A 96,199-nucleotide genomic window follows, 5' to 3' on the forward strand; every position below is an offset into this window, starting at 1 on the left:
CCAGTCGCGGAAAGTTCTATTGATGATTTGCTGGCGTGCCTCTTTCACGAGCCAAAGGTAAAAGGTAAGGTTCTGTATACTTGCGATCTGGCCGGCCAGGTACTCGCCGCTGTGGATCAGGTGGCGCAGGTAGGCCTTGCTGTAGAAGGTGCTTGCGTAGCCGCCCAACTCCGCGTCGATCGGGCTGTGGTCGTTGGCCCACTTCTGGTTCTTAATGTTGATGATGCCCTGTGTGGTGAACAGCATGCCGTTTCGGGCATTGCGGGTTGGCAGCACGCAATCGAACATATCCACGCCCAGCGCAATGTTCTCCAGGATGTTGGCCGGCGTGCCCACGCCCATCAGGTAGCGCGGCTTGTCGGCAGGCAGGATGTCGCATACCACTTCGGTCATTTCGTACATCATCTCGGCCGGCTCGCCCACCGAAAGGCCGCCGATGGCATTGCCCTCGCGGCCGAAGCTGGCAATGGTCTCGGCCGACTGCACGCGCAGGTCTTTGTAGGTGCTGCCCTGCACGATCGGGAACAGCGTCTGGCTGTAGCCATACTTTGGCTCGGTGCTGTCGAAGCGGTCTACGCAGCGCTGCAGCCAGCGGTGCGTGCGCTCCATCGAGTGCTTGGCATAGATATAGTCGCAAGGGTAGGGAGTGCACTCGTCAAACGCCATGATGATGTCGGCACCAATAATGCGCTGCGTGTCCATCACGTTTTCCGGCGTGAAGTTGAGTGTAGAGCCATCGATGTGCGACTTAAACTTAACGCCCTCCTCTTTGATCTTGCGGGTACCGGCCAGCGAGAAAACCTGGTAGCCGCCGCTGTCGGTAAGTATAGGTCGGTCCCAGCCATTGAATTTGTGCAGGCCGCCTGCCTGCTCGAGTATGTTCAGGCCCGGGCGCAGGTACAGGTGGTAGGTATTGCCAAGTATGATCTGCGCTTTAATATCTTCTTTAAGCTCGCGCTGGTGCACCGCCTTTACGGTACCCGCTGTACCCACCGGCATAAAGATGGGCGTTTCGATGGCGCCGTGGTCGGTTTGTACCACGCCGGCACGCGCTTTGGATTGTATGTCTTTGGCTATTAAGGAGAACTGCATAGTGAAGTAGGTGCCGGCAAAGGCTGTGCTTATAACAACAGACTCCGGCGCGACCCCGTGGCCGCTAACGGTTTATTAGTTTACAATTAACCGGCAAAGATACAAAGTATGGCACCACAATCCATAATCAATTATTAAATCGGATGCGCTTCGGAAATGGCCGGATATTGGCTAATTTTGGATGTGCAATTTGTTCTACTGTAATCTCTCTTTCATTTGCTTACAATTATACTTTTAGCAGTGCTGGCTGCCTGTATTCTGGTGCAGCTATACTATGTGTTTTTTTATTTCCGGCCGCTCGCCAGGCACAAAGACGAAACAACAGACGCAGTGCGTCCGGTGTCGGTGGTGGTGGCGGCACACAACGAACTTGAGAACCTCGTGGAACTCCTGCCCATGCTGCTGGATCAGGAATACCCTGAGTTTGAAGTGGTGCTGGTAAACGACCGCTCCGACGACGACACCGAGTTCTATACTTATGAGCTGGAGCGCCAGTTCCCCAACTTTCGGGTGGTGACCATTAAAAAGACGCCGGAGTACCTGAATCCAAAGAAATATGCGTTAGCTTTGGGCATTCGCGCGGCAAAATACGAGCATATGTTGTTCACAGATGCCGATTGCCGCCCGTTTAGCAGCCGCTGGATTCAGGCCATGCAAAATGGCTATCAGCATGACACACAGGTAGTATTGGGCTATTCGCCCTATGTGGAGGAAAAAGGATTTTTAAATCATCTGATCCGATTTGAAACCTTCCTGACCGGAATTCAGTATTTGTCTCATGCAATCAAGGGTCGCGCTTACATGGGCGTGGGCCGAAACTTATCTTATACCAAAGCGTGTTTCTTTAGAAACAAAGGATTCGCTTCCCATATTAAGTCCATTGGTGGAGACGATGATCTCTTTGTCCGAGACGCGGTCAACAATAGTAAAGTAAACATTGTTATCAGCAAGGAAGGGCAGACGGCCAGCATTCCCAAAAAGACAGTTCGGGAATGGTTGATACAGAAAAGAAGGCACATGTCCGTTGGCACCCAGTATAAGCCCGCAGACAAGAGAAGGATAGGGGCATTCATTTCGTCAAACATTCTTTTTTATGTTCTCTGTATTACCGGTCTTGTTCTAAATAGCCATTTAGCTATATTGGGCGCATTATTCGGAGTCAGGTACCTGGCCGTTTATCCGGCTTATGTACTTGCAGCACGCAGGCTTGATGAAAAGTTATCGATGCCACTGTTACCAATACTCGAGGTGGCTTATTTTTTCAACTACCTGTTCCTTGGGGTATCTGTATTAATGTATAAAAAATTCAGATGGAAGTAAACAAACAATTCTCTGCAAAAGCAAAGCACGACTTTAAGCTCATTCAGGCCGCAGTGGAGGAGAATGACGAGAAAGCGTATGCCGAGCTCATGAGTATATATAAGAAGCCTGTATACCACGTGGTACTGAAGATGGTACGTAATGCTGACGACGCCGAAGACCTTACGATTGAGGCTTTTGCCAAAGCATTCCGTAACCTGCACAAGTTCAACCCGGAGTATGCATTCAGTACCTGGCTTTTCCGCATTGCGACAAACAACTGCATTGACTTTATCCGCAAGAACAGGATCAAGACCATGAGCATCGACTCGGCCATCAAAATTGATAATGGCGATGAGATCACGATCGACTTCAAGGACAAGAACCTGAACCCGCAGGAAGAAGCGATCAAGAACCAGAAGATCGAGATCATGCAGTATGTGGTGGCCAAGCTGCCGGAAAAATACCAGCGCCTGGTTACACTGCGTTACTTCAACGAGCTGAGCTACGAGGAGATCGCAACAGAGCTGAACGCTCCGCTTGGTACGGTTAAAGCCCAACTGCACCGCGCCCGAGAGTTGCTCTATGACATGGTGAAAAACAAGAAGCACCTCATCTAGAAAAGAAATTACTTATTGATCTTAAAGCCCCCGCTGCTGCCATAGCGGGGGCTTTATCTTTTAGTGCCACATCCGTTTATTTTATACTTTTGCAATTGCTACCAGGGCAGCAGCTATACTTCTAATTTAATCAGAGTTTCTGTTGAGAGAATTTATACTTGCGTTTATAGGCAGAGCTTATTTGAATCTTCGTTTCGGAAATAAAGAGCAGGTGCAGCAGGAACTTCAAAGAAAGTATGAAGGGCAGTTCCGGAATGCAGGAACCGTACTGCTGGCCGATACCTTTATGGCCCTGGCCGTAGTAGCCATAGTGGGCCTTATTGCCGCTGTTTTATACTTTATAACCAAGTAGCGACAACACCATTCATAATTCATAATTCGTAATTCATAATTAATAATTAATATGACCGCCATCCGTATGCTATTGTCAGGTTACTTTCCTGAACTCTCCGAAGACCAGCTGGCAAAGTATGAGCAGATGGCTGCGCTTTACCAGGAGTGGAACGAGAAGATCAACGTGATCTCGCGCAAGGACATGGACCAGCTGGGAGTGCACCACATCCTGCATTCGCTGGGTATAGCCAAGGTGATCCGGTTTCCGGAGCAGGCGCATGTGCTGGACGTAGGCACAGGAGGCGGTTTGCCCGGCCTGCCGCTGGCGGTAATGTTCCCGGAAGTACGTTTTCACCTGGTAGATTCTATCGGCAAAAAGATACATGTAGTGCAGGAGATAGCCCGCGAGCTGCACCTGCAGAATGTAGTGGCCACCCAAACGCGGGCCGAGCAGGTGCGCGAGAAGTTTGATTTTGTAGTAAGCCGTGCGGTTACCCGTTTGGCCAACTTCTACCCGTGGGTGATGAACAGCTTTAAGAAAGAAGCCATACCAGATAAAGGCATTTATTATCTGAAAGGCGGCGACTTAACAGAAGAAATTGCAGAATCGGGCCTCATCACCAAAGTATACAACCTCAGCGACTATTTCTCGGAAGAGTTCTTCGAAACCAAAAAGGTAGTATTTGTGCCTATGCCGTAGATTTCGGGTTTAGTATTTCATTTTTCGATATTCGTTGATTGTTCTTCGGTATGAACTACAAAATGTGGTTTCAAAGGTGTTCGAGATGCGAATATCTAAACACCATTAACGATCAACGAACTTACTCTTCTTCCAGCAGGAAGCGCACAGCCCGTGCTTCAGAGTAGTAAATGTCGTTACGCATGTCTTCGACAAAACCTACATGGCCGCCGTCCTGGGGCATTTCCAGGTAGAAGTATGGGTTCTGCTCGGCCTCCTCTGTAGGGTAGCACTTCTTCGACAGGAACGGATCGTTCTTGGCATTTACCAGCAGGGTAGGCACTTTGATGTTGAGCAGGAACTGCTTGCTGCTGACCTGGGTGTAGTAATCCTCAGCATTTTTGAAGCCATGTATGGGCGCCGTGAACCGGTCGTCGAATTCCGGGAAAGACCAGAAATTACTGTAGTTGGTAAGGTCTACCTGGTCGGGGTACATCTGCCGTTTCTGCTCCAGTTTCTGACCCAGTGTTTTAAGGAAGCGTTGCGTGTAAATCCTCGATATTTTCTTCGCCGACGACTTCAAATCTACTGGAACCGAGAAAACAGCTGCCCGCTTTATTTCTTGTGGTACCAGCTCCGGAGCCTCACCCAGATACTTCAGGCTGATATTTCCGCCGGCGCTAAAGCCTACCAGGTATACCGTTTCATAGCTGCCGCTACGCAGCGCATGACGCACAACCAGGTCCAGGTCGTCGGAGGCGCCCAGGTGGTAGGAGCGAAGCAGTTTGTTGGGCTCGCCACTGCAACTGCGGTAGTTCCAGGCCAGCGCATCCACGCCATGGCTGTTAAAGGCTTTCACCATACCCTGTATGTAGGGTCTGCCCGTATCGCCCTCCAGCCCATGCGACAGCACAACCAATTCACTGGAGCCTATTTTAGACCAGTCAACATCTATAAAATCTTCGTCAGGAGTAGTCAGGCGCTCCCGCTCGTAATATACTCCTGCCACCTGCCTGAACAAACTGGGAATAATGGTCTGGATGTGGCCGTTGAACAGGTAAAACGGTGGCTTATACTTGGATGGAAGTAAAGGCATTGTCGGTATAGTTTTGTATAACCTGTGTTATTGCTTACGAGAGTTTTGCAAAAATAATCTATTCAGATACACCTAAACCGGCTTTCACTTTTTTCACGTAACACAAACTATAACTAAAGAACACAGCAACTATGAAAATCATTACAAATTTAAAAGTTACAGGACTTATTCTGCTGATTGGCGCTTGTATCACGGCCTGTGAACCCGACACGCGGCAGGAGGCCAACCGGGATGTACAGGAACTGAAAGCGTGGGTAGACCAGAACAGCAAGCGTGCAGAAACAGCCACACAGGAAGAGTGGAACGAGATGAAAGAGGAGTATAACCAGCAAACTGCCGAACTGGAGAAAAAAAGCGCAGAATGGGACGAAGATGCTAAAAAGGAGTGGGAGCAGCTGAAAACCCGCTGGAACGAGACCGAAAACAAAGCAGAAGCCCGCCTGCGAAATGACGAAGGCGCCGCATTTGAAAATGATACTATAAACTAGCAGTACGTAAAAACCGAAGCAAAACAGGCTGTTGTGGCAAAGGCTGCAGCAGCCTGTTTTGTTTAAGTATAAGTGGTTGTTCTTCAGTTATTTTTTTGGTTCTTCGCACGGGGTAAATGATACAAAGAAAGTGGGCTGCCTGCGTATGAAATACGTACTGGTGCAATGCTTTTCTTTGTAAAATTACATTCTAATATCTATTTATTGCCGTATAAGACGAAATAAACAAATTAAATACAACTATGAAAATCGTATCTTATATCAAAACAATAGGACTTGCTATAGCAATTGGAGTGTTCACATTTAGCTGCTCTCAGGAGGCGCAGCACGAAACGAATGCAGAAGCAAATGAAGTGCAAACAGAAACCGATGCAGAAATTGATGAAGCTCAGGCTGAAACCAATGCAGAGGTAAACGAGGCCCAAACAGAGGCAAACGCGGAATATAGCGATTTCTCTGCCTGGGTAGACGAGAATTCAAAGAAAGCAGAGACGGCAACAAAAGAGGAGTGGAGAGAAATGAAGGCCGAGTATAACCGTCGTGAAGCAGAACTGGATGCGAAAAGCAATACCTGGGACGAAGACGCCAAGCAAGGATGGCAAAGCGTAAAAGACCGCTGGAACAAAACAGAAGATAAAGTTCAGAGCCGTCTGGGCGACATCGACGATGTGGATGTTGACGTAAACGTAAAGAAAGATAAGAATTAATTTTATTCCTGTTTTCATAAGAAAAGCTGCTGCTGTACCTTTACAGCAGCAGCTTTTTTATTTGGGCAGAACTGCGTCACTACCTTCCGGTAAGCTATGCACAGCAGTTGCAGGTATAGTAATACAATGCTCAGGCAGTTAAGGGAAACTCAGCGATACCGTTGAAATAAGTTTTTCACTAGATTTATCGGGGAGAGGCTTTGGAAATTAAGTTGAAAGGGTTTACCTTTGCAAACTCATTAAGGAATCGGAACAAAGATTTAATTCATTATTATAAAATAACATGGCTAACCACAAGTCGGCATTAAAGAGAATCAGAGCGAATAACGCAAAACGTCTTCGTAACAGATATCAGGCGAAAACTACTCGTACTTTCATCAAAAGGTTGAAGAGCACTACTGATCAGGGTGAGGCGCAGGAACTGTACAAGACAGTTTCTTCAATGATTGACCGTCTGGCTAAGAAAAACATCATCCACAAAAACAAGGCTGCTCACAACAAGTCTAAGTTAGCGAAATTCGTTAACGGCCTGGCTGCAGCTTAATTTTTGTAGACACCGTTTCCGAAGCCTTACACTAGCGTGTAAGGCTTTTTGTGTTTGTAGCCATACAGGAGGGGTAAAGCAACAGCTTGAGAAGTATAAATGCGTCCTATTACGCTGGCATGCGTTATACTTGCATGTGCAAGCAGTGGTATAGAACCGCAACTGAGCTGAGCAGTGCTGTGAGGTAGTCCTATACATACTATAAAACAAAAAGCCCGAAGCAACGCATTGCTTCGGGCTTTTGCATGTAGGCTAAGTATAAAGCTATACTATACTTAACTTGATCATGTTTGTACGCTTCTGCTCAACAAGCGGCATGCTGGCCGTGTTGATGAACACATCTCCTTTGTTCAGGTAACCGCTGTCGATCAGAATCTGTTTGATGTCGGCAATGGTTGCGTCCGTAGATTCGAACTTGTCATAGAAAAAGCCGCGTGTTCCCCATACCAGGTTCAGGGTGCTCAGGAGCCTTTTGTTTTCCGTGAAAATGAAGATATCGGATTTAGGACGGTGCTTGGCTATCTGGAATGCAGTATAACCGGATTTGGTCATGCCGATGATAGCGCGTGCGTTGGTGTCGCGGGCCAGGTTACAGGCGTTCGCAACCAGGCTGTCGCTGTAGAACGTGTCGGAGTGCGGGTTCAGCACGTAGCTTTTGTTAAACACATCCGCGTGTAGTTCCACGTTCTGGATGGTAAGGTTCATGCTTCTGATGGTCTCGATCGGGTAGGCACCCGCAGCTGTTTCAGCACTGAGCATCAGGGTGTCTGCACCGTCTATTACAGCGTTGGCGATATCGTTGGTCTCGGCGCGTGTCGGGCGAGGGTTTACGATCATGCTCTCCATCATCTGTGTGGCAATAATAACAGGCTTGGAAGCCTTGTTACATTTCTCCACAATCATCTTCTGCAGCATAGGCACCTGCTCCATACCGATCTCTACACCCAGATCGCCACGGGCTACCATCAGTGCATCCGATGCATGTATGATCTCGTCTATGTTTTTGATCGCTTCCGGCTTTTCGATCTTGGCAATTACGCGGGTGTCTTTGCCACGCTCCGCTATGATACGCTTGATCTCCTGGATGTCTTCTACTTTGCGCACAAAAGAAAGGGCCACCCACTCAACATCATGGTCCAGGCCAAAGTGCAGGTCGCGCAGGTCTTTCTCAGTCAGGGAAGGTGCGGATACTTTGGTGTCGGGCAGGTTGATTCCTTTGCGTGGTTTTACCAGACCTCCATAAATTACTTCAACCTCTACTTCAAGGTCGTGATCGGTGTGCACAACTTTTGCTTCCAGTTTGCCATCGTCGATGAGGATACGGTCGCCCACGTGTGCGTCTTTGGCCAGCAAAGTATAGCTCGTAGAGAGTCTGCCTGGTACACTTACCGAACCATCGCAAACAATCTTGATGCGCTCTCCTTCTTTTATTTCTACACCGCCGCCTTCAGCTTCGCCGATCCGGATCTTAGGGCCCTGCAGGTCCTGCACCAGGCAGATGTTTGTGTTGTACTGTTTGTTTATATCGCGCACATAATTTATCACCTGCAAGTGCTGCTCGTGTTCGCCGTGTGAGAAATTAAGGCGAAAGGCATCCACGCCGGCCTGTACTAAAGCCAACAGCATATCTTGAGTGTTGCTGGCAGGGCCGATAGTGGCCAGTACTTTCGTTTTATTAAAAGAAATGTTCATCGTTAGAAAATCAGGTTCTCCCTGAACTTAAGTGTAAGCGGATCAAATTGTTTCACGTACTGCACCATCGAAGATTTTATAAGTCTGTTTATAAATTCCTGAGGATGGTATTGTTGCATGCCTCCTGTAACCTGCAGCACATAATCAAATTCTTTGAGGTCGGGGAGCATGAATGCTTTTTTCAGGTTCTGCGTGCCGAATGCCTTGTTACGGAACAGCCGGATGATACTGTGCTCTGTGCTATGTGCATAGTTGGAAATCAGAAGCCGTTCTTTTTCCTGTAAATCGTAGCAAAGGTCCTGCTGCTTAACAAGATGCAGATTAAATAATCTGTTCAATGCCCAGGCCAGCTTGTAGTCTTTGATAGGAGATACCACCCCAAAGAGGGTAAATCCGTAATCATACTCTATGTCCAGCTGCATTGGTTTCATGGTGTAGTAAGCAGTAATTCTCAAAAATAAGAACCTTAACCAGTAAAAAGGCAAATTGGATACAAAAGTTTTGAAAGAGAAGGATAAGAGTAATTTTTTTTGACATTGTCTGTCGAAATATATTTCTTTGCACAGTGTTTTAAATAACTATAAGAAAAATGTCAGAAATCGCAGAAAAAGTAAAAGCTATCATCATTGATAAGCTTGGTGTTGAAGAGTCAGAGGTTACTCCAGAGGCGAGCTTCACTAACGACCTTGGCGCTGATTCTTTGGATACTGTTGAGCTTATCATGGAATTCGAAAAAGAATTCAACGTATCTATCCCAGATGATCAGGCTGAAAACATCGCTACTGTAGGTCAGGCTATCAGCTACCTGGAGGAGCACGCAAAATAACATTACCCTTATTACCCTTAGTTTATCAAGATTAAATTTCTACTATCTATCCTCTACTAGCAGCTTATGGAGCTTAAGAGAGTTGTAGTTACTGGGCTAGGCGCACTCACGCCAATTGGAAGTACGGTATCCGAATACTGGAACGGATTGTCTAATGGCGTGAGTGGAGCCGCACCTATTACACGTTTCGACGCGAGTAAGTTTAAGACCCAGTTTGCCTGTGAAGTAAAAGGATATGTGCCTGAGAATTACTTCGACCGTAAAGAGGCCCGTAAAATGGACCTGTTTACCCAGTTTGCGATGATTGTTGCCGATGAGGCAGTCCAGGACGCAAACCTGGTTGAAGGAAGTTTCAACCCTGACCGCGTAGGTGTGATCTGGGGCTCTGGTATCGGTGGCCTGCGTACCTTCCAGGAAGAGTGCGTAAACTTTGCCAACGGTGACGGAACGCCTCGTTTCAATCCTTTCTTCATCCCGAAGATGATCGCCGACATCAGCGCTGGCCAGATCTCCATTAAGTATGGCTTCCGCGGTCCTAACTTTGTGACCGTATCTGCCTGTGCTTCTGCTACCAACGCCATCATCGATTCGTTCAACTATATCCGCCTGGGTATGGCCGATGTGATTGTAACGGGTGGTTCGGAGGCTGCTGTAACGGAGGCCGGTATCGGAGGTTTTAACGCCCTGAAAGCCCTTTCAGAGCGCAACGATTCCCCGGAAACTGCTTCGCGTCCGTTCGACAAAGACCGTGACGGCTTTGTGCTGGGCGAAGGTGCTGGTGCCCTGATCGTAGAAGAGTATGAGCATGCAAAAGCACGCGGTGCCAAGATCTATGCTGAGATCATTGGTGGCGGTATGTCTGCTGATGCGTACCATATCACTGCTCCACACCCGGAAGGTTTGGGTGCGCTGAACGTAATGAAAAACGTACTGCGCGATGCCAACATCAGACCGGAGGAAGTAGACTACATCAACGTGCACGGTACATCCACACCACTTGGTGACATCAGTGAGGCAAAAGCTATTGAGACTGTGTTTGGCGACCATGCCTACAACCTCAACATCAGCTCTACCAAATCGATGACAGGACACTTACTGGGTGCTGCCGGAGCTATTGAGGCAATTGCTTCGATCCTGGCTATGCAGAACAGCCTGGTGCCACCTACTATTAACCACTTTACCGATGACGAGAGCTTCAATCCGCGCCTGAACTTTACGTTCAACAAGGCACAGGAGCGTGAAGTACGTGTTGCCCTGAGCAATACCTTCGGTTTTGGTGGTCACAACACTTCTGTTTTATTCAGACAATTTAAGGATTAGTGTTTGGTCCAATTAAACCGGTTCGGCGCTTTTATCAACGTTTATTTACCCGAGATAAAGAATTAATACGCGCTATTGCCGGTATTATTGGCTCCACACCCGATAATATCCGCCTGTATAAGCTTGCCCTTACCCATACCTCGTTCGCTCGACAGGCAGCTGCCGGTAAGCACGAGACCAACGAGCGTCTGGAGTTTTTAGGGGATGCTGTACTTGGCGCTGTGGTGGCCGAACTGCTCTTCAAGAAATTTCCGTACGAAGACGAAGGCTTTATGACCGAGATCCGCTCCCGCATTGTGAACCGGGAGTCGCTGAATCATATTGCCTTGAAGATCGGGCTGAACCTGCTGGTAAAAGTAGATACAAGCAGCTCCAGTACCCGGCACAAATCTGTAAACGGCAATGCCCTGGAGGCGCTGGTAGGGGCCATTTACCTAGACAAAGGATATGACCAGACCCGCCGCTTTATACTTGGCCGGTTGATCAAACCCCATGTTGATCTGCACAAACTGGTTAACACCACGTCTAACTTCAAGAGCAAGCTGATCGAGTGGGCGCAAAGCCAGAACCTGGATATCCGCTTCGAGATCGTACACCGCAAGCAGCACGGCAACACCACTGAATTTACCTGCGAGATTTACATCGACGACAAGCCTATTGCCGCTGCTGCCGGGCTGTCTAAAAAGAAAGCCGACCAGGCCGCTGCCGAAAAAGCCGTGGAGCTCCTTAAGATCGAGTAATTGCTAAATTGTTGATTGCTTACTTGTTATAGTTAAACTATAGCCTGGCTTGCTAGGCATTTTGATTTAGTTTAATTATCATCCTTCCTTTATCTTTTCCGATTCTTTTCTCAGCACTTCTTTGTACACTTGTTCTCTTACCGATTAAATGTAAGTCGAGGTAGAACTGGACTTTGCAGGCACTAGTATCCACTCCTGCGTCCAAGCAATTTAACAATAAAGCAATTCAACAATTAAGGCTAACTTGCCTGCACATAGTTGCGTTCAAGAGCCCATATGGAAGAAACTAAGCTTATACTGGCGGGCGCCGCCCTAAACCAGACACCCTTGGATTGGGAGAACAATCTCCTGAATATAAAGAATGCTATTACAGAAGCTATTACCCATAACGTAGACATCCTGTTACTGCCGGAGCTTTGCATAACAGGCTATGGTTGCGAAGATCTTTTTCTGCACCCATGGCTGGCTGATGAAACATTCGGGAAGCTGCTGCAGGTGAAGGAATGGTGTGAGGGCATAACAGTTTGCCTGGGAGTGCATTTGCTGCTGGGCCGCGATGTATACAACACCGCCTGCGTTATCAGAAACAAAGAGATCGTTGGATTTACTGCCAAGCAATTCCTGGCCCGGGATGGCGTGCATTACGAGCCACGCTGGTTTACACCCTGGCCGGCCAACGAAGTACAGGAATTCGAAGTGCTGGGGCAGCGCTACCCTATCGGTGATATCATTTATGAAGAGCAGGGCGTAAAGTTTGCCTTCGAGATATGCGAGGATGCCTGGCGCCCTAACCGCCCGGCAGAGCGGCACCTGCCTAAAGGCGTGCAGTTGATCCTGAACCCAAGCGCAAGCCACTTTGCCCTGAGTAAAACAGACGTACGCCACAGGCTGGTAGTGGAGGCTTCGCAGAAGTACCGCTGCGCCTACCTGTATGCGAACCTGCTTGGCAACGAAGCTGGCAGTATGATCTACGACGGGGAGGTGCTCATTGCCCAGAACGGCAAACTGATACGCCGCAACGAGCTGTTGAGCTTTAAGGATGTAGACTTGGAACTGGCCGAAGTATGCTTTGGCGATAACCCCACCATTGCTGAAACGATAGAATACCTTCCACCCATTGACGAGAACAGGGAACTGATCGCAGCGCTGAGCCTGGCACTGTTTGATTATATGCGCAAGAGCCGCAGCCGTGGCTTTGTGCTGTCGCTGAGCGGCGGCGCCGATTCGTCGTTGTGTGCTGTGGCCGTGGCCGAAATGGTGCGACGGGGCGTGGAGCAACTGGGCGTGCTGGGGTTTGTGGCAAAAGCCCGCATGTTCGGATTGAAAGATGCTGCTTATTTCGATATGATACCCGAAGAGCAGGTGGTAAGAGAACTGGTAGGCCGCTTGCTTACCTGCGCTTACCAAGGCACAGTTAACTCCTCGGATGATACTTTTACGTCAGCCCGCGAGCTGGCGGAATCGATCGGTGCTGTGTTTCATGCCTGGACCATCGATGATGAAGTAAGAGGGTATATCTCCAAGATAGAGGATGCTATTGACAGAACCCTGACCTGGGAGAAGGATGATGTAACGCTGCAGAACATACAGGCACGGGTGCGTGCTCCTGGTATCTGGATGCTGGCCAACATCAACAACGCATTGTTGCTGGCTACCTCTAACCGCAGCGAGGCCGCCGTAGGCTATGCTACCATGGATGGCGATACGGCAGGTAGTATCTCACCGATCGCAGGTATAGACAAAGCCTTTATCCGGCAGTTCCTGATCTGGATGCAGCGCGAGCTTGGCTACGAAGGGCTGCAGTACGTCAATAGCCTGCAGCCAACCGCCGAGTTGCGGCCTTCATCCGAAGCACAGACCGATGAGAAGGATCTGATGCCTTATGAGATACTCAACAAGATCGAACGGCTTGCCTTCTACGATCGCCTCTCTCCAAAACAAGTATACGAGCAGCTCTTGGCAGATGGCACGGCTTCGGAAGATGTGGCCGAAGCCTATGTGGAGAAGTTTTATACTTTATGGACACGTAACCAGTGGAAACGTGAGCGCTATGCGCCCTCGTTCCACCTCGACGACTATAACCTGAACCCACGCAGCTGGCTTCGTTTCCCGATCCTGAGCGGAGGCTTCCGCGATGAGTTGTTGTCGTTGCGCGATTAACCTGACTTGCCAAGTATAAACAAGTATAAAGCAGCCTCTCCTGCACCTGTAGCAGGAGAGGCTGTTCTGTTTTAAGGTTACCCTGTTGCAGCGCATGGCTTTTTACCTTCTCCCGAATTATTGTAACTTTGACCATTACCTTACACACGACTATGAGCATCCTTCAGTATATTACCTGGAATGTTGATCCGGAGATCTTTTCCATAGGCCCGCTTTCCATCAGGTGGTATGGCCTGCTTTTCGCGCTCGGTTTCCTGCTGGGGCAGCGCATCCTCACTAAAATTTATGTGGCAGAAGGCCGCACGGAAGGCGATGTGGATGTGATCACGCTGTACATGATCATTGGTACGGTGGTGGGCGCACGCCTGGGCCATACCTTGTTTTATGCCCCGGATTACTACCTGAGTAACCCGATCGAGATCCTGAAGATATGGGAAGGCGGTCTGGCCAGCCATGGCGCTACGATCGGTATTTTGCTTGCGCTCTGGATCTTCAGCCGCCGGCAGAAATTCGATTATATGTGGGTGCTTGATCGTATCGTGATCGTGGTGGCTTTGGGAGGAGCCCTCATCCGCATGGGTAATCTGATGAACTCCGAGATCTTCGGCCACCCGACAAACGTGCCGTGGGCCTTTATTTTTGTGCGTAACACTGAATTTTCGCAGGTGCCGCGCCATCCAACGCAATTGTATGAGGCGCTAAGTGTGTTCCTGTTATTTGTAGGGCTGTACTGGCTTTGGAACAAGTATAAAAGCGCGCTGCCAAAAGGCTTGCTTTTCGGTATTTTCGTTACGGCGCTTTTCACGTTCCGCTTCCTGGTGGAGTTCCTGAAAGAGAACCAGGAGGATTTTGAAAACACCATGGCCCTGAACATGGGGCAGATCCTGAGCATTCCGCTTATCCTGGTGGGTATCTTCATCCTGTTCCGGGTGTGGCAGAATCCGAAGCCAGCCTTGCCTGGCGGCAGACTGACGGCAGAAGATCAGCCTAAAGCGAAGGCAAACAAGTAAAAGGCTTTTGCAGCAAGTATAAAAACAGGAGCGCCTGGCAGTTATTCTGCCAGGCGCTCCTGTTTACGTTTAAAGCAAAGTATACTTTCGCCAATTTATAGTTTATACCTGTACAGGTTGCCGCCCTCGCTTGTGATCACCAACGTGCTATTGTCTTCAAAAGCGACTCCTTCCGTCTGCCCGGCTTCTTTTAAGGGAATGCTCTTATACTTGTTTTTGAAGAATGTAGTCGGGTCGCTGAGGCCTGCGAACAAGTGCATGCCCCCTTCGCTGAGCAACACAACGCTTTTGCCATCAGGGCTCACTGCTGCATCAGTTACCGGCTTGTTTAGCTTTACGCTCCCAACCAGTTTTGCCTGGTGCTTGCCCGGCTCGTCAGACAGTTGGTATACTTTGGCCGTTTGTTTGCGCCCTCTGTCTTTGGAGATCAGGTAAACGTTGCCCCCGTACCAGAATATTGCCTCACAATCGAAGTTCATTTCTTTTTTGGCAGGAGGGTAGGCTTTCTGATCTTCATAAGTATAGCGGATAGCTTCTGGGTTATCAATATCAGCCAAACTTACTTTATAGACAGCGAGCTCGCGGCGGCTGTTGTCGTTGTTGCCTGTATCGCCGATGTAAAAATTCTCCTCATCATCCCGGGCCAGCGCTTCCCAATCTACGTTAGGCAGCTGTAGTTTATACGTCTCGATGAGTTTGCCTTTCTCATCCAGCTCATACAAATAAGGTTTGTTGCCGGCATCGTTGTGGGTTATAAAATGGCCGTTTTTCGGAAGCACTTCAACACCCGAGCTTTCTTTTACCTGTTCGGGCAACGCAGCAAGTTTGGTGAGTTTTCCGGGCGGGTTAGCACTACCTGTGTTTCCGTCCCGTAGAAAATAGAACAGGAGGGCCACAAGGGGCAGAAACAGGAGTAGTACTTTCGTCATAAGCTTCATAGCATAGGGTTTAAAGTAGCGGTAACCGGTGAATTGTATAACGGCAAGCAGTTGCCGTATGGTTGCGTAAATATCCTGTAATTGACAGTCAGGGTGGTTTGGTCCTGCGGATTCCTGAATTACTTATATAAATATCAAACGCATGAACTTCAAGAAGATAAAGGAGACCTGCCTGTATGTGTCAGACCTGGAGCAAAGCAAAGCCTTCTATAATGGTAAATTAGGAATGCAGGTGATCGGGGAGGTGCCCAACAGGCACGTCTTCTTCAGGGCAGGGGAGTCGGTGCTGCTGTGCTTTATATCGGAAGCCTCCCGGAAAGAAGGCAAGCTACCGCCGCACTACGGCAGCGGGCACCTGCACCTGGCTTTTGAAGTCGAAAAAGAGCAGTATGACGGTTGGAAGGAAAAAGTAAAGCGCCTGGGCATACCGGTAGAACAGGAGTATGACTGGGGTGGCGGCTACCTCTCTTTCTACTTCCGCGACCCCGACAAACACCTGCTGGAGGTGGTGATGACAGGCATGTGGGAGAGGGGAGGGAAATGATTGAATTTTGAATGAGTGAATACTAATTCTGAATAACTCAATTTTGATTGATTGAATAAGATACGGAGCAGCAAAAGTATAAAGCCGGTAGGTCGTAAGCCCTTGCTGCGTGTTTTCACCAGCAAGTATAAAGGCAGTGGAAGTATGGCTTGTAATTTAAAATCAATACGTTGAACAAGCTAAATTGCTGATCGTAAAACAGTAACATTATACTTGTTATAAGTATAATGTTACTGCCTGCCTTATCTTACTGCTCCACTTTTCTTCACCCTCGGAAGCTGAACTTACTTTCTAAAATCTTTAATACCATGAACGAATCAGCAGCTGTAAAGCAAAACTCGACTGGTCAGCCCTCCGTGAACCCCAACAAGGCCTTGTGGGAGAAGGGTGATTTTACCCGTATAGCAGAGACCATGCGCGAAAGCGGGGCTGCCCTGGTGGCAGCACTCGGCGTAAAGGCAGGGCTCGACGTACTTGACCTTGGCTGCGGCGATGGTACCACTGCCATTCCGGCAGCTAAACTGGGAGCCAATGTGTTGGGGGTAGACATCTCCAGTAAGCTTGTGGCTGCCGCAAAGAGACGGGCTGAAGAGGAAGGACTGACCAATATTAAGTTTCAGGAAGGGGACGCCTGCGACTTGCAGGGTCTGCAGAATAAGAGCTTCGATCTTGCGATGAGTATCTTTGGTGCCATGTTTGCCCCTAAGCCATTTGAAGTGGCCAAAGAAATGGTACGGGTTACGCGTCCGGGCGGGCGGGTTGTTATGGGCAACTGGATACCGGGAGATCCTACTCTTGTAGCCCAACTACTCAGGATCAGTTCTGCCTACACACCGCCTCCACCGGAAGGATTTATAAGCCCGATGCTATGGGGCGTAGAAAGTCATGTTATCGAACGCTTCACCAAAGCGGGCGTGCCTGAAGAGAATATCTCCTTCCTAAAAGATACTTATACTTTCAAAGCGCCTTTCCCGCCGTTAGAGTTTGTGCGCAGGTTCAGGCATTACTATGGCCCAACCATGAATGCGTTTGAAGCAGCGGAAAAGAATGGCAAAGCCGAGGGGTTGCAGCGTGAACTGGAAGAGCTGTTCAACAGCAAAAACGAAAGCAAGCAGGAAAACACCCTCCTGATCCCAGCCACGTTCCTGCGCGTAACCGTTCAGTGCTGAAAGAGTAAGTGTAGAAATTACAGAGGTATTTCTGGTCTCAGATAAGGGATGCAGCAAACGAGCTCGTTTAGCAGAGGCATTGTGGGCGTACGTAACCTGGTAGGACGTATGCCCTTGCTGCATGTTTTCACCAGCAAGTATAAGGCGGTTGAAGTATAGTTTATTGGTAAGAGCACCCACAAGTGCGGGAGTTTACTATTAGTTAAGCTAATTACTAATCAAGAGAATTCATCAAACTTCCTTTCCAGTTTGGATATTGCTCATCCAATAGCAAAGAGTCACGTCTGGTCAGACATCCCAGCGGTTCTTCATGCTTAATGATATTTCCATCCCGACTAAACCTTAGATTTCTGACAGTGCTTATCTCCTGCCCTTGACTACAGGTAATTTGCTCTATTTTTCCATTCTCGAAGTATCGGATTGCTTTTCCCTTATTGTAAAATGCGACAGTATCGCCACTGTCAAAAAAAGCGACACTGAAGCTGGTCATACCTTTGACATACTTTGTTTTAGTCCTCACCTTCCCATTCTTAGAGTAGCTCATGGTCCAACCATGTAGCGTATCTTCTTTGAAGCTTTTAGTCACTTTCAGACTCCCGCTATCAAAATACTCAAATGACTGTCCATCAATTTTACCATCTATGCAAGGGATTAATAACTTCAGTTTACCATTGGGATAATAGTACTTAGACTCTCCATGTAATTTATCACTGATTAACCGTACTTCAGATTCTAATACTCCATCCTCATAATAGGTTTTGACTACTCTTTGCTCATTGCTGGTACATGCAAGTAGTAATAGCGGAAATAGTACTCCGATAAAGCTGTTAATATTTCTCATTTATTTTTTGTCTACTCCTGCTGGAAATACTAAAGAGTTAAATGTCTATAAATCTTCGTCTCTAGCACAATACTGCTAGTAGAGAGTAAGTATTTTATTTAGCTCAACATCATCATGAATACTTCCTGTATTATGATAGAAATTAATAACCATCAAAAGTATAGAATTAATCGGAGGGTATTATAGATCATAAGCAATCGAAGTATGGCTTATTGATGAGAAAAACAACAATGCGGTAAAAAAGCCTTCCGAAGAAACGCTGACAAATCTCATCAGCTAACTGGTAACTTTCATCAGGATTGACTACATTTCTAATTACAAAGTGAAATTTCAATCCAGCTAATTGAGATAACCGGTATGTTAGAAATGACGAACAAGAATAGTAGCCAGGTAAAAGTCGGGCTATATGCCGCCGTAGTAGTTTTTCTAACCTATACCATGATCTTTGGCTTCCGGAAGTCTTTTACGGTGGCCACTTTCGACGGGATTGAGATAGCCGGCTACAGCTACAAAACCATACTGGTCATCAGCCAGGTGTTGGGTTACCTGCTGGCCAAATTCTATGGTATCAAGTATATTTCAGAACTCAAACGTACCGGCCGGGGCCAGGTCATTCTCCTCCTGACGGGGATTGCCTGGCTGAGCTGGCTGCTTTTCGCGCTTGTGCCGCTGCCTTACAACATTGTTTTCCTTTTCATCAACGGTTTCCCGTTAGGTATGCTTTGGGGAGTGGTTTTCTCTTATGTGGAAGGCCGCAGAAGCACCGATTTTATTGGAGCAACGTTAGCGGTCAGCTTCATTTTTGCTTCCGGGTTTGTTAAATCGGTTGGTGCCTGGCTGATGGTGGAGTTCAGCGTATCAGAGTTCTGGGTACCGTTTTACACGGGCCTGGTTTTCGCCCTGCCGCTTTTGCTTTTCGTTTACCTGATGGAGCGGATCCCGCCACCCAGCGAGGAAGATGTTCAACTCCGGACAGAGCGATCAGCCATGACCGAAGAGGACCGGAAAGGTTTTGTGAAGGAATTTTATGCCGGTATTGCCGCCTGCGTGCTGATCTACTGCTTTGCTACCATCTTCCGCGACATCCGCGATAACTTTGGTGCAGAGATGTGGAAAGAGCTGGGCTATTTTGATCAGCCGGCTATTTTTTCGAAAACAGAAACGCCTATCACCCTGATCATCCTGGTGCTGATCGGCAGCATGGTGCTCATCAAAAACAACTACAAAGCGCTGCAAACGGCGCATATTTTCATCCTGATCGGATTTGTAGTAGCCGGTGTTTCTACCTCGCTTTTTGCTGCAAACTCAATAGAGCCGATCTGGTGGATGACGCTGGTCGGGCTGGGCTTGTACATGGTGTACATCCCATTCAACGCGGTGTTCTTCGACCGGCTGATATCCACGTTTAAGTATACCGGAAACGTAGGCTTCTTGATTTACCTGGCTGATTCGTTTGGGTATGTAGGCAGCGTTGGGGTGTTGTTCAGCAAAGAGATCTTTCGGGTGCAGTTAAACTGGGTAACTTTCTTCTCCAACAGCGTAATAGGCCTTTCGGTAATCGGTATCCTGCTTACCGTATTTTCCATGGTCTATTTCGGAAGGAAGTATGAAAAGGTGAAGGACCGGGATTTAAGCGCTGCACAGAAAGTGCAAGTATAAAAGGTCAGTTTTAGGAGAGGTTTTGGTTACTTGACTTGGCTGGTTTTTGTACTAGTGATGAGTGGTTGGGAGGGGTATTGGTTGAGTGGATTTATAACGTACTCGTGCATGAGGCGTGCAAGGCCCGTCGGCCGTAGCATGGCTTTTGCACCTGATTGGTGTGTGTTATTTTTATTCGTTTTCAAAGGCCGTTGATAAATGCTTATCCATGTCTCTCCAAAACAGTGCTGAATAACCTCTGGGAATTTGAACAGGTTTAGTATTTGCTGCAATTAACTTGAATATTTCTTGCTTAGGAGCATATTTTGCACTTATCTCAGCTGCCATGAATTTTGTTATGGGTGAATGAGGATTATAAATCGCTTTGATTGGTGTAGAAGAGAAATCTTTACTTGTATCTATTTCTCTTTCAAAGTAATCAAGTAATTCACACACTGCAGAGCGTCCTCCTTTGTCTTGATGTATGCCAATAACCCTTAGCAATGCATAATTTCCTGTGGAGTGCCTGTAACTAAATATATCACCAATATTATATGGGGTGTTTTCCTTATAAATCTTTGGCAACTTTTTGGACTTAGGCTGAGGTGAAAGTAATTGAACCTTAAGTTTTTCTAATACTTGTTTTCTTTTATCAAGTAGCTTTTTGTCCTCACTCCACCTATGTAAATCAGCTCCATTCTCAATAATAGATAAAGCTTTTTGCTTTACTTCTTCAAGAAGTCTTCCAGTAGACCATTGAATTGAAGACAAAGAAAGCCAAAATACAGAACCTTCATCGGTATTATTCATTTCTTCTTTATACGCCGCCATTAATTCGTCAGTGGCATTTTGAGGCGACATTCCCTCACCAACTAATTCTTTGAAATCATCCCGTATGTCACAGGCAAAATCATCAGAGAATAATGCAGGCCCCCATGCACTCATATCAAATATTTTATTTTAGTTAATACACACCAACTACTGTATAAACGGAAGTCTATTCCGTTTATCTGCATTATATCTGAAGATAGGTTATACTTTATACAACAACAAACCCGGTAGCAACAGCTAAAGCAAAGCATAAAGGCCCTTCTTCCTACAGCTGCTCATTCACCAACAGCAGCGTATCTGCATGCAAAGTATGGCCGCCTTCAAAAGTATAAACCTGAGGAGAGATCCCGAGCTGTGCCATTAGTTGTTTCTTGCGATCCAATGCCTCAGCAGTGATAAACTCATCTTCGGAGCCATAGACCATGGCAACAGGTAAACCGGCAAAAGCAGCCTGGCCAGAACTGAAATCGATGTCTTCGGGGAAAGAGGCGGCCCAAAGTATAAGCCGGTGCACAGGCACATTGCCGGAAGCCAGCCAGCGGCTAACCGTGGCACCACCCTGTGAAAAGCCAAGCACTGTAATCCGAACATCCTGGGGTAGTTGTTCAAGCATATGCTGAAGCAATAGGTTCAGGTAGCTGGCCTGGTCCCCGATCTCCGAAAGGCGGTCTTCCTTCGTCATCCAGGTCGCGCCTATTCGTCCGGAAAAGCCATCGAGGTAAAACCTGGAAAGTGCTTCGGGCGCGACCACAACGGTTTCGCCATCATCCAGCACACTGAAGTGCCGCAGGAAAAAGCGCGCCAGTTGTCCATAGCCGTGGCACACGATCCAGAGGTTGCGTGTTTTTTCGGAGGACGTACCCAACGTGTAGTAACGGGCGGTACGTGGCACGATCAGCTTGTTTTCCTGCATCGAGTTTGGCTATACTTTATACTTTCAAGCAATGTATACTTACCCGTTTACTTCCCTGCTACATGTTCTTCTGACTTTTCAGGTCAGTGGGGTAATTGAAGGCACGAGTTACAAAATTGCGCTAGCAAATATTGAATGCAAGGCATTACTGATACAGTACACCACCATTCGTAATTAGTAATTCTTTATTTGTAACTACCTCTACAGGTTGTCCGGCGTGAACTGGAAAGGCAGCAGATCTGCTACGGAGTTGCAGCGGTAGAACTTGCCGTCCGGGCCTTGTAGCAGCACCGGAAGTGGCTCCTTTTGCTTATACTCGTACTCGGCCATTACCTGGCGGCAGGCGCCGCAAGGCATGGCCGGAAGAAAAGTGGTGTCGCTCCGGCGTCGGGCTGTAACCGCCAGCAATTTTATTTTTTTGTTCGGGTGGTGCGCGCTTAAAGCGAACAATGCGGTGCGCTCGGCACAAAGTCCGGAGGGATAGGCGGCATTTTCCTGGTTACTGCCCTTGAACATAGTGCCATCTTCCAGCACCAGCGCAGCACCTACCAAAAAGTTAGAATAGGGAGCATACGCATCGTTGGCGGCCTGCTGCGCTAGCTCCATTGCTTTGAGTTCCTGCTCTGTCAGTTCGTCCACCGAGTCGAGCACATCGATGTGGATATGTATGTTTAGCTCACTTGCCATTTAGAACCTGATAGGTATAAAAATTAGAAAAGGGCTATAAATTTAACGTAATATTCTGACAAAACCATACTTGCCGTTTGCCATGCTAGCGGTATTTGCTAATTTAAGGGCAAACCACTTCCGCTATGAAAAAGATTCTGCTGCTTGGCGCGGGCCGCTCGGCCTCTTCTCTGATCCAATACCTTTTGCAACATGCCCCTTACGAAGGTTGGCAAATAACGATAGGCGATATCAATGTTGATCACCTGCAGGCAACGATTGCAGATCTTGAGTTTGCCAAAGCCATTGTTTTTGATGTGCACAACGAGGCGCAACGGGCAGAGGAGGTACGAAATGCAGACCTGGTTATATCATTGTTGCCTGCTATTTTCCACATAGAAGTGGCACGCGAATGTATGGCGCAGGAGAAGCACCTGATCACGGCTTCGTATGTTACGCCAGCCTTCCTGGACCTGCACGAGGAGGCGCAAGCCAAGAACCTGACGATCCTGATGGAGTCAGGGCTGGACCCGGGTATCGACCACATGTCGGCAATGGCGGTAATACGACACATAAAAGAGCAGGGCGGCGAGATCGTTTCGTTTAAATCTTATACCGGCGGCCTGGTGGCGCCGGAGTCGGATAACAACCCCTGGAACTATAAATTTAGCTGGAATCCGCGCAACGTGGTGCTGGCAGGGCAGGGCACGGCCAAGTATATCAAGAACGGCGAGTATAAGTATATTCCGTATCACCAGCTTTTCAGGCGAACCGATGAGTTGTATGTTGAGGGCTACGGCCATTTCGACGGCTATGCCAACCGCGATTCGCTCAGCTACCGCGAACCCTATGGTTTGCTCAACATTCCGACCATGCTGCGCGGTACCCTGCGCCGCAAAGGCTACTGTACTGCCTGGGATGTGTTTGTGCAACTAGGCATGACCGACGACAGCTACGACCTGGAAGGGGTAGAACAAATGACCTACAGAAGCTTTTTAGAGGCTTTCCTGCCCCCTGCCTCAAACGAAGTACAATCGCTGCAGCAGCGCCTGAGCAGCTACCTGAACTTACCTGTAGATGGTGACGTGATAGCAAAACTCGAGTGGCTGGGGCTGTTCTCTGACACACCCGTAGACCTGTTGGCTGCCACACCTGCCCAAGTTTTGGAAAAGCTGCTGGTATCGAAGTGGAAGCTGGAGCCGGGCGATAAAGACATGATCGTAATGCAGCACCTGTTCGAGTATGAATTGAGCGGAGAGCAGCGCGAGCTTAGTTCCTCCCTGGTTGTGATTGGCGAAGATTCCGTGCAGACGGCCATGGCTAAAACGGTAGGTTTGCCCGTCGCCATACTTGCCAAGCTGCTGCTACAGGGTAAAATCAACCACCGCGGCGTGGTTATTCCGATCCACCCGGAGTTGTACGAACCTGTGCTGGAAGAGCTGAAGCACTACGGAATTGACTTTGTAGAGCAGGAGAGGGTTATAGAGAAAGTATAGGAGGAAAAGATGCTTTAATAGCAGTTATACTTTGGTCTGTAGCTTCGTAGCTTCCTGTACTCCTCAGTCTTACTTGCCTATTATGTTATAGTTAACTTTGGTGCGCTCAGGGCCGCGGGGCCTCGTCCTCGGGCATCGCGCTGTCTAGCTTTCCTGCCTAACGGCTGCCACTGTCGTGGCACCGGAAACCCAGAAGGCGCTCTACCCAAGGACTGGAAACGAAACTGCTTCGTGAGCCACTATGCAACTTTAACCAAGTATCCCCTTTAGGACAACCTAAAGCGAGAGCTTTAGAGTCGCGAGCGTAGCTCTGAGGGGTAGGGGTAGTTGGACCACAACAACTATGAAAGTATAACTCTAAAGATAGGATCGGCAGAAATTCCCCTCTCGGGAGGGGTAGGGGTAGGTTTCGTTGCCAGGACAATCTATAACTATGGCGCGAGCGTCCTCGCTCGTGACATGCTATCGTGCGGGCCTCTGGACCAGTCGATTTGCAAATTCGACTTTATAGTTAGACACGGGAATAATTCCCGCGCCAGAAAAGTGAATGCCACTTATACTGCCAGTTACAAACTGGCCTCAAGGTAAGCCACAAGTTGCGCTGTCGCTAAACTTGCGGCATGGGAAAGTCAATCGCAGATCAGGAAATCCGGAACAGCGTACACGGCACCTCTTTCTCATTATTGCATTCAGCTGGTTGCTTCCTAACAGCAACCTCTAAAAGATCAGGTAATACTCCCGCAGCAACTCCTTAACTTCCGAAGTATACGTAACCGCGTCAGCTTCCCGAATGAACAGTTGCTTTACAACCGGAGCAGTTGCAGGAGCGAAAGAATAGCTCTGAATATGGCGTATGCATTTGCCGCCTACTCTGGTGTATACTTCCAGTGTCTCGATCAAGTATAAATTGTGGTTGCGGGCTAAGTCAGAAAAGTGTTGTGCTTCTGCCGGAGGTAACAGTAAGTATAGCTTCCCTTGCGATGTAAGATGTTGCTGTGCGAACGTCAGAATATCTTCAAACAACAGGTCGCCGGTATGTTTGGCGGTATTCTTCGCAGCATTTTCTGATTTAAGAGAACTCAGGAAAAATGGCGGGTTGGAAAATATTACATCGTATATAGCACGCGTCTCCTGTGCATACTCCTGCAGGCTCATCGGGTAAAGCATGAGCCTATCTGCCCAGGGGCTTTGGCTGAAATTCTCCTTTGCCTGCTCCTGTGCTTCCGGGTTGATCTCTACGGCATCTATACTTGCTCCGGATCGTTGCGCTACCATCAAGGATAACAATCCAGTTCCTGCACCAATATCCAGTATGCGCTTTGCACTGTTCACGTCCACGTATGCCCCGAATACGCAGGAGTCGGTGCATACTTTCATGGCGCACTTATCCTGCTCTACCCGGAACTGCTTGAACTGGAAATAAGAATTAGCCACAGGTGGGAATTTTGAATAACTGAATGACTGAATTTTGAATAAGGAAATTAAGTAAAGAAGTAGAGAAGTAGAAAATCCTAATCCTATTAATCTTTCAATTCTGTAAATCCTGATTCAGACAATCTGAATAATTCATAATTTATAATTCAGCATTCATAATTACTTAGAATTGTACATCCCCGATTCAAAGCCTTCGTCGATGAGCAGGTTGGGGGAGAGGGCGCTGGCCACGGCCAGTTGATCGCAGCGTTCGTTTTCAGGGTGACCGGCGTGGCCGCGTATCCACACAAATTTTACGTTGTGCTTAGCGTACACCCGCAGGAAACGGGACCACAAATCGCCATTAGCCTTACCAGCAAAGCCTTTCTTCTGCCAGCCAAACACCCAGCCTTTTTCCACGGCATCCACCACGTACTTCGAGTCGGAGTAGATGGTAACTGGAATGCCCGGTTTGGTAATAGCCTCCAGCCCCACGATCACAGCCAGCAGCTCCATGCGGTTGTTGGTGGTTTTGCGGAAGCCGGCAGTCAGTTCTTTCTCGTGCTGCTTCCAGCGCAGAATCGTACCATAGCCTCCCGGCCCCGGGTTACCGCGCGAGGCACCATCTGTAAAAAGCTCGATCATAAGATTATTGTGAATGGGGGAATGAGTGAATTTTGTTTGAATTTGGAATATTTACTTCTTTACTTTTCTACCTTTCTACCTAATTCAATCATTCACAAAATCACTCATTCAGAATTAAAACGTCAGGTTGGTTTTGAATAGTTTGATGGCAATAGCCAACAGGATCACACCGAAAACTTTACGAAGTATGTTAGCGCCAGCCTTGCCTAACTTTCGCTCCAGCCACGCCGATGACTTGAGCACGATGTAAACGAACGCGAGGTTAAGCAGGATACCTATCAGCACATTAGGCAGCGAATAGGCAGCGCGTAGCGAGAGCAGCGTTGTCATGGTACCGGCCCCAACTATAAGCGGGAAAGCCAGCGGAACAATAGAGCCGCTTTTAATATCAGGGTCTGTGTGAAAGAAGTCTTTGCCCAGGATCATCTCCAGACCGATCAGAAAGATGATGATAGCACCCGCCATCGCAAACGATTGAAAATCAATGCCGAAAAGCTTCAGGATCGCGTCGCCCAGGAACAGGAAGGCGATCATCAATATTCCGGATATGATCGTAGCCTTGCCAGACTCGATTTTTCCTTCGCGCTTGCGCAGATCAATAATGATCGGGATGGATCCTAAAATATCAATTACCGCAAAAAGTGTAAGGGTTACGGAAGCGATTTCCTTTAGGCTGAACATTGCAAGTTAAAAAGTTAGAGAGTTAAAGAGGTGCAAAGTTACTGGTTTCTTAAGATAGAAAGAAACCAACTTGCCTGAAACAAAACTCCTAAACGTTCTAACGCCAAAACTCTCAAAGTACAATCAGGCGTAATAATGCAGGAAAAAACGCTTTAGCTCTTCGTACTCGTCGTTGCCGATGGCCGGGAAGTTGGCAATCCGGAAGGTATTGCGCAGCCAGGGGCCGTACCCGTTGCCTAAACGGATGTTGTAGAGCAGCGCACGCTTTTTGATATCATCAACCAGGCGCTCGGAACCCTGCAGAGTCAGCACGGTTTTAGAGCGCACCTCCTCGTTTTCTACCAGCAGTTTAAACTCCGTAAACTGGCTAAAGAACTCGTACAGGTCGTTAGCCCGATCGGTAAGATCGATGTCCAGTTGCTTGATAAAAGGCCGGTCTTCGAGCATGCGCTTCATCAGGTAAATATCAAGCACGTTGGGCGTGTGGGTGGTCTGGTAGTTGAGCATTTTCTCGTACATCGGCACGAGGCTGTTGTAATGCGAGCGCTCATTCAGCTGCTTGGCCCGGAAAATAGCGCGTGGCGAACAGATGAGCACTGCCAGGCCGGACGGCAAACCAAAGCACTTCTGCACCGAAGCAAACCAGATATCAGCCTTTATGAATTTCAGATTAAGCCCGGCCATGGAAGAAGTGGCATCTACAGCAATAAGCGTATCGCGGTACTTGTTCTGCAGGTTTAGGATGGTGGTGGCCGATACCTGCGTGCCGTTGGACGTTTCGTTCTGGGTAAAGCAGATGAGCTCGGTGTCGGAACTGATCTGCAGGTCATCCACAGGCATGTGCTCGTTCATGTCAAACTTCATCCCTTCGGAATTCGGGCGCAGCTTTTTTGCTTGCTCACACCACTTTTCGCCAAAAGAGCCATTATAAATATGGTAGCTCTTGTGCCGCGTAAGGCTTTGGATCAGGATCTCCCAGCACTCGGTGGCCGAGGAGGCAAAAAGAATGTGGTAATCCTGCGGGATGTTGATCTTACGTTTAAGCGAGTTAACTACCGCCCGGGAAACCTGAACGAACTGCTCGCCCCGGTGTGGAGCTCCTATAATACCCTCGTCGTACGCATCTGTAAGATAGGTGCGCACCTCTGGATATACTTTTGAAGGACCGGGGTAGAAATTTAGCATGCAGGAATATAGTAAAAAATATAGTATAAGTACTATATGAACAGTGATTTTTTAGTGAACGGAGCAGCTGCTGTCTATGGTTTTTGTGAGCTGAACCCGATTTGCTTTGGCTTCATGCGTTCGAAATAGTGCAGGGCCAGGCGGTAACTTTCAAGGCCAAAGCCAGTTATACTTCCCTTGCAATAGGCGGCAAACACACTCTTTTGCCTGAACGCATCGCGGGCGTAAATATTGGATATGTGCACCTCAATAACGGGCGTTTCAATAGCTTTTATGGCATCGGCCAGTGCTACCGAAGTATGGGTATAACCACCCCCGTTAAACACAATGCCTTTGTAACTGAAGCCTACCTCATGCAACTTATCGATCAGGGCGCCTTCTGTGTTCGATTGGAAATACTCCAGCTCCAGCGCCGGAAAAGATTTCTTCAGTTCCTCGAAGTATGACTCAAACGATTCGGTGCCATAAACAGACTTTTCACGGACGCCCAGCAGGTTCAGGTTTGGCCCGTTCAGGATCAATATTTTCATAATGCAGCTTCTTTTTACAGTCCGGCCTAAAAATCCGGATATGCAAAGTTAAGGATTAACTATCTTTGCTTTATTCCCTGACAAAAGAAATATAGGCTAAGGAGCAAAGGCTTTCTGCAGATTTACCTTACCTGTGGCATGCTCCGGAATCTTTTGTCCTTTGTCAGAAAGTCTTTTTTCCAAAAATATGAAGTGGTCTATCTGCGTAAAGCAATTTGAACAATACCTGCAGCTGGAGAAATCGCTCTCGGGGCACTCCGTGGAAGCCTACCTGCGCGACGTCCGGAAGCTGACGGATTTCCTGAGCGTGAGAAACCTGAGCGAGCAGCCCGAGCAGATAACCCCGGCCATACTGCATGATTTTATGGCGTGGATAGGCGAACTGGGCATGACACCGCACTCGCAGGCCCGCACCCTGTCTGGTATCCGTGCTTTCTATAAGTTCCTGATCATGGAGGATATGCTGGCCATAGACCCGACCGAAACAGTAGAAGCGCCTAAAACAGGCCGCAAGCTGCCCGATACGCTGCACTTCCACGAGATAGAGCAGCTGCTGGCCGCCATCGACCTTTCTACGCCGGAAGGCACCCGCAACCGGGCCATGCTCGAGACGCTGTATAGTTCGGGTCTGCGCGTAACAGAGCTGTTGGAATTGAAGCTGAGCAACCTCTACGAAGACATGGGCTTTTTGAAAGTGGCCGGTAAGGGCGACAAGGAGCGCCTGGTGCCGATCGGAAGGGATGCGCTGAAGCACATCCAGCTCTACCGTGAAGGCGTTCGCTGTCACCTCAACATTAAGAAGGGTAACGAGGATTATGTTTTTCTAAACCGCCGGGGCGCGAAACTAACGCGGGTGATGGTATTTACGATCATCAAAGACCTGGCTGCCAAGGCAGGCATACAGAAGCAGGTGAGTCCGCATACCTTCCGCCACTCGTTTGCCACCCACCTGATAGAAGGAGGCGCCGACCTGCGCGCCGTGCAGGAAATGCTGGGCCACGAATCCATCACCACCACCGAAATCTATACCCACCTGGACCGGGATTACCTGAAGCAGGTGATCAAAGATTACCACCCGCGGAGCTGATGTATACTTTGCTGCATCGGCACCCGTTAAGCTAGAAGAACTATACTTTACCTTAAACTTATATAATGACTCTCAAAAACTGGCCTATACTTTTTGCCCTGTTCCTGTTTCTCTCTGTCTCGTTTAGTGCAGCTGCCCAGTCGGCAGACGACATTGTGCCCAAACCTGTTGAAGTAAAGAAAGACAAGGGACATGTATCTATCGACGGAAAAGCACAGATCATTTTCGATAAGCAGTTTGCTGACCAGGCTACGTTTTTGAAAGACATGCTGGCGGCACAAACCGGCCTGAAACTGCAGGCTTATACCAAAGCGCAAAGCAAGCCAAAAGCAAGCCACCACATTTACTTGCTGTTCGATAACAAAGCCATCACCAAAGACGAGATGTATACTTTGACGGTGGAAGGCAAAGACATTACCATTCGCGCCAAAGACACCGGCGGTATGGTGTATGGCATCCAGTCGCTGTTGCAGCTGTTTCCCATCAAGCAGGTAAAAGAAGCCAAGGTTTCGGATGTAAAGATAATCGACTACCCGCGCTTCGCTTACCGGGGCATGCACCTGGACGTGGTGCGCCACATGTTCCCGCTGGAGTTCATCAAGAAGTACATCGATTACCTGGCCTTCCACAAGTTCAACACCTTCCACTGGCACCTGACCGACGACCAGGGCTGGCGTATCCAGATCGACTCGTACCCGAAGCTGAATTCCATCGGCTCCTGGCGCAAAGCCACCCTGATCGGGCATTTTAAAGACACTCCAGCACGCTACGACTCTACCCGCTACGGCGGATTTTATACCAAAGATGAAGTCCGCGAAGTGATCCGGTATGCGGCCATACGTGGCATCAACATCATCCCGGAAATTGACATACCCGGCCACAGCCGTGCTACCATTGCCGCTTACCCGGAGTTCAGCACCCGCCCCGATACCACGTGGAACGTTGCCACTACCTGGGGCATGTACAACCGCCAGAACAATGTGCTGCAGCCAAACCCTGCTACGTTCAAGTTCCTGAAAACGGTGTTCCAGGAGGTGGCAGACCTGTTCCCTTATGCATACTTCCACCTGGGTGGCGACGAGACCAGCAAGATGTGGTGGAAAGCTGACCCGGTGTCGCAGAAGTTTATCAAAGACCATAACCTGAAAGACGAGAAAGGCCTGCAGACATACTTTGTGGAGCAGGTGGCCGGTTACCTGCAGGAAAAAGGCAAGAAAGTGATCGGCTGGCACGAGATCCTGGAAGGTGACCTGAATACCTCTACCCTGATCATGAACTGGGGAGGGGAGAAGGAAGGCATAGCGGCGGCTACCCGTGGACACAAGGTGATCATGTCGCCGGGTAAACCGCTGTACTTCGACCACTACCAGTCGAAAGACCCGAACGACAGCCTGGCTATACACGGCTACAACCCAACCGAAGCGGTATATAAATTTGAGCCGGTGCCAGATGCGCTGCGCCAGCAAAAGCTAGACAGCTACATCATCGGCGCGCAGGGCAACGTCTGGACCGAATACATGGGCAGCCCGGCCAAAGTAGAATACATGATCTTCCCAAGAATGACCGCCCTGAGCGAGGTGCTCTGGTCGCCCGCCGAGAAGAAAGACTACGAAGACTTTACACGAAGACTGAAGACTGCCATGATACCAAGGTATAACTTCTGGAAAAGCGCTTACTTCAAAAATTTCGAAACCTGGACTGCCGATAAGCAGCAGTAGGCTTTTGTTTGATAAGTATAACAGCTCTTCAGGGTGATCCTGAAGAGCTGTTTTGTTTCAGGTGGTTTGCCTCTTCTATGAACAGGAGAGGGGGCTTTCTTCTGTCATCTCGACCAGAGGGAGAGATCTGGTATGGGCATAGTATAAACACACCCCTGCTGAGAAGAGGATTCCTGCCTTTACTTTAGTTGAGGTTATACTTTCATAGCTGCTTTTGTCAAACCACCCCTAACCCCTCCTTGTCTAAGGAGGGGAGCCTGTTACTGCTATACTTGAAGTATAAGTTTCATTGCTGCAGCTATCGCGTGGACAGGTCGCGACCTGTCCCTACAATGGGTTCCAGTTCCATAGCAGCTCACTAAGCAGTGTTATTTCCAGTCCTTGGGTTGAGCGCCTTTGATTTGTTGCGGTGCCCGTAAGGGCAGCCCGCAGCGCAAGCGAGGAGCAGCTTCAAATCAACAGCGCGATGTCCAAGGACGAGGCCCCGCGGCCTGGAGCGCTCGGAGAGACGCTATGAAAGTTATAAGCTAGTAAGGCTGAGGAATGAAAGTAGCTACGAAGCAGAGGCCTGTCAGCGTAAAGTATAAACCTCAACTATGGTATAAATCTGGAAAATAAAAGTATAAGGTTAGCTAAAATTATATCTAGTTATTCATATATTTAAAGAAGAGAATAACAGAGGGTGTGCGGAGATTAAGGCTGTTATTTGCTCATCAATGTCACTAATCAAACTTTATACTTTATGACAACAGCTTTACTCGAGCAAGAAAAACAAACAACGAAATTCAACTTTACAGGCAGCGGATCGGAGCTGTTTGGTATACAGATCGTAAATTTCTTCCTGACCGTCTTTACAGTAGGACTGTATTATCCTTGGCCAAGGCCAAAACCCTGCAGTACCTATACCGCAAAACAGAACTGGCAGGCAGCCCCTTTACCTTTCATGGTACTGGCAAAGAAATGTTTGTAGGCTTTATCAAAGGGGTAGGTGTTTTCGCTGCATTATACTTCATGCTCTACATGGCCATGCTCGTTGATACACCTTTCATGGCCGTGCTGTTTGTGTTTGTATACATTGTAGGCTTTATGGTGTTGGTGCCAATAGCACTGCATGGGATGATGCGTTATCGCACTTCCCGCACCAGCTGGCGCGGCATACACCTCGGGTATAGAGGTGAGCTGTCAGAAATGGTTTCTACTTACCTGGTTGGCTTCTTCCTGACCATCATTACGTTTGGCATCTACGGGCCGTGGTTCATGGTAAAAATTCGCAAAGAGATGATCGAGAACGTGCGCTTTGGCAGTGCCCACCTCCGCTACACCGGCGATGGCGCCGACCTGCTGCTCATCCACGTGAAAGGATACTTCCTGAGCATACTTACCGTGGGTGTTTATTTGTTCTGGTACGTTAAAGACTTGTTGCGTTTTTATACCGATAACATTGTAGTGGTGCACGAAGACACCTACAGCCGCCTGCAGTGCAACGTAAGCGGGTTCGATTACCTGAAGCTGGCCATAGGTAATTTGCTCCTGATCATTTGTACCTTGGGCTTCGGCACTTCCTGGGCTACCGCACGTACCATGTCGTTCATCCTGAATAACTCCACGCTGGTGGGCACTTTTGACCCGGATACGCTGGTGCAGACCGAGGAGGACTATACCAATGCCATGTACGAAGACCTTGCAGATGTGCTGGACATTGGTTTAGTTTAACACATGGAATACGAAGGTAAATACTATAACGGGCGGGTGTCGAAAGGCATACCCGCCTTTATAGTTTTAGAAGAAAACGGTATAAGTATAAACTACAGCACCGGCGAGGAGAACGGCCACGTTTTTTGGGAATTGGAAGGCATACAGCAGTCTGAGTTTAACGATGCCACCACACTTCTGCGCTACGGCAAGTATCCGCAGCAAAGTATAGCTGTGTTTGAGCAGGGCTTCCGGGAGGCATTGCAGCAGAAGTATAAAGGATCAGCTTTCCTGAAGTCGAATTATACTTCTTTCCTGAACACAGGGCTGTTAGGGCTGGCAGTGGTCGGGTTAAGCCTGTTTGCTCTGACGATGGCTTTCTTCATCTGGGGCGTCCCCTTCCTGGCCGATCGTGCGGCGGCTCATTTCCCCAGGGATTTTGAGCGCGAGCTGGGCACAAACCTGCACGAAAAGATGCTGATGGCCTATGACGTGGATTCTGCCAGGACAGTAGCCCTGAACAAATACCTCGACAACCTGCAGGTTACCTCCGACTTCCCGATAGATGCGGTGGTGGTGAAAGGCGACGAAGTAAGCGCCTACGCCGTACCGGGTGGTTTTGTAGTGCTGCACGATGGACTGCTGCAGAAAATGGAGCGGCACGAGGAACTGGCGGGCCTGCTGGGCCACGAGATTGGGCATGTGCAGTTACGCCACTCTACCCGTGCCATGGCTCGTAGCCTTTCTTATTACATGCTGCTTTCGCTGCTGTTCGGCGATGTAACAGGTATAGCTGGCGTTATCATAGACAATGCCAGCACCCTGCACAACCTGGAGTACAGCCGGGAGGCAGAGCAGGAAGCGGACAAAGCCGGCCTGGTGTTGTTGCAGCAAAATAAGCTGGATCCAAAAGGCATGGTATGGTTGATGGAACGGCTGGATTCCGGAGAGCCGGAGTACATGGAGTTTATTAGTACCCACCCGCGCACCCAGAACAGGATCGAAGAGCTAAACCGGCAGATAAAAGAAGCAAAGTATAAACCCGCTTCAAATCCTGCTCTGGAAGCTGCTTGGGAAGAGTTGAAAAAAAAATAGCACATAAGACCTCGCAGTGTGCGCAGCTCCTGCGAGCGTATGGCATTGAAGTAATGGCTTACTAGTAGACAAACACTTGCAGGTTTTCAAACTCTGTTAGATTGGAGGGTTTATAAGTTTTCTGTACTTATCTTTGCAGGCAGAAGTATAACCAAACCCATTCCCGTGTATAAAAGCCTGCTTCGCCCCCTGCTCTTCAAACTCGATCCCGAGAAGGTACACTATCTTACTGCCGATGCCTTGAAAACTGCTTTCTCGTTGCCGCTTGCTAAAAGTATAGGCAGAAGTATGTTCCAGGTGCAGGACCCACGGCTGGAGCGCGAATTGTTCGGGCTGAAGTTCCCAAACCCGGTAGGCTTGGCCGCTGGCTTTGATAAGGATGCCAAACTGGTAGACGAGCTGGCCGAGTTGGGTTTTGGATTTGTTGAGATCGGGACACTGACGCCGAAGCCGCAGGAAGGTAACCCAAAGCCGCGCCTTTTTCGCTTGCCTGAAGACCAGGCTATCATCAACCGCATGGGCTTTAACAACGAAGGGGTAGATGCTGCTGTGGAAAGGCTGCGCCAGCGCAAGAGCAACATTATTGTAGGGGGCAACATCGGCAAGAACAAAGTAACACCCAACGAGGAGGCTCTGAATGATTACCTCTACTGCTTCAAGGCGCTGTATGATGTGGTGGATTACTTCGTGGTTAACGTGAGTTCGCCCAACACCCCGGATCTGCGGGCACTGCAGGAAAAAGAGCCGCTGCAGCAACTGTTGATGGCCCTGCAGGAGCAAAACAGCAAAATGCCCAGGCCAAAACCGCTGCTGCTCAAAATAGCTCCGGACCTGAACGAGTCGCAGCTAAACGACATCATCGAAATTGCCATTGCGACCAAACTAAGCGGTATTATCGCTACCAACACCACCATCAGCCGCGAAGGCCTGCACACACCAGGCACACGTGTAACCAAGATCGGAGCCGGAGGCCTGAGCGGTAAGCCGCTTACCCGCCATTCAACTGAAATTATCCGTTACCTGCGCCAGCACCTGCCACAGGAAGTCAAGATCATCGGGGTAGGAGGAATCATGTCGGCAGATGATGCCGTGGAAAAACTGAATGCCGGTGCTGACCTGGTGCAGCTGTATACCGGCTTCATCTACGAAGGGCCAGCGCTGATCTCCAGGATAAACAAGAAGCTGCTGGGTAGGTAATAAAGTATGGCGCGAGCGTTCTCGCTCGTGTTGTGCTATCGTGGGGCCTCTGGCCCGTTTTATTTGTAAGTCTCAGGATTTAATCTGCTATACCTGATCCAACTACTCCTGCTCTCCTTGGCTAAGAAGGGGAGCCCTCTATTCTTATTTCATCTGTCATTTCGACTACTCTTGAGGCGAGAGCCGAAGAGAGCCAGCGTAGCTGTGAGAAATCTGAGTCTGTAGTATAACCCACCCCTGCACCCCTCCAAGGAGGGGAATTAGTTCTTGTAACACCTAATAAGTTTAAGTTTCATAGCTGGTTAGCCTTCGCTCGCCTCTGGCGAGTGTGAACTATGAAGGAGCGTCCCGCCACGTGCCCCTCCATGCCGCAAGTTTAGCTTCAGCGCAACTTGTGGCTTACTATGAGGCCAGTTTGTAACTGGCTTTACCCGTATTTCTACTTCCACCGGTTAGAAACTGGCTGTCATGCGCAACCACCAGTTACCACTGCGCTAAACGGGCGGTATGATTGGGGTATCTTACGGCGACCTCCCTGTAAACTGTGCTCGTAGCAGCAGATCGCTAAGCTAACACCAACACCGATTATACAAAATTGCTTTATTCCAGGAAACCAACAACTCAAAATATTTCCTGAAAATGCCCGCTGCTTTGCTGAACGGTTTCATCTGAAAAATTGTAAATTTGAAATCTTAATTAGTCGAGGGTATGGCAAAAAACACTTACAAAAACGATGCGGTAAACGCAGGGCGGGCAAGGAACGAGGTGCGGGGTCGTAACGAACCACGCAAGGCCAATACACCCATCGGGGAGAAACCACCAAAACAGAAAACAAAACGATCTTTTAAGCTGCCAAGCTTCAGTATTGGCATGCCGGCATTCTTTTCAGACAGGCGCTTTAAGCTGTTTATCGGCTTTTCTTTCCTGCTGATCTCCTTTTTCCTTTCCATGGCTTTTGTCTCCTACCTTTTCACAGGGCAGGCTGACCAGAGCGTGGTGGAGTCGGTAGGCGGAACAGGGCTGAAAGAATCGGGGCAGGAAGCCGAGAACTGGCTGGGCCTTTTTGGCGCCTGGATTTCGCACCTGTTCATCTTCAGGTGGGTAGGGCTTGGAGCTTTCTTTGTTATACCGGTTGTGTTTTTCGCCGGCTGCCGCATTGTTTTCAGGCGGGTTGCTGTTTCCATGTCGTACGTGCTGGGGCTTTGCAGCTTTTCGATGCTGTGGCTGAGCCTTGCACTGGGCTATGTTGTACTTACCACGGGTACCACCGAAAACCTGGGCTTTCTGGGCGGTGGCATCGGCCTCGAAACTTCTATCTGGCTGAGCAGTCTGATCGGTTGGGGTACCGGCGCACTGCTGGGTTTCCTGTTGCTTGTCTTCCTGGTGTTCTTCTTTAACATCACCAGCATTAACTGGAGCAAACCAGCCGATGATTCCGAAGAAGGTTCTGTTGGCGTAGAGATGAACCGGGCCTCCACGCTTCGTGATGTGGTACACGGCTCCGCACGCGCCGGTGTAAATCATACTTCCGACCCAACAGCGTCGCTGGAATACGAGGAAGAGGAAGAAGAAATGCTGTTAGACGAGGAAGAAGAGGAGGCCATCGACAGAGCCCTGGAGATGGAACTGCGCTCCTTCCGACCCGAACCGGCGAAACCAGCTGCTCCGGCACTGGAACTTGATATCGATTCAAATGGCGCCCTCGCGCTGGAAGACGAAGAAGAGTATTTTGATGACGAGGAGGAGCAGGAAGAAGAACTGGACCTGCAGATACTAAAAACGCCGGAAGAAGAGGCGGCCGATGTACTGGCTACCGAAAATTACGACCCGACGCTGGACCTGGCCCGTTACCAGTACCCGACCATTGAGCTGCTCAACGACTATGGCGCTAACAAAGTATCGGTTACCAAAGAAGAGCTCGAAGCAAACAAGGACAAGATTGTGGAAACGCTGGCCAACTACAACATTGGTATTGCCAGCATCAAAGCCACCATTGGCCCTACGGTAACCCTGTATGAGATTGTGCCGGACGCCGGGGTGCGAATCTCTAAGATCAAGAACCTGGAAGACGATATTGCCCTGAGCTTAGCAGCCCTCGGTATCCGTATCATTGCCCCGATTCCGGGTAAAGGTACCATCGGTATCGAAGTGCCGAACACCAAGAAAGAGATGGTTTCGATCCGCTCCATACTTTCTACGGAGAAGTTCCTGAAGAGCGAAATGGACCTGCCGATCGCTTTCGGTAAAACCATCACCAACGAAGTGTTTATCACCGACCTGGCTAAAATGCCGCACTTGCTCATGGCAGGTGCCACGGGTCAGGGTAAGTCGGTTGGTCTGAATGCCATACTTACCTCGTTGCTGTACAAGCGCCATCCTTCGCAGCTTAAGTTTGTACTGGTCGATCCGAAGAAAGTGGAATTGTCGCTCTTCAACAAGATCGAGCGCCACTTCCTGGCCAAGTTGCCTGATAGCGAAGAAGCCATCATCACCGACACCAAAAAGGTTGTGAACACGCTCAACTCCCTGTGTATGGAGATGGACATGCGCTATGATTTGCTGAAAGATGCCGGTTGCCGTAACCTGAAAGAGTATAACCGCAAGTTTGTAGAGCGTAAACTCAACCCGAAAAAAGGCCACAAGTTTATGCCATTCATTGTGCTGGTAATAGACGAGCTCGCCGACCTGATGATGACCGCCGGCAAGGAGGTGGAAACGCCGATTGCCCGTCTGGCACAGCTGGCCCGTGCCATTGGCATACACCTGGTGGTAGCAACGCAGCGTCCGTCGGTAAACGTGATCACGGGTATCATCAAGGCCAACTTTCCTGCCCGTATTTCCTTTAAAGTAACCTCCAAAATCGACTCCAGAACCATTCTGGATGCCGGTGGCGCAGACCAGTTGATCGGCCAGGGTGACATGCTGTTCTCGATCGGTTCGGACATTGTGCGTATCCAGTGTGCGTTTGTGGATACCCCGGAAGTAGACCGTATCTGCGACTTTATCGGTGAGCAGCAAGGCTACAACGATGCGTACCTGTTGCCTGAGTTCGTGGGAGATGAGAGCGGCGCCGAAAAAGCAGACTTCGACCCAAGTATGCGCGACCCGTTGTTTGAAGAAGCAGCCCGTATCATAGTGCAGCACCAGCAGGGCAGTACCTCGCTGTTGCAGCGCCGCCTGAAGCTGGGCTACAACCGCGCCGGAAGATTAATTGATCAATTGGAATCTGCAGGCATAGTTGGAGCGTTTGAAGGTAGTAAGGCCCGTGAAGTTAAAATTCCGGACGAGTACAGTTTGGAACAGTTATTGAATACAATGGAGTAAAGACTCCAAAATAGAATACCGACATGAAAAGATTATTCTCACTGCTGCTGATCGTGTTCACGTTTGTGAACCTGGCGAGCGCGCAGCAAGACCCGAAGGCCGGCAAGATACTGGACCAGATGAGCCAGAAATACAGAGCCATGAAAGCCTTTAAGGTAACCTTCGCCCAGACCCTTGAAAACCCATCTGCAAAAGTTAAAGAAACAGTGGAAGGCAACATTCTGGTAAGTGGGCCGAAGTACAGGCTGAGTGTAAGTGGCCAGGAGATCATCAACGATGGCAAACTGATGTACACCTACATGAAGGATGTAAACGAAGTAACCATTACGGAGAACGATGCCGAAGCAGAAGCGATGGCTCCGAGCAAGATCTTCGATATGTATAAGAAAGGCTACAAGTATGCGTATGCCGGCACCGAAACTGAAGGTGGCGTAAAGTATGACGTGATCGAGCTGGCACCGGAAGACCGCAACAACCCGGTATTTAAGGTGCGCCTTTATATCAACCAGAAAGATAAGTCGCTTAAGAGCTGGAAGATGTTCCGTAACAACGGCAGCCGTTATACTTACACCATCAAGAATTTTTCTGCCAACCCAACCTTGGCTTCCGATGCTTTTTCCTTCAACAAGGCAAAGTATAAAGGAGTGCAGGTAGTAGATTTAAGATAAACCAACCTTTATGATACTAAAAAGAGCTGCTCAGTTTGGGCAGCTCTTTTTGTTTGTATTCTAAATGGAATCTGCAGTATGTACCTGTTTTGGTCTATCTGCTCTCGCTCGCCTCTGGCGAGTGTGCGCTATCCCTCGGCCTCTGGTCGCTTGTAAGTGTATAAATTTGTTTCTAAAGCGCTTATTCTTCTTAGTTTGTTCTGGCCAGATTCCATGGCGCGAGCGTCCTCGCTCGTGACGGGCTATCGTGTGGGCCTCTGGCCCAGTTAGATTACAAATCTGACATTATTTTAAGACACGGGTTGCAAACCCGCGCCAGCAAACGGTGAAGGAAAATTCTTTCTTAGAAAGGGGTAGGGGATAATAAGCATGCACAAGCGGCTGAACGCCACCTGATAACTTCACACTCGCCGAGGCGAGCGAGGACGATCTTACCACAGGCGGTCGGTTACTGCACGTTTATACTTCTTTCCAGGTACTTCTCATTCGATTGCCAGAACCGGAACGTATACACGCCGGCAGCCTGAGGAGTAAAAGTATAGTTCTCTTCCAACACGGGCACATTAAGCGTGCAGGGGCCGTTTACATAGTAGGGATGTACAGCTATCGTATAAATGTTGCCGTTTATACTTTCGGAGAAGCGCTTGAACCTGCCGCAGCCGTTGTTCACCACAAAGTATACTTTCATGGTAAGCGGCTCGCCCACAGAGGCACCTTCCGGGACAATAACATCCACAATGGGCGTAGCTCCTTTTTCAACAATGATTTGGGTGTCGTCTTCCTTGGAGCAGCCTAACAGGGCCAGGCATAGCACGAAGATCAGCGGGTGAAGTAGTTTTTTCATAGTATAGTTTTAGTGGCTTGTTATCAGCAAGAGCCTGAAAAAGAGCAAAGGGTTGCAAAGGCCGTAAGTATAACCAGACCGATGCTTTTACCGCTTTACTAAAAACTATACTTTTGTCTAAACCATAACCTCCCTACGCCCATGACTAGAGAACAACTGTTCGAGCAGATCCTGAAGAAAAAGTCTTACCTCTGCATTGGCCTCGATACCGACCCTAAAAAGTTGCCGGAGCACCTGCTGGATGCTGAAGACCCTGTTTATGAGTTTAACCGCCAGATCATAGATGCCACCGCCGACCTGTGCGTAGCCTACAAGCCGAACATCGCTTTTTATGAGGCACAGGGGCCAAAAGGTTGGGTGAGCCTGGAGAAAACGCTGCAGCACATACCGGACGAGATCTTTACTATTGCCGACGCCAAGCGCGGCGATATCGGCAACACCTCCGAACTATACGCCCGTGCCTTTTTCGAAACCATGAACTTCGACTCGGTAACCGTTGCCCCATACATGGGCTCCGACTCGGTAAAGCCGTTCCTGGTGCAGGGCGGCAAGTGGGTTATACTGCTGGCGCTTACGTCCAATCCCGGCAGCCAGGATTTCCAGATGCTGAAACTGGCTGATGGCAACGAAGAATACCTGTTTGAGCAGGTGCTGCGGGAGAGCGCTAACTGGGCCAGCGTGGGGCAGATGATGTATGTAGTCGGCGCTACGCAGGCAGAGTATATCGAGCGGGTGCGCGCCATTGTACCCAACCACTTCCTGTTGGTGCCGGGCGTGGGTGCGCAGGGCGGCAGCCTCGAAGAAATTTCACGCCTGGGCATGAACCAGCAATGTGGTTTACTTATCAATTCTTCCCGTGCCATTATCTACGCCTCCTCGGGCCGCGACTTTGCCGACCGTGCCCGCGAAGCTGCCCTGGAAGTGCAGCGCGAAATGGAGCAGTACCTGGAGCAGTACGTGCTGCATTTGTAAAACATAGCAGCCCGAGCTGCAACATAACAGAGAACCGCCATACTCAGGTACAATTGCCTGGGTATGACGGCTCTTTTTATGAGCTGAGCTAGAGGAGAGAAACAAGTATATTCTTAAATAAGAGCTGCCTATTCAGGTATAATTTACAGGTTTGTAAGACCAGTCATAGCAAAGCAGTTAGGTTTAATGAGAAACCAAGCCGTGAAAAGCACAAACCGCTAAGATTGTGTAGCTCTCGGGCAGAGTGACACGCTGCACTTTACAGGGAAGTATAAATTATCGCTTTGCTGATCTACGCGGGGGTATACCTGGTTAGCCGCACAAATCAATATGCTTTATAAATAACGAAGTATAGCTTATAGCAAGCTATACTTCGTTATTTATACTTACCCGTGGACAGCACCTGTTCTTCATTATAAATACTCCTGAACGCCGGCTTTGATGGCAATTGTGTCAGGCATCAAAGTGCCCTTCGCATTTAATGCCTCCTTTCTACAGCCTTACTGAATTTATTTCATTGGTCTGAATTCATAAAAAATATCTTTAAAACAATATATTTGTTCCTCAAAATAAAACTATGGCTGAATTAGAAGTTGTAAAGCACACCAAAGCAGTTTATAACATAATGAAAGACCCTCAAACCGGCTGGAAGCACAAGTTGAAAGAAACTTTAATTGAAATCGGGATTATCGTTTTTGCTATAACTTTATCGCTGTGGCTGCATAATTGGAGTGAGCATAACCATGTAAAACAGGAGGAGAGAGAATTCCTGACAGGCCTGCAGGTAGATCTGCAAAAGGATCTGACGGAGCTGAAAGGTGATATTAAAACCTATAGAACCGTAAAAAAAGGGTTTGATTACTTCTACAATGTTGCTTATGGTGCGCCTCTGCAGCAAGATAGTTTAAAGCAATACAAGTGGGTTATGTATAACACCACCTATTTTAATTCGAACAACAGCAGGTATGAAGGATTAAAAGCTTCTGGTAAACTGGATATTATCGAAAATAAAGAGTTGCTGAACAACATTCTGGAGCTCTACCAGGAAGACATCCCCTGGCTGAACCTGCTGAACGCAGACATGAACGACTATAAGAGAGAAAAACTGGAGCCAGCTATAAATACCTTTTTAATACAGGATAAGAACAATAACGGGAACTGGGAACAAGTGCTCCGGGAGCCTCAAATTCAAAACAACCTGAGGCATTTTAACAGCTTTTATGAAATTATTGCCAAGTATGATGGCATAATCGAAAAGTACAACAAAACCCTTGCTCTTATAACTGAGGAAGTTAAGGAATAAGTATCTCTGTTTTATTGAACGAGATTAAAAAGCCTTAGCAGGGGAGTATACATGGTAAGCCGCAGGAAGCAACACGCGGTAGTACAGCATAAATTAGAGTTCCCAGGTTTATTCTTGAGTTTCCCTCTTCTTGCACAAAGCTCTTAAATTAGATGAACAGCTATACTTATGGAATCTGCTTAGAATTTAAAGTAGATGGCTTATTTATGTATAGAGCAGATAAACGTATGTTTTCGTTTATCAGGTAGTTAGCAGGTATTGAAAGCATAGAATTTAAAAAGTACACTTGACCATTACACTAATTCGAAAAAGATGATGTCAACAAGCTTATCTCAAAGAAGAATAGAATGGACTGTGACTTTTGTGACAGGGCTTTTAGTAATCTTGGCCCTTTTAACATATATACTTGACCAGCAAAAATCGAATTGGGTATGTGGCCCTTCGCTTTTGATATTAGAAACAATTGCACTAGGGCTGCAACTACTCATTAATATCTGGACTTGGAAATCAAGGGCCAAAAGAAGCAAGGTAATTATGCTTTATGCAAGTTTAGGGTTAGTAGCTTTAATCCTTTGGGGATTTATCAACTTCAATCTTAACTGTAGTTGACTAAAAAGGAAAAACAAAATCTGCTAACCAAACCTAAACGTTAGCTACGCCATCGTTTAGCAAAGCCGTTAGCAACCATTTTCAAAACGAACCGACAAATCATCACTGACAGAAATCCAGATAATGGAACAATTAAATATTCAAACAGAACGGCTTAAAATTCGGCACATCGATTTAGCAGACCTTTCTGACTTTCATCTATATCGCTCAAACCCGGAAATTACAAAATACCAAGGTTTCGATGTGATGACAATTGAGCAAGCTCAGGAGTTTATTAAGGACAATTCTACAAAGCATTTTGGAAAAGCTGGAGAATGGGTACAATATGGAATTGAAAATAGGGAAACAAGCCGACTTATCGGCGATTGCGCAATCAAACTCGATTCCTATGATACAAGAATTGCAGTAATTGGTATTACTATTTCACACCTTGAACAGAAAAAGGGCTATGCTAAAGAAGTGATGCTTGGTGTATTGAGTTTTCTTTTTGACAATAAAGAAATACACCGGGTAGTTGAAATTGTAGACGCTGAAAATATTGCTTCGATTAATCTATTGAAAAGTTTAGGGTTTAGACAAGAAGGCCATTTCATAGAAAACATATTTTTCAAAGGAAAATGGGGAAGCGAGTTCCAGTATGCCATGTTAAGACGGGAGTGGGAAGAGACGAAGATTGGCAAGAACAGGAGCGTGGAACTCACACCAAGATAAGAACACCAGCAGCTAACAGCAACTAAACGTTAGCTGCACCATCGTTTAGCCAAGACGTTAAGCATTAAAATTCACAGCTCAATTCAATGACAAAGAAAACATACATATTGGGCGGTTTTATTGCGCTTAAGTTTCTGCTGCAGTATTGGCTGATAAGCCCCGCCTACGAGCTGCATCGCGACGAATACCTGCACCTTGACCAGGGAAATCATCTAGCCTGGGGCTATTTGTCTGTTCCTCCGCTTACTTCCTTGTTCTCTTACGTCATCGCCCTCCTGGGTAATTCTGTATTTTGGGTCAAGTTCTTCCCCGCCTTGTTTGGTGCTTTAACCATTGTAGTTGTTTGGAAAGCCATCGAAGCGCTTGGCGGAAACCTGTTCGCTTTGGTGCTGGGGGCTACCTGTGTGCTGTTTTCTGTGCTGCTACGGTTAAACATACTTTACCAGCCTAACACACTGGACGTTCTCTGTTGGACAACCTTTTACTACATCCTCATCCGGTACATCAACACCGAAAAGCAGAAATGGCTCTTTGCAGGGGCGGCTGTACTCGCAATAGGTTTTCTGAATAAGTATAACATAGTTTTTCTGCTGATCGGCCTTTTCCCTGCTATTCTACTTACCAGGCAACGGGTCCTGTTCCAAAGAAAGGAATTTTACCTCGCCATTTTACTGGGGCTGTTACTTGTTTCGCCCAACCTGCTGTGGCAATACAACAACCACTTTCCTGTCTTTCATCATATGAAAGAACTGGCCGACACCCAGTTGGTCTATGTAGATAGGTTCGGGTTTTTAAGATCGCAACTGCTGTTCTTTATCGGCTCGTTGTTTGTTATTGCTTCGGCATTGTATGCTTTCTGGTTTTACGCACCGTTCCACAAGTACAGGCCCTTCTTCTGGGTGCTGGTTTTTACACTGCTCGTCTTTGTTTATGTCAAAGCCAAGGATTACTATGCCATCGGGCTATATCCCATTTACATAGCTTTTGGTGCTGTTTTTCTGGCAAATGTGTTCAGTAACGGCTGGAAGCGATACCTGCAACCCATAGCTCTGGCAGTACCCGTTTTGTTTTTCATCCCGGCTTATACCTGGGTTTTTCCGAACAAAAGCCCTGAGTACATTATAAAACACCAGGAACGGTACGAGGAGTTGGGCTTACTCCGTTGGGAAGATGGCAAAAACCATGCGCTGCCACAGGATTTCGCTGATATGCTCGGGTGGAAAGAGCTGGCCGGCAAAGTCGACAGCGTTTACGCCTCCCTGCCTGACCCGAACAGAACGCTTGTGCTTTGCGACAATTACGGGCAGGCCGGCGCCATCAATTTCTATACAACCAAAGGGGTAAAGGCCGTTTCGTTCAATGCAGACTACATCAACTGGTTCGACCTTGACCGGCCATACACGAATCTTATCAGGATCAAGACCTATCCTGAAAATGAAAACGAATTAGTGGAAACCAGCCCTTATTTCCTCTCTTCAGTTGTCGTAGACTCCGTAGCAAACCCGTATGCGCGGGAATACAGAACCACCATCTTTGCCTTTAAGGGTGCCAGGGTTGATATCAACAAAAGAATAAAAAACGAGATCGACGAAATAAAAAACAATCGCTGACTTCCTGCAAAGGAATTGCGGAGCTTGTCCTGCTAAAAAGTATAATTCTATCCGGAAGCTTCAGGAAGAAGTATAATATAGTGAAACCTATGTGACTGCTCATGCACGAGGTACTTAACATCATGGATAGCTATAAGATCACAATCGAAACCTGGGACAAACTGGCGGCAGCTTACCAGGACAAGTTCATGGATCTGGACCTGTACAACGATACCTACGATCTGTTTTGCCAGCTTATCCAGAAGCCCAATGCCAGGATCTTCGAGATCGGGTGCGGCCCGGGCAACATCACCCGCTACATCTTAGCCAAAAGGCCAGACTTTCAGGTAGAAGCAACAGACGCGGCTCCCAACATGGTAGAACTAGCCCGGGAAAACAATCCGGCAGCTAAATTCAGTGTCATGGACTGCAGGGGGATAGATAAGATCCACGACAGGTTTGATGGCGTCATGTGTGGCTTCTGCATGCCCTATTTATCCAGAGAAGATTGTGTTAAATTGATCAGAGATACTGCTGGTATACTTAACAGGGGTGGGATCTTCTATTTCAGCACCATTGAGGGAGATTACAACCAGTCGGGGTATGAGACAAGCAGCAGCGGCGAAAACAGGATGTATGTCTACTACCACCAGCAAGATTATTTGCAGCAGGCACTAAAGGATAACGGCTTTGAACTGGTAAACCTGGTACGCAAAGGGTATGAAAAGGCCGATGGAACATCCGCTACACATCTGATTTTCCTGGCAAAGAAGAGGTAAGCAAGTATATGTTCCGCAGGGCTTTACCTTCTAAGTATGGCCACCCTTGTTTTCCGGATCTGGCGTTCGGCTTTGTGGCGCAGCTGCTGGTGATGCAGGAACCAGCCGCCTACCGCCCCGATCAGGCTGCCCAACGTAATGTCCAGGAACCTGGCATAGATAAGGATATTGGGGTTCGCCGTCATGGCGCTGCCGGCTTCTGCCAGAAAGATCGTCATGGGAGTAATAAAGATAACTGCCAGTCCGTAATGCCGCACGATCAGTATTTCAATGATAAATTGGAGCACCAGTATGCTGATGACGACATCGAGAGCCGAGAGATCAAGTAAAAGCAGCAACCAGGCCAGGCTTAGTCCTATAAAAGTACCCACAATGCGCTGAACGCTTCGTTGCCATACATGGCGCACGCTCACGCCCTGCATCACAGCCAGGCAGGAAATAGGTACCCAATACGGGTTTTCCAGCTGAAGCAGGTGCCCCATAAGCAACGAAGCTCCCATAAACGTACCGATAATGGCTGATTCAACCAGGTTGGAGTAGGCGCTCTTCCTTACCACGATCAGCTCCGTTTTAGGCGGGTGCTTTTTGATGATGAGCAAACTATAAAAGAAGGCCAGCACACAGGCCAGCATCGTGCCCATGCCGATCAGGCCGATCCGGGTAGGTATACTTTCCAGGTTGAACGGCGAAGCGCTCGCAATGGAGGCGATCATGATAAAGAAGAAACTGCCTGGCGGTTTCATGTCGAAGTATCTTGCGACCCAGTGCACCCCAACAGCAAACAAGCTTAAAACCACAGATGAAACATACGGATTGAATGCGAAGCTAATTCCAATGGCGTACGACACCATAAACCCGAAGGAGCAGGCAATGAGCGTGATCATGTGCTGGGCCAGGGTAGTAGTGGGCAGGTATAGTATAACCAGTCCGCCCGTACAGGCTAGTATGCCATAGTTCAGGTGGTTGGCAAAGTAACCGGCCAGTAAGGGCAGGCCCACACACAGCGAAGCAAGCACAGGTATGTGCCAGAGCCGTTCCGACTTTTTTAACTCGAACAAAGCCTTTAGCTCACTGCTGATCAACTGCCTGATATTTCCTTCCATTCCTTCCTGCTTTCAGTATTTAGTAATTGGCCAAAGTATAACGTGCTGCCAGATTAAGGTACGCTGTAATAGCATACTCCGATGGTCTGTGCTGGTTGTGCAGGTTTGAGAAAGCGAAGCGTTATTGGTAGTATGATATTTTATAAACAAAAGAGCCTCTGCTGTTGGCAGAGGCTCTGGTTTTACTTGGCTACGGTACGTTCAATTTCCCGCAGATTTTCCATTTTTTTGTTTCTCAGGAAGCCGTTGATGTCTTCGAAGTGCTCGCGTACGCGCTTGTTGCCAAACTCAAACACTTTCTCGGCCAGCCCGTCGAGGAAGTCACGGTCGTGCGATACCAGGATGATCGTGCCGTCGAAGGCTTTGAGGGCATCTTTCAGGATATCTTTGGTCTTGATGTCGAGGTGGTTGGTCGGTTCGTCCAGGATGAGCAGGTTAACCGGCTGCAAGAGCAGCTTGATCATGGCCAGACGAGTTTTCTCGCCACCGGACAGCACTTTTACCTTCTTCTCGATCGTGTCGCCACTGAACATGAAAGCGCCCAGCAGGTCCTTCACGCGGGTGCGTGCTTCGCCTACGGCAATCTCATCAATGGTCTGGAACACGGTCAGGTCTTCATCCAGCAACGAGGCCTGGTTTTGGGCAAAGTAGCCGATCATGCAGTTGTGGCCCAGTTGCAGGTTGCCTTCAAAATCGATCTCGCCCATAATGGCTTTGATCATGGTCGATTTACCTTCGCCGTTCTTGCCGACAAACGCCACTTTCTCGCCCCGGTTGATGGTCAAGGACGCATCGCGGAATACGGTATGGTCGCCATACTTTTTGGTGAGGCCGTCCACAATTACAGGGTAGTTACCGGAACGTGGTGCCGGCGGGAATTTCAGGTTCAGCGCAGAAGTATCCACTTCGTCTACCTCAACGAGCTCCATCTTCTCCAGCATCTTCACGCGCGATTGTACCTGCAGGGTTTTGGAGTAAGTACCTTTAAAGCGTTCGATAAATGCGGTGATATCAGCAATTTCCTTCTGCTGATCGTCGTATTGCTTTTGCTGCTGCTCGCGGCGCTCTTTGCGCAGCTGCAGGTACTGGGTATAATTAACTTTGTAGTCGTAAATGCGTCCCATCGTCACCTCGATGGTGCGGTTGGTAATGTTATCTACAAAGGTTTTGTCGTGCGATATCACGATCACGCCCTTGGCATTGTTCACTAGGAAATCCTCCAGCCACTGGATAGATTCGATGTCGAGGTGGTTGGTAGGCTCGTCTAGCAGGATCAGGTCGGGTTGCTGCAACAGGATCTTGGCCAACTCAATACGCATGCGCCAGCCACCGCTGAACTCCCTCGTAGACCGGTTAAAGTCTTCTCTGGAAAAGCCCAGACCTTTCAGTGTTTTCTCTACTTCCGCATCAAAATTGATCTCTTCGATGGAGTAGTATTTCTCGCCCAGTTCCGATACCTGCTCAATGATCTTGTAATACTCATCGGAGTCGTAGTCGGTGCGGGTTTCCAGTTCGGCGTTCAGCGCATCCATCTGCTTTTTCATGTCCAGCACTTTTCCAAACGCCTTGGAGGCTTCTTCGAACACGGTGCAGTTGTCTTCGGTGAGCAGGTGCTGCGGCAGGTAGGCAATTACGGCATCTTTCGGCGCCGATACTTTGCCGCGCGTGGGTTTGTTTGCCCCCGCAATGATCTTGAGCAGGGTAGATTTACCTGCCCCGTTCTTGCCCATCAGGGCGATCCGGTCGTTTTCGTTTATGTTAAAGGAAACATTGCTGAAAAGGGCTGCCCCGTTAAACTCAACACTTACCGCGTCAACTGAAATCATAATGCTTTAATTTTAAGGCTGCAAAGATAAGGTAAATTCTCCGTTTGGCAGCCAAAGTATACTATAGGAGTTTGGTTCGTTTGATAACTAATATGAGGAAGTATAAATTCAATAGATGATGGATTATAGCTCATGTTGCATCTGGTAGTCTTAAAGGTAATATTGTATCATTTGGTTCTGGCGCGGGAATTATTCCCGTGTCTAACTATAATGTCGAATTTGCAATTCGACTGGGCCGGAGGCCCCACTATATCAAGTCACGAGCGAGGACGCTCGCGTCATTAGCAAATGAAATTATACTTTATACTTTGATTTTTCTATCTTTCAACCCCTCGGCAGCGTAGCAATCTGTCTGGAGAGAGCGAACATCCATGAAAGAAGAATTCCTGCACTACATCTGGCAGCACCAGTACTTCGACAAAACCAGCCTGCAGACAGCAGACGGCGAAGCTGTGCAGGTGCTGCGTGTGGGCTACTACAACACCGACGCCGGTCCCGATTTCAGGGAGGCCATTATCCGGATAGGAGAGGTGGAGTGGTCGGGGAGTGTGGAGGTGCACCTGCGGGCATCGGACTGGCAGCGCCATCTGCACCAGGTTGACCAAAAGTATGACCAGGTGGTGCTGCACGTGGTATGGGAGGCGGATGTTCCCATCAGTCGCACCGACGGCAGCCTGGTACCTACGCTGGAGCTGAAAGGGCGCGTGGCGCTGCACCTCTTGCATACGTACCAGCAACTGCAGCAGTCCCGGAACAACATACCGTGTGCCGGTTTCTGGGCGCAGGTGCCCGAAATTACGAAAACCGCCATGCTAAACCGTACGTTGGTGGAGCGCCTGGAGCTGAAGGGAGAGGAGGTGTTGCAACTGCACAGGCTCTACAACCACGACTGGGAGCAGACGGCTTACCATGTGCTGTGCAAAGGCTTTGGTTTTAAGATAAACCAGGAGGCGTTTGAGCGGCTGGCAAAAGCCTTGCCTTTTAGCGTGGTGCGGAAGCAGCAGTCGCCACTAGGGGTGGAGGCGCTCCTTTTTGGTCAAGCCGGTTTTTTAGCCGATGCGGAAGGAGGGGAGTATGGACACCAATTGACTAAGGAGTATACGTACCTCAGCCACAAGTATAAACTACAGGACACGGCCATGCAGCGCCATCACTGGAACTTCCTGCGCATGCGCCCGGCCAATTTCCCTACAGTGCGCCTGGCCCAACTGGCGGCGGTGCTGGCGCAGCATTCTTCTATACTTGCCAAGTTGCTCGAAGCACCAGGTATAAAAGCTTACGAAGCGCTGTTTCAAGCGCCGGTGTCGGAGTACTGGCAGCAGCATTATATGTTTGGCAGGCGCATGACAGTCCGGCAGAAAAGTATGGGCAAGGGCAGCGCGCACAACCTCATCATCAACGTAACAGTCCCCCTGTTGGCAGCTTATGCCTCCTACAGTGGCGAACGTTCGTACCTGGAGAAAGCGGTAGCTTTGCTGGAGGGGTTAAGAGAAGCATCTAACAAGGTGACAAGGTTATATGAAGAGCTGGGCTGGAAAGCTACTTCCGCCGCCGATAACCAGGGAGCATTGGGTCTGTACAAACTATACTGCCAGCCGATAAACTGCCTGCGCTGCAGCATCGGCAATAAGATCATGAAGCAAACCAAACCTACCGCATGAGTGTGCTGGTTTACGTGCTGAATATCCTGCTGCTGGCGGGCATGGTATGGGTTCTGCGGAAACAAAGCTATACTTCCAGCCTCGGCTATGCTTTTTATCCCGGTTTGGTTTTTAAGCTGAGCTGCGGAGTGCTGCTGGGCCTGCTTTACCAATACCACTACGGCGCCGGCGATACGCTTACGTACTTCAACGGCTCGCTGCAACTTACGGCACTGGCCCGGCAGGATTCGGGAGCTTACCTGCGCCTGTTGCTTTTCAATGACTTCGGCTCCGAAGCGCTACGGGCCTCGCTGCCCTTTACCAGCTTCCCCGATTTTTCAAACTCCTTTTTCATAATCAAAATCATCAGCCTGCTCAACCTGCTCACAGGCAGCTCTTATTACCTGAATGCGTTGTACTTTTCGCTTTTCAGTTTCTGGGGTTCGGCAAAGCTGGCAGCTATACTTAGCAAGTATTACCCGGAAGCACGGGCAGCAGCCATTATTGCGTTCCTGTTCTTTCCGTCTATTATCTTTTGGGGCTCCGGCTTGCTGAAAGACGGCATTATGATGGGCAGCATGTGCTGGCTCGTTGCTTTTGCGCTGGAACTTGGCAAGGGGCAGCCGGTAAAACCTATTACCCTGATCCTGTTGCCTTTTATGCTTTATATTTTTGTACGGATGAAGCTGTTTCTGGCGGCCGTGTTGCTGCCGGTGCTGCTGGCCTACCTCCTGATCCGGTGGTTGGCGAAGTATAAACCTGCATTTCGTAAGGTTGGTGTGCAGGTGATGGTGTTGCTGATGATGACGGTTCTGGCTGGTGCTGCACTCACGCAAATAGGTGTCATCTATAACCTGGATTTTATATTCGAGCAGGTGGTAAAGAACCATGAGGTGCTGTTGGCGCAGTCGCTGCACGGGCCGCATATCTCCCTTGATAACCTGGAACCTACTTTTGCCAGTATGCTGCGCCACGCATCGGAGGCATTCCTTAGCTCCATTTACAGGCCTTTCGTCTGGGAATCTAGACAGTCCCTGTACTTACTGACAGGGGCGGAGAATCTGTTGTTGCTGGTGCTGACGGTGCTAAGTATAGCTTCCTTCGTGAACGGCAAGTATAAAGTCAGCCTCTTTTATGTGGCCTTGCTGATTTACATTCTGGTGGCTGCCACCATGATCGGCCTGAGCACGCCGAATTTTGGCTCCCTCAGCCGCTACCGCATTGCGTTTCTGCCTTTCCTGGTATACCTGTTGCTGCAGAGTTACTATGCGCGGCTGGTAATGGAACGAGTTGCTGCTGCTTATACAAGGTTGAAGGCGAGGAAAACTACCCACCTCTAACCTCTCTGAGGAGGGGAATAGTACTTGTAATGTAAGTCCCTCAAAAGGGGCAAGGACGATCAATAACAACTACAGTACTTATAGCTGAAGTATAGCAACAGCTATGAAATCTATACTTTGTTAGCTGCAATAGCCAGGTTCCCCGCCGTAGACAAGGAGGGGTAAGGGGTGGTTGGACAATGCCTGTTATAAAAGTATAACGCTTGCTATACCAATAACAGAAACTCCCCTCTTGAGAGGGGTAGGGGTGTGTTGCTCCCGGCTCATCCAACAATCCTGTAAATTCCTTATTCTGACTAAACATCACTACCTCCAAGACGCTCGCTGGAGCTGCGCACGCTACGAGGTCTGACTCAACCTTTCTGTTTAGCTACTAATCCGGAGATTGGCGCCAGAAATAATAGAACATAACACCCCCTCCTGTTTTTAGGAGGGGCAGGTACACATCCCGAAAATCCAGATTCCGATAACAGCCACTTTTTACTGCCAGTACCCATACTTTCAATCTCGCTCCGTTCTTCGTACCTTTGCACCTTATTTAGATAAGCTATGCAAAACCCGGTAATTATACTTGGTGCCCAGAAACTGGGTACGGCCGCACTCGATATTTTCAACAGCAACAACGTGGTGGTGTACTGCTTCCTCGACGACAGCAAGGAAATTCAGCAGCAGGAGATCAACAACGTGTCGGTAATGAGCAGCACCGAAGACAACGAGTTCCTGAAACTGATCGGCAAGCAATGCGACGTGTTTGTAGCCGTGGAAGATTCGGCTGCCCGTAAAGGCCTCATCAAAATGCTGAAGGACGAGTACAAAGTAGTGCCTGTAAACGCGATTCACAAGTATAGCGCTGTATCAGAGTTTGCCTGGCTGGGCCATGGCAACATGATTGCAGCAGGCGCTATCGTGAACAACAACGCCAAGATCGGCGACAACTGCCTGATCCAGTCGCGTGCCGTGATCGATACGAACGCTGAACTCGGAGACTATGTGCAGGTAGGCGCAGGTGCTATCGTAAATTCAGAAGTGGTGGTAGGCGAAGGTGCCTTTATCGGTACGGGTGCCGTGATCGTGTCGGGGGTGAAGATTGGTAAGAATGCACGCGTAGGTGCCGGCTCGGTGGTTGTAGCCGACGTGCCAGCCAAAGCTACGGTATTTGGTAACCCGGCGGCACCTGTAAAGTAAACTTTTATACTTGCCCGCGCTGTTTTGTAGCAGAACTGACAAAAGTCATTTTGCGACAGATGGGCAGTTTATACTTTTGTGAAAAATTTTGAGTGAGAGATCGAGTGGATAAGAGAGTATGGAAGATGATCCTGTTCATCTTCTAATCCTGAAAATCCTGATTCAGACAATAAACAATTAACAATCAATTTTAACACTTAGCGAGAAACTAAGCAGTTATGAACAAACCCTACAGCATACTACTGTATTACTGCTACACACCGATAGCAGACCCTGAGGCGTTCCGCGAAGAACACCACCTACTGTGCCTGGAGCTGAATCTGCTCGGCCGCATCATCGTTTCCAAGGAAGGCCTGAACGGTACCGTGTCTGGTCTGAAAGAAGATTGCGACAAGTACATGGAGATCATGCACGCAGACCCGCGCTTTGCCAAAATCGACTTCAAGGTAGACGAATCAGACGCGCATGCTTTTACCAAGCTGCACGTGCGTACCAAGTCTGAGATCGTACACTCCGGCCTTTTGCACATCGACCCGAACGTGCGCACCGGCAAGCACCTGGAGCCAAAAGAGTTCAGGGACATGAAAGACCGCGACGATGTGGTGGTGCTGGATGTGCGCTCCGATTACGAGTACAACGTGGGCCGTTTCAAGAATGCCGTTACCCTGGACATCGAAAACTTCCGTGAGTTTCCGGAGAAAGTAGAAGAGCTGAAGGAAAAGTATAAAGGCAAGAAGATCCTGACCTACTGCACCGGCGGCATCAAGTGCGAAAAGGCAAGTGCGTTCCTGCTGGAGCAGGGCTTTGAAGATGTATACCAGCTGCACGGTGGTATCATCAAGTATGGCAAAGAGGCCGGCGGCGAAGACTTCGAAGGCAAATGCTATGTGTTTGATAACCGTGTAGCCGTTGATGTGAACTCGGTAAACCCGAAAGTGATTTCACATTGCTATGTATGCGGGACAGAAGACGACCGCATGGTGAACTGCGCCAACCCGGTGTGTAACCTGCACGTGGCCATTTGTGAGAAGTGTGGCTGGGAACTGGAAGGCGCCTGCTCGCCGGAGTGTAAGGAACATCCGGAAAAACGCCCTTACGACGGCACCGGCTATTACCAAAAAGTGATGAATGGCTACAATCCGCTAAAAGGATTCAACCGTCGCAAGAAAAACGACGTATCTGTATAAGTATTCTCTAAAGCTCAGGGGAAGCGTGTGCTCAACAGCCACGCTTCTCTTGTTTATAATATAACCGTAACACGACACGCGTATCAAGTATCACGATGCCATCTAAGGATACCTGACAAAGGATCACTTAGTAAAGGTATAAAAAATCGGAAGTCGTGATACCTGATACGTGCTACATGATACATAACTAAAACTATGGCTGCAATCCCGGAATCAGAACTGATCATTAACAAGAACGGCACTATCTACCACCTCAACCTGTTGCCGGAACAGATATCCGATACGATCATCACGGTTGGCGACCCGGACCGTGTGGCAATGGTGAGCAGGTATTTTGATGAGATAGAGGTGCAGGTAGTAAAGCGGGAATTTATCACCCATACCGGCTACTACAAAGGCAAGCGCATCACGGTAATCTCAACAGGCATGGGCACCGATAACATCGATATTCTGATGACCGAACTGGATGCCCTGGTAAACATTGATTTCCAGACGCGGGAGCCGAACGAAGACAAGATTTCGCTGAAGATCGTACGGGTTGGTACCTCCGGCTCGCTGCAGGAAACGGTGCCGCTGGGCAGCCACCTGGCATCGCATTACGCTGTAGGGCTCGATTCGCTGATGGAGTTTTACCCGCTGGAGCAGAACGAGAACGAGCAAAGTATAACCAAAGCCCTGCAGGAGCAGCTGGGTATTGGCTTCCGTCCGTACTGCGTGAACGGCTCCCAAAGCCTGATCGATAAGATCGCTTACGATATGATACCGGGAAATACGCTCACCTGCCCGGGCTTTTACGCGCCACAAGGGCGTGTGCTACGTGGCGGCCTGCGCAACCAGCAGTTGCTGCAACAGTACCACGATTTCCGCCTGTGTGACTTCCGGTTCACCAATTTCGAGATGGAAACAGCCGGCTACTATAGTATGGGACGCCTCCTGGGTCACGAAGTACTGTCACTGAACGCCATTGTGGCCAACCGTATCACACAGCAGTTTGCCCCGAATGCTGAAGAAGTGATCGATGACCTGATCGTGAAAACGCTGGAGCGCATTTAAACCAGCTATACTTTGAGTAAAAACAAAAAGCCCCTGCTGAAACTGATTCAGCAGGGGCTTTTTCATACTTGAATTATACTTTATATTTTCTGCAGAAAAGCCAGTGTGTCTACGCCATCGGCATAGTCCCATACCATCGGGCATTGTGCTTCTCCGAAAGGTATACTTCCTTCCAGCCAGCCGTGTGCTGATACCACGCACTGTGTCTTGTCTTTTACCTCAGCCAACTTGTGGCGCAGGTCAGCAAGCGATGTAAATGTTTCGTAGAAAAGCACCGAGATAGGGGAAACCAGTTCCGTGCTTGGCCTTACCAGCATGAACCCGTTATCGAAGTGCGGCTCACGGTTAACCAACAGAATAGACTTGTTGTAGTCGTAGTTGTTTTGATACTTGTGTTGGTCCAGTATGTTTTTGCGGTGCTCGTTCGCTTCAAAAAACTTATCGAAAATATAGCCTTCCGGTACAAACACTTTGGAAACGTTGCGGCAGCCCAGGCCATAATAGCGGAAAATGTCCTCGCCCAACGCACGCAGGTCATCGGGCTCTTCGTGCCCGGTCAGTACGCCAATGCTGGTGCGGTTTCTCCGGATAATGTGCGGGCGCTTGGCAAAATAATACTCAAAGTAACGGGCTGTATTGTCGGAGCCTGTGGCAATAATAGCGTCTGCATCTTTCAGCATCGGCACAAACTCGAACTGGTTTGCAAAGGCAGGCTCAATGGCTACCAGCATAGCTGCCAGGCGGCGTATCAGCACCTCGTCGTCTGAACTGAGCTTTGCCAGCAGGTAGTGCCCGCTCATGAGTACCGACAGAAAATCGTGGAAGCCCACCATCGGAATGTTGCCGGCCATTACCACGCCAACCTTTTTGGGTGTAACCTGTTTGAGGTGGTACGGGTAAAGCCATTCCCGGAGGTACTGCTCATCCAGCATCGTAATAATGCCGTGGAGGGCACAGGAAACGTTCTCTTCGTCGAACCATGTGTTGCGCGACATAGCCATTGCGGCCCATGCTTTACGCTCTTCCGGCGAGAGGGCCTGCAGTTGCTTTCCTAGTTTTACGAAAGCTTCGATCCTGTTCTCTAATGTCATGGCAATGCTGGCTTTAAAAAATATTTGATAGGGATACTTAATGTTCCTAATTTTGTTCCATAAGAAACAAGATTACAAAAGTATAAAAAATATACAGGAGATACGACTATGGCGATAATGATAACCGATGAGTGTATAAACTGTGGGGCTTGTGAACCAGAATGCCCTAACACTGCTATATACGAAGGCGGCGCAGAATGGACTTGGGGCGGTGGCACTGCACTGAAAGAAGTAGAGATCGATGGTGGCGAGGTTATCGCCGGCGACGCACCACAGCCCCCGATTTCAGACGAATACTACTACATCGTTTCAGATAAATGTACTGAGTGCATGGGCTTCCATGAGGAGCCGCAGTGTGCTGCTGTCTGCCCTGTGGATTGCTGCGTCGATGACCCGGATTACCGCGAGACAGAAGAAGAGCTATTGGCTAAGAAATCCTGGCTGCACCAGGAGGCTTAAGTATAAACAGCTTCAAGGTATAAAACCTGTCTCGCAAGGGCAGGTTTTTTTGTTTAAAATTAATGTAATTACAGCATGATGGAAGGTATAATCCACGAAGACAAGACATTCGAAAAGATCGTTTATTCGGGCAAGGAAGCCCGGGGCAGGGAGTTTGAGCACTGCACGTTCAAATTGTGTGATTTCTCGGACAGCGATTTTTCCCAGTCGCGCTTCACCGACTGTACTTTCATTGGCTGTAACCTGTCGATGGTGAAGCTTTCGGACGCTACGCTGGATAATGTAGTGTTCAAAGAATGTAAGCTACTCGGTGTGAACTTTGGCGTGTGCAACGATTTCCTGTTTACCGTGCGCTTTGAGGGCAGCGTTCTGGATTATGCCTCTTTTCTGAAGAAAAAAATGGCAAAGACGCAGTTTACCGATACCTCCCTGAAGCGCGTAGACTTTACGAAAGCTACGCTTACCAACAGCGTGTTCGGCAATACCGACCTGGCCGGTGCTGTTTTTGAAGGCACCGAGCTTGCCGGGGCAGATTTGTCTTCTGCCTTTAATTTTGAGATAGACCCTGAGCTGAACAATATCCGGAAGGCAAAGTTCTCCAACTATGGCCTGCAGGGGCTGCTAACCAAATATAACCTGCAAGTCGTCTGATGATGTCTGTATCGGAATTAATGTGGCAAATAGAACCTAAAGTTCCTGTCATTCTGTAAAGAAACCTGGTGGAAGTGAGGTCAAGCCTATACTATAATCCCACAAGATCCTTTCAGGATGACAAAAAGTAAAATGAGTCTCAGATTATGGAAGAGTTAGAATCCTGTCCATCCTATAATTCTGAAAATCCTGATTCAGACAAAAAGACACAAGGTGTTGCGTCTCTACGATCGTGTAAATCACAAATCACCCTTGATCACCGGGGCATGCAAACAACAATCAACAATCAACAATCAACAATCAACAATTAAAGGTAAATTCCCTAATTTTGCCTACCATACTTTATAGTTCAAGATGTCGATAGCCAAAAAATATAGTCCTAAAGAAGTAGAGGAGAAGTGGTACAGCAGCTGGATGCAGCGCGGCTTCTTCCGTTCCAAGCCTAATCCGAATAAAGAGCCTTATACCATTGTCATTCCGCCGCCAAACGTTACGGGCGTGCTGCACATGGGTCACATGCTCAACAACACCATTCAGGATGTGCTCATACGCCGTGCGCGTATGCAGGGCAAGGAAGCCTGCTGGGTGCCGGGTACCGACCACGCTTCCATCGCAACAGAAGCGAAGGTAGTGGCTATGCTGAAGGAGCGAGGTATCGAGAAAAAAGACCTGACACGTGAGGAGTTCCTTAAGTATGCCTGGGAGTGGAAAGAGAAGTATGGCGGCATCATCCTGGAGCAGCTTAAAAAACTGGGCGCCTCCTGCGACTGGGACCGAACCCGCTTCACGATGGAAGACGACCTGAGCGCTGCCGTTATCGAAGTGTTCGTGGACCTGTACCGCAAAGGCCAGATCTACCGAGGCGTGCGCATGGTGAACTGGGACCCGCAAGGCCAGACAGCCCTTTCGGATGAAGAAGTACTTCCAAAAGATACGATGGCTAAACTGTACCACCTGAAGTATGAGGTAGTGGCAGACGGCGCTTCGGAGCCTGCTTATATCATAGTAGCTACATCACGCCCGGAAACCATTATGGCCGACGTGGCTGTGGCCGTTAACCCGAACGATGAGCGCTACAAGCACCTGCACGGCAAATCAGTTCGCATTCCGCTCTTGGGTAAAGAGATTCCGGTGATTGTGGATGAGTACGTAAGCATAGAGTTTGGTACAGGTGCCCTGAAGGTAACGCCAGCCCACGACCTGAACGACTACGAACTGGGCCAGAAGCACAAGCTGCCGATCATCGACATACTGAACAACGACGGCACTCTGAACGAGCAGGCACAGCTGTATGTAGGCCAGGATCGTTTCGCTGCCCGCCGTAATATTGTGAAGGACCTGCAGGAAGCCGGTCTGCTGGAAAAGATGGAAGAGTATGCCAGCGTATTGCAGACATCAGAGCGTACGGGTGCTGTAATTGAGCCGCGCCTGTCGATGCAGTGGTTCTGCAAGATGGATAAAATGGCTGCGCCGGCGCTGGAGTCCGTAATGGAAGACCAGATCCGCCTGCACCCGCCTAAGTTCAAGAACATGTACCGCTCCTGGATGGAAAACATCCGCGACTGGTGTATTTCGCGCCAGCTGTGGTGGGGACAGCAGATTCCGGCTTATTACCTGCCGGATGGCTCTTTTGTAGTGGCTGCTACTGCCGAAGAAGCGCTGGAGCTTGCCCGCAAAGAGAGTGGCAACGATAACCTGCAGCTAACAGACCTGCGCCAGGACGAAGATGTACTGGATACCTGGTTCTCGTCGTGGCTGTGGCCGATCTCAGTTTTTGATGGGTTTAAAGATCCGGACAACAAAGACATACTGTACTATTACCCAACCAACGACCTGGTAACGGCTCCGGAGATTCTTTTTTTCTGGGTAGCGCGTATGATCATGGCGGGCTTTGAATTCCGCAACGAGCCGCCGTTCCGCAATGTATACTTAACCGGTATCGTACGTGATGCGCAGGGGCGTAAAATGTCGAAGTCGCTGGGCAATTCACCGGACCCGCTGGACCTGATCGAACAGTACGGCGCCGACGGCGTGCGTGCAGGTATGTTGTTCAGCTCACCGGCTGGTAACGACCTGTTGTTCGACGAGAAATTGGTAGAGCAGGGGCGTAACTTCAGCAACAAGATCTGGAACGCTTTCCGCCTGATAAAAGGATGGGAAGTAGACGAGAGCCTGTCCTGCCCGAACGAAACTGCCATCAAGTGGTTTGAGTCGCGCTTTAACGAAGCTTTTGCCCAGATCGAAGACCACTTCAGCAAGTTCCGTATTTCGGATGCCCTGCTTTCGGTATACAAACTGGTGTGGGACGATTTCTGCTCCAATTACCTGGAGATGATCAAGCCGGCTTACCAGCAACCAATTGACAAGCAGACGCTGGAAGCTACCATTGCGAACCTGGAGAAAGTGCTGAAGGTGCTGCATCCGTTCATGCCGTTCATCACAGAAGAGATCTGGCACGATCTGAAGGAGCGCAAGGAGAAGGAGTACCTGATTGTAGCGCCTTGGCCAAAGAGCGCTTCGTTCGACAAGGACCTGAACGCGCGCATGGAAAGCGTGCTGAAGGTGGTGGCTGCTATCCGTAACATCCGCAACTCGAAAAACATCGCGCAGACCAAAGCGCTCGACCTGTACATCAAGGTGATGAACCAGGATGGTTACGAATCCTTCCTGAGCATTATCCGCAAGCTTGCGAACATCAATGAGATCAGCTTTGTGCAGGAAAGTGTGGAAGGCGCCATTAGCTTCGTAGAGGCTGGCGACGAGTTCTTCATCCCGATGGAAGGCAACATCGATGTAGAAGCCGAGCGCGAGCGCCTACAGAAAGAACTGGAGTATACCAAAGGCTTCCTGGCTTCGGTAGTGAAGAAACTGAGCAACGAGCGCTTCGTAAGCGGTGCCCCGGAATCGGTGATCGCCAATGAACGCAAGAAGCAGGCTGATGCCGAAGCAAAGATCAATGCAATTGAGCAAAGCTTAGCTTCGCTGTAAGACTATACTTTAGCATAAAACAAACAGCGGCCGTTTCCTCCTTGGGAACGGCCGCTGTTTGTTTTATGTCATTTCGAACGGTAGTGAGAAATCTGCTTCAGTTTTATAGCTGAAGTTTATACTTGTAGCCGGCAAGCCTTAGCTTCGTAGCTGCCTGTCTTCCTCAGTTTTACAACAGCTACTGTTTCATTTTATACTTTGGTACGCTCACGGCCGCGGGGCCTCGTCCTCGGGCACCGCAACAAATCAAAGGCGCTCAACCCAAGGACTGGAAACAACACTGCTTCGTAAGCGACTATGCAACTGGAACCATGTGTAGGGACAGGTCGCGACCTGTCCGCGCGATAGCTGAAGCAATGAAACTCATACTTTAAAGTATAGCAGTAGCCAAACTCCCCTCCTTAGACAATGAGGGGTAAGGGGTGGTTGGATCACAACAAATATGAAAGTATAACCTTACCTATATCAAAGGCCAATTCCCCTCTTGAGAGGGGTAGGGGTGTGTTTATACGTTGTCCGTATCAGATTTCTCCCGCTGGTCGAAATGACAGAAAAGATGGTAAACTCTCCTGTCCCTGCGCGCCAGTTGAGTCAGAGACTCAACACCTCCGTAAGTCACGAATCTGGAGATTCGCGCCGGGAAGTATACTTTATCCCCCCTCTCCTGTTCTGGGGTAGGGGCTCTCGATAAAAGGGGAGGGCTGGGATGGAGTCACACACGGACCTCTCTTTCATACTTATACCGTCGAGATTGGCAAACCTAATGCTGCTGCCTGTTCAGCGAAACCAGCACCCTGTCCAATTCCGCTTCAACCTTCGGAAGTATATCGCTGAGGCCTTCTTTCTTTTCGGGATAAACAAGATCTACCTGCCGGTCATCAATTTTATACTTAAGCAAGCCCTGCTCTGCTTCTGACAGGTAGTATAATTTTACCGGTGTGGCAGCCGTAGAAACTACATAGGTCCTGAATGTAAAGTTGTTTCGGATGCGGTGCTGCGTCGGGGCGCGGTTCTCAAGATAGCGTTGCGTCACCACCGTATCAAGGGCGATTACTGATTCGATCTGGTAAATAGCCGCTATATTGCCTCCACCTTTAAAGCGCCAGGTATGCACCGTATGGTTGCCTTGCTTGTTGCTGCTGTAGCTACCATCAGCCAAGTTTATACTTGCAGCTACCCTGAAAAGCTCCAGGTCCGAGGCAATCATTTCCACGGTTGGACTAAGTGAGGTATTGTCGCTGATGTAGACGGACGTATTCTCCAGTATCCTGAGGTCCTTGTCAATATCTCGGTTTAGCTGCAGGGAATCAGGCTGGTCGAAGAACAGGAATAAGAATAGAGGAAGTATAGTTTGAAAAAGCAGCATACGTTATCAGTTTAGTCTATACTTTGTCTGTTCAAATTCTGTGCTAGGAATGCTAGAGCTTTGAGCTATCTACCACGTTCCAGGTAATGTTGCCGTTGTTCACCTCGTATTTCAGGATCAGATAACCACCGTTATGACCGTCTTCGTAGTAGGCGAGGGCATAGCGGTCGTTCAGGATGCGGCTGTCGCGGATGGTCATGGTGCCGCCCATGGTTCCTTTCTCCGGTATCAGTTGGCCTTGCTTGCGGTTCAGGTCGTTCATCAGGTCTACTTCCGGGTTTCTCAATCCCTTACGCTGTAGCTTTTGGATGTCGCTCTGGCTTAGGCTGCCCAGTTCATCCACAAAGGCGGCACCTCCTGGGGGTACCTGTTCCATGGTATCCGGCGGCATCACCATCTGCTCCAGCGAGTCTTTCTCTTCTTCCTGCTGCTCTACTTTACGTGAGGTCTCGGCTACCTTGTTATCGGCAATGGTCAGGCGACTTTCGGCTTCGTTTTTCTGCCAGTAAAAGTATACCGCCAGGAACAGGAAGAAGGCGGCAAGTATATAGGCAATTGCAATTCTCATAGTTTTATAGGTGGTTTATACTTTCCCCTAAACGGAAAGCGGGTTAAAACAGATGTGGCAATATTAGTTAATAGATATGTTTAAGCCTATAAGTATAAAAAAGCCTGCTTCAATATGCTGAAGCAGGCTTTAAAGTCTTTTGTCGTTTGTCAAAAAACTCCTTTGTCAAAAACTATATTGTAGTGTTCGGATCGAACTGCTCCAGGTAATCGGCCACACGACGCACGAACATGCCACCCAGCGAGCCATCTACAACGCGGTGGTCGTAAGAGTGCGACAGGAACATGAAGTGACGGATACCGATCAGGTCACCTTCCGGTGTCTCGATCACAGCAGGCTTCTTCTTGATAGCACCCACGGCCATAATAGCTACCTGCGGCTGCATGATGATCGGCGTACCCATCACGTTGCCGAAAGAACCTACGTTTGATACCGTGTAAGTACCGCCGGCCAGATCGTCTGGTGTCAGCTTGTTCATGCGGCCACGGTTAGCCAAGTCGTTCACCTTCTTGGTCAGGCCATTCAGGTTCAGCTGGTCGGCATTCTTGATGTTCGGAACGATCAGGTTACCGCTTGGCAGTGCCACGGCCATACCAATGTTGATGTCTTTGTGGCGGATGATGGTACCACCGTCTACCGATACGTTGATCATCGGGAAGTCTTTTATTGCTTTGGCAATCGCGTCGATGAAGATCGGAGTGAAGGTCAAATTTTCGCCTTCGCGCTTCTTGTACACATCCTTCCACTTGTTTCTCCAGTTCACGATGTTGGTCACGTCGGCCTCAACGAAAGACGTAACGTGTGGAGAAATGCGCTTGCTGTCCACCATGCGGTCAGCGATCATCTTGCGCATGCGGTCCATTTCGATGATCTCGACGTTGCCGCTGTAAGAAGCCGCAGGCTTAACGGCTGGCACGGCAGCTGGGGCAGCCTGTGGCTGAACTGCCGGAGCTGCTTGCGGAGTTGCAGCAGGGGCCGGAGCAGCAACTTGTGCCTGAGGCGCAGCAGCCTGCTGAGGAGCATTGCCGCGGCTCTCTACGTAAGCGAGGATATCTTTTTTAGACACACGGCCTTCCTTGCCTGTACCTGGTATGTACTCCAGTTCCTGCATCGAAATGCCTTCTTCGCGGGCAATGTTAAGCACCAGCGGAGAGTAGAAACGGCCCGAAGCCGGTTGGTCGAGCTTGGCTACAGCAGCCTCGGCAGGGGCAGCAGCGGCAACAGATGTCTGTGGTGCAGCAGCCGGAGCAGCAGAAGTTGAAGCAGCAGAAGTTGAAGCAGCAGTTGATGCAGCAGGGGCGGAAGTATCTTCGCCGTTCGTGCTGATGATGGCGATCGGAGCGCCTACGGCTACCACATCGCCTTCTTTCACCAGGATCTCCTTCAGCACACCGCCCTGAATAGCAGGAACCTCTGTGTCAACTTTATCTGTAGCTACTTCCAGTACCGATTCGTCCTGCTCAATGGTGTCACCCACGTTTTTGAGCCATTTCAGAATGGTACCTTCCATGATACTCTCGCCCATCTTGGGCATAACCATTTCTACAAGTGCCATATGTGTCGTTATTCGTTGATCGTTTTTCTTTTATGGGTGGATTATTAAGCCTGAGACACAGGTAAAGTATGCAGGAGTGAAAGAAAAATATTGATAAAGAGCGTCCTGTATCTTGTACCCTGCTACCTGTATCCCAATTTTGCAAACAAAGTTAAGGATTTTGGGCTATTCCTCAACCGTTGCCACCAAACTTTGGCGGATGAGGTTGAGCACGGCCAGTGCCGCGTATTCGATATTGAGCAACCTGTTTTTGTTGAAGTTGAGCAGTTTGGTTCTTGTTTTATCTTTATCAGCATAGGCAATCCAGATAGTGCCCACCGGTTTGTCCGGTGTGCCGCCATCGGGACCAGCAATGCCGCTGGTGGCCACGCCTATACTTGTTCCGAACTTCAGGCGTATGTTCTCTGCCATCTCGCGCACAGTGGCTTCGCTTACGGCGCCATGCTGCTTCAGGGTTTCAGGCTTTACGTTCAGCTCCCGAATTTTTACCTCGTTGTGGTAGGCAATAACACTGCCCTGGTAGTAAGCCGAGCTGCCGCTGATGCTGGTGATCTTGTGGGCTAGAAAACCGCCGGTGCAGCTTTCAGCAGTCGCAATTGTCAGTCCACGCTCTTTCAGCAGCTGCCCCACTGCTTCTTCCAATGTCAGTTCGCCATAGGAAAAAATATAGTTGGGGATGATCTTAGAGAGTTTGTCTACCTGCTGCTGCATCTCCTGCTCCAGTGTAGTTGCGTTGTTCCCGTGGCCGGTCAGGCGCAGGCGCACGCCACCCAGGTGCGGCAGGTAAGCGAGTTTTATGTGGTGCGGCAGGCTGTCTTCCCAGTTTTCGATCTTAGCAGCAAGTATGGATTCCGGTATGCCTGTCGTTTGGATAACTTTGTGGAGGATCTCGGGCGTACTGAAGTATGCTTTCAGTTGCGGGAGGATAATGTCCGACATCATCCGCTTCATCTCAAAAGGTACGCCGGGCATAGACACAACTACTTTTCCTTCCTGCTCAAACCACATGCCTGGCGCCGTGCCGAGCACATTCCGGATGGGCGTGCAGGCAGCAGGCAGCATAGCTTGTTCAAGGTTCAGTTGCGTTACTTCCATGCCGCGTCGTGCAAAAATAGCCGTGATATCGGCCAGCGAAGGCTCGTGCAGCACAAGTTCTGTATGAAAGTAGGAAGTGAGCACATCCTTTGTCAGATCGTCTTTGGTGGGGCCGAGGCCACCGGTCATCAGGATCACATCCGCCCGGGTCAGGGCATCATCCAGCGCCGACACAATATGTTCCGGATTATCAGAAATAGACGTGATCTGGTGTACTTTGATGCCTGCCTTTGTAAGCTCGGTGCCCATCCAGGCAGAGTTGGTATCTACGATCTGCCCGTAAAGTATTTCGTCGCCGATGGTTATTATTTCTGCCGTTACAGGTTTCATGCTTATTTTTGGTCTGATTTGTGCGTGAGCCTTAAAAACTGACGCACGTTAAAGATGTTCACTAAATCCCTTATATGAAAAGAATCTTTTATACTTCTTTTTTAGCGCTTGCGCTGGGTGCTTCGGCCTGCACCGTAGCAGAGGTACAACAAACCGTTGACGGTGTGCTGGCTGGCACTACCGGCGTTACAAAGCCTGTTACCAAAGACGAAGTAGCCTCAGGCCTGCGCCAGGCATTGGAAGTAGGCATTACCAAAGGAGCCAACCAGGCATCGCAGACCGACGGTTACTACAAAAACACCCTCATACGCATTCCGTTTCCGGAGGATGTAAAGCGCGTGGAGAACACCTTGCGCAAAGTTGGCTTGGGCAACGAAGTAGACCGTTTCGTGATGACCCTGAACCGTGGAGCCGAGGATGCAGCCAAAAGTGCCGTGCCTATTTTCGTGAGCGCGATCAAGCAGATGACGCTGGCCGATGCCTGGGGTATTCTGAAAGGCGACAAAGACGCCGCTACCCAGTACCTGAAGCGCACCACCTCCGATCAGCTGCGTACGGCCTTTATGCCCATCATGCAGAAATCGCTGGATAAGACCAACGCCACTAAATATTACGCCGATCTGGTGAACCAGTACAACCAGATACCGCTGGTACAGAAGGCAAACCCGGACCTGAAACAGTATGCTACCCAAAAGGCTATCGACGGCTTGTTTATACTTGTAGCACAGGAAGAGGCCAATATCCGCGAGAACCCATTTGCCCGTACCACAGAGCTGCTTCGCAGGGTATTCACCAAGGAAAACCAGTCGTAAGTACCACAAGCTTTTACTTCAAATTGCACCCGCTTTACCCGAAAGTAGAGCGGGTTCTTTTTTTTGTGGAACATAAAGTGCACAATAAAAGTACAATACAGCAAATTTTCAAGTCTGGCAAGCGGCCGGAAGAGCAGCGCGAACTATGGAAAACAAACAGATAAAATACAGCTCCATCACCAAAGAAAAGGACCTGGATGTGTTGATCGAGGAAATTGGTGATGCGCGGGTCGTCATGCTGGGGGAGGCATCTCATGGTACATCCGAGTATTATACCTGGCGTACGGCCATCTCCAGGCGCCTGATCCAGGAGAAGGGATTTAACTTTGTTGCTGTGGAAGGCGACTGGCCCGAATGTTATGCCGTGAACCGATTTGTAAAAGGCTACGTGAACTCAGGTAGCAAAATTGCCGATGTGCTGCAGGTGTACCGCCGCTGGCCCACCTGGATGTGGGCCAACTGGGAAGTGGCTGCGCTGGTTGAATGGCTGCGCGACTTTAACAACCTGAGACAGGTGCACGAAAAGGCGGGCTTCTACGGGCTGGATGTGTATAGTTTGTGGGAGTCGCTGGAGCAGATCCTGCGCTTCCTGGAGCAGAACGACGGACAGGCAGCCGAGGCCGCCCGCAATGCCATCAACTGCTTCGAGCCGTTTAACCGCGATCCGCAGACCTATGCCCAGGCCACCGCTTTTGTACCCACTGACTGCGAAAACGAAGTGATCGAGATGCTGCAGCGCGTACAGCGGCACCCCCCTTTTACCGGCGATGCCGAGCATGATTTCAATACCAAGCAGAACGCGCTGGTAGCGGTTAATGCCGAAAAATACTACCGGGCTATGATTCGGGGAGGAGCCAGTTCCTGGAATGTGCGCGACCGGCACATGATGGAGACACTTGACCGCCTGCTGGAACTGCACGGCCCTGAGTCGAAAGCCATTGTGTGGGAGCATAACACGCACATCGGCGATGCCAGCGCCACCGACATGGCCGATGATGGTATGGTCAACATCGGCCAGCTGGCCCGCGAAAAGTATGGCATCCATCAGGTAAAGCTCGTAGGCTTCGGCACTTACCAGGGCTCTGTTATTGCCGGAAAATCGTGGGGTGCGCCCATGCAGAAAATGGACGTGCCGCCTGCCATGCCAGGCAGTTGGGAGGCCATGCTGCACGAGCTTAGCACCGACGATAAGATCATACTTTCCAAAGACCTGCAAGATATACCGGAGCTCAAGAAACGCATTGGGCACCGCGCCATTGGCGTGGTGTACGACCCAAAGTATGAGCGCTACGGCAATTACGTTCCCACCGTCATCCCGGCCCGTTACGACGCCTTTATTTACTTTGATGAAACAGAGGCCGTGCACCCGCTCCACATGAAGCCTCGCGGCACCAAAGAGCCGGAGCTGTATCCGTGGAATTATTGATGAGCTGATTTATACCTGTATAAAAAAGCCCCTGTACTTAAATGTAGTGCAGGGGCTTTTTTATGAGATCCTTAAAAATTTGATTATTAACTAAGCCTCATCACATCTCCAGAAGCAGAGCCTTTAGAGTACTTTATGCAGGTGGTTTGAAATATGGGATGTATTACAGATATTTAAGTTGTAAAAACGGCTACATTCATCTTGTGAACAAATACAGCTTATTTCTGATTCTTTTTCTCTTATTTAGCCTGTCTGTTATTGCTCAGGTAAAGAATGAGGGTATCCCTTACATCAGAAACTATACTTTAAAGGAATACCAGGGCTCTCCTCAGAACTGGGCGGTGGTTCAGGATCACCGGGGTGTTATGTACTTCGGAAACAACTACGGTATCCTGGAGTTTGATGGCAACTACTGGCGTCGGCTTGGGCTTCCAAACAGGTCCATTGTCCGGTCGCTGGCCATCAGTAAGTCGGGGAGGGTGTACGTAGGGGGGCAGGATGAATTTGGCTACCTGCAGCCTGACAGCCAGGGCGTAACGACCTTTGTATCGCTAAAAGCAGCTGTTAAAGACGATCAAAATCATTTTGCTGATGTCTGGAACATCTACACAAACGATGAAGAGGTTTTCTTTTGCACGGTGTCAGGCATTTATCATTATACCCAGGGAAAAGTTAAAGTATACCGGGCTCCTCTTGAGCCTTCAGGCTTTCCGTTTTATGTACAAGGCCGGTTGTTTGTGCCTGTTCCTGACAAAGGGCTTTACGAGCTGAAAAATGAAAAGCTGGTTCTTATACCTGGTAGCGACAAAATAGCTGCTTATACTATTGCGTCTATGCTTCCGTACCCCGGCGGTAAGGTTCTGATCTTTACCGAAGAGAATGGCGTTTTTATTTATGATGAGTACAGTGGCTTTAACCCGAGTGACTGGGCCATCGAAGATTTCCTCAAGAAAAACAAAGTAAATACGGCCACGGCACTTACGGAAGGGTATGCGATCGGCACCATCCTGAACGGGCTTTTGCTGATTGATACGGACGGCACTCCCCGCCAGCACCTGAACCGGGAGCGCGGCTTGCAGAACAGTACCATCCGCAGCATTTACCAGGACCACCGGGGCAACCTGTGGCTGGCGCTGAACAATGGTATCGACTATGTAGAATCAAACTCCCCGTTCACGCTCTTTGATACCAGAATGGGTCTCCCGGGTACGGCTTATACTTCCTTGCTGGATAACAACACACTATACCTGGGCACCAGCGATGGGTTGTTTTACAAGGCCCTGTCGGAGCAGGAGAATCCGATTAACCCGATAACGCTGCAAAGTATAGCCAACTCAGAAGGGCAGGTCTATAACCTGCAGAAAGTAAAAGGCAAACTGCTGCTGTCGCACCACAACGGACCCTTCGAGATTATTGATAACAGGGCAGTAAAATTGTCTGATCATCGGGGCGCCTGGATGTTCATGCAGCTGAAAAAGCATCCGGACTACATTATCTGTGGCACGTACCATGGCTTGTTGCTTTACAAAATGGTGAACGGCAAGCTCGAGTTTCAGCGGAAATTAGAGGGGTTCGGGGAGTCGTCGCGGGTGATGGAAGAGGACAGCGAGGGAAACATCTGGGTAGCGCATGGCTACATCGGTTTGTTTAAGCTGAGGCTGTCGGATAACCTGGAGAAGGTAGAAAAAGTCAGCTTCTATAACCAGAAAGATGGCTTCCCTTCGGATATAGGCATCAATGTATTTAAGATCAACGGAAAGCTTTTGTTTACCGGACTGAACGGTGTTTATACCTACAACAAAAGCAAAGACCGCTTTGAGGTATATGAGGAGCTGAACAAGCATTTCGACAGGACCAAGCAAGTGCGGAAGCTGGTAGAGGACAAGGAAGGGAACATCTGGTTCTCGGCAGGGGATGAGATGGGCTTTATCCGGAAGCTCAGCAACGGAAGCTACGAAGTGGTAAAGAATGTCTTCAACAAGCTGGAAGGCAAACTGGTGGGAGGCTTTGAGCACCTGGCTTACTACAACAACCAGAATGTACTCATCGGCATCGACGAAGGTTTTGTGCATTACCGGCCCACTTTCCTGCAGAAGCATAGCCTGAATGAGAAATTTAACACGCTTATCCGGCAGGTACAGGTGGCGGCTCAAGGGACAGATTCGCTTGTTTATGGCGGTACTTATACAAATAAAGATGGCTACCACTTTGTGTCGCTGCCTTATACGTTGAACTCTCTTAAGTTTACCTATGGGGCTATTGTGTACGACGGCATCGAAGATGTACAGTATCAGTATTACCTTGAAGGTTTTGATAAAGGCTGGTCGCCGTGGACGAATACCTTACAGAAGGAATACACCAGCCTGCGGGAAGGTACCTATACTTTCCATGTCCGGGCAAAGAACATCTATAACCAGGAAAGCGAAGAAGCTAGCTATACTTTTAAAATTCTGCCACCGTGGTACCGGTCTGCCTGGGCTTATACTTTTTATGTGCTGCTCGGGGTTCTGGGCGTGCTTTTACTAAGAAGAATTCTCAGGATCCGTATCAGGAAAGCAGAGGAGCGGCTGCAGCAGGAGCAGGAGAAAGCCCTTAAACTGAAGGAAGCGCAACACAAAGAGGAAGTGCTGAAAGCAGAAAAGGAAATCATCAGGCTAAACAACGAAAAGCTGGAGAGCGAGCTGAACCATAAAACAAAGGAGCTGAGTTCCTCTGCCCTGCACGTAATGCAGAATATGGAAGCCGTGTACAAAGTAAAGAACCAGCTGGAGGAGGTAATGGAGCAGGTATCGGATAAGGAAACCCGGCAGCAACTGCGGAAGATCCTGCGATCAGTGGACGAGGAAATCAAGATCGAGAACAACTGGGAACAGTTTGAAGCGCACTTCAACCAGGTACACCAAGACTTCCTGAAACGCCTGAGCAACGATTACCCCGACCTGACACACAAGGATCTGAAAATGTGCGCTTACCTGCGCCTGAACTTGTCCAGTAAGGAAATTGCCTCTTTATTAAAGCTTTCTTTAAGAGGAGTGGAAACCAGCAGGTACCGCATCCGGAAAAAGATGAACTTAGACCCGGAAGTGAGTTTGACTGAGTCTATACTTAAATACTAAGACAGAAAAGGAAAGGCAACCTGCCCTCGCTCGCCTCTGGCGAGTGTGCGTTATCGGGTGCCGTCCCGCCACGTTGCACAAGTATAAAAGTATAAGCTGAAGTATAAGGTATAATCCTCCTCGGTCAAAGGTCGAGGAATGGTTCACACTCGCCAGAGGCGATTGAGGACACTTTTATAAGCTGAAATACAACAAATAAAAAAGGATAAGCCGGCATTGGCTTATCCTTTTTTATGTGAGTTGCTTAACTCACCTTTTCAGCAACTATACATGTGGAGTAGGAGCGAGTAGGGTTTAAAGTATAAAGGGTTAGTTTTTGCCGATCGAGTTATTGTCCAGGAGCATGAACTTCTTCACCTGGTCGCCAATCCTGATCTCGAACTCACCTGCTTCTGTCGTTTTCTTGCCATCACGGTTGATATAACTCAGGTCATCAGCTGTTAAGGTGAAAGACAGCGTTTTGCTTTCGCCTGGCTTCAAGGCAATTTTCTCAAAGCGGCGGAGGCGTTTCACATCCGGTGTAATGCCGGTGGCATAAAGGTCAGAAGTATAAAGGTGCACAACTTCTTTGCCTTCCCGTTTACCGGTGTTAGTTACCTGTATACTTACATTGATGGGCTCATTCATGCGCACGCTCTCTTTGTTCAGGGCAAGGTTGCTATACTTAAAGGTAGTATAGCTCAGGCCATGGCCAAATTCGTACTGCGGGTTGTAGTCGGCTTCGTAGTTGTAAACGCCTTCCGCCTTGCGTTGCTCCGCCGATGGCTTGTGGATAAATGGCACCAGGGCATTTGGGTAGCGTGGGTAGTTGTAAGGCAGTTTTCCAGATGGATTCACGTCACCGAAGAGCACATCTGCCAGGGCGTCTCCGCCATAGTTGCCCGGCTGGTAAATCTGCACAATGCCTTTCATCTGCGGCTCAAAACGGCTGATCACGCGTGGACGACCTTCGTTCAGCACCAGAATAACCGGCTTGCCTGTCTGCGCTAGCTTTTTGGCCAGCTCTGTCTGCAGCTCTGAAATGTAAATGTCGTTTATGTTACCAGGCGTTTCGGTAGAGGTGTTCTCGCCGAGGCAAAGTATAATGGCGTCTGCTTTTTTAGCTGCGGCCAAAGCGGCTTCCATTTTGTCGGCAAACTCTTCGTAGTAAAAGCCATCCATTTTGTAGCTCACGCCCGGTACATACGTCACGTTGCCAGCGCCTATCTCTTTCTGCACAGACTCCAGTATGGTGTTATACTTGCCGGCAAACTCTTCTACTTTTTCGCCTTGCCACGAATAGGTCCAGGCGCCGTTCAGGGTACGCATGCTGTTGGCATTCGGGCCGGTTACCAGCACTTTCATACCCTTCTTCAGAGGAAGTACATTATTCTCATTTTTGAGCAACGTGATCGATTCAGCAGCCATCTGGTAAGCCGCGTCTTCATGCTCCTTGCTGGCAAACTTTGGATAATCCTTCGGGTTGGTAGTAGGCTTTTCGAACAGGTTCAGGTTATACTTCACGCGCAGTATACGACGTACCGCATCATCAATACGCTCCTGCTTTACTTTGCCCTCTTTTACCAGCTCCACCAGGCCATTGCAGAACGGCTCGTAGTTATAAGCGATCATCGACATGTCAACGCCCGCATTGATGGCCATCATGATGGCATCTTTCATGGTCGGAGCTACTTTGTCGCGGGTGTGCAGGTATTCTATATCGCCCCAATCGGTAACTACCAGTCCTTTAAAGCCTAGTTCCTCTTTCAGGAGCTTGGTCAGGATATCGTGGTTGGAATGTACCGGCACGCCGTTGATGATGCCGGAGTTGATCATGATCGTCTGAGAGCCGGCGTCGATGGCTGCCTTGAAAGATGGCAGGTGGTACTCACGCAGCGCTACCTCCGGAATGTAGGTAGGCGTGCGGTCTTTACCGGAGCTAGGCACTTGGTAACCCAGGAAGTGCTTCATACAGGAAGCCACATGCTCTGGGTGTCCAATGCTGTTATCATCTCCTTCATAACCTTTGATCATCTGCACTCCCAGCTCGGAGATCAGGTATGGATCTTCACCAAACGTCTCGAACTGACGCGAAAATTGAGGGTCCGGAGCAAAGTCCAGCACTGGGGAGAAGTTCCAGGGAATAGAGCTGGCGCGGGTTTCGTAGGCCGTGATCTCTGCACCACGTCGTACCAGTTCCCGGTTACGGCTGGCGCCCTGGCCTATCTGCTGCGGAAACATGGTGCCCCCTGCAGTATAGGTAGCGCCGTGTATCTGGTCTACGCCGTAAATAACCGGAATCTTCATGCGGGTTTTGTTCATCGCGAAGTCCTGTATCTGGCTGATGATCTCATGCCATTTCTCAGGAGTTCTTGCTCTGTTATTTGCCGTGTTCAGCACCGAGCCGATCTTATAGTCTACCAGTGCTTTTCGCAGCTCGACCGTGTCCAGAGCCAGCGGCTCGTAACTGGAGAACCTGTTGTCGCCTTTGCCTACCACGTCCAGCGTGATCTGCGCCATCTGGCCTACTTTTTCTTCCAGCGTCATTTTACTGAGCAGGTCCTCTATTTTCCTGTCCAATTCCGTCATAACAGGGGCAGCCTGTGCGTTGGTAGCTGTATCCTCAGAAGGAGCAGTTGCTGTTTTCTGTGTCTGACAGCCTGAAAGTATAGCGTAAGCTAAAAAGGCTGTAAGTGTTACATTTTTTAATTTCATGTAGCTGTTCTATCGTTGGGTATTCGTTTTGTTTTCTATCAGTTCTTCTGATTCGTAATCTTCCGGCGGAGCCGGTAATGTCAGCGTTTTCCCTTTTCTGTATCCTTTCCCGAAGGAGCAGAAGCGATCGCTTTTACCGGAAGTGAAACTCTTGTTTTTCCGGATTGATGTTGCCTTGCGTTTTACCATACATATGTGCCGACTGCCCCTTGATTAAGGGTGGTGGTAACAATGTTGCCTTTGTAGCGGATGTTGAAGGTTTTAGAAGCCGGGCTCTCATTCAGCACAATGAGCACTTTATCGCCTTTGGGAGCTTTAAAGGCTACGTTCGGAAGCGCCGCAGTCATACTGGAGCCTATCCTGACCGCATCTGGCCTTACAAATTTGGAAGCATGCGCGATGATGTAGTAAGCAGGATTCCGGATAACACCACCGCCGTTAATGGTTATAGCGCCCAGGCATTGCGTGCAGCCGCCTTCGGTGTGCGGGTCCTGGTTCTGATCAGCAGCCAGGTTCCACTCCAGCACAGTTTTACACCAGTTTCGGGTAGCGCCGATGGTCAAATTCTTAGTATGCCATGCCAGATCGCCGGCCAGGTTGCCCGGCGCTCCCACCCACTGTTCGGTAAAGTATAAATTCTTGTCCGGGTGCGCTTTGTGTACATGCTCCAGGGCATCAATGGTGCCGCCGTACAGGTGAAAAGCAGAACCGTCTATATACTTTTTGGCTTCCGGATCATTCAGAATGCTGATGGGGTAATCTATCCGATCTGCATTGTGGTCGTAAATGATGATCTTGGTGTCGAGGCTAGCCTCCTTGAAAGCAGGCCCGAGGCTTTGCTTGATAAACTGCGCCTGCTCTGTGGCCGGCATCAGCAGGCTCGGGTTGTTGCCTGGGTGCAGGGGTTCGTTCTGTACCGTTATCGCATCGATCCGGATACCTTCGGCAGCCATGGCCTGGATGTACTTGACAAAGTACTTGGCATAGGCATCGTAAAATTCCGGCTTCAGACTACCACCTACAGAACTATTGTTCGTTTTCATCCAGGTAGGAGGGGACCAGGGTGAGCCCATGAACTTGATCCCCGGATTGATCGCCAGAATCTCTTTCAGCACCGGAATCAGGTGCTCACGGTCCGGGCCGAGGTCAAAGCGGGTCATCTCAGGGTCTGTTTGCCCTGCCGGCAGATCGTTGTAGGAAAACACGTGGTCCGACAGATCCGAAGCACCTATACTTATCCTGAGATAACTCACGCCTATACCTGAACCTTCCGTTGAGAAAAGCTCCTTTAAGAGGGCAGCCCGTGAAGCAGGCGCCATCTTATGGATCAGCATGGCGCTTCCTCCGGTCAGGGTATAGCCAAAGCCATCCATGGTCTGGAAAGTAGCGGTTGTATCGATGTCGATGGTAGGATGCTGGTTTTCGGCAGCTCCGAAAGCAAGTTCAGTGGTTTGCTGCTGGAACAGGACAGAAGCAACAGGGTCTGTAAGCCAGAATGTTACCTTTTCACCGGCAGGCTTTTCTGTTTTACTGCTTCCAGTGCTTTTATCTGTATTTTCCTTTTTGCAGGACAGGAAAGCTGGTAAGATAAGTATCAGCACCCACTTTCTCAGCAAGTTGTTTTCAAGATGTTTCACGTGGGGATGTTAAGTGGTACAATCTGTTTCAGTCGATCAGTTTAGACCTTACTTTTCAATCATTTTGTACACTCTTACATAATCAACTTCCATGGTTTGCGGGTAAACACTTGGGTCCACTCCCTGGGCTCCGCCCCAGTTACCGCCCACCGCAATGTTCATGAGCAGGTGAAACCGTTTGTCGAAAGGCCATTCCTCGAATCCTTTCCCGCTGTTGATAAACTCGAAAACAGGCAGGTTATCGATGTAGCCGCGTACGGCATAAGGCGTCCAGTCGACGCGGTAAAGGTGGAAAGCAGTGCTGGCTGTTTCGATCACTTTGCTTTTGCCTTTTTCAGTTTTTTTAGCGTGGTTGAACGCCTCAGTATGCACCGTAATGTGGACGTTGTTCTGGTCGTAGCCCACATGCTCCATGATGTCGATCTCGCCGGACTTCGGCCAGCCGCCATAAGCCCAGTCGGTTGGCAGCATCCAGATTGCCGGCCAGGTGCCCCTGCCTGTTGGGAGCTTTGCTTTTATCTCGAACCTACCGTACAGAAAGTCACCTTTGTTTTTAGACACCAGTCGGGCAGAAGTATACTCCTTGCCTTCTTTGTTCTCTTTTCTGGCGGTTATCTTTAACGTGCCATCGGCTACGTTTGCGTTGCTGGTGCTGTTGGTATAGTACTGAAGCTCGTTGTTACCCCAGCCGGTGCCGCCAATATCATAGCCCCACTTGTTTTGGTCTGGTTGCCCGGAGTTATCAAACTCATCAGCCCATACAGGAGAGGTTTCGAACTGCCAGCTCAGGTCCTGTGGTGCTTTCGGTTTGGAGATGTATGGTTGGGGTTCTTCTGATTTGGAGCCGCACGATGCAACCATCGACAGAAAAAGGGAAGTGGCTATAAATAGCATTGATTTATACTTTATACTTCTACAAATAGACATGATAGGGTATTAGGTAGGTACAGTTTCTGCAACTATAAACCGTTGAGAATCGGGTAGAGGGGTAAGAACAGGCCGGAACCATTGCTGGCTCCGGCCTATACTTAGTTGGTTGGTTATTTTTCTAATCTGAAATCATCCAGGAAGAAGATGCCTGGGATAAAGTTACCTTCGCCGCCTACCTGAATCACGATTCTGTTCAGGTCCTTACGGTCTTTATAAGGAGAGAAGTCGAATGTCAGCTCCACCCATTTATCTACTTCATTTACCTGCTGTTTGACCTCTACCTGGTTAACCCATGGCTGAGCTGAAGTACCGTTCTGCAATTTTACAGACACCTGCTTTAGCAGATTCTTGATTGCCCAGTCCTCGCCGGCAGACTTGTTAAAGTCGTTGTAGCTTGGTATAAACACTTTAAGCTTGAAGACATTGCGGGTGTTCAGGTCAAAATCAAATGGGAAGTCGGTAAACATGTTGGCAAACTCATACGCTTTGCCTTCCTGCTTCACATACATGGCAACTTTAGCCGAGGTGTTGATGCCGATCGGAGCAGGGTTGTCGTAGCTCTCGTTCAGTGTCAGCGCTTCTTTCTTCCAAACCACATTTCCGTCTTTGTCAAAGTCATCATACATATCTGTAATTCGGTACGGACGCTGCTCAACAGGGTGCGTATAGCCCTTTGGTACCAGACGAATCCACCAGCCATTAGCTGCATTTGATGCGTCTCCACCTTTCAGGTAGAGCTCGTTCTCTGCTAATTTAAGGATCTCGTAACGGGATACGCCTGTATAGTAAGCCACAAATCCTTTGTTGGATAGCACCAGGTATTTCTTGCCTCCTTCTTCCACGATGCTCCATACCATACCAGTTGGAGGCGTGTAGTTTAAGGTATAGTCAGCACTTTGCTTTGTGCCTCCCAGGCCGGCTGCGTTGGATCCGTTAACAAAGGTGTTACCGTTGTTCTGGTAAGTATAGGCAAAGCCGTTCAGGTTGAAGGTCATCTCGTCGTCATACAAGCCTTCAGACGCTTTGTCGTTTGGCGGAGCTGACCACCATTCCGGGGTAGCTGCTGCGATCGGACCAACACCCATGTGGCCTGCCTTGTGGCGGTCAACCACCCAGGTTTTACCTTTTTCGTTGTCGGCACCACCGGTCAGGAAGTTATAATCTTCTCTGTCGAGCATTTTTACATTGGTTTCTGCTATCTCAACGGTTTTCGTGTTAGACGCATAGCCTCCTTTTGTGAAGATGGTCAGTTTTACGGTGTAACTGCCTTCAACCGGGAAAGCGCCCTCTACCTGGTTGCCTTCTGCAGTTGTACCATTTCCAAAATCCCAGATGGCCTTGAAAGCTCCCGGAGTATTGTTTGTAAATGTGATGATGTTGGCATTATCCGACTTTGGAGTAGCCGAGAACTGTACAGCCTCCGATTTTGGAGCAGGAGCTAGCCCGCCATCCATTTCCTCCGGCGTACATGCGGCAAACATACTTGCCATCAGTGCCATTGCCAGGTAAGAATAAACGCTGGTTAAAAATCTATTATATTTCATGATTTTCTTTTTGTTAAAGTAAATAACCTGGCCTTATCTGTATTCAGGGTTCTGAACCAGCTTTGTGTTATTTAATTCGCGCTGAGGTATAGGCAACACCTCATGCTTGCCAGCTACAAAACCCATTGGCGCCAGCACGGTTGCCGCTCTGCCTGTGCGTACCAGGTCGTAGAAGCGGTGGCCTTCTGTTGCCAGTTCCAATCTACGCTCGGTATAGATGTTCTCCAGGGTAGGAGCAACCGGAGCAAGGCCTACACGGGCACGAACAGCATTCAGCAGGGCACCGGCTCTGGTCACATCGCCGCCACCTTGTACCAGCGCTTCGGCTTCCATCAGGTAGGTATCTGCCAGTCGGATCTCGATGTAGTCGTTCGGGTAGTTGAGGATCACATCGCCACCGCCCTTGCTTAGCCATTCTGTTTTTGGAGCATACTTCTTGATAAAATAGCCGGTGTCGTCAAAGCTTGGCTCATACTTGGCATCTTCTATACTTTTGATATCCAGCACGGTGTGCTCGTAGCGCGGGTCACCTTTCAGGGCATTAACCAAGTCTGTAGAAAGCGGGTTGAAACCCCAGCCAGCTTCGTAAGTTGGACCGGAGTAGCCTCTCGGACCAAACATCAGCACGGCCACGTTACCTTCAAAGTTAGGCCAGCTGCCCCAGCCGCCATTGCCCAGCGAAGTATGCACGATCTCGAAAATAGACTCGCTGTTGAATTTGTTGGCAGGGCTAAAGATTGCGCCGTAATTATCCAGTAATTTATAGCCATACATGCTGGTACCGCCTGGCGTACCGTTCACATCAGCGAACTGGGCAGCTGCTTCAGACCATTTCTTTTGGTACAGCAACACTTTGCCCAGCAATGCCTTGGCAGCACCCTGTGTTACCCGACCACCTTCTGTTGAGACAGGCACGGTAGTCGGTAAGTTAGGGATGGCCTCTTTCAGGTCTTTTTCGATCTGAGCATATACTACTTCCGGAGCCACCTGCTCCTGGTTGAACAGTTCTGATGTTTCAAGCGGTGCCGTAAACAACGGTACGTTTCTGAAAAGGCGCACCAGGTCGAAGTAGAAGTAACCACGAAGGAACTTTGCCTCGGCTATGTATCTGTCCGCCATTGGTTGTGAAAGACCCGGTACACCAGTTTGTAATTTTGAAAGTATGGTATTGGCTCTGGAAACACCTCTGAAGTTCCGGTTCCAATATTCTTCCTGCGGGCCGGTTTCCGGGTTCAGTGTAAAGCGGTTCCATACCTGCCAGGTGTTCATGTCTGAAGGACCGCCACCGCCTGCATGTGCGTCGTCGGAAGCAGCGTTTACGGCTCCGAAGTTGTGGTAGGTATTGCTAGCCTGCCAGCCAAGCGGGTCATAAGCAGCAACCAAGCCGGCATAAGCTTCTTCAGGGGTTTTGTAGTAATTACTCTCCAGGATCGTGCCTTTCGGGTCTACATCCAGGAACTCATCTTCACAGGAGCTGAACAACGGTAGTCCTAAAGCAAAGAGAGCAGTATATATAAGATGTTTACGTTTCATTTTTCTTGTTTTAAAATTCCGTTCTACTAGAAACCTACATTTACACCAACCATGAAGGAGCGCGCCTGCGGATAGAAGGCACGATCAATACCCATGATGCTGCCACCAATTTCAGGGTCGAAGCCAGTGTATTTTGTGAAAGTGAGCAGGTTGTTGCTGCTTACATAAAAGCGCGCTTTCTGAATAGCTACTTTTTCAGTCAGGGAAGAAGGAAGGGTGTAGCCAACCTGGAATGTCTTGATTCTGAAATAGTCGCCATCTTCTAGATAGAAGTCTGAAGGATTTGAGAAGTTGCCGTTAGGGTCGTTGGTAGAAAGACGAGGATACTCGTTAGTAGAGCCTTCTCCTGTCCAGCGGCCCAGCGCTTTTGACTGCCAGTTCGCGTTGGTGATTTCCAGACGACGCAACCCCTGGAAGATCTTGTTACCCGTTACACCCTGACCAAACACAAGCAGGTCGAAGTTTTTCCAGGCAGCATTCAGGGTTACACCAAAGGTCCAGTCCGGGAGTGGCTTGCCCAGCACCATGCGGTCTTCAGGAGTGATCTTGCCGTCATCGTTCAGGTCAGTCCAGCGGAAATCGCCCGGTACGGCGTTCGGCTGTATCACTTTGCCTTCTGAATTTTTATAGTTGGCAACCTCTTCTTCGTTCTGGAAGATACCGTTTGTCTTATAGCCATAGAAAGTGCCGAAAGGCTGGCCTACAATGTGGCGGTTCAGTCTGCCGTTAAATGTCTGTATGCTTGCAGTATTGTCTTCCGTGAACTCTTTTCCGCTTTCAAGCGAAAGAATCTCATTCTTTATATAAGAAGCATTACCGCTTATACCAAAATTTACTTCGCCAATCTGTTTGTTGTAACCCAGTTCCAGTTCTATACCTCTGTTTTGCATATCAGCGATGTTGGCAGTCGGATTTCCGGTAGAACCAACATAGCCCGGCAGTTCCAGTGGTCTTAGAATTCCGGATGTCTTCTTGTTGAACCAGTCGAATGTGAAGTTGAAGTTGCTTAGCAGGGTAGATTCAAAACCGATGTTGGTTTGAGCTGTTTCCTCCCATCTTAGGTCAGGGTTAGCCGGTGCATTCGGGCTGTAACCGATGGTATAGCCTTCATAACCAAATGTATAGTTTCGGCCAGATCCGATGGTAGGCACAAAGGCAAAGTTAGGAGAGGCGTCGTTACCTACCACCCCGTAAGAACCGCGGATCTTCAGGTAATCAACAATCTTGTTTTCAGGCCAGAAGCTTTCGCTAGAGGTAACCCAACCTACTGAAACAGAAGGGAAGTAACCGTACTGGTAGTTTTCACCGAATCTGGATGAACCGTCTCTTCTGATAATACCCGTAAACAGGTATCGCTCGTTAAAATCGTAGGTTACACGTCCGAACAGGGAGCTGATTGTGTGAGCTATACCGTCATAAGCCCCCGCTGTAATGCTGGTAGTCGGAACCGGCAGGTTGAAAGAAGCATCGTCGAAATTATTAGCCGGAATAGCGTTATAGCTCACATTCAAGCCCGATGTCATGGCATCTCTGTAAGCACCCTGGCCAAGCAGCGCGCTGAAGTTATGGCTGCCAAATTCTCTGGAGTAAGAAAGGATGTTTTCGATGTTGTAGTCGATTACCCTATTTCTGTTGCGGCTACGGTTTGTCTGCTGGCTTGTAGTGGAAGCGTTCAGATAGAATATTGGTCGGAAGCTTTCGCCGCCCCAATATGCAAGTTTACCGCCGAGCGTGGATCTGAATTTAAGGCCTTTCAGTGGCTCAATCTCAGCAAAAGCATTGCCTACGATGTTATCAGACCAGCCATAATTGCCCAACTGGGTCTGGATATAAGCCAGCGGGTTGGTCATTTCCTGCATCACCGTAGTAGAAATACCGTAAGGATAGCCTTGCCCGTTTCGGATAACCGGTTGCCTGTTGTAGACGCTGTTAGGGTCATCAAGAATAGCCGGGTCTGTTATCAGTACCGGTGTGGTAGGGTCGAGGTTGATGGCAGAGTTAAGCGGACCACCAAATTCGGTGTTGGGGTTGAACCCGCCCATACTCTTCACGTGCGAATATCCAAGTGTTTGCCCTAGTGTAAGCCACTTGGTAACTTTATGGGTAGAGTTCAGGCGTACGTTATGGCGCTCGTAGTTAGATATTTCGGTAGCTACAATACCTTCCTGGTTCAGGTAACCATAGGAAGCATAGAAAGTAGACACATTATTGCCGCCGCTGATGGCAACATCATGGTTCTGAATACGGGCGTCGTCGTTGAAAACGTATTCCTGCCAGTCCGTGCCTTCGCCTAATGACTGGGGATCAGGGTATACGATGCTGCCTCCACCTGCAACGGATGCTTCGTTTCGCAGGGTCGCATACTCGATCGCATTTAACAGATCCAGCTTACGGGAAGGAGCCTGTGTACCGAAGTAACCGTTGTAGTTTACCCGGATACTTCCTTCTTTGCCCTTTTTAGTCGTTACCAGGATAACGCCTGCCGCACCACGGGTACCGTAAATAGCAGCAGAAGCCGCATCTTTCAGCACTTCGATGGATTCGATGTCAGACTGGTTCAGGTAGTCGATGCCACCGTTTACTACCACACCATCCACTACATAAAGCGGACTGTTGTTGTTTAAGGTAGTGATACCTCGTACCCTTACTGTAGATTCGGCACCGGGGGCACCGGAGTTAGAAGCAACTGTAACGCCGGATGTTCTGCCCTGCAGGGCTTGCTCTACACGCGTGATCTGCTGGTTTTCCAGATCCGAGGCTTTAACGCTGGAGATGGCGCCCGTTACGACACTTTTCTTTTGGACACCATAACCGATCACCACCACTTCCTCCAATGCCTTGGCATCAGTCTGCAAAACAATGTTGATCGAAGTACGGCCATTTACGGGTACCTCCTGTGTTAAAAAGCCAATGTAAGAGACAACTAATACGCCTCCTTCATCAGGTACATTGATAGAGTAATTACCGTTTACATCGGTTACTGCACCGGTAGTTGAGCCTTTCAGGGCAACACTGGCACCAATCAGCGGCTCTCCCGCATCAGACGTTACCCGGCCAGTTACGGTAACAGCATAGCCACTTTCCTGCGTGAGTCGTACTTTGCCCGAATTGCCTGCATAGGTAACACTATGAATGCAGGCAACCATGGAAAGACAGCCCATAGCTGAGTATAAGTATTTTCTCATGAGAAGGTAATGGTTAGGTTAGAAGTTAAACTCATTTTATGTTTATTAAGAATTAAGGTATTTCAGATACAAGGGCATGCGTTATAGCAGGAGTAGGTCTTGCTGAGGTTGCTGGCTTTGTGAGCTTTTGCCTAGGAACACGCTTTCTGGTTATTTAACTATAAGTTTACTCTAATTATGTTGGAGATCAAAAAAAGTAGCCACACCACAGCTACTTTTCGACTACGTCATGACTACGTCACTTAAACTATAGTTTATTTATAGTATTGTAAATCAGTTATATATAATTTGCTGAATGAATAAACTAAGCCATATCTTTCAAAAGAGTTGAGTGAAGATACCTGCTGCCTGCTGTTGTGAGAAGTAGTAATTTCATACTTACCAATTAGTTAAAAATGCCTCCTTTTGCCAATAGGTAGAGGGTGATTTCCTCTGAACTCATCTGTTAACTGTGGCATCATTTACTGAAAGCAAAGCAAAAAGTTAACGGGTAAGCTATCAGCACAAGGCTGTTACCAGGGTTAAGGGAAGGAGTAAAAAAGCTAATGTGAAGTATAAAGCGTTAAAGCAAAAAGGCCCGCCTGCAACACAGCAGGCGGGCCTTTTGATATCATGCCAAAGTATAACTGAAATTCATAATTCAGCATTCACCATTATCCTAATAATACCTTCCTTCCTTCAGGTAGTTCTGCACATAATCCTTTACGCCCTCTTCCAACGTATAGAAAGGTTTGTCGTAGCCGATCGAACGGAGTTTGTTCATGTTGGCTTCCGTGAAGTACTGGTACGTGTCGCGTATACTTTCCGGGGTGTCTACAAAATCGATCTCCGGTGTTACACCCATTGCCTCGAAAGTGTTCAGCGCCAGTGCCATAAAGGTGCGGGCTGTTCCGGAACCAAGGTTATAAATGCCAGAGTTCTTGCGGTGGTGCATCAGGAACATGCATACTTCCACCACATCCTTTACATACACAAAGTCGCGCATCTGCTCACCATCGGCAAAATCCGGGTTGTGCGAACGGAACAGCGTCAGGCGGCCTTTCTCTTTGATCTGGTTGTAGGCATGGAAAATAACCGAAGCCATACGGCCTTTGTGGTACTCGTTCGGGCCGTACACGTTGAAAAACTTCAGGCCTGCCCAGAAGAAAGGCTTAGCCGTCTGCTCCAGCGCCCACTTATCGAAGTCGTTTTTCGACTCACCGTACGGGTTCAGCGGCTTCAGCAACGGAATGATGGCCTCATCATCGTCGTAGCCCAGTGTGCCGGAGCCATAGGTAGCCGCCGAAGAAGCGTATACCAGCGGAATCTGGTATTCGCAGCAGGCGTTCCATACTTTTTTGGAGTAGTTCAGGTTGAGCAGGTCGAATACATCCTTGTTAAACTCTGTGGTATCAGTGCGGGCACCCAGGTGGAAAATGAACTCCACTTCTTCGTAGTTCTTGTCCAGCCACTCGAAAAAGCCATCGCGGTCTACATACTCCTTTATTTTTTTTCCCTTCAGGTTGTCTTCTTTTTTGGCGATGGAGAAATTATCCACCACCACGATATCATTAAAATTGGCTGCATTGAGCCTGCTTACAAGGCAGCTTGCAATAAAGCCGGCAGCACCAGTTACGACGATCATACTTCAGATTTATAGGCTGTAACGTAATTTGGGTTAAATTTACGAAAATAAACGGAGCAGCCGCCTTTAAAGGTATGCTACCAAAGCCATAGTTTGAGACACACCCATACTTTATACTTCAACATCTGCTGTCTTCTGCTGGTTTGCCTGCTGCCTTTTCTGCAGGGCTGCAGCGAAAAGGAGCCGCAACAGGAGCACACCGTAGTGCTGCAGGATGACCTCGGGCGGAAACTGCGGTTGCCGGCTCAGCCCAAACGTGTGATGGCCTTCTCGCCGGCCATGACCGAAATGCTGTTTGCCATCTGCGACACGGCCACCATCGTAGCCCGCACGCCCAACTGCGATTATCCTGAAGGAGTAAAAACAAAGCCGGTGGTGAATAATTATCCTGTAGACTACGAGCAGGTGCTGGCGCTGAAGCCGGATATTGTGTTCACCAGCGAAGGCATTACGCCGCTGGATGTAGCGGCCCAGCTGCAGGAACTAGGCGTAGCGGTATACTACCAGAAGTATAGAACCGTGGAAGATGTGTTCAGCGGGATGGAAGCCATTGGCCGCATTACGGGGCGGGAGCGACAAGCAAAGCACCTGGCCGATTCGCTCCGTCTACAGGTTAAAGAAATAGCACAGCGGCATACGCAAAACCAGCCGCCGCAGCGCATACTTGCCATCACCTGGACCGATCCGATCTATGTGTACGGGCAAAACACGCTACTCACCGACAAGCTACACTTACTGGGCGCTGAGAATGCCGTGCAGGAACTGTTCGACCAGCCGTACCCGGCATTGACCCGGGAGTATATCCTGAAGCTGAACCCCGATGTGCTGCTGGGAGGGAGCCCTGAAAAGCTGGAGCAGACGTTCTTCAGCCTATACCCGGAGCTGCGCAAGATCAATGCCTATCAAAACCGCCGTATCTATGCCCCGACAGGCAACCTGCTGGAGCGGCCGGGGCCGCGTGTAGTGGAATCTATACTTGAACTGGAGCGCTTCCTGTACCCATGAGCAAATTGTTATACTTTATAGTTGCCCTGTTGCTCCTACTGGCGGTGCTGTTGCTGGGCCTGCAGGTAGGTTCTTTCGAGTCAGACCTCTCTACCATAGCAGAGGCTTTCCTGAACTATAATCCTGATAACACCACACACTACGCCATTGTGCACCTGCGCCTCCCGCGCCTGCTGCTTGCCTTGGTAGTGGGGGCTTCGCTGGCCTTTTGCGGCTACCTGATGCAGGCAATGGTTAACAACGGACTGGCCGACCCCTACTTGCTGGGAACGGCTTCCGGGGCCTCGCTGGGTGCTGTTATCGTTTTCTTTGGCTTTGTGGATGTGGTGGTGGCCGGTATCTACATGCCGCCGGTGTTTGCGCTACTGGGGGCTTTTATCGTTACGCTGGTGGTGGTTATACTTGGTTACCGCAAACGGCAGCTGATTCCGGCGCAGCTCCTGCTGGCAGGCATTGCCATCAGTTCGCTGGTTACGGCTATCGTTGGGCTGCTTACGTTTCTTTCCGATTCGGAAGGCAAGCTAAAGTCTGTTATTTTCTGGTCGATGGGGAGCTTTGAGCGTGCTTCCTGGGAGTTGCTGCCGTACCCGACGGTGGCGCTGCTGTTAGCTTTAGGGCTCTTTGTTTTTCTGCAGAAACAGCTTAATATCCTGCTGCTGGGCCAGGAGCGGGCGCAGGCACTGGGCGTGCAGGTGGCCCATACGCGCTGGGCTATACTTGCCACCGTGTCAGTAGTAACCGGCTTTGCCGTGGCTACCTCGGGGCCCATCGGTTTTGTGGGGCTGATTGTACCGCACGTGACGCGGGGTCTGATGGGTACGACCGGTAAAACCAACCTGCTGTTCTGCGCCTTTATCGGAGGTCTTTTTATGCTCCTCTGCGATCTTCTATCGCGCATCATTTATCCGCCGGCCGGTTTGCCAATTGGTATCATAACTTCGTTCTTTGGTGTTCCTTTCTTTGTATATTTGCTGTCCAGAAAGAATTATAAGTTTAGCAGTTAAATGATTTACGTAAGCAGATTAGAGCATTTCAATGCGGCCCACAAGCTGCACAACCCGAATTGGTCGCTGGCGAAGAATAAGGAGGTTTTCGGGCCATGTGCAAATGTTAACTGGCATGGGCACAATTATGAGCTGATCGTGACCGTAAAAGGAAAGCCGGACCCGGAAACGGGCTTTGTGATAGACCTGAAAAAATTAAGTACCCTCATCCGCAAGCACATCATCGAGAAGGTAGACCACAAAAACCTGAACCTCGACGTGCCCTTTATGGAAGACAAACTGGCCAGTACCGAAAATTTGGTAATGGAGTTCTGGAAGATCCTGGAGCCACGCATTGCTGAAATTTCCAAGGCCAGGCTGCACAGCCTCAAATTGTATGAAACCCCACGCAACTACGTGGAGTATTTTGGTGAATAAACCGGATCAACTTTTCAATTTCTTTTTACCCCGGCTTATTGCCATGCCTGCACAGGTAGCCCTTAACGGACACTAACTGTATGAAATATTATATTATAGCCGGTGAGCGGTCAGGTGACCTGCATGCCTCCAACCTCATCAAAGAGCTTCGGAAAAAAGACCCGGAAGCGGAGATCAGAGGCTGGGGAGGCGAGATGATGCAGGAAGCTGGCATGGACCTGGTGAAGCATTACCAGGAAATGGCTTTTATGGGTTTTGCCGAGGTCTTCTCCAACCTGTTTAAAATAGCCGGTTTTCTGAAAGAGTGTAAGGCCGATATCCAGAAGTATAAACCGGATGTGGTGATACTGGTGGACTATGCCGGCTTCAACATGCGTATTGCCAAATTTGCCAAGGCACAGGGTTTAAAAGTATTCTACTACATCTCTCCAAAGATCTGGGCATGGAACCAGGGGCGTGCGCATAATATCAAGAAGTTTGTGGACCGCATGTTTGTGATCATGCCGTTTGAAGAAGAATTCTACAGCCGCTATGATTACAAAGTAGATTACATCGGCAACCCTGTTTCTGATTCGGTAACAGATCACGTGGTAACAGAGAACTTCAGAAGCCGGAACAGGCTGACGAACAACAAACCCATCATCGCCATTTTGCCGGGCAGCCGAAAACAGGAGATTGAAAGTATGCTGCACGTGATGCTAAGTGTGGTGCCGTCTTTTCGTGATTACCAGTTTGTAGTAGGAGCGGTGTCTAACTTTCCGAAGGAGTTTTACGAGGAGTATAACAAGGACGCCAACATCAAGATTGTGTACGACCAAACCTACGACCTGCTGGCGCACTCCAAAGCGGCCCTGGTTACTTCTGGTACTGCCACGCTCGAAACAGCCTTATTCAATGTGCCGCAGGTGGTGTGCTACAAAACGAGCTCTATTTCCTATAACATCGGAAAGATGGTGATCAAGGTGCCCTACATTTCGCTGGTGAACCTTATTGCAGGCAAGCAGGTGGTAACAGAGCTTATACAGGATGATTTCACGCCGAAAAAGATTGTAGCAGAGTTAAAGCAGATTCTGTTCGATAAATACTTCCTGAAAAGGCAGCTGAACGGATATGCCCTGGTGCGCGAAAGGATCGGCAATTACCGTACGGCAGAGCGGGCCGCGGAACTGATGGTGGATTATCTGAAATGATAAGTTATACTATAACAAAGGCAACAAAAAAGCCCTGAGAGTAGTCTCAGGGCTTTTTTGTTGCTTATGATCTATACTTAGGCAACGCGCAGCTGCTTCAGTGTGGATTTGTCAAATTTCTCGCGGGCATACTCGCCGGTAATTACCAGTTCTTTCTGGCCCTCTTCCGACGGCAGCTCGAACATGGCGTCTGTCATGATGCCTTCGCAGATAGAGCGCAGGCCGCGTGCTCCCAGCTTATACTCGGCGGCTTTCTCCACAATGTATTCCAGTGCTCCATCGTCGAAGGTAAGCGTGATGTTTTCCATCTCAAACAGGCGCTTGTACTGCTTCACGATAGAGTTCTTTGGCTCCAGCAGGATGCGGCGCAGTGTTTCTTTGTCCAGCGGGTCGAGGTGCGTGAGCACTGGCAGACGGCCGATAAGCTCTGGTATCAAACCAAACGACTTCAGGTCCTGCGCTGTCATGTACTTCAGGAAGTTCTCGTTTTCTTCCGCCTCATCCAGTTTAGACTTGGAGAAACCAATCGGACGTGTGTTCAGACGGTTTTTGATCAGCCTGTCGATGCCTACAAAGGCGCCTCCACAGATGAAAAGGATGTTCTCGGTGTTTACCGTGATCATTTTCTGCTCCGGGTGCTTGCGGCCTCCTTGTGGCGGAACGTTTACCACAGTGCCTTCCAGCAGTTTCAGCAGGGCCTGCTGCACGCCTTCACCGCTCACATCACGGGTAATAGAAGGGTTGTCGCTCTTACGGGCTATCTTATCAATTTCGTCGATGTATACGATGCCACGCTCTGCCGATTCCACGTTGTAATCGGCTGCCTGCAACAGGCGGGTAAGTATACTTTCCACGTCTTCACCAACGTAACCAGCCTCTGTCAGCACAGTAGCATCGGCAATACAGAAAGGTACCTGCAGGATGCCGGCCATCATACGAGCCAGGTACGTTTTACCGGTACCGGTTTCACCCACCATGATGATGTTGGACTTCTCGATCACCACATCCTCTTCGTTGGAGCGCTGCATCAGACGCTTGTAGTGGTTGTACACCGCCACCGACATTACCTTCTTCGCTTCGTCCTGACCCACTACAAATTGGTCAAGGTACTCCTTCATCTGCTTGGGCTTCATCAGATTGAATTTAGGAGTACGGCTGTTGGCACGTATCTTATTTTCTTCGTTCAGGATCTGCTGAGCCTGCCCGATACAACGGTCGCAAATGTGCGCGTTGATACCGGAGATCATCACCGATACGTCCTTCTTGTTTTTGCCGCAAAATGAGCAAGTAATTTCCGCCATAAAAAGATTGATCCAGGTTTACAAAGCTTTCAGAAGCAATGTGGAAAGCAAAGGTACAAAATTGAAAAGTTAAAGGTGCATAAATTTTATGACTTCAATGTTGATATGGTTATAAAAAGTACTCATAAATTATAAAATTTCTATTCATATATTTTTGCATAATCGCCTGAATCATAGTGTTTTATAATTAGAGTATATCCACACCGCCCTGTTGATAAATTTTTATTATACCCTTAAGTTTCGTGTAAGGTTTGAGAACCGGGAGACGTAATTGCGCTAAATTGTACAAAATAAAACCCGCTCATGTATAATGAGCGGGTTTAAAAAGAGGTTTATATACTCTTATTGGTTGCCTTACAGGGTGTTAGGCTGTCTTCTTGCGGGTTAATACCTCGTCAATCAGGCCATACTCTTTTGCCTCTTCGGCACGCATCCAGTAATCGCGGTCAGAGTTGTCGTATACTTCCTGGTACGATTTGCCAGAGTGGTCTGCCAGAATTTCATACAGTTCTTTCTTCAGCTTCAGGATCTCTCGGGCTGTGATCTCGATATCTGAAGCCTGGCCTTGAGCACCACCCATTGGCTGGTGAATCATGATACGGGCGTGCGGCAGGGCAGAACGCTTGTTTTTAGCGCCACCAGCCAAAAGCACAGCACCCATTGATGCTGCCAGACCAGTACAGATCGTAGCCACATCCGGGCTTACGTACTGCATCGTGTCATAAATACCCAGACCAGCATACACAGAGCCACCCGGGCTGTTAATGTAGAGCAGGATGTCTTTCTTCGCGTCGGCAGACTCCAGGAACAGCAGCTGCGCTGTAATGATGTTAGCGATAAAATCGTCTACCTGTGTGCCCAGGAAGATGATGCGGTCCATGATCAGACGCGAAAATACGTCGATCTCACGGAAGTTAGTCGGGCGTTCCTCAATCACGGAGCGGGTCATACTTTCAATGGTATGCATGGCTCTGCCCTCTACATGATGGATATATTGGTCTACGCCCAGGCCACTCAGGCCCTGGCCTTTTACAGCAAATTTCCGGAACTCGTCTTTGTTAAACATATCTTGTTTATTTTACGGTTTATTCAAAAATAAAAAAGTCCTTTAAAAAAAGGACTTTTTTACACTATAGTTTTTTTATCTGTTAATTAAAACGACAGATTTCTAAAGTCCTCTGCAGTGATTGTCTTCTCTGCAACAGTCATTGTCTCTCTAAGTTTTGCGAGCACCTTCTCAGCCAGTAGTTGCTCGTACTCCTGAATATAGTTACGGCCATTATCCTGGCTCAGGTACTGGTTTGCGTAGTTGTTCATGCTCTCTACCAGTTCTTCTGGTATTTCAGGCATGTTGAACTGGGCCAGCATCTTCTCTTTTGTGCTGTTTACAACCTCTTCGTTGCTTACTTTCAGCTCGTTTTGCTCTACAACCTTGTTCTTGATCATAGACCACTTCAGCTCGCGCACATATTTATCGAAGTTTTCTTCGATCTGCTCGGCAGTTAAACGGCCTTCGTTGGTTACCTGTAACCAGCGCTTGAAGAATTCGGTTGGGATTTCTACGTCAACATTGTCTACTAACGTATCAATGATATTACGGTTCAGCAGGTTTTCTGCTTCACGGTCGTAATTCTCCTGGATCGTCTCACGGATTTTGGCGTCAAGCTCTTCTTCGCTCTTAACCTCGTCTTTACCGAAAAGTTTGTCAAACAGCTCCTGGTTCAGTTCGGCAGGCTCTGTGCGGCTGATTTTCTCTACTGTAAATTCAAACTCACCGTTCAGGTCAGCTGTTACTTCCTTGCTCAGGCCTGTTACGTGCGCCAGGGCAGCGTTGTCGTCGCCAAAAGTTTTGCGGATATCAAAGCGGATCACATCGCCCTCTTTAACACCTACGAATTTATCCTGGCCTTCAACCACACGGTTAGTAGGGATAAGCGTCTTTGACTGAAACTCACCTTCTACTGCCTTCAGCTCACCGGAAATGAAGTCACCTTGCTCAGATGTCTCCGGGTTGGTAGTCTTACCAAACTGACGCTTCAGGTTCTCGTATGCCTCGTCAATAGTTTTCTGATCTACCTCAACTTTGTAGCCCTCTACGCTTTTGTCAAGCGGAAGGTTAAAGTCTGGCAGCAGGCCTACAGCATAATTAAATTCAAAGCTCTTCTGGGTATCCCAGTCGATCTCTGATTGGTTAGGCTCAGGAAGTGGCTCACCCAAAAGCTTCACATCGTTGTCTTTGATATACTTAGAGATCTGCTCCTGCAATAGTTTGTTGATCTGCTCTACCAGGATGCTCTTGCCATACATCTTTTTTACCAGACCTGCAGGTACTTTGCCTGGTCTGAAACCTTTGATCTGTGCTTTTTTGCTATATTCCTTTACTTGCTGGTCTACTTGTGTAGCGTAATCGGCCTCTTCGAGAACTACCTTCAGTTGAGCGTTCGTGCTGTCGGTTTGATTTAATGTAATATTCAAGGCTTACAAATTTTTTAGTTGAAACATCTTGTAAAAACAAACCCCCAACATGGCTGTTGAGGGTTCTGTTTATGTTGTGCGGATGGAGGGACTCGAACCCCCATGCCTCGCAGCGCTAGATCCTAAGTCTAGTGCGTCTACCAATTTCGCCACATCCGCGTGGTGTTGTTTGTAATGATGGTGCAAATTTACGCACGGTTTTTTTATTTGCAATAGATGACCCAAAAAAAAGTGAAATATTTTCTGAACGCTATCTTTCAACCCTAATCTTGGTCGCTGTTTATACTTTCCTGCAACAGATCCAAGGAGCCAAAGCCTTCTTATAGTATTGGTTACATGCTATAATCAGTTATATTTGAAACTTATAAAGCCACAGGTTAATTTATACTTATAGAAAGAGAAACAAGAGGTATACTTGGTGTAGAGCCAGTTTGCCCTACTTCTCTTCTTGAATTACTATGATCGATCCGGAAGCAGAACGCAAAGAGATCCTTAGGCATTACCGAAGATTGCTACGGTACGCAAAGCCTTTCCTTAAGGACAATGATGCCAAAATCATCAAGAAGGCTTTCAATACTTCAGTGGAGGCGCACAAAGATATGCGCCGCAAATCAGGCGAGCCTTATATACTACATCCGCTGGCCGTTGCCCAGATAGCCGTGGAAGAAATTGGCCTGGGTACTACCTCTATTGTAGCCGCACTGATGCACGATGTGGTAGAGGATACTGAGATGGAGATTGCCGACATCGAGCGCGAGTTCGGTTCGAGCGTGGCCAGGATTATCGAAGGCCTTACCAAAATCTCCGGGGTATTCGACTATGGCAGCTCGCAGCAGGCCGAGAACTTCCGTAAAATGCTGCTTACCCTCTCAGACGACGTGCGGGTTATACTTATCAAGCTTGCCGACCGCCTGCACAACATGCGCACGCTGGATAGCATGCCGCGCCACAAGCAGCTCAAGATCGCTTCTGAAACAATGTACCTCTACGCGCCACTGGCACACCGCCTGGGCTTGTATGCCATCAAATCAGAGCTAGAGGATTTATACTTAAAGTATACAGACACGGAGACGTATAAAGACATCTCCAACAAGATTCGGCAGACGCGCAGTGCCCGCAACAAGTTTATCAAGGATTTTATACATCCGATAGAGGAGGAGCTACGCCGCCACGGCTTTAAGTTTGCGATCAAAGGCAGACCAAAGTCTATCTATTCTATCCTGAAGAAGATAAAGAAGCAGAACATCACCTTCGATGAGATCTACGACCTGTTTGCTATCCGTATTATTCTGGATGTGCCGCTGGAAAACGAGAAGGCAGCCTGCTGGCAGGTATACTCTATTATAACAGACTTCTATCAGCCTAACCCCGACCGCCTGCGCGACTGGGTGAACACGCCAAAGTCGAACGGGTACGAATCGCTGCATACTACTGTCATGAGTAAATCAGGGCAGTGGGTGGAAGTGCAGATCCGCACCCAGCGCATGGATGAAATTGCCGAGCGTGGCTATGCGGCGCACTGGAAGTATAAAACCGAAAACTCAGTAGCCGAATCGGCGCTGGAGCAGTGGATAAACAAAGTGCGCGATATGCTGGAAGGCAATACGGCCAACGCGCTGGAGTTCATGGATGAGTTCCGTAAGAACTTGTTCGTGGAGGAAGTGTTCGTGTTTACACCGAAAGGCGAACTGATCATACTGCCGGACAAGGCAACCGCCCTTGACTTTGCTTTCGAGATCCACTCGCAGATAGGCATGCACTGCCTGGGAGCCAAGGTGAACCAGAAACTGGTGCCGCTGAGCTATAAGCTGCACAACGGCGACCAGGTAGAGATACTGACCTCTCAGAAGCAGAAGCCGAACGAGGAGTGGCTCAAGTATGTGGTTACCTCCAAGGCCCGATCCAGGATAAAGGAGTACCTGCGCGAGGAGCGCAAGTATAAATCTGAGCAGGGCCGACTGCTGCTGGAAAAACGATTGGATCAGCTGAAAATTGCCGATACCAATGCCAACATCAACAAGCTGCTGGCCTTCTTCAATGTGCCCACCCTGCAGGACCTCTATTATAGAGTAGCATCCGGGCGCATCGATCCTAAAAATATAAAAGAGGTGATCTTCACGGCTGCTGCCGACAAGCCTTCGTCCATACTTGATCCGAAGTCCTTCGACAAGGAGGTGCAGAAGATCAGGGGCGTGAACTCCGATATGCTGGTAATTGGCGAGCATACCTCGAACATGAAGTATAAAATAGCCAAGTGCTGCAATCCGATACCCGGCGACGACGTGTTTGGCTTTGAAGAAGGGGACGAAGATATCGAGATACACCGCACCAGTTGCCAGCGAGCCGTTGAGCTGATGTCGAACTACGGCAACCGCATTGTAAAGGCGAAATGGACGGATCAGCAGGAGCTTGCCTTCCTGGCCGGTATCCACATCAAAGGTACCGACAGGGTAGGATTGGTGAACGATCTAACAAAAGTGATCTCGAACAGTTTGAAAGTAAACATGCGCTCCATCACCATCGATTCGCATGATGGAATCTTTGAGGGTAATATCATGGTTTTTGTTAATGATACAGGCCACCTCGATAAACTGATACAGCGCATGGGCAGAGTGAACGGCGTGCTGGCAGTAGAACGATTTGAGTAAGGGTGGCGCTAGCCATATTATAATTGAGAAAACATGTCCTTAGACAATCATAAATTTGAAGAAGTAAAAAAGATCTTTACCGCCTACCTGGAGAGCAAAGGCCTGCGCAAAACGCCGGAACGATACGCTATCCTGGAGGAGATCTATTCCCGGTCGGGGCATTTTGATGTAGAATCGCTTTACATCAGCATGAAAAACAAAAACTACCAGGTTAGCCGGGCCACGGTGTACAACACACTGGATCTGCTCGTGGAGAATGACCTGGTAAGCAAGCATCAGTTTGGCCGGAATCTGGCCCAGTATGAAAAATCATACGGCTACCGGCAGCACGATCACGTAATATGTACTGAATGCCACAAGGTAGTGGAGTTTTGCGATCCACGGGTTCATCAGATCCAAAGTATGGTGGGCGAACTGTTAAATTTTCATATCTTGCACCATTCCCTAAATCTATATGGTATCTGCGGCGATTGCCGCGCCAAAAAAGCAACAGAACCGCACCATGAAGTACCAAACAGAGCTGAAGGATGAGATACTTTTCATAAGGTTGGAAGGAGACCTGATCGCAGGCCCGGACACACAGACTCTGATCACCGACGTAGATCAGAAGGTGAACGCGAATGTGTTGCTTTGTGCGGTAGATCTCTCCAACGTTCGCTTTATGGATAGCAGCGGCATGGGCGTACTTGTATCGTTGCTTACAAAGTTCAGGAACAGGGGAGGAGAGCTTGTTCTGATCAAACCTTCCGATCATATCCGCAAACTACTGATCGTAACAAAGCTGAATGCGATTTTTACCATCGCAGAAAACGATATATTTGCAGCGCAATTTCTAAAGGAATCAATTTACTAAAGTATAAATGGCAGTTGACATACTAATAGGTCTGCAGTGGGGCGACGAAGGCAAAGGCAAAATCGTTGACGTACTGGCTCCGACCTATGATATTGTTGCCCGTTTCCAGGGCGGTCCTAATGCAGGTCACACACTAGAGTTCGAAGGTACAAAGCACGTGCTGCACCAAATCCCTTCCGGTATCTTTCACCCGCATATTCAGAATATCATCGGAAATGGCGTAGTACTGGACCCGATCGTATTCCGCACCGAAATGCAGAAGCTGCAGGACCGCGGCGTGGATGCTGCTAAAAATCTTTTTATCTCTAAAAAAGCTTCCCTTATACTTCCATCACACAAGGTGCTGGACAGAGTATCGGAGGAAGCCCTGGGCAGCGGAAAAATTGGTTCTACCCTGAAAGGGATCGGACCGACCTACCAAGATAAAATTGGCCGCGTAGGTTTGCGCGTAGGCGACATACTGGCTCCTGATTTTAAAGAGCGTTACAATAAACTCGTAGAGCGTCACCGTAAAACAGTAGAGTTTTATGGCCAATCCCTTGACTTAGGTGAGCAGGAACAGACTTTCTTCGAAGCGGTGGATTACCTGCGCTCGCTGCAGCTGGTAGACAGCGAATACATGATCAACGAAGCACTGAAAAGTGGTAAGCGTATTCTGGCAGAAGGTGCTCAAGGGTCTCTGTTGGATGTTGATTTTGGAACGTACCCATTTGTAACTTCTTCTACCACGTTGGTTGCCGGTGCCTGCACCGGATTGGGAGTTGCGCCAAGACACATCGGAGAAGTGTACGGAATCTTCAAAGCATACTGCACACGTGTAGGCAGCGGTCCATTCCCGACAGAGTTACTGGATGAAGTTGGAGAGCAGATACGCCAAGCAGGTAGAGAGTTCGGGTCTACAACGGGTCGTCCGCGCCGTTGCGGCTGGATAGATCTTCCAACTCTGAAATACTCGATCATGCTGAACGGCGTAACGCAACTCAACATGATGAAAGCGGATGTGCTGACAGAATTCGATACTATAAAAGTATGTACACATTATAAGCTACCTTCAGGTGAGATAACAGACCAGTTGCCGCATTCGTTGGAAACAGAAAGCCTGGAGCCGGTTTATGCAGAGCTCCCTGGCTGGAAAGTGGATCTGAACCTGATAGATTCTATAGAAGACTTGCCAGAAGCATTTAATAATTATCTGTCCTTCGTGGAAGAACATCTGCAGGTGCCTATTACAATTGTATCTGTAGGACCAGATAGAAAGAGTACGCTCAAAAGAGATAATGTACAGGTAGGATAACATCAACAAAGTATAAACTATAAAGGGCTCCCTCTATGCAAAAGAGGAAGCCCTTTTGTTTTTAGAAAAGTCAAGTATGATCAAGTATGAAGAAGAGCAGATGCAATGAACTTCTGGCTGAGGTATAAAGTCTATCAATAGCTCCGAAAGGGAAGTATGGAGAAGAGATGAAGAGTAAAAAAATCTAAAGTATTCCGGAACTTCCGGTACCAGGTGCGTTGTTAATCCTAAGCGCCGGAGAGAAAAGAGAGAGATGAATAAGTATAAAAAAGCTTAGCGGCAGGTAAACCCTGAACTATTTTTCCAATGTTTTCCCGTAGCCCTTCAGGCAGTTAGCAGAAACCCGCCTAGGCTGAGCAGCAAAGTTAAGGGCAAGGGCTTGCAAAGCCA

General features: G+C 48.9%; 80 protein-coding genes, 1 tRNA gene and 1 pseudogene (1 of these 82 cut by a window edge). 48 read left to right on the top strand and 34 right to left on the bottom strand.

Annotated elements, in window-relative coordinates; genetic code table 11:
- Nucleotides 1-1,092, bottom strand: partial view of a tRNA guanosine(34) transglycosylase Tgt gene (gene tgt / locus MJ611_RS18600; RefSeq protein ID WP_250431946.1) — the 5' portion only. It extends 39 nt beyond the left edge of the window; 1,092 of the gene's 1,131 nt are visible here — the first part of the coding sequence; its start codon is at nt 1,090-1,092; its stop codon lies off the left edge, out of view.
- Between the two features lie 216 nt (nt 1,093-1,308).
- On the opposite strand from tgt, the gene MJ611_RS18605 reads away from it, so the two are divergent.
- The 4 genes from MJ611_RS18605 (at nt 1,309) to rsmG (ending at nt 4,044) form a co-directional block, all read left to right on the top strand.
- On the top strand, nt 1,309-2,412 hold the full coding sequence (locus MJ611_RS18605; RefSeq protein WP_250431947.1) for a glycosyltransferase: 1,104 nt from the start codon (nt 1,309-1,311) through the stop codon (nt 2,410-2,412).
- On the top strand, nt 2,403-3,011 hold the full coding sequence (locus MJ611_RS18610) for an RNA polymerase sigma factor (RefSeq protein WP_007659731.1): 609 nt from the start codon (nt 2,403-2,405) through the stop codon (nt 3,009-3,011). The genes MJ611_RS18605 and MJ611_RS18610 overlap by 10 nt, the downstream gene beginning before the upstream one ends.
- Before the next feature lie 181 nt (nt 3,012-3,192).
- Complete coding sequence (locus tag MJ611_RS18615) at nt 3,193-3,363, top strand: hypothetical protein (RefSeq protein WP_250431948.1); 171 nt, start codon at nt 3,193-3,195, stop codon at nt 3,361-3,363.
- 51 nt (nt 3,364-3,414) lie between these two features.
- Entirely contained in the window at nt 3,415-4,044 is a 630-nt protein-coding gene (gene rsmG, locus MJ611_RS18620) for a 16S rRNA (guanine(527)-N(7))-methyltransferase RsmG (RefSeq protein ID WP_250431949.1), read from the top strand.
- Between the two features lie 121 nt (nt 4,045-4,165).
- On the opposite strand, the gene MJ611_RS18625 is transcribed toward rsmG, so the two are convergent.
- Nucleotides 4,166-5,119 (bottom strand): YheT family hydrolase, encoded by a 954-nt coding sequence (locus MJ611_RS18625; RefSeq protein WP_250431950.1) that lies wholly within the window; start codon nt 5,117-5,119, stop codon nt 4,166-4,168.
- Between the two features lie 131 nt (nt 5,120-5,250).
- On the opposite strand from MJ611_RS18625, the gene MJ611_RS18630 reads away from it, so the two are divergent.
- From MJ611_RS18630 to rpsT, 3 genes are all read left to right on the top strand, one after another.
- Nucleotides 5,251-5,607 carry a hypothetical protein gene (locus tag MJ611_RS18630; RefSeq protein WP_250431951.1) on the top strand — a complete coding sequence of 119 codons (357 nt, stop codon included), beginning with the start codon at nt 5,251-5,253 and terminating at the stop codon, nt 5,605-5,607.
- A 242-nt stretch (nt 5,608-5,849) separates the two neighbouring features.
- Complete coding sequence (locus MJ611_RS18635; RefSeq protein ID WP_250431952.1) at nt 5,850-6,314, top strand: hypothetical protein; 465 nt, start codon at nt 5,850-5,852, stop codon at nt 6,312-6,314.
- A 283-nt stretch (nt 6,315-6,597) separates the two neighbouring features.
- On the top strand, nt 6,598-6,858 hold the full coding sequence (rpsT, locus tag MJ611_RS18640; protein WP_250431953.1) for a 30S ribosomal protein S20: 261 nt from the start codon (nt 6,598-6,600) through the stop codon (nt 6,856-6,858).
- Nucleotides 6,859-7,122: 264 nt separating this feature from the next.
- Here the strand turns inward: rpsT and pyk are convergent, their stop codons facing one another.
- Nucleotides 7,123-8,550, bottom strand: coding sequence for a pyruvate kinase (gene pyk, locus MJ611_RS18645; protein ID WP_250431954.1), 1,428 nt, complete (start codon nt 8,548-8,550; stop codon nt 7,123-7,125).
- A 2-nt stretch (nt 8,551-8,552) separates the two neighbouring features.
- A complete protein-coding gene (locus MJ611_RS18650; protein ID WP_250431955.1) occupies nt 8,553-8,981 on the bottom strand; it encodes an IPExxxVDY family protein in 429 nt (142 codons plus the stop codon).
- Nucleotides 8,982-9,139: 158 nt separating this feature from the next.
- Here MJ611_RS18650 and MJ611_RS18655 point away from each other — a divergent pair, with 158 nt between their 5' ends.
- From MJ611_RS18655 to lgt, 5 genes are all read left to right on the top strand, one after another.
- A complete protein-coding gene (locus tag MJ611_RS18655; protein WP_007659745.1) occupies nt 9,140-9,376 on the top strand; it encodes an acyl carrier protein in 237 nt (78 codons plus the stop codon).
- A gap of 66 nt (nt 9,377-9,442) precedes the next feature.
- The gene (gene fabF, locus MJ611_RS18660) at nt 9,443-10,696 is read left to right on the top strand and encodes a beta-ketoacyl-ACP synthase II (protein ID WP_250431956.1); all 1,254 of its coding nucleotides are present in this window, start codon (nt 9,443-9,445) and stop codon (nt 10,694-10,696) included.
- A complete protein-coding gene (rnc, locus tag MJ611_RS18665; protein WP_250431957.1) occupies nt 10,696-11,436 on the top strand; it encodes a ribonuclease III in 741 nt (246 codons plus the stop codon). Before fabF ends, rnc begins: the two co-directional genes overlap by 1 nt.
- 276 nt (nt 11,437-11,712) lie before the next feature.
- Nucleotides 11,713-13,596 (top strand): NAD(+) synthase, encoded by a 1,884-nt coding sequence (nadE, locus tag MJ611_RS18670; protein WP_250431958.1) that lies wholly within the window; start codon nt 11,713-11,715, stop codon nt 13,594-13,596.
- Nucleotides 13,597-13,748: 152 nt separating this feature from the next.
- Nucleotides 13,749-14,606, top strand: coding sequence for a prolipoprotein diacylglyceryl transferase (lgt, locus tag MJ611_RS18675; RefSeq protein WP_250431959.1), 858 nt, complete (start codon nt 13,749-13,751; stop codon nt 14,604-14,606).
- Nucleotides 14,607-14,701: 95 nt separating this feature from the next.
- Here the strand turns inward: lgt and MJ611_RS18680 are convergent, their stop codons facing one another.
- Nucleotides 14,702-15,535, bottom strand: a complete 834-nt coding sequence (locus tag MJ611_RS18680) for a hypothetical protein (RefSeq protein ID WP_250431960.1) — start codon at nt 15,533-15,535, stop codon at nt 14,702-14,704.
- Nucleotides 15,536-15,686: 151 nt separating this feature from the next.
- Between MJ611_RS18680 and MJ611_RS18685 the strand changes: the two genes are divergently transcribed.
- Together MJ611_RS18685 and MJ611_RS18690 are read left to right on the top strand one after the other, a co-directional pair.
- Entirely contained in the window at nt 15,687-16,088 is a 402-nt protein-coding gene (locus MJ611_RS18685) for a VOC family protein (protein ID WP_250431961.1), read from the top strand.
- Between the two features lie 308 nt (nt 16,089-16,396).
- Nucleotides 16,397-17,257 (top strand): class I SAM-dependent methyltransferase, encoded by an 861-nt coding sequence (locus MJ611_RS18690; RefSeq protein ID WP_250431962.1) that lies wholly within the window; start codon nt 16,397-16,399, stop codon nt 17,255-17,257.
- Nucleotides 17,258-17,471: 214 nt separating this feature from the next.
- On the opposite strand, the gene MJ611_RS18695 is transcribed toward MJ611_RS18690, so the two are convergent.
- Nucleotides 17,472-18,098 carry a toxin-antitoxin system YwqK family antitoxin gene (locus MJ611_RS18695; protein ID WP_250431963.1) on the bottom strand — a complete coding sequence of 209 codons (627 nt, stop codon included), beginning with the start codon at nt 18,096-18,098 and terminating at the stop codon, nt 17,472-17,474.
- Between the two features lie 366 nt (nt 18,099-18,464).
- On the opposite strand from MJ611_RS18695, the gene MJ611_RS18700 reads away from it, so the two are divergent.
- Nucleotides 18,465-19,757: a DUF5690 family protein gene (locus MJ611_RS18700; RefSeq protein WP_250431964.1), complete on the top strand. Its 1,293-nt coding sequence runs from the start codon at nt 18,465-18,467 to the stop codon at nt 19,755-19,757.
- 171 nt (nt 19,758-19,928) lie between these two features.
- On the opposite strand, the gene MJ611_RS18705 is transcribed toward MJ611_RS18700, so the two are convergent.
- The 3 genes from MJ611_RS18705 to cdd all read right to left on the bottom strand — a co-directional run bounded on the left by MJ611_RS18705 (nt 19,929) and on the right by cdd (nt 22,167).
- On the bottom strand, nt 19,929-20,681 hold the full coding sequence (locus tag MJ611_RS18705; RefSeq protein WP_250431965.1) for a hypothetical protein: 753 nt from the start codon (nt 20,679-20,681) through the stop codon (nt 19,929-19,931).
- Nucleotides 20,682-20,832: 151 nt separating this feature from the next.
- Nucleotides 20,833-21,480: an alpha/beta hydrolase gene (locus MJ611_RS18710; protein ID WP_250431966.1), complete on the bottom strand. Its 648-nt coding sequence runs from the start codon at nt 21,478-21,480 to the stop codon at nt 20,833-20,835.
- Between the two features lie 201 nt (nt 21,481-21,681).
- Nucleotides 21,682-22,167 (bottom strand): cytidine deaminase, encoded by a 486-nt coding sequence (gene cdd, locus MJ611_RS18715; protein WP_250431967.1) that lies wholly within the window; start codon nt 22,165-22,167, stop codon nt 21,682-21,684.
- Nucleotides 22,168-22,292: 125 nt separating this feature from the next.
- Here cdd and MJ611_RS18720 point away from each other — a divergent pair, with 125 nt between their 5' ends.
- Nucleotides 22,293-23,642 carry a saccharopine dehydrogenase family protein gene (locus MJ611_RS18720; RefSeq protein ID WP_250431968.1) on the top strand — a complete coding sequence of 450 codons (1,350 nt, stop codon included), beginning with the start codon at nt 22,293-22,295 and terminating at the stop codon, nt 23,640-23,642.
- A gap of 717 nt (nt 23,643-24,359) precedes the next feature.
- Here MJ611_RS18720 and MJ611_RS18725 read toward each other — a convergent pair.
- The 5 genes from MJ611_RS18725 to aroQ all read right to left on the bottom strand — a co-directional run bounded on the left by MJ611_RS18725 (nt 24,360) and on the right by aroQ (nt 28,096).
- A complete protein-coding gene (locus MJ611_RS18725; protein WP_250431969.1) occupies nt 24,360-25,076 on the bottom strand; it encodes a tRNA1(Val) (adenine(37)-N6)-methyltransferase in 717 nt (238 codons plus the stop codon).
- Between the two features lie 159 nt (nt 25,077-25,235).
- Nucleotides 25,236-25,700, bottom strand: coding sequence for a ribonuclease HI (gene rnhA, locus MJ611_RS18730; protein WP_250431970.1), 465 nt, complete (start codon nt 25,698-25,700; stop codon nt 25,236-25,238).
- 114 nt (nt 25,701-25,814) lie between these two features.
- The gene (locus MJ611_RS18735) at nt 25,815-26,381 is read right to left on the bottom strand and encodes a MarC family protein (RefSeq protein WP_250431971.1); all 567 of its coding nucleotides are present in this window, start codon (nt 26,379-26,381) and stop codon (nt 25,815-25,817) included.
- Between the two features lie 123 nt (nt 26,382-26,504).
- Nucleotides 26,505-27,566: an aminotransferase class V-fold PLP-dependent enzyme gene (locus MJ611_RS18740; protein ID WP_250431972.1), complete on the bottom strand. Its 1,062-nt coding sequence runs from the start codon at nt 27,564-27,566 to the stop codon at nt 26,505-26,507.
- 74 nt (nt 27,567-27,640) lie between these two features.
- Nucleotides 27,641-28,096, bottom strand: a complete 456-nt coding sequence (gene aroQ, locus MJ611_RS18745) for a type II 3-dehydroquinate dehydratase (protein WP_250431973.1) — start codon at nt 28,094-28,096, stop codon at nt 27,641-27,643.
- Nucleotides 28,097-28,283: 187 nt separating this feature from the next.
- Between aroQ and xerD the strand changes: the two genes are divergently transcribed.
- The 8 genes and pseudogenes from xerD to MJ611_RS18780 all read left to right on the top strand — a co-directional run bounded on the left by xerD (nt 28,284) and on the right by MJ611_RS18780 (nt 38,877).
- Complete coding sequence (gene xerD / locus MJ611_RS18750) at nt 28,284-29,183, top strand: site-specific tyrosine recombinase XerD (RefSeq protein WP_250431974.1); 900 nt, start codon at nt 28,284-28,286, stop codon at nt 29,181-29,183.
- A 65-nt stretch (nt 29,184-29,248) separates the two neighbouring features.
- A complete protein-coding gene (locus MJ611_RS18755; RefSeq protein ID WP_250431975.1) occupies nt 29,249-30,901 on the top strand; it encodes a beta-N-acetylhexosaminidase in 1,653 nt (550 codons plus the stop codon).
- Between the two features lie 742 nt (nt 30,902-31,643).
- Nucleotides 31,644-32,158: pseudogene (locus tag MJ611_RS20695) on the top strand (DUF898 family protein); the annotation flags it as partial.
- A gap of 21 nt (nt 32,159-32,179) precedes the next feature.
- Complete coding sequence (locus tag MJ611_RS20700; protein ID WP_394802164.1) at nt 32,180-32,614, top strand: DUF898 family protein; 435 nt, start codon at nt 32,180-32,182, stop codon at nt 32,612-32,614.
- Nucleotides 32,615-32,617: 3 nt separating this feature from the next.
- Nucleotides 32,618-33,688, top strand: a complete 1,071-nt coding sequence (locus MJ611_RS18765; RefSeq protein ID WP_250431977.1) for a M48 family metallopeptidase — start codon at nt 32,618-32,620, stop codon at nt 33,686-33,688.
- A gap of 165 nt (nt 33,689-33,853) precedes the next feature.
- Complete coding sequence (locus MJ611_RS18770) at nt 33,854-34,885, top strand: quinone-dependent dihydroorotate dehydrogenase (RefSeq protein WP_250431978.1); 1,032 nt, start codon at nt 33,854-33,856, stop codon at nt 34,883-34,885.
- Nucleotides 34,886-35,593: 708 nt separating this feature from the next.
- Nucleotides 35,594-38,209 (top strand): FtsK/SpoIIIE family DNA translocase, encoded by a 2,616-nt coding sequence (locus MJ611_RS18775; protein WP_250431979.1) that lies wholly within the window; start codon nt 35,594-35,596, stop codon nt 38,207-38,209.
- A gap of 23 nt (nt 38,210-38,232) precedes the next feature.
- The gene (locus MJ611_RS18780; RefSeq protein ID WP_250431980.1) at nt 38,233-38,877 is read left to right on the top strand and encodes a LolA family protein; all 645 of its coding nucleotides are present in this window, start codon (nt 38,233-38,235) and stop codon (nt 38,875-38,877) included.
- A gap of 448 nt (nt 38,878-39,325) precedes the next feature.
- On the opposite strand, the gene MJ611_RS18785 is transcribed toward MJ611_RS18780, so the two are convergent.
- Nucleotides 39,326-39,721, bottom strand: coding sequence for a hypothetical protein (locus MJ611_RS18785; RefSeq protein WP_250431981.1), 396 nt, complete (start codon nt 39,719-39,721; stop codon nt 39,326-39,328).
- 141 nt (nt 39,722-39,862) lie between these two features.
- Between MJ611_RS18785 and pyrF the strand changes: the two genes are divergently transcribed.
- From pyrF to MJ611_RS18810, 5 genes are all read left to right on the top strand, one after another.
- Nucleotides 39,863-40,693 (top strand): orotidine-5'-phosphate decarboxylase, encoded by an 831-nt coding sequence (pyrF, locus tag MJ611_RS18790; RefSeq protein ID WP_250431982.1) that lies wholly within the window; start codon nt 39,863-39,865, stop codon nt 40,691-40,693.
- Nucleotides 40,694-41,270: 577 nt separating this feature from the next.
- The gene (locus MJ611_RS18795; RefSeq protein ID WP_250431983.1) at nt 41,271-41,996 is read left to right on the top strand and encodes a hypothetical protein; all 726 of its coding nucleotides are present in this window, start codon (nt 41,271-41,273) and stop codon (nt 41,994-41,996) included.
- 732 nt (nt 41,997-42,728) lie between these two features.
- Nucleotides 42,729-43,316: a GNAT family N-acetyltransferase gene (locus MJ611_RS18800; protein ID WP_250431984.1), complete on the top strand. Its 588-nt coding sequence runs from the start codon at nt 42,729-42,731 to the stop codon at nt 43,314-43,316.
- A gap of 86 nt (nt 43,317-43,402) precedes the next feature.
- Nucleotides 43,403-44,926, top strand: a complete 1,524-nt coding sequence (locus tag MJ611_RS18805; protein WP_250431985.1) for an ArnT family glycosyltransferase — start codon at nt 43,403-43,405, stop codon at nt 44,924-44,926.
- 101 nt (nt 44,927-45,027) lie between these two features.
- The gene (locus tag MJ611_RS18810; RefSeq protein WP_250431986.1) at nt 45,028-45,684 is read left to right on the top strand and encodes a class I SAM-dependent DNA methyltransferase; all 657 of its coding nucleotides are present in this window, start codon (nt 45,028-45,030) and stop codon (nt 45,682-45,684) included.
- A 23-nt stretch (nt 45,685-45,707) separates the two neighbouring features.
- Here MJ611_RS18810 and MJ611_RS18815 read toward each other — a convergent pair whose 3' ends face one another.
- Together MJ611_RS18815 and MJ611_RS18820 are read right to left on the bottom strand one after the other, a co-directional pair.
- Nucleotides 45,708-46,787: an FUSC family protein gene (locus MJ611_RS18815; RefSeq protein WP_250431987.1), complete on the bottom strand. Its 1,080-nt coding sequence runs from the start codon at nt 46,785-46,787 to the stop codon at nt 45,708-45,710.
- Between the two features lie 182 nt (nt 46,788-46,969).
- Nucleotides 46,970-48,613, bottom strand: coding sequence for an ABC-F family ATP-binding cassette domain-containing protein (locus tag MJ611_RS18820; protein ID WP_250431988.1), 1,644 nt, complete (start codon nt 48,611-48,613; stop codon nt 46,970-46,972).
- A 371-nt stretch (nt 48,614-48,984) separates the two neighbouring features.
- Between MJ611_RS18820 and MJ611_RS18825 the strand changes: the two genes are divergently transcribed.
- From MJ611_RS18825 to MJ611_RS18845, 5 genes are all read left to right on the top strand, one after another.
- Nucleotides 48,985-50,274: a DUF2851 family protein gene (locus MJ611_RS18825; RefSeq protein ID WP_250431989.1), complete on the top strand. Its 1,290-nt coding sequence runs from the start codon at nt 48,985-48,987 to the stop codon at nt 50,272-50,274.
- Nucleotides 50,271-51,593 carry a hypothetical protein gene (locus MJ611_RS18830; RefSeq protein ID WP_250431990.1) on the top strand — a complete coding sequence of 441 codons (1,323 nt, stop codon included), beginning with the start codon at nt 50,271-50,273 and terminating at the stop codon, nt 51,591-51,593. Before MJ611_RS18825 ends, MJ611_RS18830 begins: the two co-directional genes overlap by 4 nt.
- Nucleotides 51,594-52,142: 549 nt before the next feature.
- Entirely contained in the window at nt 52,143-52,778 is a 636-nt protein-coding gene (locus MJ611_RS18835; protein ID WP_250431991.1) for an acetyltransferase, read from the top strand.
- Between the two features lie 218 nt (nt 52,779-52,996).
- Nucleotides 52,997-53,965, top strand: coding sequence for an oxygen-dependent tRNA uridine(34) hydroxylase TrhO (trhO, locus tag MJ611_RS18840; RefSeq protein ID WP_250431992.1), 969 nt, complete (start codon nt 52,997-52,999; stop codon nt 53,963-53,965).
- A 195-nt stretch (nt 53,966-54,160) separates the two neighbouring features.
- On the top strand, nt 54,161-55,018 hold the full coding sequence (locus MJ611_RS18845; protein ID WP_250431993.1) for a nucleoside phosphorylase: 858 nt from the start codon (nt 54,161-54,163) through the stop codon (nt 55,016-55,018).
- Between the two features lie 80 nt (nt 55,019-55,098).
- On the opposite strand, the gene MJ611_RS18850 is transcribed toward MJ611_RS18845, so the two are convergent.
- Nucleotides 55,099-56,109 carry an acyl-CoA reductase gene (locus tag MJ611_RS18850; protein ID WP_250431994.1) on the bottom strand — a complete coding sequence of 337 codons (1,011 nt, stop codon included), beginning with the start codon at nt 56,107-56,109 and terminating at the stop codon, nt 55,099-55,101.
- 108 nt (nt 56,110-56,217) lie between these two features.
- Between MJ611_RS18850 and MJ611_RS18855 the strand changes: the two genes are divergently transcribed.
- From MJ611_RS18855 to MJ611_RS18865, 3 genes are all read left to right on the top strand, one after another.
- Nucleotides 56,218-56,568, top strand: coding sequence for a 4Fe-4S dicluster domain-containing protein (locus tag MJ611_RS18855; RefSeq protein ID WP_250431995.1), 351 nt, complete (start codon nt 56,218-56,220; stop codon nt 56,566-56,568).
- Between the two features lie 75 nt (nt 56,569-56,643).
- Entirely contained in the window at nt 56,644-57,219 is a 576-nt protein-coding gene (locus MJ611_RS18860) for a pentapeptide repeat-containing protein (RefSeq protein ID WP_250431996.1), read from the top strand.
- A gap of 354 nt (nt 57,220-57,573) precedes the next feature.
- A complete protein-coding gene (locus MJ611_RS18865) occupies nt 57,574-60,207 on the top strand; it encodes a valine--tRNA ligase (RefSeq protein ID WP_250431997.1) in 2,634 nt (877 codons plus the stop codon).
- Between the two features lie 760 nt (nt 60,208-60,967).
- On the opposite strand, the gene MJ611_RS18870 is transcribed toward MJ611_RS18865, so the two are convergent.
- From MJ611_RS18870 to MJ611_RS18885, 4 genes are all read right to left on the bottom strand, one after another.
- A complete protein-coding gene (locus tag MJ611_RS18870) occupies nt 60,968-61,573 on the bottom strand; it encodes a hypothetical protein (RefSeq protein ID WP_250431998.1) in 606 nt (201 codons plus the stop codon).
- A gap of 52 nt (nt 61,574-61,625) precedes the next feature.
- Nucleotides 61,626-62,141 carry a hypothetical protein gene (locus MJ611_RS18875; protein ID WP_250431999.1) on the bottom strand — a complete coding sequence of 172 codons (516 nt, stop codon included), beginning with the start codon at nt 62,139-62,141 and terminating at the stop codon, nt 61,626-61,628.
- A 172-nt stretch (nt 62,142-62,313) separates the two neighbouring features.
- A complete protein-coding gene (locus tag MJ611_RS18880) occupies nt 62,314-63,696 on the bottom strand; it encodes a dihydrolipoamide acetyltransferase family protein (protein ID WP_250432000.1) in 1,383 nt (460 codons plus the stop codon).
- A 165-nt stretch (nt 63,697-63,861) separates the two neighbouring features.
- Entirely contained in the window at nt 63,862-65,121 is a 1,260-nt protein-coding gene (locus tag MJ611_RS18885) for a competence/damage-inducible protein A (RefSeq protein WP_250432001.1), read from the bottom strand.
- A gap of 74 nt (nt 65,122-65,195) precedes the next feature.
- Between MJ611_RS18885 and MJ611_RS18890 the strand changes: the two genes are divergently transcribed.
- The 3 genes from MJ611_RS18890 (at nt 65,196) to MJ611_RS18900 (ending at nt 70,475) form a co-directional block, all read left to right on the top strand.
- Complete coding sequence (locus tag MJ611_RS18890; protein WP_250432002.1) at nt 65,196-65,933, top strand: DUF4197 domain-containing protein; 738 nt, start codon at nt 65,196-65,198, stop codon at nt 65,931-65,933.
- 145 nt (nt 65,934-66,078) lie between these two features.
- Nucleotides 66,079-67,359, top strand: a complete 1,281-nt coding sequence (locus tag MJ611_RS18895) for an erythromycin esterase family protein (protein ID WP_250432003.1) — start codon at nt 66,079-66,081, stop codon at nt 67,357-67,359.
- A 203-nt stretch (nt 67,360-67,562) separates the two neighbouring features.
- A complete protein-coding gene (locus tag MJ611_RS18900; protein WP_250432004.1) occupies nt 67,563-70,475 on the top strand; it encodes a two-component regulator propeller domain-containing protein in 2,913 nt (970 codons plus the stop codon).
- 309 nt (nt 70,476-70,784) lie between these two features.
- Here the strand turns inward: MJ611_RS18900 and MJ611_RS18905 are convergent, their stop codons facing one another.
- From MJ611_RS18905 to rfaD, 8 genes are all read right to left on the bottom strand, one after another.
- The gene (locus tag MJ611_RS18905) at nt 70,785-73,169 is read right to left on the bottom strand and encodes a glycoside hydrolase family 3 N-terminal domain-containing protein (protein WP_250432005.1); all 2,385 of its coding nucleotides are present in this window, start codon (nt 73,167-73,169) and stop codon (nt 70,785-70,787) included.
- Nucleotides 73,170-73,178: 9 nt separating this feature from the next.
- Complete coding sequence (locus tag MJ611_RS18910; protein ID WP_250432006.1) at nt 73,179-73,358, bottom strand: hypothetical protein; 180 nt, start codon at nt 73,356-73,358, stop codon at nt 73,179-73,181.
- The gene (locus MJ611_RS18915; protein WP_250432007.1) at nt 73,352-74,806 is read right to left on the bottom strand and encodes a glycoside hydrolase family 30 protein; all 1,455 of its coding nucleotides are present in this window, start codon (nt 74,804-74,806) and stop codon (nt 73,352-73,354) included. The genes MJ611_RS18910 and MJ611_RS18915 overlap by 7 nt, the downstream gene beginning before the upstream one ends.
- Nucleotides 74,807-74,854: 48 nt before the next feature.
- On the bottom strand, nt 74,855-75,700 hold the full coding sequence (locus tag MJ611_RS18920; protein WP_250432008.1) for a glycoside hydrolase family 16 protein: 846 nt from the start codon (nt 75,698-75,700) through the stop codon (nt 74,855-74,857).
- A 146-nt stretch (nt 75,701-75,846) separates the two neighbouring features.
- Nucleotides 75,847-77,280 (bottom strand): PKD domain-containing protein, encoded by a 1,434-nt coding sequence (locus MJ611_RS18925; protein WP_250432009.1) that lies wholly within the window; start codon nt 77,278-77,280, stop codon nt 75,847-75,849.
- A gap of 33 nt (nt 77,281-77,313) precedes the next feature.
- Nucleotides 77,314-78,813 carry a RagB/SusD family nutrient uptake outer membrane protein gene (locus tag MJ611_RS18930; RefSeq protein WP_250432010.1) on the bottom strand — a complete coding sequence of 500 codons (1,500 nt, stop codon included), beginning with the start codon at nt 78,811-78,813 and terminating at the stop codon, nt 77,314-77,316.
- A 26-nt stretch (nt 78,814-78,839) separates the two neighbouring features.
- Entirely contained in the window at nt 78,840-81,998 is a 3,159-nt protein-coding gene (locus tag MJ611_RS18935; RefSeq protein ID WP_250432011.1) for a SusC/RagA family TonB-linked outer membrane protein, read from the bottom strand.
- Nucleotides 81,999-82,656: 658 nt separating this feature from the next.
- Complete coding sequence (gene rfaD / locus MJ611_RS18940) at nt 82,657-83,622, bottom strand: ADP-glyceromanno-heptose 6-epimerase (RefSeq protein WP_250432012.1); 966 nt, start codon at nt 83,620-83,622, stop codon at nt 82,657-82,659.
- Between the two features lie 93 nt (nt 83,623-83,715).
- Between rfaD and MJ611_RS18945 the strand changes: the two genes are divergently transcribed.
- The 4 genes from MJ611_RS18945 to lpxB all read left to right on the top strand — a co-directional run bounded on the left by MJ611_RS18945 (nt 83,716) and on the right by lpxB (nt 87,238).
- Nucleotides 83,716-84,627: an ABC transporter substrate-binding protein gene (locus MJ611_RS18945; protein WP_250432013.1), complete on the top strand. Its 912-nt coding sequence runs from the start codon at nt 83,716-83,718 to the stop codon at nt 84,625-84,627.
- Nucleotides 84,624-85,631 (top strand): FecCD family ABC transporter permease, encoded by a 1,008-nt coding sequence (locus MJ611_RS18950; RefSeq protein ID WP_250432014.1) that lies wholly within the window; start codon nt 84,624-84,626, stop codon nt 85,629-85,631. Before MJ611_RS18945 ends, MJ611_RS18950 begins: the two co-directional genes overlap by 4 nt.
- Nucleotides 85,632-86,048: a 6-pyruvoyl trahydropterin synthase family protein gene (locus tag MJ611_RS18955; RefSeq protein ID WP_250432015.1), complete on the top strand. Its 417-nt coding sequence runs from the start codon at nt 85,632-85,634 to the stop codon at nt 86,046-86,048. It abuts the gene before it with no gap.
- Nucleotides 86,049-86,128: 80 nt separating this feature from the next.
- Nucleotides 86,129-87,238: a lipid-A-disaccharide synthase gene (lpxB, locus tag MJ611_RS18960; RefSeq protein WP_250432016.1), complete on the top strand. Its 1,110-nt coding sequence runs from the start codon at nt 86,129-86,131 to the stop codon at nt 87,236-87,238.
- A 77-nt stretch (nt 87,239-87,315) separates the two neighbouring features.
- Here the strand turns inward: lpxB and clpX are convergent, their stop codons facing one another.
- From clpX to MJ611_RS18980, 4 genes are all read right to left on the bottom strand, one after another.
- Nucleotides 87,316-88,539, bottom strand: coding sequence for an ATP-dependent Clp protease ATP-binding subunit ClpX (gene clpX / locus MJ611_RS18965; protein WP_250432017.1), 1,224 nt, complete (start codon nt 88,537-88,539; stop codon nt 87,316-87,318).
- 364 nt (nt 88,540-88,903) lie between these two features.
- Nucleotides 88,904-89,605 (bottom strand): ClpP family protease, encoded by a 702-nt coding sequence (locus tag MJ611_RS18970; RefSeq protein ID WP_262921709.1) that lies wholly within the window; start codon nt 89,603-89,605, stop codon nt 88,904-88,906.
- An 86-nt stretch (nt 89,606-89,691) separates the two neighbouring features.
- Complete coding sequence (tig, locus tag MJ611_RS18975; RefSeq protein ID WP_250432018.1) at nt 89,692-91,014, bottom strand: trigger factor; 1,323 nt, start codon at nt 91,012-91,014, stop codon at nt 89,692-89,694.
- A 77-nt stretch (nt 91,015-91,091) separates the two neighbouring features.
- Nucleotides 91,092-91,173, bottom strand: a tRNA-Leu gene (locus MJ611_RS18980).
- Nucleotides 91,174-91,472: 299 nt separating this feature from the next.
- Here MJ611_RS18980 and MJ611_RS18985 point away from each other — a divergent pair.
- The 4 genes from MJ611_RS18985 to MJ611_RS19000 are packed head-to-tail and all read left to right on the top strand — an operon-like array spanning nt 91,473 to nt 95,809.
- Nucleotides 91,473-93,662, top strand: coding sequence for a RelA/SpoT family protein (locus MJ611_RS18985; protein ID WP_262921710.1), 2,190 nt, complete (start codon nt 91,473-91,475; stop codon nt 93,660-93,662).
- 33 nt (nt 93,663-93,695) lie between these two features.
- Nucleotides 93,696-94,193 carry a Fur family transcriptional regulator gene (locus tag MJ611_RS18990; protein ID WP_250432019.1) on the top strand — a complete coding sequence of 166 codons (498 nt, stop codon included), beginning with the start codon at nt 93,696-93,698 and terminating at the stop codon, nt 94,191-94,193.
- Nucleotides 94,165-94,515 (top strand): STAS domain-containing protein, encoded by a 351-nt coding sequence (locus MJ611_RS18995; RefSeq protein ID WP_250432020.1) that lies wholly within the window; start codon nt 94,165-94,167, stop codon nt 94,513-94,515. Before MJ611_RS18990 ends, MJ611_RS18995 begins: the two co-directional genes overlap by 29 nt.
- Nucleotides 94,516-94,522: 7 nt before the next feature.
- Nucleotides 94,523-95,809: an adenylosuccinate synthase gene (locus tag MJ611_RS19000; RefSeq protein ID WP_250432021.1), complete on the top strand. Its 1,287-nt coding sequence runs from the start codon at nt 94,523-94,525 to the stop codon at nt 95,807-95,809.
- The last annotated feature ends 390 nt before the right edge of the window (nt 95,810-96,199 follow it).

The organism is Pontibacter ruber (assembly GCF_023630205.1).
In the GTDB taxonomy this organism is placed as follows: Bacteria; Bacteroidota; Bacteroidia; order Cytophagales; family Hymenobacteraceae; genus Pontibacter; species Pontibacter ruber.

What these genes read in the sequence shown, in the direction of transcription:
- MJ611_RS18610 (WP_007659731.1), top strand. Translation starts at nt 2,403, where the DNA reads ATGGAAGTAAACAAACAATTCTCTGCAAAAGCAAAGCACGACTTTAAG.
- rsmG (WP_250431949.1), top strand. Translation starts at nt 3,415, where the DNA reads ATGACCGCCATCCGTATGCTATTGTCAGGTTACTTTCCTGAACTCTCC.
- MJ611_RS18625 (WP_250431950.1), bottom strand. Translation starts at nt 5,119, where the DNA reads ATGCCTTTACTTCCATCCAAGTATAAGCCACCGTTTTACCTGTTCAAC.
- MJ611_RS18630 (WP_250431951.1), top strand. Translation starts at nt 5,251, where the DNA reads ATGAAAATCATTACAAATTTAAAAGTTACAGGACTTATTCTGCTGATT.
- MJ611_RS18635 (WP_250431952.1), top strand. Translation starts at nt 5,850, where the DNA reads ATGAAAATCGTATCTTATATCAAAACAATAGGACTTGCTATAGCAATT.
- rpsT (WP_250431953.1), top strand. Translation starts at nt 6,598, where the DNA reads ATGGCTAACCACAAGTCGGCATTAAAGAGAATCAGAGCGAATAACGCA.
- pyk (WP_250431954.1), bottom strand. Translation starts at nt 8,550, where the DNA reads ATGAACATTTCTTTTAATAAAACGAAAGTACTGGCCACTATCGGCCCT.
- MJ611_RS18650 (WP_250431955.1), bottom strand. Translation starts at nt 8,981, where the DNA reads ATGAAACCAATGCAGCTGGACATAGAGTATGATTACGGATTTACCCTC.
- MJ611_RS18655 (WP_007659745.1), top strand. Translation starts at nt 9,140, where the DNA reads ATGTCAGAAATCGCAGAAAAAGTAAAAGCTATCATCATTGATAAGCTT.
- fabF (WP_250431956.1), top strand. Translation starts at nt 9,443, where the DNA reads ATGGAGCTTAAGAGAGTTGTAGTTACTGGGCTAGGCGCACTCACGCCA.
- nadE (WP_250431958.1), top strand. Translation starts at nt 11,713, where the DNA reads ATGGAAGAAACTAAGCTTATACTGGCGGGCGCCGCCCTAAACCAGACA.
- lgt (WP_250431959.1), top strand. Translation starts at nt 13,749, where the DNA reads ATGAGCATCCTTCAGTATATTACCTGGAATGTTGATCCGGAGATCTTT.
- MJ611_RS18680 (WP_250431960.1), bottom strand. Translation starts at nt 15,535, where the DNA reads ATGACGAAAGTACTACTCCTGTTTCTGCCCCTTGTGGCCCTCCTGTTC.
- MJ611_RS18685 (WP_250431961.1), top strand. Translation starts at nt 15,687, where the DNA reads ATGAACTTCAAGAAGATAAAGGAGACCTGCCTGTATGTGTCAGACCTG.
- MJ611_RS18690 (WP_250431962.1), top strand. Translation starts at nt 16,397, where the DNA reads ATGAACGAATCAGCAGCTGTAAAGCAAAACTCGACTGGTCAGCCCTCC.
- MJ611_RS18695 (WP_250431963.1), bottom strand. Translation starts at nt 18,098, where the DNA reads ATGAGAAATATTAACAGCTTTATCGGAGTACTATTTCCGCTATTACTA.
- MJ611_RS18700 (WP_250431964.1), top strand. Translation starts at nt 18,465, where the DNA reads ATGACGAACAAGAATAGTAGCCAGGTAAAAGTCGGGCTATATGCCGCC.
- MJ611_RS18705 (WP_250431965.1), bottom strand. Translation starts at nt 20,681, where the DNA reads ATGAGTGCATGGGGGCCTGCATTATTCTCTGATGATTTTGCCTGTGAC.
- MJ611_RS18710 (WP_250431966.1), bottom strand. Translation starts at nt 21,480, where the DNA reads ATGCAGGAAAACAAGCTGATCGTGCCACGTACCGCCCGTTACTACACG.
- cdd (WP_250431967.1), bottom strand. Translation starts at nt 22,167, where the DNA reads ATGGCAAGTGAGCTAAACATACATATCCACATCGATGTGCTCGACTCG.
- MJ611_RS18720 (WP_250431968.1), top strand. Translation starts at nt 22,293, where the DNA reads ATGAAAAAGATTCTGCTGCTTGGCGCGGGCCGCTCGGCCTCTTCTCTG.
- rnhA (WP_250431970.1), bottom strand. Translation starts at nt 25,700, where the DNA reads ATGATCGAGCTTTTTACAGATGGTGCCTCGCGCGGTAACCCGGGGCCG.
- MJ611_RS18735 (WP_250431971.1), bottom strand. Translation starts at nt 26,381, where the DNA reads ATGTTCAGCCTAAAGGAAATCGCTTCCGTAACCCTTACACTTTTTGCG.
- MJ611_RS18740 (WP_250431972.1), bottom strand. Translation starts at nt 27,566, where the DNA reads ATGCTAAATTTCTACCCCGGTCCTTCAAAAGTATATCCAGAGGTGCGC.
- aroQ (WP_250431973.1), bottom strand. Translation starts at nt 28,096, where the DNA reads ATGAAAATATTGATCCTGAACGGGCCAAACCTGAACCTGCTGGGCGTC.
- xerD (WP_250431974.1), top strand. Translation starts at nt 28,284, where the DNA reads ATGAAGTGGTCTATCTGCGTAAAGCAATTTGAACAATACCTGCAGCTG.
- MJ611_RS18755 (WP_250431975.1), top strand. Translation starts at nt 29,249, where the DNA reads ATGACTCTCAAAAACTGGCCTATACTTTTTGCCCTGTTCCTGTTTCTC.
- MJ611_RS20700 (WP_394802164.1), top strand. Translation starts at nt 32,180, where the DNA reads ATGATCGAGAACGTGCGCTTTGGCAGTGCCCACCTCCGCTACACCGGC.
- MJ611_RS18765 (WP_250431977.1), top strand. Translation starts at nt 32,618, where the DNA reads ATGGAATACGAAGGTAAATACTATAACGGGCGGGTGTCGAAAGGCATA.
- MJ611_RS18775 (WP_250431979.1), top strand. Translation starts at nt 35,594, where the DNA reads ATGGCAAAAAACACTTACAAAAACGATGCGGTAAACGCAGGGCGGGCA.
- MJ611_RS18780 (WP_250431980.1), top strand. Translation starts at nt 38,233, where the DNA reads ATGAAAAGATTATTCTCACTGCTGCTGATCGTGTTCACGTTTGTGAAC.
- MJ611_RS18785 (WP_250431981.1), bottom strand. Translation starts at nt 39,721, where the DNA reads ATGAAAAAACTACTTCACCCGCTGATCTTCGTGCTATGCCTGGCCCTG.
- pyrF (WP_250431982.1), top strand. Translation starts at nt 39,863, where the DNA reads ATGACTAGAGAACAACTGTTCGAGCAGATCCTGAAGAAAAAGTCTTAC.
- MJ611_RS18795 (WP_250431983.1), top strand. Translation starts at nt 41,271, where the DNA reads ATGGCTGAATTAGAAGTTGTAAAGCACACCAAAGCAGTTTATAACATA.
- MJ611_RS18800 (WP_250431984.1), top strand. Translation starts at nt 42,729, where the DNA reads ATGGAACAATTAAATATTCAAACAGAACGGCTTAAAATTCGGCACATC.
- MJ611_RS18805 (WP_250431985.1), top strand. Translation starts at nt 43,403, where the DNA reads ATGACAAAGAAAACATACATATTGGGCGGTTTTATTGCGCTTAAGTTT.
- MJ611_RS18810 (WP_250431986.1), top strand. Translation starts at nt 45,028, where the DNA reads ATGCACGAGGTACTTAACATCATGGATAGCTATAAGATCACAATCGAA.
- MJ611_RS18815 (WP_250431987.1), bottom strand. Translation starts at nt 46,787, where the DNA reads ATGGAAGGAAATATCAGGCAGTTGATCAGCAGTGAGCTAAAGGCTTTG.
- MJ611_RS18820 (WP_250431988.1), bottom strand. Translation starts at nt 48,613, where the DNA reads ATGATTTCAGTTGACGCGGTAAGTGTTGAGTTTAACGGGGCAGCCCTT.
- MJ611_RS18825 (WP_250431989.1), top strand. Translation starts at nt 48,985, where the DNA reads ATGAAAGAAGAATTCCTGCACTACATCTGGCAGCACCAGTACTTCGAC.
- MJ611_RS18830 (WP_250431990.1), top strand. Translation starts at nt 50,271, where the DNA reads ATGAGTGTGCTGGTTTACGTGCTGAATATCCTGCTGCTGGCGGGCATG.
- MJ611_RS18835 (WP_250431991.1), top strand. Translation starts at nt 52,143, where the DNA reads ATGCAAAACCCGGTAATTATACTTGGTGCCCAGAAACTGGGTACGGCC.
- trhO (WP_250431992.1), top strand. Translation starts at nt 52,997, where the DNA reads ATGAACAAACCCTACAGCATACTACTGTATTACTGCTACACACCGATA.
- MJ611_RS18845 (WP_250431993.1), top strand. Translation starts at nt 54,161, where the DNA reads ATGGCTGCAATCCCGGAATCAGAACTGATCATTAACAAGAACGGCACT.
- MJ611_RS18850 (WP_250431994.1), bottom strand. Translation starts at nt 56,109, where the DNA reads ATGACATTAGAGAACAGGATCGAAGCTTTCGTAAAACTAGGAAAGCAA.
- MJ611_RS18855 (WP_250431995.1), top strand. Translation starts at nt 56,218, where the DNA reads ATGGCGATAATGATAACCGATGAGTGTATAAACTGTGGGGCTTGTGAA.
- MJ611_RS18860 (WP_250431996.1), top strand. Translation starts at nt 56,644, where the DNA reads ATGATGGAAGGTATAATCCACGAAGACAAGACATTCGAAAAGATCGTT.
- MJ611_RS18865 (WP_250431997.1), top strand. Translation starts at nt 57,574, where the DNA reads ATGTCGATAGCCAAAAAATATAGTCCTAAAGAAGTAGAGGAGAAGTGG.
- MJ611_RS18870 (WP_250431998.1), bottom strand. Translation starts at nt 61,573, where the DNA reads ATGCTGCTTTTTCAAACTATACTTCCTCTATTCTTATTCCTGTTCTTC.
- MJ611_RS18875 (WP_250431999.1), bottom strand. Translation starts at nt 62,141, where the DNA reads ATGAGAATTGCAATTGCCTATATACTTGCCGCCTTCTTCCTGTTCCTG.
- MJ611_RS18880 (WP_250432000.1), bottom strand. Translation starts at nt 63,696, where the DNA reads ATGGCACTTGTAGAAATGGTTATGCCCAAGATGGGCGAGAGTATCATG.
- MJ611_RS18885 (WP_250432001.1), bottom strand. Translation starts at nt 65,121, where the DNA reads ATGAAACCTGTAACGGCAGAAATAATAACCATCGGCGACGAAATACTT.
- MJ611_RS18890 (WP_250432002.1), top strand. Translation starts at nt 65,196, where the DNA reads ATGAAAAGAATCTTTTATACTTCTTTTTTAGCGCTTGCGCTGGGTGCT.
- MJ611_RS18895 (WP_250432003.1), top strand. Translation starts at nt 66,079, where the DNA reads ATGGAAAACAAACAGATAAAATACAGCTCCATCACCAAAGAAAAGGAC.
- MJ611_RS18905 (WP_250432005.1), bottom strand. Translation starts at nt 73,169, where the DNA reads ATGAAATTAAAAAATGTAACACTTACAGCCTTTTTAGCTTACGCTATA.
- MJ611_RS18910 (WP_250432006.1), bottom strand. Translation starts at nt 73,358, where the DNA reads ATGGTAAAACGCAAGGCAACATCAATCCGGAAAAACAAGAGTTTCACT.
- MJ611_RS18920 (WP_250432008.1), bottom strand. Translation starts at nt 75,700, where the DNA reads ATGCTATTTATAGCCACTTCCCTTTTTCTGTCGATGGTTGCATCGTGC.
- MJ611_RS18925 (WP_250432009.1), bottom strand. Translation starts at nt 77,280, where the DNA reads ATGAAATATAATAGATTTTTAACCAGCGTTTATTCTTACCTGGCAATG.
- MJ611_RS18930 (WP_250432010.1), bottom strand. Translation starts at nt 78,813, where the DNA reads ATGAAACGTAAACATCTTATATATACTGCTCTCTTTGCTTTAGGACTA.
- MJ611_RS18935 (WP_250432011.1), bottom strand. Translation starts at nt 81,998, where the DNA reads ATGAGAAAATACTTATACTCAGCTATGGGCTGTCTTTCCATGGTTGCC.
- rfaD (WP_250432012.1), bottom strand. Translation starts at nt 83,622, where the DNA reads ATGATCGTCGTAACTGGTGCTGCCGGCTTTATTGCAAGCTGCCTTGTA.
- MJ611_RS18950 (WP_250432014.1), top strand. Translation starts at nt 84,624, where the DNA reads ATGAGCAAATTGTTATACTTTATAGTTGCCCTGTTGCTCCTACTGGCG.
- MJ611_RS18955 (WP_250432015.1), top strand. Translation starts at nt 85,632, where the DNA reads ATGATTTACGTAAGCAGATTAGAGCATTTCAATGCGGCCCACAAGCTG.
- lpxB (WP_250432016.1), top strand. Translation starts at nt 86,129, where the DNA reads ATGAAATATTATATTATAGCCGGTGAGCGGTCAGGTGACCTGCATGCC.
- clpX (WP_250432017.1), bottom strand. Translation starts at nt 88,539, where the DNA reads ATGGCGGAAATTACTTGCTCATTTTGCGGCAAAAACAAGAAGGACGTA.
- MJ611_RS18970 (WP_262921709.1), bottom strand. Translation starts at nt 89,605, where the DNA reads ATGTTTAACAAAGACGAGTTCCGGAAATTTGCTGTAAAAGGCCAGGGC.
- MJ611_RS18985 (WP_262921710.1), top strand. Translation starts at nt 91,473, where the DNA reads ATGATCGATCCGGAAGCAGAACGCAAAGAGATCCTTAGGCATTACCGA.
- MJ611_RS18990 (WP_250432019.1), top strand. Translation starts at nt 93,696, where the DNA reads ATGTCCTTAGACAATCATAAATTTGAAGAAGTAAAAAAGATCTTTACC.
- MJ611_RS18995 (WP_250432020.1), top strand. Translation starts at nt 94,165, where the DNA reads ATGAAGTACCAAACAGAGCTGAAGGATGAGATACTTTTCATAAGGTTG.
- MJ611_RS19000 (WP_250432021.1), top strand. Translation starts at nt 94,523, where the DNA reads ATGGCAGTTGACATACTAATAGGTCTGCAGTGGGGCGACGAAGGCAAA.